This window comes from Rhizobium leguminosarum bv. trifolii WSM2297, from assembly GCF_000271845.1.
Genome location: NZ_JH719392.1, coordinates 597,928 through 713,270, shown reverse-complemented (window position 1 = coordinate 713,270; position 115,343 = coordinate 597,928). Strand labels below are relative to the sequence as shown.

The following is a 115,343-nucleotide window of genomic DNA, read 5'->3' as shown; positions in this document are numbered from 1 at the left end:
TCTCTGTGTGCGACCATCCACGCGACCTTCCAGCTTCGCGGCGCGCGACGGCAACCGCGAACGGGGCATTGGAAATGCGGCCTGAAATATTCTGCTTTGAGGTCCCTGCTCGGAACCCGATCATGGCAAGGCTTTGAAATCCGACCTTTGATAGCCATTAACTAGGGTCTTCAGTCCCTTGGGCGCGATCACCTCAACCTTGTCGCCCCATTGATAGAGATGCCACGTCATCTCGAGCCATCCCGATGCCTTGAACCGGACCAAAAGGCTCCCGTCATCCTGGCGATCCAGCACCTGCCGGGGGTGGAAACGGAAGCCGGCAGCGCGCTCAGCAGCCTCCGGTGCAAATCGCCAGATGACCTCTCCGAATTGTTCTGGATCCTGCCAGACACCAAAGGCCTGCGCGGCGTAGTCTCCGATAGTGAACCCTTCTTGCAGCGTGAAGCTTTCGTTCAGGGTTTGTGCCTCGTGAATGAGGTCGATGCGGAAGTTGCGCACCTCGTCCGCTTTGGCCGGATCGCGAGCAGCAAGGTAGGTCCGGTGGCCCAGCAGCACCCCATGTGGTTCCAGGATACGTGTCGCGCCATCCTGATTGTAGCGCACCCGCAGGCGGAAGGGGCCGCGAAGAGCTTCAATGATCGCATCGAGGATGTCTGGGGCCAAGCGAACTCGTGGGCCAGGTCGCATTACCTGGCCCATGGCCGTTAGAACCGCCTCGGCGTCGGCTTCGACCCGTGCTCGCGCCGGAACCCGCGCTAACATTCCCTCACGCAGGTCGTCCAGCGCGCGGGAGTGGCGTAGTCGACCCTCAGCCTCGGCAGTGCGAGCAGCGATCTCCAACGCTTCAATGCCAGTTTCATACCGCAGTTGAAGCCGGGCGAGGCCGGGATCGACTAGCCGCCAGCGCCGTTTACGGTCTGGCCCATCCTCTGCCTCCACGTTGCCGAAGGTTCCCTCAAGTGCTTCGGTCATGCGCTGGGCTGTGCGATGGGACACACCAAACTCCGCACAGATATCTTCGAGGCCGATGCCGCCCCGCCGCGCCGCTGCCATCTGCGCGAGGCGTATTAGATCCTGTGCCTTTGAAAAAGAAGACATGCGCACCGTCAGCCTGCCAGAATTTGTCACCCCCGTAAGCTAGAAATGTTTCTGCGTCCTGTCGAGCCGATTGCCAGATGAGTTACATGACAAGTGGCGCGGCAGGCGTACGAGAGCACTGAAAGGAAAAGCAATGCGCGGAAGTGTCATTAGGATCGAACGGATTTCCTCTCGCAGCGGCGCGGTGGAGGAACCGTCCGTCACTTCAAAAGGCTATCAGCTCGCCGACCCGGCGCATGGCAAGCACCGGCATCATGCCGACAATGCGACCTATGTGAAGACGCTGGAGGAGGCGGCGGTGCTAATCGAGCGTGGCTTTGCTCTTCGCATGAGCTCGAAAGGCAAACCTGGATCGCTGATCGCGGCGAAAAGCCTGCGGATCGTGCGGGCGCCCGCCGGCTGACAAGAGAAAGCTTTTTCGGGCACTGCGCATCAATTCAATCAATTGCGGTGTCTGACGCGAATTGACACCCATGGCGTTTATTTAAGAAGCTGCGATCTGGCGAGACGATTCTTCTTCGGGTTGCTCTTATTCGAGATTGTAGGGCGACCATGAGAGACATTGGCGGCACTATCTTTTTTTCGGCGACCGACCTGATGCGGTTCATGGGTTGCGCTCATGCGACTACACTCGACCTGATGCGGCTGCGCGGCGAGGGGCCGGAACCTGGTGAAGACAGCGAAGATGCGGCCCTGCTGCAAAAACAGGGCGATGCACACGAAGCAGCGCACTTGGAAAGGCTTAAAGTCTCGGGCCGGGCGGTGGTCGAGATCCCGCGTGGTGATCTGGCCGCGGATGCCGATGCCACTCGAGATGCGTTGGCGCAAGGGGCCGAGGTCTTGTTCCAGGGAGCGTTCCTGTCAGGCAACTGGGGCGGATGGTCGGATTTCCTGATGCGGGTGGATCGCCCTTCGACGCTTGGTCCTTTTAGCTACGAGGTGGCAGACACCAAGCTGAAACGTCGACCGCATCCAAAGCATGTGCTGCAACTCGTCCTCTATTCTGACCTGTTGATCGAGATTCAGGGTGTGGCGCCAGAATTCGCATATGTCGAATTGGGCAGCGGCGAACGCGCCATGCTGCGGCTCACTGACTACGCCCATTACGCACGGGCCGCACGGGCGCGGCTTGAGAGGTTCGTGGCTGACCCGCAACCGACACGGCCCATCCCTTGCGCCGATTGCGGCCTTTGTCGTTGGGCGGGTCATTGTGAAAGCGTTTGGCAGGCCGAGGACAGCCTGTTCAATGTCGCCAACATCAACCGTGGGCAGGTGAAGAAGCTGGAGGCTGCGGGCACTGCGACAATGGAGGCACTGGCTGGACTCGACCAACCCGTGCGAGGCATGGCCGAAGGAACCCGCCTTCGTCTAGTGACGCAAGCCCGGTTGCAGCAGGCCAGAAAGTCGGGCGGACCAACCTTCGAATTGCGCGCCCCGGAGCCGGGCAAGGGCTTTGACTTGCTGCCTGAGCCGCAGTCAGGCGATCTTTTCTATGACATAGAGGGCGACCCGCATTTTGACGGTGGGCTCGAGTATCTGCACGGTATCTGGCACGACGGGCAGTTTCGGGCCTTTTGGGCGCATGATCACGCCGCTGAGGCACGGGCGCTGGAGGATCTTCTGACCTTCTTCCGCGCGCGGTTGGAGGAATACCCGCAGGCCCGAATCTACCACTACGCTGCTTATGAGATTACCGCGCTTCGGCGACTGACTGCGAAATACGGGATCGGCGAGGCCCTCCTCGATCGCCTGCTGCGCGAGCGGCGCTTTGTTAACCTATTCGCCGTGGTGCGGGGCGGACTTATCGGATCAGAGCAGAACTATTCCATCAAGTCGATGGAGGCGTTTTACGACCGCAAGCGTGAGGGCGAGGTCAAGACGGCGGGCGGGTCGGTTGTCGCTTACGAGAATTGGCGCGAGACGAGCGACCAGCACATCCTGAATGAGATCGAGGATTACAACCGCATCGACTGTATCTCGACCGAAGAATTGCGCGACTGGTTGGTGAGCATCCGGCCGCCGGGCCCTTGGCCGCAGCCTGGCCAGGACGCAGGACCGAAAGAGACCGAGGAGGACGCTGAGACGCAAGAGTTGCGCGCCACTCTTGCGACAGCGGGTTTGCCCGAGGATCGGCAGGCGATGCTATTCAACCTCGGCCTGTTCCACAGGCGCGAGGCCAAGCCCGCGCAATGGGCGGTGTTCGATTCAGCGACCAAAGATGAGGAAGATCTGATCGACGACCTCGACGCGCTTGCGGGGCTTGTGACGATCGGCCCAGTGACGCCTGTCAAGCGTTCCTTCGCGCGGAGCTACCGCTTTCCGCCGCAGGAGACCAAGTTGCGCGGCGGAAAGAGCGCCACCGTGCCGGTCGTCGACGGCCCGCCCGTCTCGGTCAGTATTGAGGAGATAGATCGCAGGACGAGGCAAATCACGGTTAAGGCCGGGCCGGGCAAGGATCATCTTCTGACTGACCGGCTGACGTTGCATCCTGATTGGCCAGTGGACACCAAGGTGATCGCCACGGCTTTGCGCGACGTGATCGCCGATCAGTGCGGCCCGCGCGCCTATCGTGCTGTCGATGACCTGCTGTCCCGTGCGGTTCCCCGCCTCACCACCGGCCCGTTGCAGCCCGTTGCCGATCCGGTTGCGGGCATCATCGCCGCTGTGGGCGCGATGGACGGCACCGTGCTGCCGATCCAAGGACCACCAGGGACCGGCAAAACCTATGTCACCGCCCGAGCGATCCTGTCGCTGGTGAAAAAGGGCGCGCGCGTTGGCGTCACCTCGAACAGCCATGAGGCGATCCGCAACGTGCTGATGGGCTGTCTCAGCGCCCTGGAAGACGAGGATCTGCCGATCACGCTAGATCTCGTCCACAAGACCTCAGCCGAGGAGGATAGCTACCCCGACAATTGCCTCGTTCGTCGCACTAACAGTAATGGAGATGCTGCTGCTGGCAGACATGTGGTCGGTGCCACCGCTTGGTTTTTTGCCCGCGACGAGAACGTGCAGGCTTTCGACTGCCTCTTCGTGGACGAGGCCGGACAGGTCGGTCTCGCGAACATGGCAGCGATGGGCCGGGCGGCGCGCAACATCGTGCTGGTGGGTGACCCACGTCAACTGCCGCAGGTTATTCAAGGCGCGCACCCGGAACCCGCGAACCTCTCCTGCCTCGACTGGATGTTGGGCGACCACGCTACCGTGCCGTCGGACCGGGGCATCTTCCTGCCCGTCTCACGCCGGATGCACCCGGATGTCTGCCGCTTCGTCTCGGATCAGGTCTACGAGGGGAGACTGGAAAGCCATCCCGACACCGCACTCCAGGCCGTTCGAGGCACAAGCTTCCCCGCGGCCGGCGCGTTCTGGGTGCCGGTGCCCCACGAAGGGAACGCGCAGATTGCGTCCGAGGAGGTCGCGGCCATCTCCGCTGCCACGACCGATCTGCTGAAGGGCACATGGACCGGCAAGGACGGCACCACGCGCCCGATGCGCGCAAGCGACATCATCGTCGTCGCTCCCTATAACACGCAGGTCAACGCGTTGCGTGACGCGCTGCCGGAAGCTATCCGTGTCGGCACGGTAGACAAGTTCCAGGGACAGGAGGCGCCGGTCTGCCTTGTCTCTATGACTGCATCGTCGGCCGACGAAACTGCGCGTGGGACGGAGTTTCTATTTTCGTTGAACCGGATCAACGTGGCCGTGTCCCGCGCGAAAGGATTGACGCTGGTCTTTGGCGCGCCGCGTCTGCGCGAGGCGAAGTGCGATACCGTCGAGCAGATGCGGCTGGTGAATACGCTGTGCGCGTTGCAGATGATACCTTTCGGAGAGGGAAGTGCATGATTGACAATGATGGCTGGCTGGTTATCAGGAAGGAGCAGGCCTTGGCATACGGCAAGGAGCTTTCCAGCACGCAGTTTCTGGTTCGTGTCGGATCGACCACCATGCGTGAGGGTACGCCCAAGGAGAAGCGCAATCGCCCTGAGCGTGATCGGCTGGTTGCTTCAGGCATCTTGGTGCCTGATGACAATCCGGCACTCTTTCGATTTGCCAAGGACCATGTCTTTTCCAGCAAAAGCGCCGCTGCTGGGGTCGTCATCGACGGCAACAGCAACGGCAGCCATTGGAAGAACGACGGCTTGGACGGCGCAGTGACTGCTGGTTCTGAATCGCAACAGGCATTACTCGACCTCCTGACCAGGAAGGAAATCGATGCAGCGATGCTCGATTGCGACCGATTGGGCCTGAATGGCTTCCTTTCGAGAGCTGGATTCGTCCGTCCGCAAGTTTGGGTCAAAGGAAGCGTCGGGGAGCAGACCTATCCCGCCAAGGCAACTGTCGCGGGATCTCTTGCGCATTTGCCCAATGGCCGTGCGCTATCGGCTAAGGAGTTCTTCCATGGTTTCGGTGAAACACAGGCTTTCAGCACGCTTGAGCGACTGGGGTACGAGGTTGTCAGAAAAGAGGAAGCTTTAGAACCTGAACCCATGGGGCGCGACGCGATTGAAGCTGCAATGGATGCTTATGACTCCTATCGAAGCAGCGGGGCGAATGCGGACGTATTCGAGGCTTTCGGTGAGCCGCGGGACTATTGGGTAAGGTCAACCAGACTGCGGCCTAACCGAGTTTATCCGTCAAAACCGGTTCATTTCTGCGCGAACGGAACCAAAGGCAGTTCAGGCGGATGGGGTGGTCCCACCTACTCGGCAGCGGCGCTCCACAACTCAGGCTTCATCATCGTTGATCAAGACGACAAGCCTGTTGTTCCACCAGACAAGGATTATCTCATAAAAGGTGCAGATCGCGCACGGCTTGTCGCATTGAACTATTTCATTGAGCCCGCCCGTGAGAGGGGCGATGCGAAAGTGGCTGTGCGCGTTGGAGATGTGTCGGAAAAACTATTCCCTACCCATCACTATCGCAATGTTTGGTCCGCCTTGCGTAGCGAGGCGTTTCAGGAACTGGCGAGAGTCCCCAAGCCAACACAGACCGGGGTCGATGAAAGTTCGGCGACCATACTGACCTATCAACTCACCCCCTCGAAAGGGCAGTCCAGCATGAGCCCTGATTACTCCGCCCAGACGCCCGCTACCAATCTCATCCTTTACGGCCCGCCTGGTACGGGTAAGACGTACCAAACAGCCTGGGAGGCTGTCCGGCTTTGCTTGGGCGACACGGAAGCAAAACCCTTCCTAGGCAATGACAAACGCGACGCGCTGATGGCCGAGTACCGCCGCCTCGTGGACAGCGGACGCATCGAGTTCGTCACGTTCCATCAGTCGATGTCCTATGAGGAATTCGTCGAGGGCCTGAGACCAACGACGGGTCGATCGCCTGATCCCGAGGCGCCGCTGGAAGAAGAAGTTTCCTCGGGGTTCCGGCTGGAGCCACAGGCCGGCATTTTCAAACGCATAAGCGAACGAGCCGCAGACGATCGCGGCGACGCCGGGGCTGGTGGGCTAGACCGGACGCGCCGGATCTATCGCATCGGCCTCACCGGCGAGGATTGGCGGGCGGATCTGCAGCGGGCCATCGACGAGAAGGAAATTGCTTGGGGCTTCGGGGGCGATACGGATTGGTCCGCCCCGGAATACGAGGATTGGGAGGCGATCAAGCAACGCCGGAAGGTCGATGATGCTTCGGTCAAGGGCAATCATGCTACGGTCTATGGAACGTGGCTGGTGCGATCGGGCGCGGCAGATGGGGCCTATGTCATTCTCACGGTTGGTCGAAACAGGGTGGTTGCATTCGGACGCTTCGCCGGCGACTACAAGTTCACACCATCGTCGGAGGGTGCGGCGGCGAGGCACGCGCGGCCGGTGGAATGGATATGGACCCATCCAGCAGGGATCGATCGATCCACGTTCTACGAGACACCCTTTACCTCGTTTCATCCGATCTATCCGCTCGAGCGGGACCTGATCGACTGGCCGGCTCTGGAGTCCCAAGTCCTCGGCTCCGAGGCGCCGGCCAATCCACGTCCCCACGTCCTCATCATCGACGAGGTGAACCGGGCCAACATTTCGAAGGTATTCGGGGAACTGATCACGCTTCTGGAGCCCGACAAACGGCTTGGCACGGCGAATGAAATCCGGCTGACCTTGCCCTATTCAAAGAAGCGCTTCGGTGTTCCGTCCAACCTTCACATCATCGCCACGATGAACACGGCCGACAGGTCGATCGCGCTTCTGGACACCGCACTCCGCCGCCGGTTCACCTTCCGCGAGCTGATGCCGGATCCCGATGTGCTGCGGGCTGACGTAGAAGGGATCGACCTGCGGAAGCTTTTGCGCACGATCAATGAACGGATCGAGTATCTGTTCGATCGCGAACACCAAATCGGGCATGCCTATTTCACCGGCTGCGACACTCGCGCCAAGATCGCGTCGGTGATGCGATACAAGGTGATCCCCTTGCTGGCCGAGTACTTTTACGAGGACTGGTCGAAGGTTGCCGCAGTTCTGGGCGATGCGGCGCAAGACAGTCCACGGTTCCTGGTGCGAGAAGTCATCACTGCTCCAGCCGGGCTGGACACCGACACGTTCTCCGGCGCGCGGTATCGATGGCGCGTCCGGTCAGAGGTCCAAGGTGACAAGAATGGCGGCTTTGATTTCACAAAGTTCGAAGTCTGATGGCCGCCTTCAGCGTGCTGGAATACCGGTCGCTCCCACGCGGTGACGGGCCCGGTTGCATCCCGGACTTGATGGCGGATCGTTTGGCCGCGGTCGCCAAGGCGTCGACCTTTGCCGGACGGGGCGAACGTGGCGTGCTGGAGGACCGTCGGGATGAATTGCGGGCCCGCGGCGTTGTGGGTGTCGTCGCCGCTGAAGATTGCAGCCTGGAGATCCTTCCAAAGATCGACGTGCCCGCCGCAGACGGCTCGATCGAAGAGCGGAGCGAAATCCGCAAGCGTCTTGTCCACATGCTCGCCGTCGCGCTGGACATGAAGATCGAGATTGGGCTCTTGTCGGATCTGGAGTGGCAGCACGAAACGCTTCTCGAAATCCTGATCCGGATATTTTGTGACAAGCTGACAGAAGCCGTGCGTCGCGGCATGCCTCGGCGATATATTGGCCACGAGGACGACTTGCCCGCACTGCGTGGCACGCTCGACGTGCCTCGCCAGTTCACCCGCCATGCGGTGAACCCCGGCCGCCTTGCATGCCGATTTGAAGAGCTGTCGACCGACATCGCCTTGAACCGCATCATGAAGGCCGCACTTGCACATCTTTCCAGGCTGTCGCGTAGCATCGGTAACCTTCAACGAATTCGGGAACTGGGATTTGTCTACGCCGACATTTCGACTGTTCCGGTGCCCGCTCTGCGTTGGGGCGAGGTCGTGATCGAACGGACCAATCGCGGTTGGCAGGATCTGTTCGAGATGGCGCGGATGTTCCTACGCAACCAATTCCAGACGACGAACTCCGGTGCCGGACAAGGAACTGCGCTTCTTTTCGAAATGAACACGCTTTTCGAAGAGTACGTCGGGCGACTGGTCGCGCGCGCGATGGCCGGGACAGAGTACCGTGTTAGTCTGCAAGGTGGTCGAGAGTACTGCCTCACGGCGCAAGATAGTGGCCGTCAGGTTTTTCAGACCAAACCTGACATCCTGATCCGCCGCGGCGATCAGGTTGTTCAGGTGATCGACACCAAGTGGAAGCGGATATCTTGCCGGATCGATGATCCCAAACAGGGCGTTTCCCAATCCGATATTTACCAGATGATGGCCTACGCCCATCTCTATAAGGCACCTCGCTTGACGCTGCTTTACCCCCACCACACCGGGCTTTTGGGGGGCGATGGCATCCAAGGGCAGTTCTGGATTTCCGGACAGGCGACGACACTTGAAACTGTGAGCATCGATGTGGCACTCGGCACTGACGACGATATCGCAGCACGCTTAAAGAAAATGATTGTTCCCAAAAATGGGGAACATCTCTGGTCTCTTTCGTAAAACAACAGCTCGACGGAACGGAAATCTGGAGAGTCTTCGTCAGACCTGCGTCATCCGCCAAACCGCTTGGCGAAAGGCGTTTCTTGATCCGACTACAGAACCCTCCCGTTTCTGCAGGGGCGGGAGCCGCCGCATTCCCTACTTGACCGAACGGCCGCTATCCTACGCTTTGTGGCCAAGAGTGCACGGTCTGGTCCCAGCCAGCTTTCGTGCGGCGGCGGATAGCGTTTTCGATCTTGGGAAATCACACAACGATTTGCCACGAATTGTAGGTAACTAGCTGTAAAAACTATGATCTTTGTCAGGAAAATTAGCGATCAAAAGGTGGGATATGAAGGTCCCAAAATAGTCTGCCTGGGACCTTGGATTCTCACATGATTTCAAAGGCTTAGCGGAAAAGCCTTGAAATCCCCTCTCTTTTCTCATCGCGAGCGACCGTGGATGTCACATTTGTGCCCTGGCTTTGGGCATCAGTCAACAGGACGGTGGAGCGGTAATAATTTCCGCGTGCGGACCTCAAGTTTGCGGTCAGGCGGCCATAGCGCCCGGCAGCTTCGCGCCCTCAACGCAGATCTTGAGCACATGGTGCCTGCCGGATCGAAAGCGGATGTCCACTCAACCCTCCGGTTGCAAGCCCGCCTTTAGAGTCCCCAGCCCGTCGCGTTATCTTTTGGCATCGAAGTACTGTGTACTATGGGGGAGAGATGCTGCATTGGGCGGATATTGCTTTGCGACTGGTTACCACCGCGCCAAGAACTCCGGCGCACATGCCCTCTGTGATGTATATCAGGGGCGGTCGCGACAGTGGCCACGGTACAGGATCGCGTTATAAAACTGAGCTAGATAGGTGGCCATCCGGCAAAGTTCTTGTGTAGCACAAGTTGAACGTTGACCTTTCGCCAAACGCGCGACCATGATTGCTAGTCGTTTCATCACGTGAATAAAGCTTGTTGCATATGACTGAACCTTTAGAACTCTTCCTACAGCGTTGCGTTTCGATCGACCTAGAAGTTGATCCTGCAACCGCCGGCATCTTCGCTTTTGCGGCGGTGCGCGATGATGCTCGGCCCGCAATACTGGCAAAAAAGCGCGATCTCCTGGCAGCCCTAGATCGCCTGGAAGCAGAAGCAACTGGCGGCGTGCATCTGCTCGGCCACAACATACTTCGGCATGACTTGCCTCATCTTTTCGCGGTGCGGCCCAGGCTGGCGAATATTCTTAGATCACCGATAGACACTCTATGGCTCAATCCGCTCGCATTTCCGCGTAATCCCTACCACCACCTGGTCAAGCACTACCATGACGGGCGCCTGCAAGCGGGCCATATCAATGACCCTGAATTGGATGCGCGACTGGTGTTTCAGGTACTGCGCAATCAACTCGCGGCTCTGACCCAGCAGAACGCCGACCAACCCGATGCCGTCGCAGCCTTTCATTTCCTTGCTACAAGAATAGAGAACCCAGACGGGTTCGACGCGGTGTTTCGGGAGGTTCGCGGTGCTCCTGCGCCCGACCCTCTTGTGGCAAGAGAAGCGATCTCACGGCTTCTGGCGGGGCGCGCCTGCGAGAGGCGGGTCGAGCAGACGCTGAACCGCCTATCGAACCCGCAGCTTGGTTGGCCGATGGCCTATGCTTTGTCCTGGATCTTGGTCGCGGGCGGGGATTCCGTCATGCCACCTTGGATACGGGCGCAGTTCCGCGAGGCTGCACTGATCGTGGGGCACCTACGCGACGCCAATTGCAAAAGCCCGGATTGCACCTGGTGTAGCGAGAAGAACGACCCGGTCCGCGCGTTGTCGCGCTGGTTCGGGTTCGATGCCTTCCGCGCTGAGCCGGTGGATGATATGGGCCGCCCCCTGCAGGAGCGGATCGTCGATGAGACGATGCGCGGGTCGAGCGTCCTCGGTATTCTGCCGACCGGCACTGGCAAATCGGTCTGCTATCAGATCCCCGCCCTGTCGAAGTTCGATAAGACCGGAGCGCTGACGGTGGTGATCTCGCCGCTGGTCGCGTTGATGGCCGATCAGGTGCAGGGCATGGCGCGGGCAGGAATCTCCTCTGCCGTAACCATCAACGGAATGCTTTCGATGCCTGAGCGGCAGGATGCGCTGGACCGGGTGCGCATGGGAGAGGCGGCAATGGCGCTGATCTCGCCCGAGCAACTGCGCAGCAACTCCGTCCGATCGGTTCTCGCGCAGCGCGCGATCGGGCTGTGGGTGCTGGACGAGGCGCATTGCGTGTCGAAATGGGGCCACGATTTCCGGCCGGACTACCGCTATGTCAGCCGCTTCATCAAGGAATCCTCGGGGGATGAAGCGCCCGCGCAAGTGCTCTGCTTGACCGCCACCGCCAAACCCGAAGTGGTGCGTGACATCCGAGAGCATTTCAAGTCACGGCTTGGATGCGAACTTTTGCTGCTGGACGGTGGCGCAGTGCGCACCAATCTCAGTTTCGAGGTCCGGCCGACGCAGCGGGGCACCAAGCTGGCCGACATCCTCGATGTGATCGAGACCAAGCTACCACAGGAGGGTGCTTCGGGTGCAGTGGTCTATTGCGCCACGCGTAGCGAGACGCAGCGCGTTGCCGAGTTCCTCAAGCAGCAGGGTCTGTCTGCGGAACGGTTCCACGCCGGGCTGACGTCCGAGGAGAAGCGTGACATTCAGGAACGATTTCGCATCGGCGAACTGCGAATTATCGCTGCGACGAACGCCTTCGGCATGGGGATCGACAAACCCGACATCCGACTGGTGGTCCATGGCGACATTCCCGGATCACTGGAAAACTACTTGCAGGAAGCCGGGCGGGCCGGCCGCGACCGCGCTCATGCCAATTGCGTGCTGCTCTTTGCCGAAGAGGACGTCGAGCGCCAGTTCTCGCTTTCGGCTCGCTCGCGTCTGGCCCGGCACGAAATCGGCGCGATCCTGAAGGCCCTGCGGCGACTTGACGAGCGGACGAAGAAGACCGGCACCGTGGTGGCCACCTCAGGCGAAGTTGTCCGAGCTGAACGCGATCAGGAGTTTGAGCGCGACATCAACACCGACGACACCAGGGTGAAGACCGCGGTGTCCTGGCTGGAGGAAGCCACGCTGCTGAGCCGAGAGGAGAACAAGGTTCAGGTCTTTCCCTCATCCCTCAGGATCCGCAACCTGGAGGAAGTCGAGGCCATCCTGGCTAAGGCCGCGATCACCGGCACCCGCCGCAAGCAGCTTCTGGATATTACGCGCCACTTGATGAACGCGCCGCCCAATCAGGGCATTTCCACCGACGAGCTGGCCGGGATCAGCGGATTAACAGGGGGCATGCTGAACAAGGCGTTGGCCGATCTCGAGGCGCTCGGGATCGCCCGCAACGACGTCGTCGTCACGATCTTTGTCCACGTTGCAGTCGACGGTCATTCCCAGCAGCGTCTGGCGCAGGCCGCGCGGCTTGAAACGGCGCTGATTGCCCTGATGCGTGAGGCAGCCCCCGATGCCGAAGGTGCCGAAGGCATTCCCCTGCATCTGGCCGAAACCTGTCAGGCGCTCCGAAATCAGGGGCACAGCGCTGTGCGGCCCGACATCGTGGAAAAGCTGCTGCGCAGCATGGGCCGCGACGGGCGCGATCAGGATGGTGGTAAGGGCAATTTGCGGCTGCGCAAGGCTTCGCGCAACACGTTGATGGTCACGCTGCAACGGTCCTGGCAGGCATTGGAACAGACGGCAAACCTGCGGCGGCAGGGTGGCGAACTGTTGCTAGCACACCTTCTGGGAAGGTTGCCAAAGGGCAGCCGCGGCAAGGATATCCAGGTCGAAACCACGGTGGGTGATCTGCTCGCCACCCTGACAGGAGACGCGCTGCTACGCGGCAGCGGCATTCAGGACATGACAAAACTGATGGAGCGCGCACTTCTGTGGCTGCACGAGCAGGAGGTGGTAACGCTGGGCAAAGGGCTAACGATTTTCCGGCAGGCAATGACGGTCCATTTGAACACCTCGGGCGGCCAGTTCACCGTGAAGGATTTTACACCCCTGGAGGAACACTACGTTGAGCAGACGATCCAGACCCATGTGATGGCGACCTATGCCGAAAGGGGCCTTGCTGCGATGGATCAGGCGCATCGGCTGTCCGAGGATTACTTCGTGCTGGAACGCGATGCCTTTCTGCGTCGCTGGATGCCCGGCAAGGGCGGTGAGATCCGGCGTCAAACCACTGGCAGCTCCTGGAAAGCGATCGTTGAGGCGCTGAAGAATCCAGTTCAGCAAGAAATCGTCGCTGACGACCGCGAACAGACAAACGTCCTTGTGCTGGCGGGACCGGGTTCGGGCAAGACGCGTGTTCTGGTGCACCGCATCGCTTACCTGATCCGTGTCCGCCGCGAAGACCCCCGCGGCATCCTGGTGCTGACCTACAACCGGCATGCCGCCGCCGAGATACGTATCCGGCTGCGGCATCTGATTGGCGATGACGCGACTGCCGTGACCATCTCCACTTGCCACGCCCTCGCGATGCGATTGGTGGGCGCGAGCTTTGCCGGAACTTCGAACGAGACGTCACACGACTTCGACGGGATCGTCTTGGAAGCAGTGCGCCAGTTGAACGGCGAGGGACTCAGCAAAACCGAGGCCGAGGCACAACGCGATACGCTAATTCAGGGCTATCGCTGGATCCTGGTGGACGAGTATCAGGACATTGGCCCTGAGGAATATGCGTTGATCTCCGCCGTTGCAGGCCGCTCACTGGACGATAAGGAGCTTCGGCTCAGCCTGTTTGCGGTGGGCGACGACGATCAGAACATCTACGCCTTCGCTGGGGCATCCATCCGCTTCATCCGCCAGTTCGAGGCCGACTATAATGCACGACCGGTGTTCCTGATCGAGAACTATCGCTCGACTGGGCATATCATCGCGGCCGCCAACGCGGTCATTGCGCCAGCCTCGGCCCGTATGAAAGCCGGTCACGACATTGACATCGATCGCAAACGCAGCGCGGTGCCGCCAGGCGGAGAGATGGCGGCGCTCGATCCTGTGGCCCGTGGGCGGGTGCAAGTGCTGGACTGCCCATCCGGCGATGTGGTGCAGGCGATGACCGCAGTTGATGAACTCGTCCGCCTATCGCGCCTTGATCCGGAGTGGAGTTGGTCGCGTGCGGCGGTCATAGCTCGTGACTGGCGGCGGTTGGCTCCGGTGCGCGCTTATGCCGAAACGCTGGGCATTCCGGTGGAGATGGCAAATGAGAGCCTGCCCAGCATCTGGCGTCTGCGCGAAATGCAGCAGTTCATCGACCTCCTGCGCAGCGATCCTAGACGTTTGTTGGGCGTCCGTGATTTGGTGGGCATGCTGAACGCGATACCGTCCAACCGCTGGACCGACCTGATCGCCGAAGGCGTCGCCGCTCTGGCGAAAGAGCTTGCGAACAAAACCATGCCCGTGCCTGACCTCGTCGAGTGGTTCGCTGAGTGGGCCCATGATGCGCGCAGCGATCAGCGCGCACTGCTGCTGCTGACGGCGCATCGATCGAAAGGCTTGGAGTTCGAGGACGTCGTCATCCTGAATGGCGGTTGGGACCGGCCCTCTAAGGGCGAGGATCCCGATGCGCCGCGCCGCCTCTTTTATGTCGCCATGACCAGAGCGCGACGTAGCCTTGCCATCATTGCCGAAGGACAGCATTCGTTCGTCCCGCACGGCGAAGAGTATGCGCTGCGCCGCACCGCGCCAGACATCTCTGATGCCGCCGGTTCTCCGGCTGTGCTATACCAAGTGCCGAACCTCAAGACCGTGGACCTGTCGTGGGCCGGGCGTCTCGGGCCGGATCATCCCTCGCTTGTCGCAATCTCGGCGGCAAAGGCGGGAGCCCCACTTCAGATCGTGCGCGATGGCCTCACTTGGATAATGCAGGATGCTCGGGGGCAAATTCTCGGACGCATGGCCAAAAGCTGGTCACCTCCCGAAGGACTAAACTTCCTCCGCGGCGAGGTCGGCGCCATCGTGCGCTGGCGCAAGGCCGACAGTCAGGAAGAGTTCCGGGTGCACCTTAACCGAGATGTTTGGGAAGTGGTTGTGCCAGAGCTTGTGTTCGGCTGATAGCTTGCTCGTCACGAACGTCAGTATTTTGACTGTGCGATGTGGTGTCATCGCACAGCGTGGACAATGACAAAAGATCAGCTTCGAGCCCGTTTGAGACCTTTGCGGTTACAGACTCAACGTCTGCTTTCCGCTCTGTAACATTGGGAGCGTCAGCCTGATTTCGGCCCCAACACCGTCGTTGGGCGCGGCCCTTTTTTGCGGCAGCCGAATACGGTCCCCAGCCGTCTTTTACTGAGCTCTGGACGTTCTCGGGATCTGGAGAACGTCACATAGTTTCTGACTGAAAATTGTACCAAGTAGCTGTAGACGTCATTTTTTCAGTGGGGAATGGCAGCTTCTAAACAGCGAAAATATATTCAAAAATCGCTTGCCTGGTGACCTTGGATTCTCACGTGATTTCAAAGGCTTAGCGAGATTGCCTTGAAATCCCCTGTGTTTTCCCATCGCGAGCGACCGTGGATGCCACCTTTGTGCCCTGGCTTTGGGCATCAGTCAACAGGACAGGCGAGCGGCAATAATTTCCGCTTACGGGACCGAACGCGCCATCTGGCCGCTACCGCGTGGATGACCGCTTTGCGCCTTCAACTTGGTCATTCTAAGATCGGGCAACATTTTCCAGAAGCTGCCACTAGAGCGAAATTCTCCAAAAATGTATGACGTTGAGGAACGATGGCACTAGCCTGATTTTAGTAGTGCGGATGGAGAGCGATGGCAAAGACCACGTTTGAGCGCAGTGATCTAACGGACCTGATCGACTACCCGCGCGAGACGCTCGATATTGAACTCAAGGACTGGATCGATCTTGGTGACAAGGTCGCGCAGGCCAAGCTCGCACGGCATATCGCCGCGCTCGCCAACCATGGGGGCGGCTATCTTGTTTTCGGCTTTCGCGATGACGAAAGCGTCGCGCCTAACCGACCGACGGACCTTTCAGGATATAGCCGGGACACATTCGGTCGGATCGTCACCCGATATCTTGCGCCCGCTTTCCAGTGCGATGTCCGACTCGTTCAGTCGAGCGCCGGCCTCATTTATCCGGTCGTGCGCGTGCCCTCGCACGGATCGACACCGATCGGTTCCAAGGCCGATGGTCCACACGATCAGAAGGGCCAGCCACAGGGGATCCGGGCCGGCACCTACTATGTCCGTAAACCCGGACCGAAAAGCGAAGCGGCTATAGGCATCGAGGACTGGCAATCGTTGATCCGGCGTTGCGTTCTCTCCGATCGAGACAATCTGCTGGCGGATATTGCCCGTGCCGTCCAGCCCATCTCCGAACCACCACCGCCCGCGATAGCAGATCGGCTGAAGAACTGGCATGATGAGAGTGACGCGCGCTGGCGAACGACCCTCGAGAAGGCGGCCGCGTTGCGCTGGCTGGTCGATATCGGTGCTAATCATTGCCAGTTGAGCTATTTAATCCTGTCCGATACCGGTATTGCGATACCGGCGAACGAATTGCAGCCTGTTCTCGAACAGGTGAACCGCGACGTCCGCAAGACCGTCTGGACCGGATGGAGCATGTTCTACCCCTTCACGCGGCCGGAGATTGCGGCCGCGCTGCACCCCGAGTTCGACGATGGTAGCGGTGTCGACGTGCTGGAAAGCAATCTCGTTGGCGACGGAGACTTCGATACGAGCCTACCCGACTATTGGCGCTACGCCGTCGATGGCCGAGCAACTATTATCCGCCCATATCGCGAAGATCGGCAACGGACCTTCGAGGCGAAGGGGCGTCCGGCCGGTACTTGGCTCAGCCCTGAAACCGTGATTCGCGAAACAGCGGAGTTAGTGACGCACGCGCGGATCGTGGCCGAGCGATACGGCGGCAGCCGCGTCGTCTTTCGATGCACTTGGCGCGGCTTGGCCGGGCGCGAGATCGACGACTTCGGGGATACCTATTGGTCAGCCGGTCGGCATGCGCGCGCCGATCAACGCACCACCATCGGTACTTGGGACGTGCCGGTCCTTGCCGCTAATTGGCACGAGGTGGTCGCCCAGCTTTCCTGTCCGGTACTCAGCCTGTTCGGTTTTTCCGAGTGCGGCGCTGGGTTGGTTGCACGGCTCGCTCCGCGGTTCATCAAATTATGAGCTTTGTTCTAGCGCTTGCGATCGACGGCTGGCCGACCGCCCAAAGTGGCGTGAAATTGCAGCGAAGCTACGATGTCTCTCTATAAGTATCTTGCCGAGGAAGCTTACGCCCGCGCGCTGATCGACAAGGGCCAGATTTTCGCGCGCCCCCTGGGCTACTTCCGCGCCTACGAAGACGACTTGGTGCGCGGCGACCCGGACGACGGCAAGCTACGCTACGAGCCTGAAGAGGGCCTAGTGCTCACGAAGGAAAATGGCGATGTCGTTGAGATGCCGCCCGGCTGGCGGTTCCACGCTTCGGTCCGGGTTGACGACATTTTTGTCTATTGCCTGAGCACTGAGCTGTCGCCCGAGATCGCTGCGAAGTTCGAATGCCCATTCTGTGTCGAGGTCAAAGAGCCGAACCGCCTGCTTGGCCGAATATCGATGCATGTTCGGCTGCGTTCAAAACTTGACCGCAGGGGCGTATATAGTCGTGAGGTCGACTACCAGAAACTGACGGCGGCGCCCAACGCCGACTGGGCGCTCCCGGAGCGGGTTGCTTTCATCAAGCCGGAGGGCTGGGCATGGCAGAAGGAACATCGGATCGTTATGGGCCGAAAGGGCGCGTTTGCGGTCGAGAATGTCGAATGCGCCTTCGAAAAGGATGGTGGCGAAGTGACCGTTGGCACGACCGCGACCGATCCGCTGATCCTCCATGTCGGCAACCTCTCAAAGATCACCAAACTGCACACCTTCTAACGGGCGCGGCTGAAAAAATTGGGCACCAAACGGCTGCTTAACTCATTTCTGACGTGAAAGACGCCGGTCCGCTTACGGCCCCATAGCCCCAGCCGTCCCTTACGTCGGTCCGGCGGCACTTCGGGCAGGCCACCGGGTAGACCGACTCGTCCTTCCTCTTTGCCTCCTTCTTCTCATCCGGCGCCAATACGTCAATCTCGAAGCGATGACCGCAGTTCAGGCATTGGAAGCGCTTCACCTCAGGCATATTCGATCCCTGCCTGGTTGGTGAATTCGAGCCAGAGGACATCGGCGACCTGTTTCGCGTCGTAACGTTTCTTCTCGCTGCTCATGAAATCGTTCAGCGAGAGGAACATGTTGTACTCGTCGGCGTCGACTTGGACATGACCGTTTGACGTGTTTGACTCGCCATGGGACTGCCATGAGTAATTGATGTCGCCGAAGTGATGACGGCCGCCCTTGCTGTTGTGGACCGTGATGTGCGCGTCACGGCCGCCTTTGTAGCCACGGTTCACGACAGTGCACGTGAATGAATTGTCACTCATTTTTTCAAAGCGGGCCCGAAGGTCCTCGGCCTGATTCAGTTCCTCGCATGAGGTCTTGAAATAATCCTGGATGACACGGAAGGCCTCGTCTGCGAAATCTCGCCGTTGGATGGTGTCGAACTCTTGCTTGACCTTCAGGCGGCGACCACCCACTTCCTGTGCGTCCCGTTCGCCAGTCGGACCTGAAGTCTTCTTGTGCATGGATGTCGCTACTGCACGGAGGCCTTGGATGACATTTAGGTATGCAACATTCTCGTTCGTCCACTCCGGGATCGGCTTGCCGTCCTTCGGCAGCGCCATCCGACTCTTTAGAGGCGACGAGAGCCAGTCGCAGGCTTCTACGATCACCGGCACGATGTGAAGGAGGCCCTCGGCTTCAAGCTTTTGCGCGGCCTCGAATTCCTTTTCGTAGCAATAATTCGAAGCGAGGTAATCAGGGCTGACCAAGGCGATAAAGACTCGGCTAGCACGCAATGCCGTGAATACTTCGTTGTCGAGGTTTGATCCCGGTACAATCGCGTGGTCAGTCCACGTCTCGAAGACACCGTCCCTGAGCAGTTGAGCCATATGCTTATGAAGTCTTTCCAGATGCTTCGTGTCGGCATGCGAGTATGAAATGAAAGCGGTGACAGCCAACTCAGACCTCATATTTAATATTCGTCTGCAGAGACTAAAATATAGGCTTCTAACAGCTCGCCACCAAGTAGCTAGGCGAGATTTGTACACGTATTCCACCGTTCACCTTCAGCGTCTCCATCCTGCAGGAACAAGGCGTCCCCGCCACAACGGACGTGAAGCATCGTCGTGGGTGGATCCTCTCAAATCGAGTTGCGTTGCGGGTAAATATAAACAATCATAGCGATTACAGTATTCGCTCGATCGTATTGCAGTGGCAGACTTTCGAGTTGGCTTAGAGGGAGAATTCTTGAATCCGTTAGACTTGGTATCGGCAGCGCCGTGGGAACGCGTCGCGTTTACGACCTATGCGTTGAGTCTGTCGTTTTTCGAGGCAGTTGTCCTTGATCGTCTAGTCCGAGGCGGCAGTCGGTCGGCTCTAATCCTCGCCGATCCCGAAGGGGTGCGATCGGGACTGAGCGAGGAAGGCGCTCGACGTGCGGGTCGCGACTACGACATCGAGCCAGTCGGCTGCACAACGGGCGTCTTTCATCCAAAGATAAGTGTCTTCGCGTCTGCGCACGACGCCCATGTTCTCGTCGGTTCGGGTAACCTCACGTTTGGCGGCTGGGGAGGCAATCTGGAGGTTGTAGAACACCTCCATCCAAGTTTCGCTTCAGACGCCATGGCCGACGCGGCAGACATGTTCGAGCTTCTCGCCATGTCTGAACGCATTCAGACGGAGGCAGGCCCTGCTTTCATTCGATTGGCAGAGACTCTTCGCGCTGCGAACCGTACCGGACCAAGGACTGGCGCGGTACGAGTCATCCACAGCGTCGGCGGCTCCATCGGCTCGGAGATCGCGCGGTTCGCTGATGAACTCGGCGGTGCCCGAAGGATCACTTTCGTATCCCCATACCACGACCTTGACGGACGCGGAGTCGACGCTTTTTCCGACTTGTTGTCGTGCGACGATGTTCGGCTACACGTTCACGAAGATGGCAACGTTCGCGGTATCGGAGCGGTCTCGTGGCCGTTCGAGGGAAAACGCAAACGCGACGCAGTCGAAGTCTCGCTACCGTTCAAGGCTGATGGCCGTCTTCTTCACGCAAAGTCGATCGAGATCCTGTGCCAACGGGGGAGGCTGTTGGTAGCCGGCAGCGCCAACAGCACACATGCTGGGCTGTTCGGGGCAAACGTCGAGGCGTCGGTCCTTCGTATCCAACGACAAACATTCATAGGATGGAAGACGTCTTCCGCAGACGTCCCGCAACGGCCAGGCACCAAGGCGGCAGACGAAGGCGAGGAGATCACAGGCAGTGTCGGTATTCTCCGGGCTTCGCTTGATAGCGGCGCGATCAAAGCCACCGTCATCACCCCTAAAGTCCGTGGGCGAGTGAAAGTCTGCGTGCGAACAGTTCGGAAAACTCGCGAGCTTGGCTATGCTAACATCGATGCTACCGGCCGCCTGAGCATTGAGGCGTATGGCCTCGAACAGGACGCTTGGGAAATTGGGCGTCTTGTTCTTCGGCTAGAGCAGCAAGAGACAGTGGTCGAAGGGTTCGTTGCCATCACTGCCGCAACAGAGCTGGTGCGAAGGGTGGGTCCAATGGCGACCCGTCTGTTCGCAGTCCTTGCAGGCAATGAAACCCCAGCAGACGTTGCAGCTGTGTTGGCATGGTTTCGTGAGGATCCTAAGAGATTGCCTCGCGTTGCGAAGGAATCAGCGGCTTCTGCGGGGGGCCACGAAAGCGAGACTGCGACATTCGTGAACCTTGGAAGCCTCGAGGGTTCGATTGAAGATATTCGCGGCGGAGACAGCGCGAACGGCTCCGCCGCTTGGAAGAACGCGATGGCATTGCTGCGGTCGGCATTCTCGACACCGCGCGGGCCTTGGGACTCCGAAAGAGATGACGACGCCACCGACGACGGTAAGAAAACAAACGCGAAGCGCACTCGGGAAAATGATCAGCAGAATGCAAAGTCGATCGAGCATTTCGAGGCCCTGCTTCCTAAGATGCTCGACTCGGAAAGTCCTGCAGCAGATCCCTTTCTTGCCCTCACGCTGACGCATTTCGTCGCTGATCGAATACGACCGCCGTCTGCAAAGGTACGATCGTGGATTAGTCAGTTGCTGCCCGCAATAACGTCGTTCACCGGCTCGGCCGCTGATCAGGCGTTGGCGGCCTTCTTAGTATACTACGGGACGGATGTCGCGCCAAATGGCGCTGGAAGGGCGAGGCGTGCCCTGCTACTTCGCGGCGTTGATCCAAGCACGCTGACCCCCGGCATCTTCGAGACCATACCGGTCTTTATGGAGTTGCTTACGCAGGATTTCAATCCTGCGGAGTTCATCGAATGCATCGTCCGCTCCAAGACCGGTGGCGAGGAAGTTTGTGCCTATCTGCTTGCGGCCACCTTAGGGATGCCTTTTGAAGGATCCGTGCTCTTGTCGAAGTCGGACCAATGGGAAAAGCTTAAGAAGGCCCTGACCGATCGAGACCTTTTCAGCAAGTTCTCGGTCTTCAAGAAGCGGCCCTCCGGCTGCCCGCGTTGTCGCATGAATTTGCCGTTGGCACGCTCCGCCGACCTCCGTCAGCTCGGCGTCACTGAATGTTGCGGTCGTATTATTCTATGCGAGGAAATCTGATGCCGATGTCGGTTACCGAACTTCTTGAGGAAGCGGCTTCCAGAGAGGAGCCGCAGATTGCGAGCAAAATTGGCATAAGTCCCGGCGGCGTCGATCCTCTAGGACTCCGCCAGATCAATTTTGGGCTGATGGACCGAGTGTTTCCGGATCTTAACAACGTCGCCCGGCATATCCGACCTTACGTCATCATGGCGTGGGCATGGCGGCGAGTTCGCCGTATTCTCGAGAACGACAAGAAAAAGGGTGCTACCGACTTCGAGATGCGCGACTTCGTAGATCGAATTGAAGCAATCTACGCCTGGTCACAGTTTTTGGTCGACCCAAACGCAGACCTCCCAGGGGCAGTCGCAATGCGGGAATTGCTTGATGCTGAAAGTTATGTTTTCGGCGGGGAGGAGTGGAAGCGCCGGCGGGACATGCGTCGCTATTCGACGGGTCTCATTTCTCCGCTGAACTATGGGCCCAGCCTGCAAACAATGGGCTGGATCAAAAGAGCAGATGAAGGAGTAGGTGTCTTCGGTACCCCGCCGGAGCTCGATCCTGTTCTTGACGCCTTCGAGCGGAAATTTGAAGGCCAACTCGATCATCGTGCGTTTAGTCAATTTGGTCGGGTAAGGGTAAAGCGCGAGGACGCTGAACGATGGGGTAAGATGTGGTCAATGGAGAAGCCTCTGAAGTTAGAACGTGATGCATTTTACGAACGGCTTGGAGGATCGAAGGCGCCTGCTGCTCGTCGAAACGGGATCGAACTTATCCGCGCAGGCTCTGAAGATCTGGGCATCGAAGATTATGACGTCAACGAGATCAGGGCGCGCATGTCGGACCCGCCGCAAGCGTGGGATGCCTCTGACACGCGCCCGGCCATCGCATCCGATTGGCGTGCCGTCCAAGTGCGCCAAGTTTTCCGTCTCGCATTGGAAGGACTTTTCTTCTGGACCGTTGAAACGCTCGGTGACGGGCCGCTTCATAGCCAGGCACTGGCCGATGAATTCATTGCGCAGCTAGACAAGACGCAGATGCCCGAAACGGCCTCCACCTGGCTGTTTTCGTCGCGGGCGAACAGGAGCCCGGTTAAAGTCCTAGAGCTGATCAAGGCCGCTTTGCGATCGCGGGATCGGATTGCCGTGGCGGTTCTCGCCGGATTGCGCCACAGCTTGCGAGAAGCGCCAGACGAGGCGTTGGAGTTCGAGACGTTTGATCGCCTGCCGCTCGCTCGGGCTCGCAAAGAAGCCGAGCAATGGCGAGATTTTACTCCGCGGGATTTCTTGGTCCGGGTCATCGAGACATGGGTAATGGCTCAGCACACGTACTGGTGTGTTAATCGAGGACTGGCCGACGCACGCGGACGCGGCAAAACGATCCTGCGACTTCGGATTGTCATGGATGAAGGAGGTTGGACCCAAACGCCGGGTACCACGCTCGGGAACCCGCCAGAGGCCACCCCCGACCGTTTGGAAACCGCGTTAAACCTGCTGCGAGAGTGCCGCGTGTTGTGAGGAAAGACGCTCTGCCGAGGATGTTACGGCACTACCGAGCGTATTGTGCGGCATTGTTCTGCCGCCGTCATAGGCGTCGTTCATCATGTAACGGAGCCTTTCTAAGGGTGTTCGTTCTAGCGAAGAAATATGCGGTCATTCCTTATACTGACAGCCGCTTTCGGCGCGACGCCGCCACCGATCGATTGCTGCCGAAAACGGTCCCCAGTCACATTTCGCCCCGTTTGTCCTCGCGCTCCGCCATGGTGATCACAAGCGCTCCCATTGCGTGCCGGTGGTGACGTCGGTACTCATACCATCGATGTCGAAAGGGAGTTTGTCTCAGCTTGAAGCAAGCTTTCGTATCTAGTTCGTCGCCAAATGCAGGCGATTGGGCAGAACGTGGAATGAATGAATGAACAAGCTTCTTAATGGCAAGGTGGAATAGCATGGCAAGCCACTCGGACCTGGCCAACTTAATCTGGCAGATCGCTGACCTCCTCCGTGGGCCCTATCGCCCGCCGCAGTATGAGCGCGTCATGCTGCCGCTTGTCGTTCTGCGCCGCTTTGATTGCGTACTGGCCGACACCAAGGGCCCAGTTCTGGCGGAATATGCGCGACGCAAGGGTGGCAAGCTGGAAGATGATGCCCTTGATCGGATGCTGAACAAAGCTTCTGGGCACCGCTTCCACAACCGTTCGTCAATGACGTTCGAAACGATGATCGGCGACACCTCAGATCTCGTGGGGCATCTCCAATCCTACATCAGCGGCTTCTCGGCGAATGTTCGCCGGATCTTCGAGTATTTCGAATTCACCAACGAAATTGAGAAGATGAATGAAGCGAACATTCTTTATCTAGTGCTCAAGGAGTTCTTGAAGGTCGACCTTCATCCCGACCGGGTGAAGAACGATCAGATGGGCCTCGTATTCGAAAACCTCATCCGACGCTTCAACGAACTGGCCAACGAAACAGCGGGCGACCATTTCACGCCGCGTGAGGTGATCCACCTCATGGTCGATCTACTCTTCATGGATGCCGACGACGTCCTAAGCAAGCCAGGCACGGTGATGCGCATGCTCGACCCGGCATGTGGCACGGGAGGCATGCTCGCCGAAGCGCAAAGATACATGCGCGATCACCACAAGGACGCGAAGCTCTACGTCTACGGCCAGGACTACAACAAGCGCGCTTTCGCGACGGCCGCATCCGACATGCTGATGAAGCAGGTCGACCACAACGGTGGAGGCGAGAACGTCCAGTTCGGCGACAGCTTCACCGATGATAAGTTCGAGGGCCAGACCTTCGACTATTTCATCGCCAATCCGCCCTTCGGCGTGGACTGGAAGAGGCAGCAGAAGGAAATCGTCCGGCGGCACGAGAAGGCACCGCAGGGCAGCCCGTGGAGCGCAGGCCTGCCGCGCGTAAACGATGGCTCGTTGCTGTTCCTGCAGCACATGATCTCGAAGTTCGAAGTCGTCGATCCCAAGGCGCAGAAGTATGGCTCGCGGGCGGCCATCGTATTTTCGGGCTCACCCCTGTTCACCGGCGGCGCGGGCGGCGGCGAAAGCAATATCCGCAAGTGGATCATCGAGCGCGACATGCTCGAGGCCATCGTCGCCCTGCCGGAGCAGATGTTCTACAACACCGGGATCGGCACCTACATCTGGATCGTCACAAACAACAAGCCCGCGCATCGCAGGGGCACTATCCAGCTAGTCGATGCGCGCGACATACATATGCCGATGGGCCGCAGTCAGGGTGACAAGCGTCGCAAGATCGGAGCGGGCAAGGCACCCGAAGGCGACGACCGCCCGGATGAGCCCGATCAGATCGCCGAGATCGTGCGCCTTTATGGGGCGTTCGCGCCGAATGCGAAGTCAAAGATCTTCGACAACGACGACTTCGGCTACACCCGCGTCACCATCGAACGTCCCCTTCGGCTGCGCTACCGGATGTCGGTCGAGGATAAGGCCCGCTTCCTCGACGCCGCGGCGCATCTGCTCGACGACATCCAGGCAATCGACCAGGCGCTGGGGCGCGAACCGGAACTGGACTGGAACAAGGTCTGGGGCAGCATCGAGAAGCTGTTGGAGAAGCGGCAGTCGCGCTGGCGTGCGCCCGAGGTCAAGCTTTTCCGCAACGTGTTCACCGTGAAGGATACCGAGGCCAAGCAAGTGAAGTCTGGGAAAAGCTTCGAGGCGGACCCCGACCTGCGCGATTTCGAGAACATCCCGCTGAAAGAGGATATCGACGCTTACTTCGCACGTGAGGTGCTGCCACACGTGCCCGATGCCTGGATGGACCGTAGCAAAGACAAGGTCGGCTACGAGATCAACTTCAACCGCCACTTCTATCAGTTCACGCCGCCTCGCAAGCTTGTCGACATCGACGCGGACCTGAAAAAGGCGGAAGAGGAAATCCTGCGCCTCCTGCGGGAGGTGACGGAATGATGGCCCAAAACCAATTCCCGCGGCACCGACTGAAGTTTGCAGCAACGATCAACGATGAAACGCTGACCGAAGATGTAGATCCTGATTTTGAGATTCAGTACATCGATATCGGAAACGTGAATTCGTCAGGGACCGTTGATCAGGTCGCGAGCTATCGCTTCGAAGCTGCGCCGAGTCGGGCGCGTAGAATTGTTCGTGACGGTGATGTCATCATCTCTACTGTCCGGACTTACCTTCAGGCTATTGCGCCAATTACAGCTCCGCCCGAGAACCTTATCGTCTCAACTGGCTTTGCAGTGATCAGGCCTCGTCCTGACATGATGGACCCGAAATTCTGCCGATATGTCCTTCGCGAACCGACTTTTCTGGCGGAAGTGGAGATGCGATCTACGGGCATCAGTTACCCGGCGATCAATGCTTCTGAGATAGGTGACATTGCAATCCCGCTGCCGCCAATCTCTGCGCAGAAGATGATCGCTGACTACGTGGAAACGGAAACCGCCGAGATCGACACCCTGATCGGCGCCAAGCAGCGGCTGCTTGAACTGATGGCCGAGAAGCGACGCGCTATCGTGGCCGAGGCTGTCATGCGTGGCCTCGAACCTTCAGCCCCGCTGCGTCCATCCGGCATCGACTGGCTTGGCGATATCCCTGCGCATTGGAAGGTTCGCCGGGTCGCAACCATGTTTTCCCAACGTGATGAGCGAAACGAACCCGATCTGCCGTTGCTGGAGGTCTCCATCAACTCGGGCGTTGCAGTTCGTGAATTCTCGAGCGACAAGATTGAAGGGACGGCAGCAGACTTTAACACCTACAAGATCGCTTGCCGTGGCGACATAGCTTTCAACAAGATGCGCATGTGGCAGGGTGCCGTGGGTGTTGCACCAGTTGATGGTCTCGTTAGCCCCGATTACACCGTCGCGACCGCGAAGGCGGAGCTTCTTCCCGAGTACGCTGGCCAACTCTTCCGCACAGCGTCGTTCAGCGCGGAGTGCGGGCGCAACTCTCAAGGCATTACCTGGGACAGACTGCGCCTCTACTGGGATGGGTTTCGAGACATCTTCATGCCGGTCCCGCCGCTGCATGAACAGCAACAGCTCGTCGACCACATCACGGCAGAAACCGCCAAGATCGACCGCCTGCGCGCCTCGACCGAGAACTCCATCGCATTGTTGAGGGAGCGCCGGGCAGCCCTGATAGCAGCGGCCGTGACCGGCCAAATCGAAATCCCGGAGGCGGCATGAAGATCAGACGGCTCAGCGTTGCCGGCCTTCGCGGCTTCGACCATGCGACGTTCGAATTCGATCCGCACTTCACGTTACTGGTGGGTGTCAATGGCGTCGGCAAGAGCAGCGTCCTCGAGGCTCTGCGGGTCTCACTGTCTCGGGTTTTGCCTAAGTTCACGGCGAGCCGCTCGACGCCTCTGGCATTCGCCGCCCAGGATATCCGGCAGGTAAGCGCCTCGCTGACCGTCGATCTGGATCTCGACTTCCCCGAAGGGCAACGGAACCTACTGCTGCACAAGCCGAGAGAACAGTTTATTCCGGATGAAGAGGGGTCTGTTCGGAACGCGACGTTAGACACGCCTGAAAGGGAAGAGCTGTCACCCCCACACTGGCCGAAGGTCGATCCGTCAGGCAATCAACCCATTGCAATCTACTTCGGAACGCGCAGATCGCATCCCACCGATGAGCAAATCAAGATTGGTCGAAGCCGCGGAGGTCAGGCTGCGGCATTTGCCGATGCGCTTTCCGATGTCCGGCCCCTTCATCTACGAGACATGGCGTCGTGGATGCTGGCGCAAGAGGCGTTGGCGGAAGAACTGCCGCGTGCAAGACTCCATCTTGAGGCCCTGAAATCCGCCGCAGCCCGTTTCTTGCCGACTTGCACAGGGCTGCGGGCGACCAACGGCGCGGACAAGCCACGGCTGTTGATCTCAAAGGACGGCGTTGAACTCGACGTGCGGTATCTCTCTGAGGGAGAGCGAGGCGTGCTTGCGCTGGCTCTCGACCTTGCTCGCCGCCTCTCGCAATCCAATCCAGTCTTAGACGACCCAGTCAGAGACGGCGTCGGAGTCGTTCTGATCGATGAAATTGATATGCACATGCACCCGCTTTGGCAGCGCCAGATCGTGCCTCTTCTGACGGAGACGTTCCGTGGCTGCCAGTTTATTGCCACCACTCATTCGCCGCAGGTGATTGGAGAAGTGGCTCACGACAGGATCCTGCTCATCAAGGACGGCCATGTCTATTCGCCAGCGCGCTCATTCGGGATCGATTCAAGCCGTGTCCTCGAAGAGGTAATGGACACCAAATCGCGGAATGCAGGCGTGGAAGCCAAGATAGCGAAAATTGCGAAGCTCATAGGCGATGGAAAAGTAGACGCTGCAAGGGCTGAAATAAAAAAGCTTTCTGCAGATATCGGTGAGGATGACCCGGAGATTACGCGCGCAATGACCCTTCTCGATTTCATGGAGGGGGATGCGTGAGGATGATCACTAAAGGCGCCGAACCGAACAGTCTCACGTACCACCGGGCTCAGGCGCATAGCGACTACGATAACTACGCTCAGAAAGACGACCTACGCGCAGCTCTGGTCGGCGAGCAAAAGGGCCTGTGCTGTTACTGCACCGGGCGTGTTCGGGCGGAATCGACCGCGATGAAGATTGAACACTGGCAAAGCCAGGCGAACTATCCCCAGCAGCAACTTGTCTACGCAAATCTGCTCGGCGCGTGCCTTGGCGGGGAAGGGAGATCGCCGACCGCTCAGCACTGCGACACCAAAAAGGCCAATCGCGATCTTAATTGGAATCCGGCAGATACCGCTCATGCCATTGAAACAAGGCTGAAGTATCTCGCCGACGGGACAATTTCAAGCCCGGACGAAGACTTCAACACACAGTTGAATGGCACTTTAGGTTTGAATTTCAGTTACTTGAAGAGCAGTCGGAAGGCCGTGCTGGATTCCGTACTCCAATGGTGGCGTTCCACACCAGATGCTCGACAAAAGGTCCAACAACAGATCAGTTACCGCATCAACGCGGCGGAGTATCAGCCGTTTAGTCCAGTCGCAGTCTGGTTTCTTCGGCAGAAGCTGTGAGGTAGAACGGCATGAACTACGCTAGGCATTCAGAAGGTGCGTTCGAAACCGTCATCGAGGCCACTATGCTGGCGAACGGTGCCGTGCTGGAACCTCCGTCGAGGTTCGACCGCGCTCGCGCCATATTCCCTGAGACAATCCTCTCCTTCATCCGCGACACACAGCCGAAGGAATGGAAGGCTCTGGAGGCACTACACGGGGAAAAGACCGGCGCCCAAGTCCTTGCCGATCTCACCAAGTGGATGGATCGGGAGGGCTCACTGTCCACCTTGCGGCATGGGTTCAAGTGCTACGGCAAGACTCTGCGTGTGGCCTTCTTCAAGGCGGCGCATGGGCTGAACCCCGAATTGGAAGCCCGATACGCCGCCAACCGCATCGGGATCACGCGGCAACTCCATTTCTCAAAAAACTCTGAAAAGTCCTTAGACGTTGCGCTGAGCGTAAACGGCATTCCAGTCGCGTCGGTCGAACTCAAGAACCCGATGACCGGGCAGACGGTCGAGCACGCCTTGCACCAGTACCGCCACGACCGCGATCCGCGCGAGCCGATCTTCGAGTTCAAGCGGCGTATGCTCGTCCACTTCGCAGCCGACACCGACACGGTGTTCATGACCACGCGGCTCGCGGGAGCAGCCACCCATTTTCTGCCCTTGAACAAGGGCAACAACGGTGGCGCTGGTAATGCGCCCGACCCCAAGGGTCGCAGTTACCGCACGGCCTATCTCTGGGAAGAGGTGTTGCAGCGTGACAGCCTACTCGATCTGTTGGCGCGCTTTATCCACCTGCAGGTTGAGGAAAAGCGCGACGATCAGGGCCGGAAGGTAAAAAGGGAGACGATGATCTTTCCGCGTTACCACCAGCTCGAAGCGGTTCGCTCGCTGGTGGATCAGGCGCAGCGCGAAGGCGTAGGCAACAACTACCTGATCGAGCATTCCGCCGGCAGCGGCAAGAGCAACACCATCGGCTGGCTCACACACCGGCTGGCGTCACTGCATGACGACAAGAACGCACGCGTGTTCGACAGCGTGATCGTGATCACCGATCGCGTGGTGCTGGATAAGCAGTTGCAGGACACCATCTATCAGTTCGAGCACAAGCACGGCGTCGTGCAGAAAATCGACGAGAGTTCGCGCCAGCTTGCGGAAGCGCTCGAAAGCGCCGTGCCGATCATCATCACTACCTTACAGAAGTTCCCCTTCGTCTCGCGTCAGCTCGCGAAGATGGCGGAGGAGCGCGGGGAAGCGAATGGCGGCACGCTAAGGTCACGGCACTGCGCCGTTATCATCGACGAAGCGCACAGCTCGCAGGGCGGCGAAACGGCGACCGATCTGAAGGAGGTTCTGGGCGGTCAGGGCCTTCGCGAGGAAGCCGCGAAATACGGGGCCGAGAACGACGAAGAGGATGTGGAGGAACTCTACCGCTCGATGGCGAAGCGCGGGCGGCAGGCAAACTTGAGCTTCTTTGCCTTCACCGCAACGCCGAAGCACAAGACCTTCAAGGTGTTCGGACGCGATGACAAGCCCGCCCATCGCTACACGATGCGACAGGCAATTGAGGAAGGGTTCATCCTCGACGTGCTGAAGCACTACACGACCTACGCCACCTATTTCCGGCTCCTGAGGGCGAGCGAAGACGATCCGAACGTCGAGCGGAAGAAGGCTGCTCGCGCGCTTGCCCGTTTTCTCAAGCTGCATCCTCACAACATCGCCCAGAAGACGGAGGTGATGATCGAGCATTTCCACGCCGCGACCCAGCACAAGATCGGTGGCCGGGCCAAGGCAATGGTAATCACAGGTTCGCGTCTCGAAGCGGTCCGCTACAAGCAGAGCTTTGACCGCTATATCAAGGATAAGGGCTATGCCATCAAGTCGCTGGTGGCCTTCTCCGGCATTGTCACGGACGACAAGCTGAAGGATGTCGCCTACACCGAAGAGGGGATGAATCTCGGCGTCCGTGAGAAGGAACTGCCAGAGGTCTTCGCCACCCAGGAGTATCAGGTGCTGCTCGTCGCCGAGAAGTACCAAACGGGCTTCGACCAACCCTTGTTGCACACAATGTATGTCGACAGGCGGCTTGCTGGTATTCAGGCAGTTCAAACACTATCGCGCCTGAACCGTATCCATCCGCTGAAAGAAGACACCTTCGTCCTCGATTTCGTAAACGAACGAGATGAAATCCGCGAGGCATTCAAGACCTATTTCGAGGGCGCCGAGGTGGGCGAGGACGTCGACCCAGCCCGAATGTATGAGATAAAGAGCGAACTCGACGCCGACGGAGTCTATATCGGCGAAGACGTTGAACGCTTTAGCGCCGTCTATTTCAAGCCGCGCCAACGCCAGAGCCCGAACGATCATCAGTTGATGAATGCGGCACTTGATCCGTGTGTGACCCGCTTCAAGGAAGTTCAACAGGAAAAGCCAGACGAGGCCGAGCTGTGGCGGGGCAAGCTGATGGCTTTCTGTAGCCTCTATGGGTTCCTCAGCCAGATCATTCCCTATCAGGATACGGACCTTGAGCGCCTGTATGTTTTCCTGCGGCACCTCGCGACCAAGCTGCCGAAGCGCGGCGCTGGGCCGTCTTACCAGTTCGATGACGAGGTGCGGCTTGAGTATTATCGCCTGCAGAAGATCAGCGAAGGCTCGATCAGCCTGAGCAATGGAGAGGCCAATCGGCTTGATGGCCCCTCCGAGTTAGGATCCGGTACGCTTCGCGAGCAACCGCTTGCACTGTCCCGGCTCATCGATGTCGTTAACGACCGGTTCGGCACTGATTTCAATCAGGCAGATCAACTGTTTTTTGATCAGATCGTAGAGGCTGCTGTTTCCGACGTGGCGCTGAAGCAGGCCGCGTCCGTCAACCCTGGCGAAAAGTTCGAGCTTGTATTCAAGAACTTGCTTGAAGCGCTTTTCGTTGAACGCATGGACCAGAACGAGGAGATTTTCGCTCGATTTATGAACGACAAGTCGTTTCAGAAGGTCGTGCTTGGATGGCTTTCATCCGAGGCATATCGCAAGTTGCGCCTGCCTGGTGCGAGCCCTATTTCAAGCAACGAGGCCCCTGATGTCGGTTCCTGACTACCAGACACTCATGCTGCCAACCCTGCGCCTCGCATTTTTTCAGAGTCCACCGCCTTCATGGCCGGTCAGTTACCAGAGTTTAATCGCCATCACATAGCCCGCGTGCCCCGCATCCGCGGGAAACGCAACAACAGCTATGTGAATGGAAATGAACGAATTTTCTGCGAAAACTTTTCAACGCAAGATCGACGCCTTCTGCCAGCTCCGCCTCTCGCCTTTGCTGAGGGTCGATGAGCTACGTCGGCTGAGGGATTATCTGTACTCCCTCATCAAAGCGAGGCGGTCAGCGCCTCGAACGAACGGGAAGACCGACTGGGACGTCGTTGCAGCGGCGTCCGGCATTGATGCCAAGGAACTCGCTGCGAATGCGCGTCAGATCGATCCTGCCCTGGATGCGATTGCTCGGTGGATCCGCGATACTCGCCTCGCCGCCGGTGCCGAGAAACCTGACGTGCGTAAACCAGCGAAGACGTCGAGGACCAAGGCGGCGCCGCCAGCGGTCGCCCGAGCGGCGCCACAAGTGCAGGAGCCGCCAGTAAAGTCGAAGCCTGCCGGCGTGGCGTCTGCCCGCGTCGCCGTCGAGTTTCCAGAAGCCCTGTTCAAGGTCTGGGAAGATCCGACGGACTTCGCGGAGGCACTGCAACTGCATCTTCGGCGCCACGGAGAAACCTACTGGACGCTTTATCGCGGCATCATCGGCCCTGACGATCTGACGGACAAGAATACGCTGTTGAGCTGGATCGAAGGCAGGAGGGTGCCGCGCAGCACCGAGAGTTTCCACGTGCTATCCCGCATCGAGCGGCGCTATCGGCTTCCGGAGGGCTATTTTAAGGCAAAGCTCTCGCACCCGTCACGATCCGCTTCGGGTTTCAACCTGTCCGGGATCAAACCCGCGGAGCGGCGGCGGCTCGCGTGGCACCTGCCGGAGGACTTCAACTTGCTGCCGTTCCGTGAGCGTCCGGCGAATGCATTTTTTGCGTCTACGAGGCGCGGTTTAGGACTTGCGGCTTAGCTCATCTGCCATGACGCGCTCGATCATCTCGGGATCGCATTGTTCATCGACGAGGAACTGGCGGATTCCACCATCCCACGTCCTTATGTCGGCCAGGAGATCTCGAAGGTCGTCAATTCCATTTTCGGTCAGGCCTTTTGTGCCATCTTCACTGCCATCGCGGACATATACCAATTCGCCCTCGGCGATATTGTCCGAGTTGGCGGTGACTTCCTCGAGTAGTTCAAGGTTCTCGCCGATCATGCTGGCGACTTCTTTGAGCGTGTAGATGAACCTCGAGCGTGCCATCACGCAGCCTCGCATCGGTCTTTCGCCGGCACCCACTGCCACGGTAGCAATTCCTGGAGCCGATCCTTGGGATGGCTCTGGATCCGAGTCAGGACGTCTGTCAGATAGACCTCCGGATTGTGACCATGGAGCTTGGCAGTCTCGATGATGGTCAGGATGTTGGCGATGCGCTCACCGCCCTTGTCTGACCCGGCGAAGAGCCAGTTTTTTCTTCCGATTCCAAGCGGTCTCATGGCGCGCTCGGCTATATTGTTGTCGACCTCAACACGGCCATCGTCGATGTAAACGCTCAACGCTGCCCACCGCGAGAGGGCATATCGCATCGCTTCCGCCAGCTTCTGCTTCTGTGGCAGCGTCGAAAGCGTAGCCTCGATCCAGACCTTCAGCTCTCCCAGTATGGGCTTGGCATGTTGTTGGCGCAGTTTGCGTCGCTCCTCAGCCGACATGCCGCGGATGCGATCCTCGATATCGTAGAGCGCACCGATGCGCGACAGTGCCTCGTCGGCGATCGGAGATGGCTTCAGCTTGATCACATCGTGGAACTTGCGGCGCACATGCGCCATGCAGGCGGCCTCGACGATCTGGTTGCCGTAGAGCTTCTTGTAACCTCCATAGCCATCAGCATGCATCACGCCGCTGAAGTTTGCGAGATGGTCAGCCGGATGCACGCCCTTTCGGTCGGGGCTATAGTAATAGGCGATTGCTCCGGGAGTGGGATCTTGATAACCGCTGCCATCGAAGACATAGACCCAAACCCTGCCAGTTTTTGTCTTTCCTCGCCCAGGGTCGAGAACATCGACCGGGGTATCGTCTGTATGTATTCGGTCAAGCGCGGCGATGTGCGCCCTGATAGCCAAGACGAGCGGCGCAAGCAAAAACGACACGCGGCCAACCCAGTCCGCCATGACAGAGCGAGAGATGTCTATCCCCAGCCGGTCGTACATCTCGGATAGGCGGTAGAGAGGGATATGATCGTCGAATTTGGCGACCATGATATGGGCGAGCAATCCCGGTCCGGGCTTGCCGCGTTCGATGGGCAGGGTCGGCATCTCACCCGCTACCGTCGTGTCGCACTCCCTGCAAATCATGCGCTTTTCGACATGACGGACAATCTTGATGGACGCCGGCACGTGCTCCATCACCTGGACCACCTTGTCTGCTGCCTTCAGGAATGATGTGCCTCCGCACGTCGGACAATTGCAGGGCGCGGCATAGACCAGCTCTTCGGTGGGAAGACCATCGGGCAACGGTTTGCGCTTCGGCTTGTCCGGGGTGTCGTTCAACTCCGGCAAAGGAGCTTTCCCGGAGCGCATCTCAGCCTCGGCACGAGAGGCCTCGATCTCCTCCAGCATCAGTTCGAATTGCTCGATCTTCCGGTCGATCTTTTCCGAAGAAGCGCCATGCTGCCGATGGCGGAGCAGTTCCAGTTGCGCGCGCAGAAGCCCGATAATGGAGTCGCGCTTGATGACTTCGGCTTCCTGGCTCTCAAGTTTCGCCGCCTGTTCCGCGACGAGTGCACGCAAAACAGCTAGCTCGTCCTGACTGTTCAGCGGCGTTGTTTCCATACCCGCATACATAGCCGATTTGCGCCGGAAGTGCCAGCATTTTGCCCCGGATGTCCTTGCAAAATATAGCTTTTAACCCGTTCGTCCGGGAGCAGAAGTCCACGCAGGTCGGCGCCAGTCGATCCCCTCAACAAGCATCGACAACTGAGCTTGCGTCAGATGCGCAACCCCATCTTTCGCCGTCGGCCAGGGAAAGTATCCGCGTTCCAAAATTTTGTAAAACAGGCAAAACCCTTGGCCATCCCACCATAAAAGTTTGATCCGATCAGCGCGTTTTCCGCGGAAGCCGAAGATTGCGCCGGAGCCCGGCACCTCCTTGATAGCCGTCTCGACAAGCGCCGACAGTCCATCAATGCCACGCCGCATGTCGGTCACCCCGCAGGCCAGATAAACCCGCACATTCCCCGAAGGCCCGATCATGCCGCCTCCACACAAGCGACCAGTGACGATAGCACTTCGAGATCCATGTCCGCTGCAATTCTCAGTAAGCGGCCATTCCTCAGGACGATCTCAACGTCTTTGCATCTCGACCGAGCACTGCTCCTCTTGGAACCGTCACTAACGCTCTCCGACGCTCCGATAAGCGATACCGGGATGAACGTCTGGGGAGATTCGGCTGGCAAGAGCTTCTTTCGCCAGGCGTAAATCTGCTGTGGAAGAACGTCGTGCCGGCGCGCGACATCCGAAACGGTGCCATCCGCGCTGAACGCTTCTTGCAATATCGAAAGCTTCAGTTCCGTCGACCAGCGACGTTGTCGCTCGGCACCCGTCAGAATCTCAACCTTGGCCATTCATACCCTGTTACGTCACAAATGAATCATCTGTGTCGTAACTTGCGCCAATCCCGCACCTAACCAAAATCCGATCACCGGACGCTCACGCCGTTCCAGAAGCGCGAAGAGATCGTTGAATGGGTTCGGCGCGTTATCATCAGCGGGTCGACCGACTACAGAAAGTTTCAGGCGGCGGCCGCCAAGCAGCGATATGCGATCCGCTTTCCAGGCGTGTCCTATGGCGGTCGGGCGCCGCGGGATGGCAAGATTATCGTTCCCGCCAACTATGAGGAAACCTGGATAGAAGATCCCGACCTGCTGTCTGGTGTCATCGAGGCGCCACCGGCGCTGGCCATGGAAATGGCCGACCTGGTGCGCTTCAAGACGTCGGCTCTCACGTCGGTTGGTTTCCAGCGAAACGGTGTCTGGGGGGAGGAGACGGCGTCTCAAAAGATCGAGCATCTCGGGCTCATGTTCGGCGCCCTTGCCGCAGCTAAGGATGGGGAGGTCAGGGGCTATGGCGTGCCGCCGCGTCAACTGACCTTCGGCCTGTTGCTCTTTCCCGGCGTCTGGGACTGGTACCTCCAATGGCGGGAAACCCGGCGCGGCTTCTACACCGCCTGGGAAGTCGACATGCTACGGATCGCCTTGGCGATCACTAAGGAGGGCACCGGATGGCTTCGGCAACATCCTGAACTTCTATCGCGAGTCCAGCCGATCGCTGGCCTCGTTTCGCAAAATGAGATCGACTATGCCCATGCGGATTGGCATGGAGCCTGCGACGACTTCCACAAACATGCTGCTCATCGTGTGAAGGAAATCCAGCGGATCGCCCGTGTCCACCGCGATCCGTTCGAGCCGATCATGCCGGTCCTCGAGGCAGCAAGCCCTGTCGGCGAGTACCGCAAGATCACCGAGGAGATCATCCGCCTGACGCCGGATGAACATCGTTATCCTCGGCCCGCTGCCGAAGCCGTTCGCGCGTTTTTGATGTTGAGGTTGGGTTTGCATCTCGGACTGCGGCAGAAAAACCTTCGGCAACTCATGCTCTGCCCCAAAGGTTACATGCCACGTTCGGAGCGCGTTCTCGAGAAGATGAAGCGCGGCGAAATCCGCTGGAGCGACCGCGAGGGCGGCTGGGAAGTATTCATCCCGGCGGTCGCGTTCAAGAATGCTCACTCATCTTTCTTCGGCGACAAGCCGTTTCGTCTTGTGCTGCCGGATCTTCTGGATCTGTACAAATATATCGACGCCTATGTCGAGCAACATCGCGCGGTACTGCTGCGCTCGGCCGCCGATCCCGGTACTTTCTTCGTCAAGACTGTCAAGACGACCAGCACGGATGCCGCCTATGACATCACCAGCTTCTACGAGGCCTGGCGTTTGACGATCCAGCGCTACGGGATCTACAACCCGTACACAGGGCGCGGGGCGATCAAGGGTCTTTTGCCGCACGGACCGCATAATGTCCGCGACGTGCTGGCGACCCACATCCTGAAGCAGACCGGCTCCTACGAGCAGGCGAGTTACGCGATCCAGGACACCGCCGACATGGTCGCCAAGCATTACGGGCGCTTCCTTCCCCAAGATAAGGCAGCGCTCGCCGCCCGTATTCTCAATCAGGTCTGGGAGGCCGCATAACTTTCAACGAGACGTCGGAAATTATTTCCGGCGTCTCGCCTCGGTTTTGGCCTCGCGCGCCCAAGGCGGCGGCACCCGTTGTTCGATCCACGGCAGTAGCTTGATCGGCTTCGCCTCGATCCCTGACGTGATGATCGGATACTTGCCGAGGGCGTCGCGCATCAATGGGAGACCGGCGGGGTTCGTATAACGACTGTTGGTTTCGCTTCCATCAGAGAGACGCCCGGAAATATCGTCAATGACCTCCGTAGAAACGCCTGCCTGTTTCAACGTGTCTGCCATACCGTGACGGAGCGCGTGGAAAGCGCGCTTCCACATTTTGTCCCCCAACGACCGCTGCATCATCGGGATGAAAACGTCGTAGAAACGGTCGCCCGGATCATTCGTTGTCTTGTGGGAAATAAGGTCCGGGAATACGGCTTTGTATCCCAGCGTCTGTAGAGCAACGCAGTAGTCCATGAAGCCCAAACCGATCAGTTCGTCGGGAATAGGCACTACTCGCTCGGATTGCTCGGTCTTGAGTCGCCGAAACTCGTTCGTCCGAAGGACGATCACCAGACCATCGTCATCTTCCTCGATATCGTTCAATGAAAGACCAGCGAACTCTCTTCTGCGGGCGCCAAGATAGGTGAACATGATCGGCAGGAAGTAGGCCGCGTCATGGAAGACATATGGACCTGGCTTACCGCGGCCGCGATCGTGGTTCAGGGAGCCGGTATAGACTGGGCAGGAGAAAAGCGGCCGGATCTCGTCCGGCGTCGGCTTGTGTTGTTGCCTGCGGATAGAACCGGCCTTGGGCTTTTTCGGTCTCAGCCCCTCGAAGCTCCAATCGTCGAGCTCAAAGCCGTGCCCGCGCACATGCTTGAGGAAGTGGTTCAGGTTTCCGAAGTGCTTGCGGATGGTCGCGGCGCTCAAGCCGACGGCCGCCTCCTTGCCCTCCGTCTCGGCCTGCTCGCGCAGCCTCTGAGCTTCGGCCCGTAGCTCGGGTGCCGACATCGCCCTCATTTTGGCGCTCTGTCCCCAACGTATCGGAATGTTATTGAAGTGCTGGCGCAGCTTGCCGAGGTGGTATTGGCTGATCTGACCGGTGTGCTCGATGCCGTATTCTTCAAGCACGCTCTTGAACATACGAACCAAAGCGCGGGCATCACGCGCCGTACTGTCGTCCCAAGCGTCCTTCATGTTCTGGACGAGCTGTTCGCACTCGGCCTCGAAATCCGCGACCTGAACAACCGGCCGCGCTTTCAGGCCGTCGTCTTTCTCGATGGCAACGTATTGCGGTGATGGAGAAAGATCGAGCGTGACGATTGGGGAGGGCTCGGGAGACTTTGGTGTCGGAGCAACATCGACCGGAATCGCGATCAGATGCACCGGTGGCATGGTGACCTCAGTTGCCTGTTCGTTGGCAACAGGCTGCGGATTCGGCCTTGACCCACCAGTGAGTTCACTGAGATTTCGGTCTGCGAGAGGATGCCTCTCTGCAACGTCGAACAGCGCTTCCGCTCGGCCATTGAAATAGGCCTTCATTGCCTTTTCGTGGTTGAGGGGATTTTGGCTGATATCGAACTGATGCATCAGCATTCGAATTCCATCCTGGAAGCCACGGGTGTTCGCTTCATGGAGTAGTTCGAGATAGTTCGATCTGATCGCAGAGATATGAGACGCCGGTATCCCGTTGTCGAGAAGGTACTTGGATCCGATGCAGCGTTCTTTCAGCGTCAGGCGTTGGCGGATGCCAAACATAGCGAGCAGCTTATAAGCCCAGCCATTCTCCAGATCGAGTTCCAGCTCTTCGATGTCAGCCGGGCGACCATAGCGTCTCGCGGCGATCGAGACGTCTTCGAGATGCAAGAGCATCACGTCCCGTTCGTGTTCGCAAAGCTTTTGAAGCTGCGCCCTGGACATTGGTTCCTTCGATTTCATCCTCAGTTCGGCCATCAGCGTGTTGAGCTTTCTGCCGATTGCCTGGGCCTTTTTATGATCGGAACAATGAAGGCTCAGTGAAAGCCGGCTGCCCGGCTGGCACCGCGCGAAAGAACTGGGAACACGAGCGCGCCAGTAGAAGATATTGCCGCGGCGAATAAGGTTCTCGACGTCGTGGCGGACCGCCATGGGTAGTTGCCCCCTGCCTGCCACCTGCGACGTCCCACGCAGTTTCCGCGTGGGCATCACCTGTGGGCTACAGTTCTGGGCATCAGGTCGCCAATGATGCCAAAACGATATCCGGCACGACTGGAAAATCAAGGAATTAAGGGGATTTAGGGAGAATTGGCTGGGGAACCTGGATTCGAACCTTTAGGCTTTGAAACCAGATTCAAGCATGATTGCCGGAAGTGACTTAACCTACGGTTGATTCCCATCAAACCGCACCAATTGTCAAATCACAGAGTCTGAGGTTCCGCTTCTATCGGGAACGAACAGCCGGCCACCCACCGTCACCACCATTTCGCCGAAGAATCTCAAGGTGCTCGGTGCTGATTGTTTTGACCCACACAAGCAACAACGAGGTTTGCTCTGCAAGCCAGCTGAGCGCCTCCTCGCTGATTTCGAAATGTTTGGAATACCGTGCTTTAACATAAGCCTCGTTCAACGTGTTGAACCAAGCACGCTCGCGATGCTGATCGCGAGGAAAAGCTTCAGCCAGGCGCCGATCCTGTTCCTCGGCGAGCGAGCGGAGGAATTTGATGTTGTGAGATGGCGGACCGTAATTGGTGAGCGTCAGCAAGACACAGGAATAGGCCTGCTCAATCGTCTGATGGAGTTCGAAGGCTGCATTTTCTATGTAATGACGCTCAATTGCTAACGTTGCCATCTGCAGAAAGCGCGTGGCGGCCTGAAACCTCTGGTCGAAGTGTTCGCTCGCGACTTTGAAAAGCTCTGCCGAAGAGAGGGCCTTCGGTTCCGCAAGTGGTTCATCATCGAGTTCGTACAGAACGATGCCTTCCTTGCGGATGTCGGAGAAGAAGTATTGGCCTTCTTTGAGGTACGAATTCACCTCTCGCCTGGAGTGGACGATGAAACTCACCGGCGTTTCGATCGATTTGTCGTGGATCAGCCGGTCGGCAGCTTTGTGCCAGTATTCGGCGAAGTCGCAGAGCTTGCGGTTGTTGACGATGATCAGCAGATCGAAGTCCGAGCGGTAGCCCTTCATCGTGAAGGGCTCATCCACCCAGCCGCCCTTGGCGTAGGAACCAAACAGGATGATCTTGAGGATCCGGCCACGCTTCTTGAATTCCGCCGTTCCGTCTTTCAACGCGTCTTCGAATTCCTCGTGAAGGATTTCCAGAACGCGGCCAATCTCACGCTGTTTGCGGAGTGGCATATGGTTGAGGGATGTTTTCATCATGGAGAGCAATGATCGCGAGGCGGCTTAAAATGACTTTGAAAACTCAGCGCGAATTCTACACGGGTTGCCTCAAACCACAACTGCAAATGGCCTTACGATCCGCCTGAACAGCGACGGCCGGCATACCTGATTTCGCGTGGCGACCTATCTCGCGCGCGTCACGCAAATTACCGACGCGAGACCATTCGTTGCGTATAGCCTTGCTGCTTGTCAACCGGCGCCGTCAGCAACGCGAGCATACCAGCCGGGTTTTCTCGTCGTCCCTCCATGCCATCGCGCCGTGTGTCGGACGCTGCCGCATTCTCGGGGCTAGTAAGGAGTTCCCAGATCCCTATGTCCTCCTGGCACAGGAACAAGGTCCGGACGCAAGCGTGTCGCTGCGGAGTGGGCATCGAGGCTGCGGCCCGCAATTGATCGGTCGGGCCACCGCATGGCTTGGCAGGTCGACGGCCCGGATTCGGTCCTGGGGTTCCGCGGACCGCGCTGAGGAACTGCTGCTCGACCGGACCCTGTTCACAGTCACTCCGGAAATCTATGGCGAATATCTTGCCGGGTTCTCGACGTCGCCGCACAACCGCTCGCACGGCGCGGGTGTAACGGACCATGGCCGGAAAGCGCTGGGGATGAGACATGACCCTATGCACCGGCATCGACCGGTCTTCGCGCGTTGGCCAGATTCACGGCGGGCATGCCTTGAGAGGACTGGGTGCATCGCCGCGCCCGCCCCGGTCGGGAGGCCGCGCAGGTAAACGATCCCCGATGCGGTTCATGGGTTCATGTGCGATGTGAGCGACGTCATGCAGCTTGGATTTGCTACTGTGCCTCCTTCACCACCCTGCCTTGGTGGTGCTATCATCGCGTCCTGCCCCGGCTTTTGGTCCTGCCAGGCTCGCGCCGCCGGCAACGGCTTTGCCGTCCTCCACTTCGTTGCGGCCCTGCGGGTGCAGGCGGTGCTTGCTGCCTGGCTTTCAGACCGCCGTAGCAGGTCGCGATGGCCGCGACCTCCAAACGGAGGTTCAGACATGAGCACGCAGCAATCCAATCAACGATCCGATATTTACAGCCGCATCACCACCAAGATCATCGCCGATCTCGAACAGGGCGTACGGCCATGGACCAGACCCTGGACGACGAAAGATGCGACAGCCGAGGTCAGCCGGCCACTGCGCCACAACGGCCAAGCCTACACCGGGATCAATATTCTGCTCCTCTGGTCGGAAGCCATCGCCCGCGGCTTTGCGTCATCGACCTGGATGACCTTTCGCCAGGCAAAGGAACTCGGCGCTGCCGTCCGCAAGGGCGAAACCGGCACCACCGTTGTCTTCGCCAGTTCTTTCATCCGTGCCGAGACGACGGAAACAGGCGCGGAGATCGAACGGGATATTCCATTCCTCAAGACCTACACGGTGTTCAATACCGATCAGATCACCGGTCTCGATCGACCCACTCATTGCATCGCACCTGTGGAGGACCCGATGAGCCGCATCGGCAATGCCGGCCGCTTCTTTGCCAATACCGGTGCCATGATCCGGCACGGAGGATCAGCGGCCTATTATGCTGCTGCCCGTGATTACATCCAGATGCCACACCTGGATGCCTTCCGCGACGACGCCTCTTTTGTTGCCATCCTGAGCCACGAGATGACGCACTGGACCGCGGCACCCCGGAGGCTTGATCGTGATCTCAGCCGCTACGCGAAAGACCAGAGCGAACGCGCCCGGGAAGAACTGATTGCCGAACTCGGCAGTTGCTTTCTCTGCGCCGATCTTGGCATCGTTCCGGAGCTCGAACCACGCCCCGATCACGCAAGCTACCTCGATGGCTGGCTCGAAGTTCTGGGCAACGACAAGCGCGCCATCTTTTCAGCGGCAGCTCATGCGCAGCGGGCCGTCGATTACCTGCATGATTTGCAGCCGGACCTCAACGAGGAGGAGGCGGCGTAAGCCGTCTCTTTCTCAGCCAAAGGCAGCCCGACATCGGTCTGCCGGATGTTGCAGCGGAGGCAATACGAATTCCGTATTAGGCCACAGCTATCGGGTTTCACTCCTCCGGCTAGGCCTCCCGGGAAACGTTCCGCTCTTCGGGCGAAAGCGCGTCCATAAGCCGAAGCCATTGAATCTTGTAACGAATTCGGTTGCACAGCAAGCGGATTTCAACTATCTTTTTGGCGAGGCAGTACGCGCTGCCTTGGGGTGTGGAAACCCCTACAAGCGGTTGGTGCCGGCCGATTCGGCATCACACTCCTTGACCTTAGGTCGAGGAGCCTGTGGCGTATGTCCAGGTTCCTCGGAACTAAAGGCCACAGGACCGTCTTGTACGGTTTCCAACTCCCCGATCAGTGGGTTGAGCGAGTTCAGCGGGGGCGCACCGCATGAAACTCTCCATTGGGGGTGTCGACCATGAATCGCCATGTACCAGCTGTCCAAATCCGATCGTCGAGGCGAGCGCAAGCGGCACAGTCGAGTATTGCACGCGATTCGGTGCATCCGGTCGACCTGCATGTCGGACAGCAGATCCGTATTCGCCGGATACAGTCAGATGTATCTCTCGGCGATCTTGGCGCCGGTATCGGCGTCAGTTTGCAGCAGGTTCAGAAATATGAAAGCGGCAAAAACCGCGTCAGCGCTTCCATGCTTTATGAGCTTGCCAATTGCCTTAAGGTGCCCGTTTCAAAGTTTTTCGAAGGCCTTCCAGATCCCGAAACTTTGCAGGACCAGCAACTCACAGCCGAAGTCGATGATAGGATTGCCTATATTTCCACGGCGGAAGGGCGCCGTCTGATCGAAGACGTATTACTGCTTTCGCCGCGTGTGCGCAGTCGCGTGGTTGCCCTCGTCAGTTCGATTGTCGACGAAGAGATGGAAGAACAGACAGACGTCGATCGCTAGGAAAGCGACGAAAGTCGGCGGGCACAAGCCCGCCAGTGTTGACGCTTGCTTGGTTCTGCCCAGTGTGTCTCAAGGATCTGGAACGCTTACGTGATCAGGAGGGTGAGAAACAGGTAAAGAGCGCCGGCGACGATGAAGATCTCCTATGGCGCGAGAGTTTTAAGTGTGGATTTGCCGGGAGTGCGTCTCTCGCGTGCTTAGATGGGGTTGCTTAGTTCACCCCGCCTTTGGGTACAAAACCAACTCGAAAACCGAATAACCGCCCTATCTTGTCCAATGTTTCAAGCGTCGGGTTCGCCGTCCCAGCTTCCATTTCAGCAACTTGTCGCCGCGTTAGCGCAAGCGTTCTAGCAAACTCTTCCTGGGTCATGCCGATACCCTTTCGGATCTCTGCCACAGCATCAGGTAGCCTTAGATCGCCGGTTCGAGCACGCTCAGCCAGTGTTCGTCGGTTTTCAAGAATCTCTTCTTTCGTGGGTTTCTTCCAGCGCGCCATCTAGTTGTCCCCCTGCATCACAGGCACGTTGCCAAAACGCTATCCGCGATTTCCATGCAGCGTCCCCATCGCACGTTCCAGAATGTCCGAAGATGCCCCCAAATGTTTCGCCATGGTCGGCGCCTGCTCCAGGTGTTCAGCGAGGTCGCAGACGCCTTGTCGCTCAACACCGCGAAGTCGTTCCGCTTCGGCCTCGGGTGCTTCCTTGATCCGCATATTCCCAATGCCGCCCGTCGCCGAAAGCAGAAGCAACGGGAGATCGGAAGTGCGCGAACCTTCAGCAAGGCCGAGGTGCTCGGCAAGTTTTCGCCTCGCATGTCCCTGGGGCACGAGATCCAAAAGGTAGGGCGGCCAGCTGAGGCTAGATCGATTTTCGAGATCAACGGAATAACGGACTGACAAGGCCCGATGGTCGCGGACAGTCTTTGCGGCCGCAAACTCCGCCAATGCCACAGTGACGAAATAGTCGAGATCGTAGTCGACGATCGACGCGCCCTGAAAGCCTGCCGCGCCATCCTTGAATTCAAGCGTGCCGGCGGGATGCCACTTGCCGTCAAAAATGGGTTTGAATTGTTAATCGCATTGACTGACCCCTTTAGTGGATCAATTAAAGCGTTTTTTAAAGGTTATTAACCCATTAAATTGGGTTGAATAATTTCCTTTAGCATTGCCGGCCCCCGAGCCCGGTCATGGAAGCATCTGATGCGGCTGACCATCTTTCGGCCTCTCATCTCACTACCACACGCGACCAGCATCATTGAAAAGCCAAGCACGGGCGTCAACCAAGCAGCTGCTGGCGATGTCACCCCGTGACCTGGAAGGCTAGCCCCTCGATTCCACATTTTCGTTAGTGGCTGGCCGATTTCGTCCCGGCCTTTTTTGTTATTCTTACGTTTGTGCCCTGGGCCGAGCCGAGATCCTCACGACGGTAGTGGCTTGTAGATTATTCGAAGGGGTAATTGAGCCGAGGTCAGGAGCCGATACGGCCGAACAGCGGTTGCCGTGTTGCGTTTGGCTCACCGGAGGGAGCGTAGCGACAGGAAGCAGGAAACGAGGTACGGTGCGCCAGCGCCGATCGTGGGTCGCGATTAAACTCGTGGGGGCGGGATGGGAGGAGTTCAACAACCACTGCTGACCGGTTTCGGGGCCGCCATGTCGGCTGCCGAGGTAGCTCGCGGTGTGGACCTCATGGGGCGGGTTGCGTTGGTAACAGGCGGTTCGTCTGGTGTTGGGCTGGAGACAGCCCGCGCGCTTGGAATGTCGGGGGCAAGCGTGCATGTTACCGCTCCTGACCCCGTCGCCGCCCGCGCGGCATTGAACGGCATCCACGGGATTGCGGTCTGGCCGATCGACCTCGCGGATCAAGGGTCGGTTAAAGCCTTTGCGAAAGCCTTCCTCGAGCACCAGCCACGGCTCGACATTCTGGTTCTCAATGCAGGGATAATGGCGCAGCCGCTCTTCCGCGACAAACGTGGCAGGGAGGGCCATTTTTCCATCAACTACCTTGGACACTATGAGCTCGCCGTGCTGCTATGGCCAGCATTGCTCGCCGCCGGGAAATCCAGGGTGGTCATCCTGTCGTCCCGGGGCCATCAGATGTCCGATGTCGATCTCGAGGATATCGATTTCGCGCGTCGTCCCTATGATAAGTGGATGGCTTACGCGCAATCCAAGACAGCGAATGCCCTCTTCGCTGTATCGCTCGACAGGCGCGGCCGTGGGCATGGCGTTCGTGCCTTTTCTGTTCATCCCGGAATGATTGTCACCCCCGGCATTCGCCACCTATCCCGATCCGAGTTCGACGCCGTCGGCGCTCTCGAAGCAGACGGGACCCCCGTAATCGATCCCACGATGGATAAGAAAACCCCTCAGCAAGGGGCGGCAACGACGGTCTGGTGCGCAACGTCCCCGGCGCTGAGTTCATCAGGCGGGGTCTACTGCGAGAACTGCGATATCGCGTCCGTTCAGACCGACAACCCCTTCGGGGTGCGGCCGTATGCGATCGACCCGGCGAGGGCCGAAAGCTTGTGGCAAATGAGCGCGGTGTTGACGGGTTTAGATATTGTAATAACCTGAAGCACAGTGTTCTATCTCGCGGTACCTTTCAGTGATCGACGGCGGCTCGGCATGTACTGATTTCTCTAAGGGAAGACGGACGTCCCGCTACGCCCATACCATACACTTATCAATCAGGTTTATATTGTGCTGTCAGCCTCGAACCTGACAGGTCCGACTAGAATGCGCGGCGTTACTCGGTATTCAAGCTGGCGCCGCTCAGTTATCAGGGCAAATCAGAATGGAATGGCAGGCACTACTTAACGCAACCGATCCATCGGATGTAGCGACATCCTTCGGCGAATTCCGGCTGTACCCGGGGCGTCACCTCCTTGTCAAAGATCAGGAGTCGGTAGCCGTCGGCTCGCGGGCGCTCGAAATTCTCATCGCGCTGACCGAGCGGCCGGGCGAGCTCGTGACGAAGGACGAACTGATTTCACGTGCGTGGCCGAACACGATAGTCGAAGAGTCAAACCTAAGAGCGCAGATCGCCGTGCTTCGTAAGGCACTGGGCGAAGACCAATCCGCTGCGCGATACATTGCCGCCGTCCCAGCGCGTGGCTACCGGTTCATCGCTCCGCTCTCCCGCTCCGAGGTCAAGATCCGCGCTGTCGAGGAGGCCGCGCCAAACAACCTTCCAAAGCAACTGACGCGACCGATCGGACGGGAGGAGGCAATCGGAATCCTTGAAGGTCGCGTTCAACGGTTTCGCCTGGTCACAGTTGTCGGTCCGGGCGGCATTGGAAAGACAACGGTCGGCATTCGCGTGGCGGAGGAACTCTCATCATCGTATCAACACGGCGTGTGCTTCATGGACTTGGCGCCACTGTCGCATCCTTCGTCACTTCCGTCGGTGCTGGCGTCACAGCTTCGGCTCCCGGAGATAACTGGCGATCCGATTTCCCTCGTGAGCGCGCACCTCCGTGACAAGCATATGCTTCTGGTGTTTGATAGTTGCGAGCTCGTTCTCGACGCCGCCGCGCGACTGGCGGAGACCTTGCTTCGGGAGGCCCCCGGCATCACCGTTCTGGCTACCAGTCGCGAGGCCTTGCGGGTGGAGGGCGAGAGCGTCTACAGGCTTCCGCCCCTCGATATGCCGCCGCTCGGCGCGGGCCTCACTGCGGCCGATGCATTGGCATTTCCAGCCATTCGCCTTTTTGTGGAGCGAGCGACTTCATCAGCAAGCGAGTACGCGTTCGATGACGATGAAGCTCCGATCGTCACCCATATATGTCGTCAGCTTGACGGCATTGCCCTCGCAATCGAGCTTGCCGCTGGTCGCGTTGAGGCTTTCGGTACGCGCGGAATAGCGGAGCTCCTCAATGATCGTCTACGATTGCTGACGGGTGGAAGGCGCACCGCTCTTCCACGCCACCAGACGTTGGCCGCCATGATCGACTGGAGCTATGGGGCGCTCTCCACGGACGAGCAAACGGTGCTGCGCGCCCTGGGGGTATTCGCTGGTGAATTCGGTCGCGAGGCTGCCGCCGCCGTTGCTTTCGATCCCGTCGTAAGCGAACGCGATGTACTCGGCCAACTTGCGCAACTCGTGGCAAAATCCCTTCTGGCTGTCGACACGCACGGCAAGGCAGCACGATACCGTTTGCTCGATACGACACGTGCTTTCGCACTGAGCAAGTTGCAGGAGGAAGGGGAGGTCGGACCAGTCGTACAACGCCTTGCGAAATACCTGTGCGAGGTTCTCGATCATTCGCACGAAGAAGTCGAAACGCTGTCGAGCGAGGAATGGCTTTACAAGTACGGTACGCATATCAACAACGTCCGCTATGTCCTGGATTGGGCATATTCGGATGACGGCGACACGGAGGTGGGCATCGCGGTGACGGTTGCCGCAGTTCCGCTGTGGTATCAATTGTCTCTGGTAGACGAGTGCCTGGCATGTGTGCAACGTGCGCTGCTCGGCGTCGATCCGGGGGAAAGGCGGGACGGGCGCGCCCGTCAGGTCATGCAGCTTTATAGAGCGCTTGGTCTGGCACAGGCCTTCAAAGTCGGATTCGCGCCACAGGCTCCGGCGGCCTTCGCCAAGGCGCTGGAAATTGCCGAAGACCTGGGAGACGTCGACGCTCAGGCAGAAGCCCTTTGGGGCTTATGGGTCGCACAAGTAGGCATGGGTGAATATCGAGCGTCGCGCGATAACGCGGATCGGTTCGTGAGGCTTGCTCAAAATGGCCTCGACAGGTTCATCGGCGACCGCATGCTGAGCATGACGCTCTTCTGCATGGGAGACTTCCGAGGTGCACGTCGCCACGCCGATCTCATGCTGGCGCACGACGTCTCCACGGACATTCCACCCGGTGGTTCGGTAAGGTTCAGGTTCGGTCAGTCCGTTTCCGCGCGAATACAGCCTGCTCAGCTCTTGTGGATGCAGGGCTTTCCGGATCAAGCCGTGCGAGCCGCCGAAACCGCCGTCGAGGCGGCGCGAACCTCCGGTCACGCGATCTCCCTCTGCGAATCTTTGGCCAGGTGGTCGTGCCCGATCCTCGTTCATGTCGGGGACCTTGCGGCGGCTGATTCCGCGATCACGGAACTACTCGACCTGGCGAAACTAAATGGGCTTGGTCCATGGGAGGTGTTCGGCCGCTGCTGGAAAGCGGCTCTGCTGATCCAGCGGGGACTTCCCGAAAGAGGCGTTCCGCTTCTCCGCAGTGGACTGACGGAACTGCGTCAGGTCAAGCTCTTCAACCTCTACAATGTCAGATTTGTCTGCTCCCTGGCCGAGGGTCTCGCCTCGCTTGGCGGGCACGCCGAAGCGCGCTCGCTCGTGGATGCGGCCATTGCTGCAAGCGAAGAGAAGGACGAACTCTGGTACATCACTGAGCTCTATCGTCTGAAGGGCGACATCCTTTTTCACCGCGGAGACGGCGACCTCGCCGAGCGGTGCTATCTCCATTCCGTGGAGCTGGCGCGACGGCAGGACGCGCTTTCGCTGGAGCTGAGAGGAGCCATAAGCCTGGCTCGCTCGTCCAGCGGGCGCGGCGATAGGATTGGCGCCCGGGAGCTTCTGGCCACGGTCTACGACCGTTTCAGCGAAGGTTTCGATACCGCTGACTTGAGGACGGCGAAGGCGATGCTGACCGAATATTCCTGATCACGACCTGTCATATCCGCACAGCCCGTCACAAGAATTCACTACGATTCACTGGCTGGTGACCGTGCTGGTCTGCCATCTTCTGCCCGTCGCCGAATTGTCGGCAGCGCAGCATGAAGGGCATACCGATGATGACCACCACTCCCACCGAAATGGACGCGCTCGTCCTCTCCGAAACGAACTCGGACTTTGTCCGGACCCGCATGGCCTGCCCGGCTCCTGCGGCGGGAGAGGTTCTCGTCCGCGTCAAGGCCAGCAGCGTCAACCCGCTCGATCTCAAAATCAAGAGCGGACAGGCTCCGCACGCCCGCCATCCATTGCCCGCCGTCCTCGGAATGGACCTAGCCGGGGTCGTCGAGGCAGTGGGTTCTGGCGTCACGGCATTCAAGCCGCAGGACGAGGTTTTCGGCCTGACTGGCGGGGTTGGCGGCCTGCAGGGTTCATTGGCGACTTTCGTCTCCGTCGATGCCGATCTGCTGGCACTCAAGCCAACCAACCTTACCATGCGCGAGGCCGCGGCACTGCCGCTGGTCTTCATCACCGCCTGGGAAGGGCTGGTTGATCGCGCAGTGGTGCAGGCACGACAAAAGGTACTCGTAATCGGTGCGGGCGGGGTCGGTCATGTGGCAATCCAGATCGCACGCGCCTTTGGAGCCGAGGTCTTCGCTGTAGACAAGGCCTCGAAGCAGAGGCAGATCGAAGAGCTGCGCGCGACTGCGATCGACCGCCATCAGACAACCGTCGAGGAGTACGTGAAGGACCACACGGGCGGACGCGGCTTCGACGTCGTCTATGATACCGTCGGCGGGGCGGGGATTGATGCCGCGTTCAACGCCGTGAGCAGGTTCGGCCACGTCGTCAGTTGTCTCGGATGGGGCACACATTCACTCGGACCGCTCTCCTTCCGGGCCGCAAGCTACTCGGGCGTGTTCACGCTCCTGCCGATCCTGACCGGAGAAGGCCGCGCCCACCACGGCACAATCCTGCGCGAGGCAAAACACCTTGCCGAAGCCGGAAAGATCACTCCTCTCCTCGACCCGCGCCGCTTCAGCTTCGAGACCGTTTCTGCAGCCTATGCCGAAGTCGAAAATCGCACTGCCAACGGAAAGATCGTCATCGACGTCGCCGACTAGGTGGGCGTCTCCCCCAGCCAAGGAAAAAGCTATGCCATTCGTAAACGTAAAGCTCGTCGACGGCGTCTTCACGCCAGAGGAAAAACACGCCATGGCCAAGGCGCTGACCGACGTCATGGTCAAGTTCGAAGGCTCGGAGGCCTTCCGCGAGGTCGTCTGGGTACTGATCGAGGAACTGCACACGGATGGCTGGCACATCGGCGGCAGGCCGTTCGAGGGGCCGAAGTCCTTGATGACTACTCTTTCGAAATCGAAAGACATCGTCGAGACGATCGACGGCAATCCGACCACGCGCAAAGAGTGGGCCGCGGCTGCGCCAGTCGTTGGCTGATCGCCCTGAGCCGGGGCGAACACAGAAGGCCGGATTCGCCCTCGCCGAGCCACCTCGCCGAAAAAGGGACAGGACCATGACTTCCAGAGAACATTTTCCGATACCCGACGCGACAAGACGCGAGGTTCTAATAGGGACCGCCGCCACCGCACTCGCCGCCCTGCCGCTGCAGGCACTTGCGGCCACGGCGTCTTCAAATCCAACCAATGCAAACATCGAAACCGGGAGTGAGATCATGAGCAGCATCACGACGAAAGACGGTGCGCAGATTTTCTACAAGGACTGGGGTTCCGGTCAGCCGATCGTCTTCCACCACGGCTGGCCTCTCAGCGCTGACGACTGGGACAACCAGATGCTGTTTTTCCTGGGTAAGGGGTTCCGGGTCATTGCGCATGACCGCAGGGGCCATGGCCGCTCGAGCCAGACGTCCGGTGGCAACGACATGGACACGTATGCAGCCGACGTGGCGGCCCTCGCCGAGGCTCTCGATCTCCGCGACGCCGTTCACATCGGCCATTCGACGGGCGGCGGTGAAGTCACCAGGTATGTGGCCAAACATGGCAAGGGCCGGGTCGCAAAAGCAGTCCTCATCTCCGCCATTCCTCCGGTCATGGTCAAGTCCGACAAGAACCCAGGCGGACTTCCGATCGAGGTCTTCGACGGCTACCGCGCGGCGTTGGCCGCCAACCGCGCGCAGCTCTACCTCGATATCGCGAGTGGGCCGTTCTATGGCTTCAACCGCCCCGGCGCGGCCGTCTCCGAAGGGACAATCCGCAATTGGTGGCGTCAGGGTATGATGGGCGGCGCAAATGCGCACTACGAATGCATCAAGGTCTTCTCCGAGACTGACTTCACGGAAGACCTGAAGGTCATCGACGTCCCGGTCCTCGTAATGCACGGCAGCGACGACCAGGTGGTTCCTATCGCCGGCTCCGCAGAGCTGTCGGTGAAGTTGCTCAAGAACGGGAAGCTCAAGGTCTATGACGGCTACCCGCACGGGATGTTCACAACGCACGCCGACGTGATCAACGCGGACCTCTTGGCCTTCATCAAGGCCTGACCGCTGGGCGGGCCGCGAGGCCCGCCTCTACCGCCAACTCCAGTTCGAAGCCGTCGGCTCGCTCGAGACCGGCTGCGGAAAGGTATGCCATGACATCCCAACACATGCTCTCGCGCCGTGGATTTTGCCTTTGCTGTATCGGGGCGGCGGGATTTGCCGCCACCGGAGGGTGGTTGAGCCCCCGCGACGCCTACGCCGAGGCACGGGGTCTGGTCAGCATCATAAAGGACAGCGCCGCCAAGTCCGTCATCTCCACCCACAAGCTGAGAAACGGCATTACCATTCTCGAAGGTTCCGGCGGCAACGTCGCGGTGCTGAGCGGCAAGGATGGCCTCGTCATGGTGGACGCGGGCATCAGCGTTTCGCGCAAGCAAATGACCAAGGCGCTCGCGGAAATCTCGCCAGCCCCCGTCACCTACCTGATCAATACGCACTGGCATTTCGACCATGCAGACGGGAACGCCTGGATCGGGTCCGGAGGAGCCAAGATCATAGCGCATGAAAACACCCGCAAGTATCTGTCGAAGGTCCAGCGGGTGGAAGACTGGGACTACAATTTCCTCCCGGTCGCGAAAAGCGGAGAGCCGCAGCATGTCTTCTCCAAGGAGCACACGCTCGAGCTGAACGGCGAAACCGCGCTCCTCAAATACTATGGTGCGGCCCATACCGATGGCGACATCTCAGTCATGTTCCGCGAGGCGGACGTCCTTCACGTCGGCGACACGTACTGGAACGGCATTTATCCGTTCATTGATCACTCGACGGGGGGCAGCATCGACGGAATGATCGCGGCATCGGAGGCGAATCTCGCCGCCTCCACCGACAAGACCATCATCATTCCGGGTCATGGAAATCCGGTGAGCAACCGAACCGAGTTGCGTGACTTCCGCGACATGCTGGTCGCTATCCGCGAGAACGTGGCAAAGCTCAAACGCCAGGGGCGCTCGCTCGACGAGGTGGTCGAGGCAAAGCCCACGTCGGCGTTCGATGCGAAGTGGGGTCAGTTCGTGATCGATCCAGCGTTCTTCACGAGGCTTGTCTACGCCGGCGTCTAGCTTCGACAGATTTCACCCAAGACGTCCCCGCGCTCCTCCCCAGTCCCTATGGGGCGCGTGCGGGACGCTTCCAGCGGCATCCCGGATTTATCCGCAGACTCAATCCACCCGAAGGAGACGACTATGTCGGAAACGAAAAGCGCGCTGTTCATCGATATTCCGGTTGAACTGCGAGAGGTGAAGTCGGTTCACAGCATCGGCGGTTTGGAGTTCGAAGGCGACTTGCCCGCGGCTCTGTTTCATCTTCAGTTGATCACGACGGACATCGCGAACTGGAAAGCATCGTCTGAAGTGGTCGTGGTGTTCCACACCAACGCGGGTCACGTCACGCTCGACGATGAGGCCTATAATTCGTCGCGCAACATCGCCACAGGCAACCCGTACAAGAAACTCGTCGCTGACCTCATGGATATTGGCGTCAAGGTCGAGCTTTGCGGCGCGACCGCAAGGGTCAACGGCTGGGGCAACGCGAATCTTCTGCCCGGCATCAAGGTCAATCTCGATGCCATGGCGCGAACCATACAGCTCGTGCAGCAGGGCTTCGTTAAGATCACCGAGTGACCTTTAGCCCATCCGGCCAGGACACAAAGCCCAAAGGAGAGTGCCATGCCTCAACTCCCATTCGGATTTCATTCAACGGCTTCGGACGTATTGAAAGGGATCGACCTGCATGGAAAAACGATGATCGTGACCGGAGGCGCGAGCGGAATAGGGACCGAGACGACGGCGGCGCTGGCCACCGCAGGGGCGTCCGTTGTCATCGCCGCCCGCCGTACGGACGCGGCCGAGGCGGTAGCTCGCAACCTCAGGGCCAGGACCGCGAACCCCAACATCCAAGTGCGGCCTCTCGATCTGTCCGATCTCGGATCAGTGACGCGTTTCCTGGATGACTGGGAAGGCCCGCTACACACGCTCGTCAACAACGCCGGCATCATGGCGCTGCCGGAACTGCAACGCACGTCCGAAGGATGGGAGATGCAGTTTGCAACGAACTTCCTAGGGCACTTCGCCCTGGCGTTGGGCCTCCGGCGATCCCTTGCCCTGGCCAACGGCGCGCGCGTCGTGTCCGTGAGTTCGAGCGGCAACCTTTTCGGCCCGGTCTTCTGGGACGACCCGCACTTTCGCTTCATGCCTTACGATCCGCTGCTGGCCTATGCGCAGTCGAAGACCGCCTGCACCCTCCTATCCGTTGGCATCACTGAACGATGGGACGACGACGGGATAAGTTCGAACGCGCTCAACCCCGGAGCTATCGCGACCAATCTGCAACGCCATACTGGCGGCCTCCGTACACCCGAGCATCTCCGCAAGACGCCCGAGGAAGGCGCGGCGACTACGGTGCTCCTGGCCGCTTCGCCTCTGGTGGAGGGAACGGGCGGGCGATATTTCGAAAACTGCGCCGAAGCTCCGGTGGTCGAAAGCCGCCCGGAGTCGCGGTTGGAGGGCGTGGCCGGGTATGCGCTCGACCGTGCCAACGCTGAAAGGCTTTGGGACGTGTCGCTCCGTCTTCTCGAGCCAGGGCGCTAGTCAGCACCGGGCACTCAGAGACTCGAAGTATGCCTTTCGTCGGCTCGAACGAGGCTAGCGTGTCCGGTTACGCGCTTGAACACCTTCTTGAATGCGATGTCCGAGCCATTCCGGTCTTGTGGCTACGGACAAAACTACGTGGGTAGGAGCTGACGGCCGACAGTGGCGGATCGCGAAGCTCGTACACCGTCGTTCCATTCTGGAAATCACGCCAAAGGAGGGCGTCCAATGACACAAACACCGATCGGAGTTGGCATCATCGGGGTACACCCCGACCGTGGCTGGGCATCGACTGCCCATGTTCCCGCGCTTCGGGACCTACCGCAGTTTCGACTTTCGGCGTTAAGTCACAACCGGATCGAAGTCGCACAGGCAGCGGCCCAGAAGTTCGGGTTCGATCACGCTGTCTCATCGACCGAGGAACTCGTGAGCCATCCCGATGTCGACCTGGTCGTCGTTACAGTCAGGGTGCCGGAGCACCTCCAGCTTGTGACCTCCGCCCTCGAGGCCGGGAAGTCGGTGTTCTCCGAATGGCCCCTCGGCATGAACCTCCGGGACGCGGAAGCCATGAACAGGCTTGCCGCCTCCAAGGGCGTTCGCACGATGATCGGCCTTCAGACCCGGGCAAACCCGACCATCAGGCACATTAGGAAGCTTGTCGCTGAAGGCTATGTCGGTGAGGTACTCTCCGCCACCGTGATCGGCTCCGGGATCACATGGGGAGAGGAACTCGAGGATGCCTTCCGGTATACGCTGGATCCCTCCAAAGGCGCGAGCATGGTGCACGTGCCGTTCGCGCATACGATGGATGCCCTTGCATTCGCATTGGACGATGAATTCATCAGCGCCTCGGCGACGCTGGTCACTCGTCGCGCGACGATAAGGATAGTCGAAAGCCAGGAGGCTGTTCCGCTCGCCGTCGCGGACCAGATCGCCTTTACTGGCAGACTTGCATCCGGCGCGCTGGTGATCAGTCACTTTCGTGGCGGGCTGTCGCGCGCGACAAATTTCCATCTGGAGATCAACGGAAGCAAGGGAGACCTGCTGCTGACCAGCCCGGTGGGCTATGTGGGCATCGGCGGGTTCAACCTCTCCGGTGCGCAAGTTGGCGAGAACCTCCATCCCATCCCCGTCCCAAGCGACTTTGGGCCAGATGACAATGTTCTGACCGGGAACGTCAAGAAACTATACGAACTCTTTGCCTCCGATCTGTTGTCGGGTACACGCCACGGGCCGACGTTCGAAAGCGCCGTTAAACTGCATCGGCTGATCAATGCGGTCGAAAAGAGCAGAGGGGCTTCCCACGAAATCTGAAGAAGATGCGCATTTTTCAACCGCGTCCAGTTCACGGTTCTCGGGCTAGTTCACGGGTATGGGCTGTTCAACAGTTGAATCGCTACCAGGCATTTTCTCAACCGGAGGGCGTGGTGCGGCGATCAAGAGAGTACCCGCATGCGCCGATAGGATAATGAGGCGAGAAACCGTGATCGCTTTCATGGTTCACTCCTTCTTCTGGAAGGAAGATTGTAACCGCGTTAGAGCACGGCGAATATTTATCCAAAATGCTTATCTCAACATTCAAACCTGCTGGAGCCCGCCTGTCCGCGAGCGCCAGGGTAGGCTCGCCAGCTAGTCGCACCAGTCGTTCCGCTGCCCTGGCGCCCAGGTCCGCGCAAACCCTTCTCCCAGCAGCTTCTTGCCGATTTCTTCACCATTCGTTCGATAGACGTTGACCAGCGGCCGGTGCGCTTGTGTCTTGTCCACCGTGCCGCTGAACATCACCCGCAAGCCCTTTTCAGCCAAAAGCTCTTTCAGCCGCCCTTTGGCAATGAGCGCTAACTTCCGTTCCTTGATGCACCTCGCGTGTGAACCGATCTCCGGCGTGTCGATCCCAGAGACGAACGGAACACCTTTCCCCATCAGTCGCATGTTTTGCCCATCGCATTTTACCGTGTCGCCGTCGGCGACGGTCAGCGTGGCGCAGACAATGAGCCCTGCTATCATTGAATGATTTTCCCACCCCCGGGCGCATCGAGGATCTTTCAATACGTCAAAAGGACGCCCCGATCGTCCTTTGAGCAATCTGGCAAACGCACATCGTCAGAACTAAGCTTTTACGGGTTCGTGTTTGGAGCAGTGGCATGGAGCTGGTCGAATACTGCCTGCACAAGCTTGGAAGCTTTTTTTACGGCACTTACTATCTGAATGGTAGAGCAATGGCGCTCAGTTTCGCCATTTCCATTGGCCTGGTTCTGACGGTTTTCGCGGTGGAGCTCAGCTATGTGGGGTTCGGCAATTCCGGGTTCCGTCGGGTTTTCTTCGAACGCAGCAAATCCACAATCACCGACATCGTCTATTTCGTCCTTCAGGCGACGGGAATGATTACGCTATTCGCGGCGCTCGCATCATTTGGTCTGTCATATGCCATCACCCACGCGGCTCAGGATGCCCCCCACCTGGACCTTGCCCGGAGGCTGCCAGGCTGGGCACATGTTCTCTTGTTCCTGGTGCTGTCAGACTTCTTGAGCTACTGGCAGCATCGGTTCATGCACCGGCTGCCCGTACTATGGCGGCTGCACGAATTTCACCACGCAGCCGAAGAGTTCAACGCGCTAACTTCGTCGCGGGAGCATCCGCTGGAGAAGGCCATAAACATGGCCATTATGGTCGTTCCGGCGCTGCTTATCGGCCTGCCAACGGCCGAATTCGCCGTCGTGACCATCACCTTTGGCGCCATTGGTCTGGTCAAGCACAGTGCCATCCCCTGGCATGGCTGGTTTGGCAAATACGTGATCCAGTCACCACGCGACCACTTCATCCATCACTCCCGAGTGCGGGAACATCACGACAAGAATTTCGCCAATTATTTCCCGATCTGGGATCATTTGTTCGGCACCTATTACGAGGGCGATGCAGACGGTGCAAAGCTCGGTCTGGACCGCGACTACTTCAACCAAACCGATCCGTTCCGCGAAAGCATCGCCACGGAAATCCGTTTCTTCCAACGCGCCGGGCAAGCTGCCAAGGCCAAGTGCGGCATAAGCCCCATAAGCGGAAAACCTGTCTCGCCGCTGGGGCTATCGGGCCCGGAACAGCGCCGGTAGCGCGAAGCTGGCATCGCTCTATTGTGATAAGCGGCAGCTTTCTGGAATCCACGAACTAGCTCCGATTGACAGAAATGGGCGATTCCAGCCGCCGCTTCCGCTCCAACAAACAGGGGTTTAAAGCGTTGTGGAGCCGATCGCAAAGCCGTTGGAAAGGCCGCCGAATTCACGATAGCGCTGTTCATCGCCGGCATGGTTTCCGGTCTCGGCCTGACGCTGGCGATGGTCTGGAAAGCATGCGAGCAGCACGGTCGCAGCGCTGAAAATGGCGGTTCATCCAGTTTTGTCACTATGTAAAATTGAATGGCGATGACTTGAATGGGGAGTATACTGCCCTCCATCGGTCGCATTAACTGATGGTAGTGGTCGCTTGGGAGTGCATTTTCGGAGGAGCACCGAGATGTTGCTTGCCCTTATATCCCTTACAGATTTCGAAATCGAACTCGTTACTTCCGCGGTTCGCGAGTGGTGCCGTTTGCATCATCGCGACATTGATAGCAGCGATGGACGTAGAGCTCTCACGGTTGCGGTCGATCTGGTCCAATCCAAACACACTGAGGAATGTCTTCTCCCGGAATTGACCCAGCGCCTTGCCCCGCCCAGCGCGACCCCTCCCCAAAACGCACATGTGGTCAGTGACCGAACGAGAGCGTCCTGAGAACGTCTTTCTGCTCCGGGGTGCACAACCAGCCCGGCGATCATCTTGGACCACTCCACCCCTTGTTTTTGTTCCAATAGGAAAATGCTGCGCACCAAGTCATCGCCGGGATGGTTTCCGGTCTCGGGTGGCGCTGGCGATCGTCTAGCAACCCTTCAAATCATTCCAGGCGATCACCGCCCGCCACGCCTCGTGCTCGCGCTGGCTGGCGGGGCTGCGGAAAAATGGCCGAGACTCCAGAATGACTTTCTCCTCGCATTTCAGGCACGCGACTTCCGGCGCAGGCTCATAGAGCACTCTCCCCAAGCCGCCGCAGCTGCACCGTCCCAGCCGGGGTATGGTGTCCTCGCACACCACTGGGCGCTGTCCCTTGAGTTCAGCGATCATCCTTGCTTCCTCGACCTCCGTTGTGCCGCATCAACCGGTGGTAATATTGCTCGACCCTACGCATAGCCTCGCTCGGTTCAACTTCGATTCCTTGATGTGGGATCACCCGTTGACGGACTTGCGGGCCAATGCCGCTCCAATGCCATTGGCCACTCTTCGGGCCGCCAAATCTCCATCCGAATCCTCCCGATGATTACCTCCCCGTCATAGCCCAGCCAGTCGAGTCAGTCGGCTGGTTGGACTCGTCGATCTTGGTGCCGCGCCATTGGTAGAGGGGTTGGTATCGAGTTGGCATGTCCTGGAACATCGGCCCAGCCGGCCGAATGATCAACCAGGGTGAATTGCTTTTTAAGCTTCTTCGCGCAGCCGATCAAACACCTCCGGCAGGACGGTGACCACCGGTTAAAAAAACCCCCGCGAGAGCGGGGATCAGTAGTAGGGGTGTTTTGTAGGCATAACGCCTCGCGGCGATGCAAATACTATTATGCACTCTTTACAAATGGTTTCAATAAATATTACTTTTGCAAGCGCATGTTTTTCCATCTATATTATGAAAGGCTAAAAAGAGGACTGTATGGTTCGTCAATAAGACACAAAAAAATGATATCCAGAGGATAATATAACTATAATTTGCATTGATATTTGGTATTGTTAGTTCGGCCGCTCAGCGATAACTTGCTAAACCCTAAGCAAATAGTCTCCTGTACGTTGGGCGGCCATCAATCGCTCAGTTGGTCGTTCGCCCAATGATTGCTGGATTGAACATGCGTCTTCGTGCGCCGGCCTGTCGCTACCTCCTCCTGGAGTTGCCAACCGGCCTTCGGTTTGGGCCACCCCTTCTTTGCTGCCCGGAAATCGGCTTCTATTTCGGCTTTCGCCTTTGCTGCCGTCGGGCCACTTGCCCAGACGGTTATGCGCATTCGGCCCGCTCTGAAAACAAAGCGGCGCTCGGTGGCGTTCTTGCCGGCGCTATATCCTGCGCGAAAGCAAACGCGCGCAGCCGACGAGGTAACGCTGTCGCGGAAAGACCCTGGTTGCGACCGCCACCAGTCGTTAAATGCCACATCGAAGGCCACGGTTTTGAGTTGATCACGGTCAAGCATATCAATCTCGCTCGTAGCTCGGACGCCACCCCCGCGTGATACCACGGCCCATGGCGCCTTCGGTCAATACTAGCTGCCAGCGAAGGTAGCGAATGTCACCGAGCAGCGTTGCTATCGCAGCTTGCACATCGCCTTTGTGATAAGCAAGCACCTCCGCAATTTCATCGTCCACGGCTTCGCCGATCGGCTGCTCCCGCATATCCGTGCTCCATACTTGCTGTTATCAGACGCCGGCCGCTCGCCGATGTTCTTATTATGTTCACATGAGGAGCGGAGTCAACAATCTATCGTGACGCAATTGTTTTGAGGATTGCTGTGCTAGCAAAAATGCCCCGCCGAAACGAGGCATTTGACCGAAAGAGGAAAGGACGAGACCGCGCGGGGGGCGGGCGATGTTGAGAGGCTTGCGAGCGCAGGACTCTCTCGCGCGGTCCCTACGAAATAACAACAGAAAACCTGTCTGGTTCCTGTACGCTTTCGGACAGAATTACGTGCCCTTCGATATCGTCGGCGATGTCAGGCTAGAAAATCGGCGCCCTATTCTATGATGGCCGGTGATTGGGCTTCAGGGCCAATAGGAGGCGTCCTCGTCTGCACACTCTTCAGGGCTCAAGCCATCAGCATGGAGCGATAGCCAATAAGCTCGCGCAACGGTCCGCGCATATTCAGAGGGTTCCTTGCCAAACGGCAAGCCTTTCTCGGCCGAGAGCTCCCAAATCCGTTTTGTGAAAAGGACGGTGAATTTGTCTTCGTCCAGCATCTGCAAAAAAACAGAACCTCCGCACCCGCATCGAGGCCCTCTCACATCGGGGGCCGCGCAGAAGGGGTAGGAGAAGGAGTTGACCATTGCCCTCTGCGCGGCCCGAACCCCGTGGAGGGGGTAGATCGCAAACAGCGCAGGGCAACGCTATCTGACGATCCGAGTAGTTAACTACAATGGGAGGCGGCGGTTCCTGGACAGTTACGCACCCTTTGCCGCCTTGAGGGTGGCCGGCCTCGGCGGACCGCACGGCCACTGCGAACAGGGGTGCAGCAGTACAAGATACTGAAGCCGCGCGGTCCGTCGTCGAAACCCATAACTACCTGAATAGGTTCCCGGATCACGAGTCGACCGCGAACAAAAAAGCCCCGCTGGTTTGAAATGACCCCCGAAAGCTGGACACCCAACTTCGGGGTCAGTTCAGGTTGGCGGGGCTAGTTTGTTCAGACGGAAAGGTGGCTGCGCCATAGCTGCTGGGGAGCGGACCAAAGCGCATCCTCGCACCAAACCCGCCACCTAAAAGAGCGCGTTCGGCTGATCGGCGCACGAGGGGCACGCCGGCGAATTCGGCCAGAAGCTTGTGCGGTCCGCCCACACCCATGCGGCTCGCTCTGCCGGCCGCAAGCAGGATGATCGCGACGGACATCGGCTCGGGCGACCGCCCCGAATTGCAGGGATCATCAGACATTCTCTCGTAGTTGATGGTCGCCGGCTTCTTCTTCATATCGGTCGTCGGCACCATCAAAAACCGCCGGGTACTGCCCGATCATATCGATGGTCCTGCGCGTCCAAATCCGAGGAACATGGTAGTATTGGCGCGAGTTGTGGCCCGGCACTTAAACATGGCTCGGGTGTAATCCGGATCGGCATGCCACCACCGCGCGACTTCTGCGTCTCATAGCAGCGCGCATGCCCCAATCATAACTTTCGTCGGCTTGTCCACCAACGAGGTGCAACGCGCAGCCACAGTGTCGACTATCGGAGACGCGGGATCCTTCGCCGTAACATGACTCTTAAATCCGAGATAGTCGGTCCATAAATCCGAAACGGACGAGCTTGAAATCCGAATTAGACGGGAATAAATTCCGAATCGGACGGGGAGGGTGACCATTTGAGCCCCACGTGCCCGCATGATTTAATGACTCGAGGAAAAGCCGGAATGCTCTACCCCAGGGGTGCAACCGATAGGATCCGAATCGCCTTGAAGGACACCCCGGTGGTGTTGATCAACGGACCGCGCCAATGTGGAAAAACGACCTTGGCACGAACGCTGCTGCAGTCAGATCGACCGTACTTTACCTTCGACGACGAGACAACCTTGTTGTCCGCCAGGACAGATCCTGTCGGATTTATTCGCCAGATTGACACCGCAATACTCGACGAAGTTCAGCGGGTTCCCGAGATCCTGCGAGCGATCAAACTGGCAGTCGACGATGATCGCCGACCGGGTCGATTTCTATTAACTGGCTCGGCGAATATCCTTGCTTTGCCCACGGTATCGGACAGCCTTGCAGGCAGAATGGAAGTCGTTACCTTGCTTCCACTTGCCCAGGCGGAAATCCGAAACGGCACAACAAATTTTCTAGATACTGCATTCGCAGGTCAGGCAACCACCCCATCACAGCCGTTGACCGGAGATGCATTGATCGAGCTCTGCTTGTTTGGCGGCTATCCTGAAATGCTTTCCCGCTCAGACCCGAAGCGCCGTTCCGCCTGGGCCCGAGACTATATCCGCGCTATTGTCGAACGGGATGTGCGCGACATTGCTGATGTCGAGCGCCTGGATCAGATGCCGCAACTGATGCGTGGGCTTGCCCATCATTCCGGACAATTGCTCAACTTCACACAACTGGCTGGCCAAGTTGGTCTCGATGACAAAACCGCTCGCCGCTATATAGGCCTGTTTGAGCAGTTGTTTCTCGTCCGGCGTATAGAGCCTTGGTTCCGCAATCCTCTTAATCGCCTTGTGAAGACCCCGAAGCTCTTGTTTCTCGATAGCGGGCTTTTGGCGGCTTTGATTGGGATCACGGCAGATCGGGTCAGAGGAGAGCGCTCGCTCTTCGGGCCGATACTTGAGACCTTCGCCGTGAACGAAATCTTCAGGCTCTCGACTTGGAGCGCCGTTCAAACAAATATTCATCACTACCGCGACAAGGATCAGGACGAAGTCGATGTCATTCTCGAAGACGAGATGGGCAGCATTGCGGGATTTGAAATCAAGGCGTCGGCAACCGTGACACCGGCCGACTTCAAGGGGCTGAGAAAAGTCGCAGCCGCAACCGGAGTCGCCTTCAGAGCGGGCTGGGTGCTCTATGACGGCGACAAGGTTCTGCCGTTCGGGGACAGACTTGCTGCTGTGCCCCTCTCTTGTCTCTGGAGCGCATAATCACCCACCCGGCGATTTGCAGCCCACCCGTCCCAGCGAGATCATTTAACGAATAGCGCGCCACGCGAGCTACCCCGTAGAACCAGCCAGGCTTTCCATCACTCTTCGAGAACAGAATCGAAGATAAAAAAAAGCCCCGCTTGTTTGAACTGACCCCCGAAAGTTGGACACCCAACTTCGGGGGTCAGTTCAGGTTAGCGGGGCTAGTTTGTTCAGACGGAAAGGTGGCTGCGCCATAGCTGCTGGGGAGCGGACCAAAGCGCATCCTCGCGCCAAACGCGCCGCTGCGACAACAGTTCCACACAGTGAAATGTGTTTTGGGCAAATTTCTTTTTCGAGCGCCGCTGCTGAAGCGTCGCAATGACAATAACTGAAAGTTTTGCGAGATGCGGCCGAGTTGATCGATTCGGCCCTGTGGTCGAAGTCGCTCAGAATTTATATCTAAATTTATCTAATCCATTGGACGATGTCGCGATGGGTTCAAATCCTTTCAGGAGCTTCGATGCGCAGTTGCGGGTCGGCCGTTCGATTCTCATCAAGGCATGACAGTCACATTGCCTAAATTACAGATTTGGGCTCAAGGTCATCGTTCATTGGATCGGCTCGGAGATCATCGCGGCTTTTATTTCTGTTGTGGCATCCGACTCTTGTGGGCAGGGATGACGCGTCGCTCGAGCCACAGATACGCGGCGGCCGTCCAGGAGAATCCGAGGCCGCCGCAGCCTTCGCCGGTGACGGGGTCGAAATATTCGGCAAAACCTTCCGCTTCGATCGCCGCAATCGTCGATCTCCGCAGCTCTTCGGCGCTATCCGCGTGGCCATTGCGCTTCAGTCCATCGATCAGCAGCCAGTTGATGATCGCCCAGGCGGGTCCGCGCCAGTAGCGCTTCGGCTCCCAGCTCGCAATACCCGGCTTGGTGGTCGGAAAGGCGACCTTGAGGCTTTTGGACCAAGTCTTCATCTCATCGACCAATGCATCCGCGACCGGTTTTTCGAGGTCGACCGAGAGGAGCGGGATGAAGCCGGCTTGTGTTGCTGCCTCGATATCCTGGCCAGAAATGAGATCGCGCGAGACGAAGCGTGACAGGGCAGGGCGCCACTGGGCGAGAATCCCCTTCCGGGTCAACGCATTCAACGCTGCGATCTCGGCCGCGTCGTCTACCCGGCCAAACGCGCGGGCAAGGGCTTCCAAGTCTTCGCCGGCCTTGAGGAGGATCGCGGTCGTCTGGATCTCGGCGACCTTGAATGGCGCCTTTTCCCATTGCTTCGCCGGATCCCAGCCGCAGGCGGCATAGGTATCGACGAGATGGATGAAGCGGCGGTAATCCTCGTCGCGCGGGCGCATGTCGGCATCCACATGGCCGGTATCCTTGCGCTCGACAGGCGTATCGGTGGTGGTCGGTACGCGGGCGAGCGCGATGTCCCAGGCGGGAGAATTGTCGCTGCCGCTTTCCCAGGGATGCAACAGCGCGATGAGACCGGTGCCATCCGGATCGCGGGCGGAATACCACCAGCGATGCCATTTCAGCGCCGCCTGGTAGAGGGGCAGGGTGCGCGCCTCGGCATTCCTGCCTGCGGCTTCATGCAGCCTGCGCAGTGCGATCGCAAAGACTGGAGGCTGGGTTATGCCGGAGGTCGGGATCCGATGCTTCGTGCGCCAGACATACGGCCCCGGGAAATAGGTATCGCTTGGCGCGTGGAAGACGATATGCGGAATCATCCCGTCCGCCCACTGGCCCTCGACCAGCCGCTCGAGCTCGCGATAGGCGCGGTCTATATCGTAGAGCGCAAAGCCCATGGCGACGAAGGCCGAATCCCAGTTCCACTGGAAGGGGTAGAGGCGGTCGGTCGGCACGGTATAGCCGCCGCGATCGTTCGCGGCGAGGATGCGCTTCGCCTGGTCGATATGCACGTTCATTTCGGATACTCCGGTGTTCTTAGGCCAAAGCGGCCGGAAAGGACTTGCCGCTTTCGGGCGAAAGCCAGGTAATGCGCTTCTGGTCGAGCTTCAGGCCGATCGTGTCGCCGCTCTTTACGGTTTCCGAGGCCGGCAGGATGACGCGCACCGGCTGGTCGCGGATCGAGCCGGTCAAAAGCAGGTGCGATCCCATCGGTTCGGCAACGCGGACCCTCATTTCGAGGCCCTGTGGCAGCGGCGCGAGTTCGACGGCCTCGCCGCGCAGGCCAAGGATGATTTGATCGCCGGATTTCTGTGGCGCGGTAAGCTGTTCGGCGCCTGCCGCCACCTGACCGTTCGAAACCGGGACCTGGATGAAGTTCATCGGCGGGTTGCCGATGAAGCCGCCGACAAAACGTGTTGCCGGGTGATTGTAGATCTCGACCGGATGGCCGACCTGCTCGACGATGCCGCCATGCATGACGGCGATGCGGTCGGACAGACCCATGGCTTCCGTCTGGTCGTGGGTGACATAGATCGTCGTGGTTCCTGCTGCTTGCAGCACGGTCTTGAGCTCCGTGCGCATTTCGAGGCGAAGCAGCGCGTCGAGGTTTGAAAGCGGCTCGTCCATCAACAGAACCTTCGGTTCGACGGCAAGGGCACGGGCGACTGCCACGCGCTGGCGCTGGCCACCGGAAAGCTTGTTCGGGTAGCGGTCGAGATATTGCTCGATATGCAACAGGCCGGCGGCCTTCTCGACTTGCGCCTTCACGCGTGTGTCGTCGGCCTTCTGCATCCGCAGCCCGAAGGCGACATTCTCATAGACGGTCATATGCGGAAAGACCGCGTAGTTCTGGAAGACCATCGCAAGGCCGCGATCCTTGGGAGGCAAGCCGATCACCGACTTGTCGCCGATACCGACATCTCCCGATGTTGCAGTCTCGAGGCCCGCGATGATGCGCAGCAGCGTGGTCTTGCCGCAGCCGGACGGGCCGAGCAGCGAGACGAATTCGCCGTCGTTGATCGTCAGCGAGACCTCTTTCAGCGCCTGGAAGGCTCCGAAGCTCTTGCGGATGCGGTCGATGACAATATTGGCCATATCTCTGGTCCCGTTATTTGGAGGAAATGCCCCAGATCGCGAAGAGGTAACGTCTGACCGCGAAGATGAAGACAACCGAGGGAAGGATGAGCATCAGACCCCCGGCAAAGCGATAGTGCATCGGGCTTTCCGACAGCACCGTCAGCAGGTAGGCGGTCAGCGTGCGGTTGCGCACTGTCAGCACCGAGGCGGCAAAGACCTCGTTCCACGAGATGACAAAGGCAAAGACCGCGGTTGCGACAATGCCGGGAAGCGCCAAGGGCGCCACCACCTTGAAGAAGGCCTGGATGCGGGTGCAGCCGAATACCCAGGCGGCTTCCTCCAACTCCTTCGGCACGCCGAGGAAAATGCCCTGCGTGACGAGTGCGGCAAACGGCAGCGCCAGGACCGTATGGATGAGGCCGACGCCGAGGATCGTATCGTAGAGGCCGAGCCGGATGAAGGAGACTGTCAGCGGCAATGCCAGGATCGCCAGCGGAAAGGCGCGGGTCAGCAGCACCAGGAGCCGGTAGCTGTCCTTGCCGCGAAACTCGTAGCGGGCGAGCGCATAACCGGCAGGCGCGCCGAGCAGGATGGACAAGGCGACCGTGATACCTGCAGCACCGAGCGAATTGAGGAAGGACTGGACGACGCCTTCGGTCTTCAAAAAGAGAAGGAAGGGCTCGAGCGAAATGCCCGTGGGAAGGCCGGTCTTCGGCCAGATATAGACACCCTGGCGACCGCCGAGCGCGCCGAGCGCGACCAGATAGATCGGCACCAGAACCCAGGCGCAGAGCGCGACGATGCCGCTCCAGAGAAGCCAGCGGCGCGAGGAGACGAAGCCGGCAGCGCTGGGGATGTCCGTGGTCGTGCTGATGGTATCCGTGGTCATGGCAGGCGCTCCGGATCGACCTTCAAGGCTTTCAGATAGATGAGGGTGGCGGCAAGCGAAATGATCATGATCAGCACCGCATAGGCGGCAGCGACGCTGTAGTTCTGGTTCTGGTTCTGCCAATTGTAGGCCTCGCCGACGAGAACCGGGAAATTGCGTCCCCCGAGCGCATAGACCACCGCGAAGACCTCGAAGGCGAGCACGGTGCGCAGGATCAGCGCCGATTGCAGCGCCGGGCGGATCAGCGGCAGGGTGATGCGCCAGAAGCGTGTCCACGGACCTGCACCGAAGATTTCGGCAGCTTCTTTGAATTCCTTCGGAACCTGGTTGAGACCGGCGACGATGATGACCATGACGATAGCCGTGCCGCGCCAGATTTCGGCAACCGCAATCGCGATGAAGAGCGCGACCGGCGTCTGGTAGGAAAGCCAGCTTGCCTGCCTTCCGATGATACCGAGGCCGAAGAGCAGCGAATTCAGATAGCCGGTATTCTGCAGGATCGACAGCCAGACGAGACCGGCGGCGAGATCGGAGATGCCGAGCGGGATTGTCCAGATCCACAGGATCGTCTCGCGCCCGCGGCCGACCTTGGCGACCATTGTACCCATGGCAAGCGCAAGGGCGATCTGCACCGGCACGACCGCAATCGTCAGCAGGAAGGTGTTCTTCACCGAGCGCGTGAAATTGATGTCGGTTACCATGCGCTCGGCATTCGCTAGCGACGGCGCGCCATTGTCCGAAACCGCCAGCCAGATCGTCTGCGCCAGCGGCACGACAAACAGCAACGCCAGAAAGGCGACGGATGGCAGGATCAGCAGATAGGGAATCCAGGGTCGGCTATTGGTCATCGGCTTCCGCCTCGACGAGCAGAGGGTTGAAAGAGCGCCCGGGCATTTCGCCCGGACGCGTCCCGGGCGGATTTATTCGACCGGGCAGGGGCCGTCGCTCTTGGCATCAGGCGCCCAGCAGGCAGCTTTCGTGTCGGTCATCAGCTTGGCCATCGTGGCGCCCTGGGTCTTCAGCACGTCTGCAACAGGTTCGTTCTGCAGCACGATGCGCTGGAAGCTGTCCATGTAGACCTTGTTAAACTCACCGCCCTTGTCGCCGAGGCCGACCGGAAGCAGCGAGATGACAGCGTCCTTGGACGCCTGGGTGGCGGTGACAGCACCCGCGAGAAGGGCGACGCCGGCGTCGAGATCCGGCGGCAGCTTGACGTTCAGGGTCGGGAAGAAGCCGACCTTGGAGGCGGTCAGGAGCTGCGTGTCCGGCATGGAAAGGTGCTCGATGATCTTTTCTGCGCCGGCCTTGTCGGGCGCGCCCTTCGGAATGGCGAGACCAGCAACGACTGGCATGTAGCCACGACCCTTGGGGCCGGCAGGAGCGGGGAAGACCACATAATCATCCGGTGCGGCTGATATGGCATTCTTCAGCCGGGCGATGTGGTCCCAGGCCACCATGACTTCGCCGGCAGCGAGCGGCTCCTGCATGAAATCGTAGCTGGTGGAGTTCGGTGTCACATTGGCCCACAGCGTCTTCAACTTCTCCCAGCCGGCGGCCGCATCGGCACTCTGGAAGGTGCGCACGACACCGCCCGTGAAGGAGGGATAGAAATAGCCCTGGAAATAACGCGCCATCAGCCCCTTCGGGCCGGCCGGGAAACCGATCTGCGGCTGACCCGTCGCCTCCTGCATATTCTTGCCCCACTCGATCAACTGATCGTAGTTCAGCGCGTTCACGTCGGCGCCAGCCGGCAGGTATTGCAGCGCGTCCTTCTTGGCAGCCATCACATAGGTCGCCTGCATCCAGGGAATGTACTGCTGGGTCGGCTTGCCGAGCTTGCCAAGGTCGAGCAACGACTGCGGCATGCCGCTTGCTGCCAGCTTCTTGGCGAGATCGTCGAGCGGCTCGAGCGTGTCCTTGTCGGCAAGCGGCGAGAGCTCCCCATGCAGCGCACCGACGAGGCTGACGGTGCGCTTACCGGCTTGACGTTCGGCCTCCATGCGGACAGCAAACTGCGGCGGCTCCTCGACCACGTAATCAACCGAGCCGACATCCTTTAACAGCTCCTCGCGGACAACGGTCGCCTCTTCGATCGGACGAAGCTGGGTAGACACGAAAACCGTCTGGGCAAGCACAGGCGAGGCGAAGGCCAGCACGGTGGAAGCCAGAATTCCAAATGACATGATATGTTTCATCTTCTCCTCCTTCATTGTTCTTTGTTTGCACTTCTGTCTATGCCGCCTTTGCGGGACGGCGATGGCTGTCGCGATCGACGAACTCGATCGCGTGAAGCTCCTGGAGTTCTGCGGCAGGCTCCCCGGCGATGGCGCGCAGCAGCAGCGAGGCGAAGCTCGCGCCGAGGTTTTCACCGGTCATGCGCATGGTCGAGAGCGGCGGGCTGGTGAAGGCGCCCATTGGCAGGTCATCATGGCCGACAATGCTGATCTGGTTGCCGCCATCGACCTCGCGTAGCGCCCTCAGCGCCCCGATCGCCATTTCGTCCGTGGTACAGACGAGTGCGGTTGGACGCGATGGTTGGCGAAGAAGTTCAAGCGCCGCGAGATAACCGCCCTGTTCCAACGGCGCGCCTTCGGCACAGAGGTCGGTCGCTAGGCCGCATTCCTCCATCGCCGCCCGCCAGCCACGGCAGCGGTCATGTGCGAAGTAATATTCCTGCGGCCCGGCGATATGGCCGATACGGCGGTGGCCGGCGGCATGGAAGCGCAGCGTCGCGGCCCGGAAGCCGGCAAAGCCGTCGCCGTCGATATAAGGATGGGGCAGCAGGCTTTCCGTGCGGCCGTTCGTGACGAAGGGAATGCCGCGCGACTGCAGAAACTCGACGCGCTCGTCCTTCCGCTTGGTGCGGACGAGAAGCATGGCGTCGACGCGGCGGCCATCGACGAAGCGGCGGCAGATGTCGAGTTCGCTCTCGCCGCGCGGCACCGGCGCAATCACCAAGTTGAGGCCGGCAGCAGCAAGGTGTTCGGCACATCCGGACAACATATCGAGGAAATGCGGGGGGCCGATATGGCCAGGATCGCTCGGCAGCGTGACCGCAACGAGCTCGGCGCGCTGCCTGCGGAGGCGGCGAGCCGACGCATTCGGCCGGTAGCCGACCTTGTCGGCAGCCTCACGAACCCGTTCGCGCGTGGCGGCGGATACATCGGCATAACCGTCGAGCGCACGCGACACCGTGGTGATCGACAGTCCCAGCGATTGCGCGAGCTGTTTGAGATTGGCCAACATCTTCCTCCCGAAGTGAGGAAAAGATTCTCCAAAACGTTTTGGGAGTCAAGCCAAAACGTTTTGGATATGGCGGTCTATTATTTCCAGGGCCAGGATTTCGATGATTCCATCGCAGCCGGTAGACCTTAGGAGAATGAGGCGATCGGCGCGTGCAACGGTCTACCGACCGCGCCTTCGACAGCGATAGCTGTTCCTCATCCCGCCGTGCTGATGAAGCCAACTATCCCAGGACGCCGCTAGGACCAATCCAACAAATGTCGCCAGTTGTTAGGCTAGTGCGTCGTTGCTAACTTCCAAGAATTCCCAGAAGGACAAGCTACGCCGTCAAAGCGCGTAGTACCCTCCAGTGACTGGCGACGTGTTACGAAACCGCGACATCCATCAAGCCTGTCGTCAGTGTCAATCTGTTCGATAACTCCGGCGCTCCCGGTCGACGGATTTGCCCAGGCGAGAGCTTTCGTTCCGACAGTTCCGCGGCCGACCACATCTGCAATAACAGCTTGATCGCTGACTGGGACGGCCCCGGGTGAAACGGAGGGCGCAGAAGACACTTCGAGAGGTTCGGTGTGCGAACAGGCGGCGAGAAACGCCACGCACGGAATGATAACTATTCGTTTCATGCAGAAAATGATGGATCTGATGACGACTATTTCAACCCACGGCGCATCACTTTAGGCGAGGGCAGCTCAGATTCTAAAGAGGAAGCTGTTGGGGTTGGAGATTTACGTCTCATTTCGGGCTGATCTGGCCGAGCCTCTGCATCGCCTGAGCACACAGCGAATGATCTGAGGCGGTGAGGTCTGCATTCAACTCATCGCAGGATTGTACGAACCAATCGAGTCAGCTCGACAAGTAGTCTCCATTGGTTGCTCTGGCCGTCGAGCCGTCAACCACAATTCCCAGAAACTCGCCGGGCCGTACACCTGATCCTGCATGGTCCCGATTGTCTCGGGTGCGGGTACCCGGCCGGCTCAGCCAACGAGCTTCAATTTTCATGTGTGATACCATCCGCGCTCTGGCTGATCGCGATGAAGCGGCTCTTCACGATCTCGACACGACCGATGGGCCCGCGGATATTGCCTTCGAGGAAATCATCGAAATCTTGATGATCCAAGAGAGCCTCGAATCGCTCGGCAATGAAGGCACGGACATCGGCGTTTGCGGCGGCTACCTCCTCGGGAAGATTATCTCGCCCATCAACGATCAGAAGGACGTCCTCTGCATCTCGGCTCATGAACAGGTCGTCGTTGCCCCGGCCGGCAAAGGCTTCCAGTTTGGTGGCGAGGAATAGTGGCGGCGTCAAGACCAGTATGGTCAGCTCGTCGGAGAGCTGGAAGGCGGTCGCCGTCTCAATACCCTTCGCATACCAGCGATTGCTGAAGCCGAGGACCGATGGGTCGTCCGGCATGAAATCGACCTTGAGTTGGCCAAGTCGCATACGGCAGATCACTTCCTCGTCGGCCGCCTCCATAAAGCCCTTTTGGCGGAGCTCGTCCTGAAGGACAGCCCATGCGGAGGTCCCGTCAGATCGACGATAAGATCGATGTCGTCGGTGGCGCGTACGTCCTCAAGCGTTATGGGATCCGTTATGAACAATGCAGTCGTGCATCCGCCGACGAAAACCAGGCGCTCACGGAGGTCTTCGCCCAATGCAGATGCGACAGCCTTCAACATTTCGAGTAGTTGAGCGCTGATGGCAGTCATTTGCTCAAGATCCTTGACCTGAGATGGTCGGTTGCAAGACCGACCTCCCGCTGATTTCCAAGCCTGATCGCATCGACCAACGCCAGGTATTCATAGAGCCGATCATCCTTCAAGGCAGCGTCCGGAACACTTTTGAAAAGCGGATCGACTGACTGACCCATCTCCCGACCGCTGGCGAAGGGCCAGACATAATTGTAGGTTCCGCTCACGAGAAGCCCCTGAAGCATTGGCGCGGCGAAGGCCGTCGGGACGCCACGCTGCATCGAGCCCACCTGGGCGGGAAATACAAACCGCAGTCCGTTCGTGATAAAACCGAACAGGTTACGGCGGTGCGGTCTGATTTCGCTCTTGCTGTTGTGTTTGCGTGCGATGCCGGATGCGACGCTTCTTTTGATCGATTGTGCGATCTCCGTCTTGCTGATGCCGAGCAGGGCTTCCAGGTTGCGCACTGAGTAGGGATCGCCACCCACGGATTCGGCACGCAGCTCATCTGCACCCTTCGTGAGTTCTTGATCCTGCAGGCTGATCAACTTCAGCAGAACGACTACGTCTTGGCTCTTCATGTTTCCTGTCCTCTGTCCTAGGACTGAGGACACTAAGCACGAGTTACATCCTCGTGTCAAAGCCTTAGGTGGAGGCTCAGCAGTAGGACTAGCGTCCCCGCCACAATTTCCTACCTAGGGTTTTGAAATGGTACCTGCCGCTTCGGGGCGGGGAAGTCCCTGAATATAGGTGCTAACATCGGCCTAAATGATATCGGTCCGACTTCGGCTAACGGCCTGCGACGCATGCGTGAGCGACGGAGGTTGTTATAGCAACGTGACTATCGCCAGAGGCGCCTCGGTGTTAGGTCGTTTGGTTTGGCCACTCGCAGCCTCATCGATACGACAGGAGATCAATTGCGGTAATGCCTTTTTCAAATGCCAGCCATTGCGCCCAGCTCACCAGCCACAGGTGTACAGCAGTCTGGTGGCGGGCGCGAACGAGGCGAGGTCGCGTTCAGGGACCTGCGGCTTTTTGCGTAGCCGCAGGGCGCCTGCATCGCTGGACCGGACGGATTTGTGAAGCGCCCGGACCGTCAAGGCCTACGACAGCTTCCGGATGGTGCTGTAAATGATATTGCGGTTGGCGCCGAACCAGACCGCGCAATCAACCGTATTTGCCGGCGCACTGCTTCTGGCAATACGCCACATGTCGGCCTCGGACCGCTGGAGGAGCTCCCAGTTCATATAGGATTCCATGTATCCGTCATCGGCCATCTCATCGGAGAAGTTGGCAAATAGGAAGACGCCGCCCGGTTTCAGCATGTCCATGCAGATCTGGGTGAGTCGGATTGCGACTTTATCGGTGAGGTAATCGTACAGTCCTGCTGCGTAGATCAGATCGAAGGTGCCGAGCTGATGCTTTCGTCCGAGCAGGCCGCGCACGGATCCATCGATAGGCTCGACAGCCGTCCCATGGAATTGGCTTGAGATCGAGCCGATGCTTTGGGGATCCTGATCCAGGGCAACCCAGCGTTTAAGGCGGCCTTCTGCCAGTGCTGTCGATGCCTCCGCTTCGCGAAGGTGACCGGCGGCGATGGCCAGGACCTCGGTATCCCCACCCGTTCGCGCAGCGGTCTCATCGACGTAGCGGGTCAGGATGTCGCGACGTTCCCTGACGGCGACCGGGCCTGGAGCGTTTATCGTGTATTCGAAGATATCGAGGCCGAGATGGGTGGATCTGGCCACTTCTTCGGCCACCGCCGGATGTCCGTAAATAAAGTCTATGAGACTGGCATCACCGGAATAGCCTCGCGGTTTTTCAAAGGACCAGCGCGTGAACGGGCATTGCTGCAGAATCTTTGCCGAGGGGTGGGCCTGGATTAGCGGGATGAGCTTCTGCCACACGGCCGCGCCGCATTTTTGGCGGACGTCGTGGAGCTGACCAATCAGCCACCTGACGGCCTCAGGCAGGTCCTTGCCGGCGGCGAACCGCTGCATTGCAAGGCTGATGACAATTGCAAACTCGGCCTCCGCAGTGCGCAGCAGGCCTGTTTGGTGATCCTGGTTGGGTGAGAGGAAATTATTGCTGACGGACTGCGGGGTGATCAAGCTTTGGCCATCAAGGGAAAAGAGCGGCTGTGCCACGGAACCTCACTGGTAAATAACAACTTAAGAGTTAAGATAAAATCCTCACCATTCTCTTAACGTCAAGTCAAGGCCTGTGGCAGTGGTCGCCGCTGCACCACTTAATTTTAGAAAATATTAGTGAAGCCGAGAGATACACCGCCAGATTGGGCGCTATTTGACTGTTATCGGTTGATGTGGAGCTGGCGTGGGGCTATCCAACTTCAGTTTGCGGTCTGCGTAGGGCAACTGCTGCAAGATGTTGGGTGGCACGGGCATGATGCACATGTTAGCCGAGACCGCAGTCGCCACGATTGGGCCGACGCCGTCGCCAGAACAGTTGCGTCGCCTTTATAAGCAGAACAGCGAGAGCGGCCGAAAGTGCGCCACGCGCAGCGGCCTCTGGATCGCGGTGGCAGTTTACCTTGCCTATGCTTTCGCGGACTATCTTTTTATTAGCGATGTCGTCGGCTACACGGTCGCTGGCCGATTGGCGGTAAGCGTCAGCGCGCTAGGCATGCTGGAACTCTTGCTCTACCGCAATGCAAAAGCCGATACGGTCGACATGGCAGCGGCGGCGTCCGTGCTCGCAGCTTATCTTGTCTGGCTTCTCACCGCCCAGATGACCACGGTCAGGGACGCGTTCTCATACTATATGGTTTTTGGCGCGATCTTCATGATGAGCGTCAACCTGTTCTTCAGTTTCCGGTTTCCGCTTGCTCTTGCGGCCTCCGTCACGAACGTGCTCATCTTCGTCGGCGCCCTCTATCTGTTCGCGCCTATGTTGCTTCTCCACAAGCTGATCCTTGGTGCGTTCTGTATTTCCTGCTTTATTTTTACGTCTTACGTGAACCTTCAGCTCAACCGAGAGCGCTATAAAGTCTTCCTGAATGCTCTTGAAGCCAGTTTGCAGCAGGCGGCCGCCGACGAAAGGGGCGAGGCTCTTTTGCACCTCTCGAACACGGACTCGTTGACGGGCCTCGAAAATCGCCGGGCAATCGATCAACGCCTGCGTGATCATTGGCAAGGCTGGCGGGACCAGAGAGCGCCCTTTGCCGTCCTTCTTATCGATGTCGATTACTTCAAGCACTATAATGACTGTTATGGCCACCAGGAAGGTGACCGGTGCCTTGTCGCCGTATCCCAGCTTCTCCAGAGCGTGGCCTCGTCCTACGGCTCGATCATCGGGCGATATGGGGGCGAGGAATTCATCGTCATCACTCCCATGCAAAATACGGAAAGAGCGGCCGCGCTCGCAGAAACAATGTGTGCTGCCGTCCGCGCGCTGGCCTGGCCACACGAGCACAGGCGCGACGGAACCGCTGTCATCACCGTCAGTGTCGGTCTGTCCTATACGCGAGACCAGACAAAGCAGGTTGACAAGGTCATTCATGAAGCGGATCGCGCGCTTTATGCCGCCAAGGCAACGGGTCGCAACACCGTCGTGGTCTTCGATCCTGACGACCCGCAGAGCAGCGATGACAGCGAGGATATCGCCGCGACCCTGAAGATCGCGCTTGAACACGGCCTCGTCTCCCTCGTCTATCAGCCGATCCGCAACGTCCAGACCGGTAACGTGGACGGTGTTGAAGCTTTGATGCGTTTGAGGATGTTGGACGGAACGGCCGTATCGCCTGTTAAATTTATCCCGGTTGCGGAAAGAACAGGTTCGATCGTTAAACTCGGCCGGTGGGCAGTTCGCACTGTTTGCCGGGACATGTTGGCAACCGACCTGGTGCAAGTTGCCAGCGTCAACGTTTCGCCGATTGAACTTAAGACGCCGGGTTTCGCCAGCTATGTCGCAACAACACTGGCGGAATTCGATGTGGCGGGCGCTCGGCTCGCTTTCGAAATTACCGAAGGCGTGGAGCTGGAAATCGACCAGGACGTGGTTCGCTGCATCAGCGACCTGAGAGCGCTCGGCGCTCAAGTCTGGCTCGACGACTTTGGCACAGGGTTCGCGGGCCTCTCGTGGCTTCGGCTGATAGAATTCGACACCGTCAAGATCGATCGATCCTTCCTCCATGACACCAATACGGAGAGAGGCAAGAGGATGCTGCTCGACATCATCAGCCTGCTGCGCAATCGCGGCGTCAGGATCCTCGTTGAAGGCGTCGAGACGATCGAACACCAGCTGCTGATGCAGCAGTACGGAATCAACCAAATCCAGGGATATTACATTGGACGGCCCGCGCCGGCGGCTCGGCTTGAATCCGATAACGTGCTTCCGTTCAGCATGGCCAGGAACCTTGATTCGAAACGTCTTTCGCGGAACGGGCCATAGGTTCGGTTCCGGTCCAGGCGGCCGATTTCCAGGCATCTTTGAGATCTTCCTCCGCCAGACTATGGCAGCCGTCTGCAAGCAGTGTTGGTTTGCAGATCCGCCGAAGAATCGTGCGATGAAATTGCTGCTTTTCCCGTTTGCGCGGCGATGTGCTGTAAGCTCCGATGTGCTTCATTTTCCTCCAGCCAATGACGCCGGAGCCTTTTCTGCCGCTCCGCAGACCATCCAATTTCCTCCCTGCTTGCCAAAAAACCACAATTGCCTCACTTAGATCACACATCCACCCTCGGCATGAAGAATTGGATCAACGCTGCATGCGCATAGCTTACGTTTTTCTCGGTGCATTTCTTGCAATCGTACAGTCCGCCTCTGCTGAAGTCGCATCGCCGCCGGTTTTGGCGCCGCTGGAGCGGCAGGCGGAAGCCGCTCAGTTGAGCGCGCAATTTCTCTCGCGCTACAGCTACAAGCCCGTTCCGCTCGACGATGCTTTGTCGGCGCGGGTCATGGATGGGTTCATCAAGTCGCTTGATCCGGACCGCATGCTTTTCCTGCAGGCCGATATCGACAAGTTCACGTCCGAGCGCAGCGAGATCGACGATGCAATCGAGCGCAAGGACTTGAAGATCCCGTTTGCGATCTTCAACGCCTATGAACAGCGCGTCGTCGACCGCATGACCTACGCGCGCAGCCTGCTGAAGCAGGACTTCGATTTCAGTGGGCAGGAAACTTACTCGGTGCTGCGCGACAAAGCGCCCTGGCCGCAGTCGCAAGCCGAGAGCGATGAGCTGTGGCGCAAGCGCGTCAAGAGCGATTGGCTGCGGTTGAAGCTCGGCGGCAAAGCCGATGCGGCTATTCGCGAAACACTCGACAAACGGTATGAGAACACGCTGGAGCGCGCCTACAAATTCAAGAGCGACGACGTTTTCCAGTCGTTCATGGACGCCTATTCAAACGCGATCGATCCGCACACGGATTATTTCGGCGCCGCCGCCTCAGCCGATTTTGATGTGTCGATGAAGCTCTCGCTGTTTGGCATCGGTGCGGTGCTGCAGGAGCGCGACGATTATACGACGATCCGTGAGTTGGTGCCCGGCGGGCCGGCGCAGCTCTCCGGCAAGCTTGCGGTCGGAGACCGCATTACCGGCGTCGGTCAGGGCAAGAACGGACCGATCAAGGAAGTGGTAGGCACGCGCCTTGATGAAGTCGTGCAGATGATCCGCGGGAAAAAAGGCTCCGTCGTGCGCCTCGACATCCTGCCGGCCGATGCTGGCGCCGATGCCACGCATCGCGTCGTCAGCCTGGTGCGCGATAAGATCAGTCTGGAAAAGCAGGCTGCCAGGAAGACTGTTCTGTCGGTCAAGTCGGGTGACACCGAGCGCAAGATCGGGATCATTACCCTGCCGGTCTTCTATGAGGATTTTGAAGCCAAGGGCAAAGGCGACAATGATTACAAAAGCGCCAGCCGTGATGTCGCCAAGCTCCTCGGCGAGCTGAAGCAGGAAAACGTCGACAGCGTTCTCATGGACCTGCGCAACAATGGCGGCGGTTCCTTGGACGAGGCGATCGATTTGACCGGCCTCTTCATCGGCAAGGGCCCGGTCGTTCAGCAGCGTCGCAGCGACGGCAAGATCGAGGTCAAAAGCTCGGATCTTGCAGAGCCTGTCTGGGCAGGCCCGATGGGTGTGCTGATCAATCGCGGCTCTGCCTCGGCTTCGGAGATTTTTGCCGCAGCGATCCAGGATTACGGCCGCGGCGTGATCGTCGGCGAACCCAGCTTCGGCAAGGGCACGGTTCAGACGGTCGTCGATCTCGATCAGATGGTTCACAACAGCAAACCCGAATATGGCGAGCTGAAAGTGACGATTGCCCAGTTTTTCCGGGTCAATGGCGGCACGACACAGCTGCGCGGCGTAACCCCCGACATCAACCTGCCCGGACTGTCCGATCTGGAGAGCTTCGGCGAGACCAGCTATGACAATGCCCTGCCATGGGCGGAGATTAAGCCGGCGAAGTATACGCCCGAAGGCAATGTCCCGGCGTTGCTGCCAGCATTGCAAAGCCGCCATGACGCGCGGGTGAAGGGCGATCCGGATTTCCAGCGTCTGGTGAAGGACATTGCCGACCTGAAGGCGCAGCGCGAGAAAGGCATTGTTTCCCTGAATGAAGCCGAACGCCGCAAGGAAGCGGGGGCGCGCGAGAAGCGGTTCAAGGATCGGGCGCAGGCAAGTGATGGCGACAATCCGTCTGGAGATGATGGCCTGGAGTCGGGCGAACGCAGCCTGAGCGCCGACATCGCGCTTGAAAACGCCCGCAAGAACGCAAAGGACGTCCTGCTCGATGAGGCCGCCGCCATTCTTGCAGACGAGGTGGGTCTGCATGACGGCGACCTGAATGCAGCCACGAAACCGGGAAAGACGGACGGGAAATAGGCGTACCGGCTGGGTGGGAAATGCTGGTGCCTGCGATTTCCGCTGACACCAGCGCCTTCTATGAGGCGGTCGGCTTCCCGCCCTCGCCATCCGATCCCATGATGCTGATGGTCGGTTTACATGATCTCAATGGCGCCCTGAGCTCGTGATCACGCTTGTTCACGTCGCTCGGCGCATGTCCGGGCCTCGAGAGCAGGCGGGGCGATAACGATCAACCGTTGGCGATTTTCTGGACGATGCTGACGTCGAAGTAATCACGCCATGCGACGATGCGATCGCCGTCCAGCTCGAAAATGCCCATCACCTTGGCCGCTGCGATCTCGCTGCCGTCAGCGCGCACAAAACGGTCCAGGCGTTCGGTCAGCACGCGAGACCCGTCCGCAGCGATGGCAAGCATGTCGAAATGGACCGTGGCAATGGGCGTCGATTTCTCCAGCGCCTCGATCATGGCAATGGCTTCCTCGATGCCGGTGGTGGAGGAAACGCCCTCATTGATCCAAATCGTCTTGGATGTGAACCACCGCGGGATGGCCACTCTGCCGTGATCTTCCGGATACGCGGCAAAAAAGGCGGCAATGGTCTCGATTGGCGTGGGCATGGTTGCGTCCTTTATGTCTGGAGCGACTGGAAGAGCTCCGGCGGCCAGCTCTCGCAGTGCGCTAAGAACTGTCGCCTCCGGCAAGCCCGCCATTCAGTCAGCCGATGAGTATTGCGAGGAGATGCTGCGCGCGGCCCTAGAGCATCTGCCCGCCTGAGATGTCGAAGGTCGTGCCGTTCGCCCAGCCCATGTCGTCGGACAGGATCGCGGCAACGGCGCCGCCGATATCGTCCGGCAGCCCGACGCGACCGAGCGCGATGCCCTGTGCGACATACGCATTGACATCATCATTGTCGCGCACCGCCCCGCCACCGAAATCGGTCGCGATGGCGCCGGGGGCGATGGCGTTCACCCGGATCTTGCGCGCACCAAGCTCGACCGCCATGAACCGCGTCAGAACCTCGACCGCCGCCTTCATGGCTGCATAGAGGCTGTATCCCGGCATGGTGAAGCGCACGAAGCCGGACGAGACGTTGAGGATGCGGCCGCCGTCACCGATCAGCGGCAGAAGCTTTTGAGTGAGGAAGATCGGTCCGCGCAGATGCGTCGTCACCAGCGAGTCGAACTGCTCCTCGGTCGCGTCGACGAAGTTTGAAAAGATGCCATTGCCGGCGTTGTTGACGAGAAAGTCGAACCGTTCACGGCCGAAATCGGTCCTCAGCGTATCGCTCAGCGCCTCGGCAAACGCCTGAAAGCTCGAGCTATCCGTGACGTCGAGCGCCAGCATCGCAGCCTTTCCGCCCTGTGCCTCGAGCTCCTGCTTCAGCGCCTCGGCCTCTGCAGCACCGCTGCGGTACGTGCCGATGATGTGGACACCGCGCTTGGCGAGGTGAAGGGCCATGTTGCGGCCGAGTCCGCGGCTGGCGCCGGTAATGAGTGCGATCTGGTTGGTCATTGTCTGCCTTTGCGGGATTGTCGCGCCTTCGGGCGCTCTCTTGATATCGTCAAGATAGATGATGGTGCGTGCGCAAACCCGCCCGATAGGCTCAATCTTTTGCCCGATTGTCTCAACCGCTTGGCCTGACGGCGAAGCGGTGGCATAAGTGGATCATGACCCATGACCTTACGCCGCATCTCGACATTGCCTTGCGCCACGCGCCACCTGGGTCGACTGTCACGTCGATTCCGCGCGTGGAGATCGGCGTTGGGCAAGCTTCCAGCGGCAAGGCACCGTGCCTGTACCGCTCGATGATCTGCTTCATCCTGCAGGGGTCAAAGCGCGTCGCAATCAACGACAATCTGCTGAGCTACGATAGCGCCCAATATCTCATCAGCGCCCTCGACCTGCCGTTGACCGGTGAGATTCTGGATGCCCCTTCGGGGCAACCCTATGTCGCGGTATCACTCGTGCTGGACCCGGCCATACTGGCCGAACTGGCGGCGACCATGCCCCCGGTGCGCGAGAACGATCCAAAGGGTATCGGCATCGCGATCAACCCGATGACCGCTCCGCTGCGCGACACGTTGCTTCGCCTGTTGTCGCTGCTCGACACGCCGGCCGATATCCCGGTTCTCGCGCCGATGATCGAACGGGAATTGCTCTATCGTCTCCTGCAAGGTCCGCAGGGACGGCTGTTGCGTCAGATTGCCCAACCCGAGGGCGCGCTGGGTCGCATCCGGCGCGCCGCTGGCTGGATCAGGGACAATTACAACACCCGACTGCGCATCGAGGCCTTATGCGATGCAAGCGGCATGAGCCGCGCCAGCCTGCATCGCCACTTCCTGGCAATGACCGGCCTCAGCCCCCTTCAATATCAAAAACAACTTCGGTTGCAGGAGGCGCGCCAGTTGTTGCTTGCCGGCGAACATAGCGCCTCCGACGTGGCGTTCGCCGTCGGCTATGAAAGCGCGTCACAATTCAGCCGGGAGTATTTTCGGCAATTCGGCGCGCCGCCGGCGCGGGATGCTCGTCAGATACGGCGCAAAATTGGTGCGGCCGCGTAAGCGCTTCCCCCCGCAGTTTAGGATCCGAGGCGAGCCGGCTTGTACCCGAGGGGGCGGTCGCGCTGCACAAGCGTGCGGCCAACGCGGGCGAAAACAAAGTGCTATTGCAAGCGGAGGCGTACCCGGCAAAGACCGCTTCGGGTGCCGTGGAAGGTAATTAGCCATTCACCGCTGTCAGATCGCAACGATGTCTGCGAAAAAACTTCTTGGCGCGCGCCATCACCGTAGTCTCCTACGGCCCCACGGAGGAGATCCCGCGCTGGGTCATGTCCTCCGCCGCCTCCCGGACGGTACCTGCTCGCGTCATCGTGACATGGCACTCATATCAACCGCCACGTCATAAGTGTTAGCTAGAAACCTACGCCTATCGGGCCACTCCCGCCGTTATAAGTTTCTGCCAAAACCTTATAACGGAGGTGAAAACCCTGCTTAATCCGCGACGCAGGACTGCGGCTGCTTGATGCCGCAGAAATCCTTCCCATCCGCGGCATGCTCGTGCATTCGGTTCCGATGACGCGCCTTCTGTGATGTGGTCGACTTCCCACCCTCGCCATCCGATCCATGACGCTGATGGTCGGTTGCACGACTAAATAGCGCCCTGGATGACGCCGGATGGCAGACGCCGGCTTGTGCCACGTTCCCGCGGCGTTTAGATCGCCGGGCTAAAATCAGCTGCCAGCACCGCATCCTTCAGCGCCCGAGAATACTCATGCTGCGGATCATCCAGCACCGCCCGTGCGCGCCCCCGTTCAACGATCTCACCTTTGCGCATGATGATGATGTTGTCGCTGACATAATAGGCCGTCGCCAGATCATGGGTGATGTAGATGATCGAAAGGCCGAGCTCGTTTTTCAGGCGGCCAAAGAGGTTGACGATCGCCATGCGCAGCGAGGCGTCGACCATCGAGACCGGTTCGTCGGCGACCAGCAGGCGAGGTTGCGGGATCAGCGCGCGGGCGATGGCGACGCGCTGCAACTGGCCGCCGGAGAGTTCGTGGGGAAAGCGGCCCTTCACCTCTTCCAGCGTCAGGCCGACGTGATGGAGGGCGGCGTCGGCCATCTTCTCCGCCTGCTGCCGGTCCGGCCGTTTTCCCCCGGCCGAGAAATTGCGGGCGGTCTCGAAGAGATAGCGGTCGACCCGCTTCAGTGGATTGAAGGCTTCGAAGGGGTTCTGCAGAACCGGCTGCACCTCTTTCATGAAGGCGGTGCGTTCGGCTCTGTTGTGGATGGCGACGGTCTTGCCGGCAAATTGCAGCTCGCCTTCCGTCGGTTCGGTCTGACCGAGGATCATCGCCGCCACCGTCGATTTGCCCGAGCCGGATTCGCCGACGATCGAAAGAATCTCCGGCTCCTCGCCGAGTTCGAAGCTGACATCCTTCACCGCGGTGATCAGCCGCCGGCCGAGCAGGCCGCCCTGGCGGTAGACCTTGGTGACATGCGAGAGGCGAAGCAGAGCACTCAAACCGGATCTCCCGTAACCGCAAAACACGCCACTCGCCGTCCAGGCTCGACGGTGACGAGCGGCGGAACCTTCTGTGAGCAGATCTCCATCCGTTTGGGACAGCGCGGATGAAACCGGCAGCCTTCCGGCGGCATGGCAAGGTTCGGCGGCCTCCCCTCCAGCGAGGGCCTGGTTGTGGGATCGCCGATCCTCGGCAGGCTGCCGACGAGGTGCTGCGTATAGGGATGGAGCGGCATGCTGAAGAGCTTGGCGGTCGGCGCTTCCTCCACCAGCCGCCCGGCATAGACGATGCCGATGCGGTCGGAGACCGTCGCGTGCACGCCCATGTCATGGGTGACGAACAGGAAGGACGAACCCATCTCGCGTTGGATTTCGCGGATCATATTAAGCACATCGCGCTGAACGATCACGTCGAGCGCGGTCGTCGGTTCGTCGGCGATGATGAATTCCGGGGTCAGGATGGTGGCCAGAGCAATGGTCATGCGCTGGCGCATGCCGCCTGACAGTTCGTGCGGATAGGCGTCGAGCAGATGCGGATCGAGCTTCAGCCGCTGCAGATGGGTGGCGACCTTTTCGAAGAAGACCTGTTTGCTCACCTGCATATGACGGAAGGCGAAATCGGTGAAGGAATGGCGGATCCGGCGCACCGGATTGAGCACGTTCATCGACCCCTGCATGATATAGGAGAGATGGCGCCAGCGCAGCGCCATGCGCTCCTCCGGCTTCATCGCGTAGATATCCTGGGTGCCGCCGGCGAAATGGAATTTCACGCTGCCCGATACGACCCGCAGCGGCGGCCGGATGGCGCCGGCGATGGTTTTGATCAGGGTCGTCTTTCCGCTGCTCGATTCCCCGGCAACGCCATAGACCTCGCCGCGGCCGATCGTCAGGCTGATATCGTCGACGGCGCGCACTTCGCGATCGACGCCAAAAAGGAAGGCGCGGTAATAGGCTTTCAGGTTCTCGATTTCGACCAAATTCTCCATGCTAACTTCCCATCCGGTTCAGCCGGCTGCGCGGATCATTGTATTCGTTCATCGACATCGACAGCAGGAAGAGCGCGAGGAACAGAATGACGATGACGGCGACGGGTGCCGCCACCCACCACCATATTCCGGCGATCAGCGCCGAATGCGCATTGGCCCAGTAGATCATCATGCCCATGGTCGGCGTCTCGATATCGGTGAAGCCGAGTACCGAAAGCGTGATCTCCATGCCGATCGACCAGATCATGTTGTTCATCGTCGTGGCGAAGACGATCGGCAGCACATAGGGCAGGTGCTCCTCGACGAGGATCTTGCGCATCGTCATGCCGGAATAGACGCTCTGGGTGGTAAACGGCCGGCTCTTCAGGCCGAGCGCCACCGAGCGGATCAGCCGGGCATCATAGGACCAGCCGAGCGAGGCCATGATGACGATCAGCACGGTCCAGGTCATGTTGTCCTTCAGCACGAAATAGAACAGGATCAGCAGCGGAAATTGCGGTATCACCATGACGCTGTCGTTGATCGCCATCAGCACCCGGTCGACCGCGCCGCCGGCATAACCGGCGACCAGCCCGACGACCAGCGAGATGATGCGCGAGAGAAAGGCGACGCCGATGCCGAAGAACAGCGTGTTGCGCAGCGCCGTCGTCAGCTGCCAGAAAACGTCCTGGCCGCGTGAGGTCGTGCCCAGCCAATATTCGCCGTCCGGCGGCATATCGGGCGGCAGGAGATAGATGTCGGTCGCGCCATAGGGCGAGAAATACGACAAGATGACGAAGCCGACGATGACGGCAAAGAGCAGCAGGCCGCAGAGGAATTCCATATTCTGGCGGGCGAGGTCGCGGATGATGGTAAACATGCCTATTCCACCTTGATGCGCGGATCGATCAGCGGGCTCAGCACGTCGATGATGAAGACGGCGGCGGCGACGCCGACAATCGACAGGGCGCTGAGGCCGAGCACCAGGCTGTAGTCGCCGGCATGCACAGCTTCGATCAGCAGATTGCCGATGCCCGGATAGCCGAAGACGATTTCGGTGATGACGGTCCCGTTGAAGATCGCGCCGAGCGACATGGCAAGCCCGGTAAACTGCGGCACCATGGCGTTGCGGGCGATGTAGGAGCGCAGGATCTTTCCCTTGGGAACGCCTCCGAGTTCGGCGAAGACGACATAGTCGTCGGTGATGATGTTGGAAACCAATGCCCGCATGCCGATCAGCCAGCTGCCGGCGCCGACAAGGATCAGCGATAGGGCGGGCAGGATGGAGTGCTTGAGGATATCGAAGACGAGAGCAAAGGAGAGGTCCAGATTGGCGTTCATCTCATAGCCGCCATTGATCGGCAGCACCGGCCAGATAAAGCCGAAGACGATGAGAAGCACGAAGGCGAGAATATAATAGGGAATGGGCAGCAGGGCGATGAAGACGAGGCTGACGGCCTTCAGCACCATATCCTTGCGGTAATAGCCGGCGAGTGCGCCGATCGCATTGCCGAGCACGAAGGTGATCAGCGTCGACACCGTCATCAGCCCGATCGTCCAGGGCAGGGAGCGCAGGATGATGGTGGTGACCGGCGTGGGAAAAGCCGAAAGCGAGGGGCCGAGATCGCCTGTGGCAAGCCGCAGCCAGAAGTGCAGATATTGCTGCCAGATCGAGCCCTGCATGCCGTACAGCTCGCGCAGCGACTGGCGCATCAGCTCGATCGCATTCGGGTCGGACTGTCCCATCTGGGTGATGGCGCCGATGCTTTCTTCGACCGGATCGATCGGGGTCAGGTGGGTGACGAAGAAGGTGATCGTCACGCCGAGAAAGACGACGAGCAGAAACTGACCGAACCGCTTCAGCACAAAGATCAGATAGGGCGTCATAAGGCAGTGGTTCCTCTCTGGTTCCCTTTCATCGGATGGAAAGGATCGGCGGGCAGAGCCCGCCGATAAGGGGCCGGCGCGTGGCTGCGCGCCGGCGTTGGGAGGATTATTTCGGTTGGGCGGGCTTCAGCTTGACCATCATCAGCCTGGAGTTCGCCCAGTTCGGCACTGGATCCGTATAGGGGTCCTTGATCGTCGGATAGCCGGTCCAATAGGTCGTATCCATCGAGGTGAAGACGTTATAGGACATCAGCGGGATCGTCGGCATTTCCCGGGCGACCAGTTTCAGATAATCCTTGCCGAGCTCCATGCCCTTGGGATCGTCGGCGCTGATGCCGCGGATGCTCTCGATGATCTTGTCGAGCTCCGGATTGGACCAGCGCTGCCAGTTGCGCGGCGGCTGAACCTCACCCTTCTTAGCCACGAACTGCGAGTGCCAGCTGTCGAGGAAGAAGGAGAGATCGGGATCGCCGCCCCAGGTTTCGACGCTCCAGGCGATCGCCACCTGGAAATCGCCGGGCTGCAGCGCCGTCTGCCAAAGTTTCGCGGCCGGCACGGCTTTGGCGTCGATGCCGAAGGCCGCCCATTGCTGTGCGATCAGGGTTCCGGCGCGGGTGAAGACCGAGCGCGTGTCGCCTTCCACCGTCATCCGGATCTTGAAGGGCTGGCCATCAGGGGTCAGCCATTTGCCGCCGGATTTCTTGAAGCCTGCCTTCTCAAGCAGTTCGCCGGCGGCTTTCGGATCGGGTTTCCACCAGCCATAGCCGAAGGCACCGCTGATCGCCTCAGGATCGGTCGGAATCTGGTCCTTGAACTTCGGCTGCTTGCGCAGGATATCGGCGATCTGTTGCCCGACTGTCGGGTCATAAGGCTTGATCTTGCTCTTGCCGGTATCGATCTCGAAATTCTTCAGCCAATCCTGCATCGGCGCCTGATAGTCTTTCATCGTGGCCGCCGTCGGCGGCACGCCGAGCGCCGAAAGCGTCGCCGCCCCGCGGTAGCTCGCCATATCGACGGCCTTGATGTCGATCAGCAGGGCCAGCGCCCAGCGCACGTCGGCATTGTCGAAGGGCGCATCCTGGGTGTTGAAAATGACCGCCGGCAGCGTCGGATCCGGATGGGCAAAGGGGAAGCCCGGGAACCAGGTATCGATTGTCTTCGATTTCTCCTTGAGGGTGAACATGCCCTCCGGCGTATTGTCGTGGATGATATCGAGATTGTGCTCGAGCTGGGCGATGGTGCGTTTATCCGGTGGGCCGGGATCGGTATAGGTCACATATTTCGGGGCGGGCTCGCCGAAGCGGGCAAGCGAGGTCCGCTGCCAGTCGTCGCGCTTCTCCCAGGTGTACCATTTGCCCTGCGGATCGTAGGACTTCAGCTTGTAGGCGCCGAGCGAGACGGGATTGGCGAAATCATAGCGAAGCGGATCTTCGACTTTCTCGAACACGTGCTTCGGCATGATCCAGGCGCCGTTCCAGCGCACGGTGAAGATAGCGTGGAAGCGCGAATTCGGCTTCTTCAGCTTGAACACCACGGTCTGGGGATCGGTCGCCTCGACGCTTGCCACCTGTACCGAGAAGGCCGCACTCCAGACCATGCCGGGGTGGTCCATCTGCGTCTTGACGGTATAGACGACGTCGTCGGCCGTGAACTCGACGCCGTCGCTCCAGAACAGCCCCTTGCGCAGTTTCACGGTCATTTCGGTAAAATCGGCATTATATTGCGGCTTGTCGGCGGCGAGCGAATTGTCCCAGGACGCGCCGCCAAGCCCCTGTTCAGGGTCGATATACCAGAGCGTATCCATGGTCAGCTGCTGCAGGCCGGTGGAGACACCGCCGCCGCCATTGACCCAGATGTTGAACCAGCCGGGATTCTTGATCGTCCCTTCCGGATTTTCGACGATGAGCGTCTCCTTGCGCGGCAAGGAGGTATAGTCATCGGCCTTGGCAGTCGCCGCCAGGCCGATTGTGGCCAGCGCGACGCCGAATGCGAACCTCTTCCACTGTTGCATGAACTCCTCCCTAAAAAGCGACGATGCGGCGGCCGCTAAGGCACGCATGGGTACGTCGCGGTTGTCGGTTCGCTTTGACATCGGACCCGAGCAATCGAGTCAGGGCTCTGGCGAACCATCCGTCCGGCCCGCCTGCCTCCTCGCAGTCGAGCCAAATTTCTCAGCCGGGCCCCATGTCGGGATTACCGGCGGCGGCTGTCACACCGACAGCCGAATGACGTTGTAGGACAGCGGTTTCAGCGCCGCCCGCACCCGTCCATCCTCGACCTTCGCAGTCTCGACATTGACCGGAGCGACGGTCTCTTGCCGCGCAGCCGTGTTGACCGCTTCGAGATCGCCGTGGGTCATCTCCACCTGCTCGATCACCCTGGCAGATCCGAACCCTTCCAGTCGCACATCGAGATCGAGTGCCGTGGTCGGATGGCGGTTGACGGCAAAGAAGGTCAGCGTCCTGCCGTCTTCGGAATGCACCGCCGACACGTCGAGATAGGGAACGTCGTTTTCCTCGTCGCTGTCATAGGTCGGACCGTCGACAACAAGCTGCAGCGCCGTTCCACGGCCATAACGGGAGGCGTAGTAGAAGGGATAATAGATCGTCTGGCGCCAGGCAGCACCGCCGTCGTCGGTCATGATCGGAGCAATGACGTTGACGAGCTGGGCGATGCAGGCGATGCGCACCCGGTCGGAGCGGCGGATGAAGGTGTTCAAAATGCCGCCGACCTGCAGCACATCCTCGAAATTATAGACGTCTTCCAAGAGATGCGGCGCATCCGGCCATTCGTCGCGCGCCAGGATCTCCTTGTCCTGCTGGTTGGAATGATACCAGACGTTCCATTCGTCGAAGGAAATGCCGATCGTCTTCTTCGAGCGCTTCTTCGCCTTGACGTAGTCGATCACGCCGCCGATCGTGGTGATGTAGCGGTCGAGCTTCGTCGCCCGGGCGAGATAGTTGAGCGTATTTTTCTCGCGGTTGGCGAAATACATATGCAGCGAGATATGGTCGGCGCTGTCATAGCACTGCTCGAGCACCTGAGCTTCCCAATCGGGATAGGTCTTCATGTCGGAATTGGACGAGCCGCAGACCACGAGTTCCAGCGACTTGTCGAAGCCGCGCATCGCTTTTGCCGTCTCGTCCGCCAGCCGGCCATATTCATAGGCCGACTTGTGGCCGACCTGCCAGGGGCCATCCATCTCGTTGCCGAGGCACCACATTTTGACATCGTGGGGATTGGACCAGCCATGCTTGCGGCGCAGATCCGACCAGTATGTGCCGCCCGGATGATTGCAATATTCGAGGAAATTGCGGGCGGCGTCGAGGCCGCGCGATCCCAGATTGACGGCAAGCATCGGCTTGGTGTTGGCCTTCTTGCACCAGTCGACGAACTCGTTGACGCCGATCTGGTTGGCTTCACGGGTGCGCCAGGCAAGGTCGAGGCGTACCGGGCGCTCCGAACGCGGGCCGACGCCGTCTTCCCAATTATAGGCCGAGACGAAGTTGCCGCCGGGATACCGGCAGTAGGGCGTATCGAGTTCACGCACCAGATCGAGCACGTCGCGGCGGAAGCCGTCCTCATCGGCTGTCGGATGTCCGGGCTCATAGATACCGCCGTAGATCGCTCTGCCGAGATGCTCGAGAAACGAGCTGTAGAGCCTGGCATCAATAGTCGCGATTCGGAAATCGCGGTGGGCAACGACATTCGTCTTCAACGGATCCTCCCGTTTATGTATCAAGATTTTTGTTTTCTTGCCTCTAACTTGATATCAGGAATGTCGTTCTGTCAACCGAGCTGCATATTTAATCATACTAATGAAAATTTCCAGAAAATCATTTAATTACATTGTGTTTAGTTTATTTCATGCATCGCTAATGTGGAAAAGAAGTTCGCTATTAAAATCACGATTTCCGATATTGAGTTCATCAGACGTGCAGGCGCATGATGATATCGCGGCCGTGATTTCCGAAGCCGCGGCCAAAAATATTGACGCCGCCGGTATGGCCGGCATTCTCCGCGATACCGACCCGGAGCCGGATGGACGAGTGCTGGGCCAGCGCCAGATCGGTGAGCGTCACATTCGATGCGGCGATGCCGTCGATGAAGGTGCCGCGCGTCGAGATGCGCCAGGTCTTCATCGCCCCATATTGCGAGCCCTCGAGCTTCCACCAGGCTGGCGTGAAGGCGCCGCGCTTGTCGCCGTAATCGCCCGGCGACGTCCATGTTCCGATCGCCATGCCATTGACCCAGAGGGTGATGTCGGAGGGCCAGTCCGGATTGGTGCCGGGGACCTCGGACGACAGCTCCAGCGAAAATTCGATGGCGCGAATATCCTTGTTCAACACCTTGGCATTGTTGGGGAATTTATACTCGACATAACCCCGGCCGAACCAGACGAGCCCGGCCTGCATGCGCTGGGGATCCAGGAAATAGTCGGGTACATCGAGCGGCCCGATGACGCTCTCGGTGGAGCAAAGACCGCAGGGCGCATGCACGTCGCAACTAGTATAAAGCCCCACCGGCATCTCGACTTCGATGACATTGTTCGCCCTTTGCGCCGCACTTTCCTCGAAGCTGATCAGGATTTCGCTGTAGATCGCCGAGCAGATCTTCTGGTTTCCCTTGCGCGCCTTCGCCAGCCGGGAATCGACCAACCCGGCATCTTCCAGAATCTGAATCCCGGTCGCCACGGTGGATTGGGGGAGGGAAAGCGCCTGCGCGATGTCGTTGATATTCAGCGGCCCCTTGGCGCAGAGCAGCTTCAGCATCTCCACCCGCGCCGGCGCCGAAAGCGCCCGAACTGCCTCATGGTTCTCACCAGCGGCAATCGTCAAAAACGAACGTTCCATCACTTCCCCACTATTTCCGATGAAATGATGTATATCGGAAATTATGATACATCAAGTGGGGAATACTAGGCCGGTCACGACCGTTTTGTATGGTACACACATCAAAGGTCCAGCTCGTCCCGGATGGGCTGCCGTGAGATTTCCAGTTCAACTCCCCCGACCGATTGCAAGCGAGCGCGAATAGCATCGGCAAGATTGCGCGCCGTCGGCTCGGTGGTCGCAAGCGCCGCACGCAGAATATCGCGTGCTTCGTCTTCCATCGAACGGCCATGCGCGGCGGCGCGAACGCGCAGCCGCTGCTTCAATCCCTCATCGAGGTTGCGTATCGTTATGTTGGCCATCATTGCCTCCATTTGGCATCAATCACTGATCGCATCTCCGAAGCAACGGTGACGAAGTGGATCCCCGGCCGCAGGCTTCAGGGAATGGGTCGACCCTGGTCAGTGTCTCGGCGCCCGCGGCTGCGGATCGGCATAAAGCGCGATGAGGCGTTTTCCGGACTCAACCCGACAAGCGTCTTCAACGCTTGGCGGACGAGTGCGCCGGTTTCTTTGTGCCCGGTGAGGGACCTGGCCCTTTCCACGAGAGCGTCATCGAGGTTAATAGTCGATCGCATCGTCCAGTTTCCTTATCCTGGTGTCCTGCCTAGTCCCATCAGCAGGCATCGGCTGTGGAATTAGCGGCCGGGGATTGTTGTAATTCGGCCCATTCCGTCACGGAGCCGAAAAATTGCTCAGTGCCCGGTTGCCTCAGGCTGCAGATCAGCATCGGTCAGCGTCCCCAGGAAGGCAACGATCTCGTCGATCTCCGGATCGGTGAGGGCAGGTGCATCGCCCGGCTTCCTGCCGAAGGGCGGGTCCTGGTTGAGATTGTCCCAGTAGGCTTGCGGCAGGTCGTCATATCTGCGGATCGTGCCGTCTGAATTTTTCGGATACCAGCGGCCAGGATCGATGTCGCGCGTCGCATAGAAGGAGACGACGTCGCGCAGCGTGTGGAAATAGCCGTTGTGGAAGAAGTTCTTTTTCAGCGCCACATTGCGCAGCGTCGGCGTGCGGAACAGGCCGCATATTCGTTGTGTCCGGCGAGATCGGTACGCAGCGGGCCGCAGAGTCCGAGGTCGTGATAGTCGGGATCGGCGTTGGCCGGGATTGCCATGTTGCGGGGGGCGGCGAGCCCGAGGAAGCCGAAATCGGAAAAGAGCGGCGGCTCGCCGTCATTTGCCGGTTCGCTCAGATGGCAGCTCGAGCAGTTGCCTTTTTCCGGATCCTCGAACAGTTGCCGCCCGTGCAATTCCTGCGCAGTCAGCGTCGCCTTGCCGGCGAGAAAGGCGTCGTAGCGGCTGGAATAGGGATAAAAATCCGGGCCGCTTTGCTCGAAGGTGGCGAGCGCCTCGGCGGCGGCGTCAAAGGTGTCTTGCGGATTGTCGAACACCCTCTCGCCAAAGGCTGCCTTGATGTCGGCGGCATAGGGCGCCTTGCGCAATTTGACCGCGACCTCGGCCGCATCCTTGTTGCCCATCTCGAAGGGCGAGAGCAGCGGGATCTTCGCCTGGTCGGCGCCGTGATCGACCCGGCCGTCCCAGGTCAGGCCGCCGGTCGGGCCATTGTCGACGCTTTCGTCGCCCTCGTCCTCGGAATCGTAATAATGCTCGGTGAATGCCGGCACCGCCTGCAGATAACGCAGCGTCGGAACGGCGCGCAGGCCAGGCTGGTTCATATCCTTGCCGCCGATTTCGACCGGCCCCGCCGATGCCGGGCCGAAGGCGTGGGCCGGATCATGGCAGGAGGCGCAGGCCTGCAGGCCGGAGGCCGACAGCGAAGTATCCGAGAATATCTTGCGGCCGAGTGCGGCCAGTGTCTCGGCCCGGGCGAAGGCCTCGGCACGCGACATCGGTCCGGGATGCACGCCGGAGGCGGCCGCCGCGCTGCTTTGCCGCAGCGGCAGAATGACCAGACAGAACGCTGCAGCACCGAGTCCGACCACCATGGCGGATCGCGCAAGCCGGATAGTGTCGGTGATCATGATAAGGATCCCAATGACTTGGCATTCGTCTCCTTCATGATCGAACCTCGCTGCAACAAATTGATGACGGTTATCCCGCGGGCGCTTCGTGACCGTCGCATGTCACAAAGTTGAAAGATGGCGGGAATAGCGTCAGGTCGCCCCCAAGCGTCTCGCTCCCTCTAGCCAACGCCCAAAGCCATGAGGTACCCCTGTGAAAAGTCTGAAACGCCTCGCCACAATCTGTCTCGCCGGGTCGGCGATGCTGCCGCTCGCCATGGCGACGGCTGCCCATGCCGCACCCGCCGGTTACGACAAGATCGACAATATCGTCGTCATCTATGCCGAAAACCGCAGCTTCGATAATCTCTACGGCAGCTTTCCCGGCGCCAATGGCCTCGCCGACGTCGGTGCCGATCAGGTCCGCCAGCTCGACCGCGACGGCCAGCCGCTCGCCGAACTGCCGCCGGCCTGGGGTGGCCTGACCGCCAAGGGCGTGACCCCCGCTATCACCGAAGCGCAGTCGGCCCATCTTGCCAATGCCAGCTTCGCGATCGACGATCCGAAGGGTTTTGCGCAGGCGCCATCGGTCGTCACCCGCGATCTCTGGCACCGCTTCTATCAGGAGCAGATGCAGATCGACGGCGGCAAAAACGACAAGTTCGTCGCCTGGGCCGATTCCGGCAGCCTGGTCATGGGCCATTATGACGGCTCCATCCTGCCGATGTGGCAGGTGGCGAAGAAATACGTCCTTGCCGATAATTTCTTCCAGGGCGCCTTCGGCGGTTCGTTCCTCAATCACTTCGCGCTGGTCTGCGCCTGCGCGCCCTATTATCCCGATGCCGACAAGAGCCCGGCCAAGCCTGTGATCGCCAAGGTCGATGCCGACGGCACGTCGCTGACGGTCACGGAAAACGCCCCGAAGTCGGCGCTGGAGGGCGCACCGAAATTCGTCTCCGACGGCACGCTGACACCGGACTTTTACGCCGTCAACACCATGCAGCCGCCCTACCAGCCGAGCGCCAATCCGCCGGCCAAGGATGGTGATCCAGCCTTGGCCGATCCCAATGCCGCAACGACGCTGCCGCCGCAGCATGCGATCACCATCGGCGACCTCCTGTCGCTGAAGGGCGTCAGCTGGGCTTGGTATAGCGGCGCCTGGCAGGCAGCCCTTGACGGCAAGAACGCCACGCCGGTGCCGAACTTCCAGTTCCACCACCAGCCGTTCAATTATTTCGCCAATTTCGCGCCCGGCACCCCGGCGCGCGCCGAACACCTGAAGGACGGCGGCCTTGCCGGCGAGGCTTTCTTGAAGGATATCGACGCGGGCAAACTGCCGGCGGTTTCCTTCTACAAGCCGCAGGGCAATCTCAACGAACATGGCGGTTATGCCGATGTCTCGAGCGGCGACCAGCATCTTGCCGATATCGTCTCCCATCTCGAGAAGAGCCCACAATGGGGCCATATGCTGGTCATCGTCACCTATGACGAAAACGGCGGCTTCTGGGATCACGTCGCGCCGCCGAAGGCCGACCGCTGGGGCCCGGGCAACCGCATCCCGGCCTTCATCATCTCGCCTTCGCCAAGGGCGGCACGGTCGATCACAGCCAGTACGACACGACATCGATCCTCCGGCTGATCACGGCGCGCTACGATCTGCCGGTGCTGCCCGGCATCGTCGCCCGCGACAAGGCGCTGGGTGATAACGGCCGCCCGCCGATGGGTGACCTCACTGCCGCGCTCGACCTGACGCATTGACGTTTTGCGAGCGGCCCCGATTTCCACAGGGGCCGCTCCCTCTCCATGTTTACCGTTACCGGCGCAGCAGCGGCCGCAAGGCGGCCTGCGTTTCCTTCAGCAGCGGCAGGTACCGCTCTTTCATCTCCGCGGCCGGGACGAGGGCGGCCGGCGCGCCGATATTGATCGCCGCAACCGTTTCGCCGCGATCGTTGTCGATCGGTACAGCGATCGAGCAGAGGCCGATCTCCAGTTCCTGGTCGATGATGGCGTAACCCTCTGTCCGCACACGACGGAACTCGGCGATCAGCTCATCAGGGTCCGTCCTGGTATTGACCGTGTTCTGCTTCAGCTCGCTGCGGGCAAGGATGGCACGCGCCTCGTTTTCGCTAAGGGCGGCCAGCAGCACGCGGCCCATCGAGGCACAGTAGGCGGGCAGGCGGCTGCCGGGGGTGAGATTGATCGACATGACGCGGCGCTGGGCGGCGCGGGCGATGTAGACAATCTCGGTGCCGTCGAGCACTGAGGCCGAGGCGCTCTGACCGGCCCTCTGCGAGAGAAGATCGAGATGCGGCTGCAACAACGCCGGCAGCGGTGTGGCGGCGAGATAGGCATGGCCGAGCCGCAGGATCTTCGGCGTCAGCGTGAAGAACTTGCCGTCATAATCGGCATAACCGAGTTCGGCCAGCGTCAGCAGCGAGCGGCGCACGGTGGCGCGGTCGAGCTCCGTCAGCTTGGCGGCTTCCGCAATCGATAGCCGCTGGCGCGTCTCGCCAAATGCTTCGATGACTTTCAGGCCGCGGGCAAAGCCGCTGACAAAATCCGTTTCGCGCATGGTTCGGTTCTCCAATCGATTGACTGAATTTGTGCGATATATGAACAAATGTCAAATAACGCACAAATTTCTTGCCGAGCGGACCGTCCCGCCTTATGCCTGACCCTTGAGGACGGAGGAGCAGTTCTCGATCTAGCCAAGGAGAGTCCCGCATGGACAAGACAGTCGGGAGCACGGCGGAGGCCGTATCGGAGATCGGTGATGGCGCGACCGTCATGATCGGTGGTTTCGGTGGCTCCGGGGCGCCGATCGAGCTCATTCATGCCCTGATCGACAAGGGCTCGAAGAACCTGACCGTGATCAACAACAATGCCGGCAACGGCCGCATCGGCATCGCCGCGATGATTGACGCCGGCCTGGTCCGGAAAATGATCTGCTCGTTTCCGCGTTCGTCGGATCCGCGCGCCTTTACCGACAAATACCTGGCCGGCGAAATCGAACTCGAGCTGGTGCCGCAGGGAACGCTGGCCGAGCGCATCCGCGCCGGCGGCGCCGGCATTCCGGCTTTCTACACGCCGACCGGCTACGGCACCGAATTGGCCGAGGGCAAGGTCATCGCCGAATTCGATGGCCGCCATTATGTGCAGGAACGCTGGCTGAAGGCCGATTTCGCCATCGTCAAGGCTGAGATCGGCGATATTCAGGGCAACCTCACCTACAACAAGGCCGGGCGCAACTTCAATCCACTGATGTGCATGGCCGCTGCCAAGACCATCGTTCAGGTCTCGTCGATCGTGCCGGCCGGCGGCATCGATCCGGAGCATGTGGTGACGCCGGGCATATTCGTCGACCGTGTCGTCACTGTTCCCAATCCTCAGCAGGAAGAAGAGCTCATTCGAGCCGGAGTGGCCTACGTATGACCATCGATATCAGGGATGACATCAAACTTTCCAATGCGCAGATCGCCTGGCGGGCCGCCCAGGATATCGCCGACGGCGCCTATGTGAACCTCGGCATCGGCTTTCCGGAAATGGTCGCCCGTTATCAGCCGCCCGGTCGTCAGGCAATCTTCCACACAGAAAACGGCATCCTGAATTTCGGCGAGCCGCCAGCCGAAGGCGAAGAGGACTGGGATCTGATCAACGCCGGTAAGAAGGCGGTGACGCTGAAGCCGGGTGCGGCTTTCTTCCATCACGCCGACAGCTTCGCCATGGTGCGCGGCGGCCATCTCGACGTTGCGATCCTCGGCGCCTATCAGGTCGCGGAGAATGGCGATCTCGCCAATTGGCGGGTGGGCAGCAAGGGCGTGCCGGCCGTTGGCGGTGCCATGGACCTCGTGCATGGCGCTAAGCAAGTCTGCGTCATCACCGAACACGTCACCAAGACAGGCGAGCCGAAGCTGGTGGAGAAATGCACCTTCCCGCTGACCGGCGTTGCCTGCATCACCCGCGTCTACACCAGCCATGCCGTCATCGACATCGTCGACGGGCGCTTCGTCCTGCGCGAGAAGCTGACCGCGATGTCGCAGGCGGAATTGCAGGCGATGACCGGTGCGCCGCTGCATGTTGCAGGGCCGGTTGCCGACCTCGTCGTCCCGAAACTCTAAAGGAACAGCCATGACCGAAGCTTTTATCTGCGACTATATCAGGACGCCGATCGGCCGCTTCGCCGGCTCGCTCTCTGGGGTTCGCGCCGATGATCTCGGCGCCATCCCGCTGAAGGCGCTGATGGAACGCAACGGCACTGTTGATTGGGAAGCCGTCGACGACGTGATCTTCGGCTGCGCCAACCAGGCGGGCGAGGACAACCGCAATGTCGCGCGCATGTCGGCGCTCTTGGCCGGTCTGCCGATCACTGTCCCGGGCACGACGATCAACCGGCTCTGCGGCTCCGGCATGGATGCAGTGATCACGGCGGCGCGCGCCATCCGCGCCGGCGAGGCTGAACTGATGGTCGCCGGCGGCGTCGAAAGCATGTCGCGCGCGCCCTTCGTCATGCCGAAAGCCGAGACGGCCTTTTCGCGGGCGGCCGAAATCCACGACACCACGATCGGCTGGCGCTTCGTCAATCCGCTGATGAAGAAGCAGTACGGCGTCGATTCCATGCCGGAGACCGGCGAGAACGTCGCCGAGGATTATCAGATCAGCCGCGCAGATCAGGATGCCTTCGCGGTGCGAAGCCAGGCGAAGGCGGCGGCCGCGCAGGTGAGCGGGCGGCTGGCGAAAGAGATCACCTCGGTGAGCATCCCGCAGCGCAAGGGCGATGCCATCATCGTCGACAAGGACGAACATCCGCGTGCGACGACGATCGAGACGCTGGCAAAACTCTCCACACCTTTCAAGAAGGAAGGCGGTACGGTGACCGCAGGCAATGCCTCCGGTGTCAATGACGGGGCGGCAGCGCTGATCGTCGCCTCCGAAGCGGCGGCGCGAAAATACGGTCTGACGCCGATCGCCCGCATCCTCGGCGGCGCGGCCGCCGCCGTTCCCCCACGGGTGATGGGCGTGGGGCCGATCCCGGCCTCGCGCAAGCTGATGGCCAGGCTCGACATAACTCAAGAGCAGTTCGACGTGATCGAACTCAACGAGGCCTTTGCCAGCCAGGGGCTGGCGGTGCTGCGGGCGCTCGGCATTGCCGATGACGATCAACGGGTGAACCGCAACGGCGGCGCGATCGCGCTCGGCCATCCGCTTGGCATGTCAGGCGCCCGCATCACCGGCACGGCGGCGCTCGAGCTTCTGGAGACCGGCGGAAAATATTCGCTGTCGACGATGTGTATCGGCGTCGGGCAGGGGATTGCGATCGCGCTCGAACGGGTTTGATCGCGTCGTTGCGCCAGGTGCCCGGCTTCGATAGAAATCGGGCATGCTGATCCGAGCCGCAGACAACAACGATCGAAACGCCATCTAGAGGATCATTGGCCCGACGATCCGCGCCGGTGAGACCTATGCGCTCGACCGCAATCTCTCCGAAGCCGATGCGCTCACCTACTGGATAGGAGCGGACCGCGAAACCTTCGTCGCGGAAGAGGACGGCGTGATCCTCGGCACCTATTACATCAAGGCCAATCAGGCCGGTGGCGGCCGCCATGTCTGCAATTGCGGCTACATGACCGATCCCGCCGCGAGCGGCCGCGCCGTCGCCCGCCGCATGCAGGAACATTCCATGCAGCACGCCCGCGCCCAGGGCTTTCGGGCGATGCAGTTCAATTTCGTCGTCAGCAGCAACCGCCGCGCCGTCGAGCTCTGGCAATCCCTCGGCTTCGAAATCGTCGGCCGTCTTCCCGGCGTCTTCCTTCATCCCACCGAGGGTTATGTCGACGCATTGGTGATGTTTCGAACGCTGTAGGACTGTGCACCGAAAAAAGATGTAAGCAGCCTGTCGAAATGACAGCGGCTCGAACGTCTTTAGATCGCGAGGCGCGGATTGCGGCGGAGCAGCCGTGTGCGTCGCGATCACTCTGTCGGCATGGAGGTTATGAAGCATGAGTGTTTCCTATCGTTGGGTCATCGTCGCTGTCGGCGCTTTGATGTCGTGCGTGGCAATCGGTGCGATGTTCTCGCTGGCAATTTTCCAGGAACCGATCGCCACCGCCACCGGCTGGTCGCATGTCGGCATAGCCAGCGCGATGACGCTGAATTTCATCGTCATGGGCTTCGGCGGGTTCTTCTGGGGTGCGGCCAGCGACCGCTTCGGCCCGCGCATCGTCGTGCTGATCGGCTCCCTGCTGCTCGGCCTGGCACTGGTTCTGGCGAGCCGGGCCGAAACGCTGCTGCAGTTCCAACTGACCTACGGCATCCTCGTTGGCCTCGCCGCCAGCGCCTTCTTCGCGCCGATGATCGCGGCGACGACGGCCTGGTTCGACGAAAGCCGCGGTCTTGCCGTGTCGCTCGTTTCGGCCGGCATGGGCGTCGCGCCGATGACCATCTCGCCTTTCGCGCGCTGGCTGATCTCGGCCTATGAATGGCGCCCCGCCATGTTGATCATCGGCATTGCCACCTGGGTGCTTCTGGTGCCGGTCGCCTTCCTGGTCCGGCGCCCGCCGGCCGAAGCTGCCGATATCGGCACCGATTTCGCGGCTGGCGGCGCCCGGCCACAACTGTCGAAAGTCTTCCGGTCGCCGCAGTTCATCGTGCTCGGCCTGACCTTCTTTGCCTGCTGCGCGGCCCATTCCGGACCGATCTTCCATATGGTCAACTATGCGACGATCTGCGGCGTCGCTCCGATGGCGGCCGTCAGCATCTATAGCGTCGAGGGTCTGGCTGGTCTCGGTGGCCGGCTGCTGTATGGCACCCTCGCCGACAGGATCGGGGTGAAGCCGGTGCTGGTCGCCGGCCTCTTGGTGCAGGCGGCAGCCCTTGCGACTTATCTCTTGGTCAGCGAGTTGGCCCAATTCTATGCGCTCGCCATCGTCTTCGGCAGCGCCTATGGCGGCGTGATGCCGCTTTATGCGGTGCTGGCGCGGGAGTATTTCGGCCAGCGCATCATCGGGACCGTCTTGGGAGCGGCGACGATGCTCTCCAGCCTCGGCATGGCCTTCGGTCCTCTTATCGGCGGCTGGATATTCGACACCTTCGCCAATTATTCCTGGCTGTTCATCGGCTCGGCGATGGTTGGACTTGGGGCGGCTGGGATCGCGCTGGCATTCCCGCCACTCGTGCGACAGAAGCCGCAGCCGGTCTTTGGGGTGTCTTCGCGATGACGTCACATTCAGGGAAAGCATTCGCCGAACGGAAACACATCGTACGGTTGCTACTTGCATAAATGTGTTTCAGAGTGGTGAGGATCGCCATGTCCGTTTGATGGAGAATCCGTTGAGACGCGCGCTCCTGACGCTCTTGTTCGCAGTTTCCTTTGTTCTTTCGGCGTCGCTTGGCGAGGCTGGTGTCTCGCCTTCAAACCAGAGTGAAGCGGCGATAAGGTTTCAAGCGGTGGATGGCCTGGCGCGCCAGACCCGTACGCAAGGGGATTTGCCGCGCTGGTCGAATCCCGATCACGCCGAAGTTCTCGCACAGTTTTGGGACGTACAGGCGACGGTGGGCACGCCGCCCTATGTCTCGGCCGATCTGCCGGCACTTCTTGCTACCGCCGATCGGGCAGGCGCCCTTTACAAGACTTATGTCCTGTTCACGCCGCAATCCGCAGCGGTGCCTGATACGTCCGCCAATACCTCCAAATACCAGGATGAGATCGCGCGAGCTGCCGCCTATCTGCTGCGGGTGCAGGCCGCCGAGCTCGAGGCCATCGCAGATTTCGTCACAACGATTCCGGCCGCTGAAATGACGAAGCCACGCCGGACGGGACTGCAGCAGATGCGGCTTGGCATTAACGAGATGGTCACCGGTGCCGTCTTGATGTTGCGTTCGCCTGGGCTGCATACGGCCAACCGCAATATTCTGTTGAACAGCCTCGCTGACATCGCCGCAACCATGTCGGCGTCGACGCCGCCAGCGGACAGGGCGGCTATGATTGCGCAAATCGAGGCGGTGCTGCCTGTCCTGGCCGGGCCAGAGCGGGAGAATGCGCTTGCGTTCAAATCAGCGTTCGAGCGCAAAGAGTGTACAGGGCTGTGCGCGGTGGAAGCGCAATAGCGATCAACAGTGTCAAACTGAATGAGAGCAAGTTTCACTTATGGAAAACACGTCTGCCCACTCCAGCAATGCCGATTGGACGCTGGCCGATTTTCTGAGCACCTATCGCTATTGGGCTCTCTTTTTGGCTTCGCTTCTTTTGGCGATCGGTGGCCAAGGTCTTAGTACAGTCCTTCCCATGATTTCGCGAATGACGGGCAGCAGCGCTCAGACTATCGGGATCTTCTATTTCGGATCCACTCTCGGCTGGGGTGTCGGGGCCTTCCTGGCGTTTGTCGTCGCGAGCCGGCATGCGCGGTCGGCTTTAATCTGCCCGCTTGTCGTCTGCGCCGTGGTCGCCATCAGTTTTCTGCCCGCGCCCGCGCTTTGGGGCTCGCCGGCGTTTCTAATTCTATTTGGTTTGGCATTGGGCACGGTTCGGGCCGTTTTTCCTCTCGCGATCGCCATCTTCCTGGTGGGCGGCAGGCCGGGCAAGATCGACTTCGGCTGCGCTCTCACGCTCATCTCAACGACGATACTGATCTCGGCCATCGCTCCGATCGGTGCTTCGTGGTTGGCCGAACTCGATCAAGCTGGTCTGCCCGTCGTTTTGGGTTTCCTGGCTTGCCTGCTCCTCGCTGTCATACTGCTGCTGCCGGCCGCGCACCTGACCTTCGATGAACCTCCGCGTCCGCGACACCGGCCGCTTACGCCGCGCCGGCGATCACCTCTCCTGGTCGCTTTGATCCTCAGCATCCCGCCGATCCTCAGCTTTTTGGTGGGGCTCGGCATCTATCTGCTTCAGGCGAATGGTTTCGACGTTACCTATTCCCCCATCACCTTGTTTCCAGCACTTCTCGCCCTCGGCATTGCTGTAGCCGCCTTTATCTATTTTGCCTTTTGGGTCTATCGTATCCACGGGGAGTTGGCGGGCGCGGCGCAGTCTCAGCGTCCGGTGACGCCGCTTGCGGCCATGCTGATTGCTATCCTTGTGCCGCTCGGATTGGCCGTTCTGGTCATGACCCTTGGCGATCTCCTCAACCATCGCGCACGCAATGCAGGCCAAAGACCGTTGGTTTCCATTGCCTGGCTCGCGATCTGGAGCTTCATCTTTCCACCGATCGCGATCGCAATGATCCAGAATGCCGCCAACGACAGCTATGTCGTAGGCTCCGGCACGGCTTGACACGCCGACGGAGCGACCGGAATGGGGAGGTCTCTGGCGCTTCACCTGGAAGATCCTCCAGCGTACGGATGCGGAAATGAAGGTGGTGGACGCCAGCCGCGACATCTGCGTCAAGAACGACATGACCGCGGACACACTGCCGCTGATGCCAAAACCCTCGGGCGTCAAATGCGTGTTGATCGACAAGATCCACTTCTCTGACAGCGGTGTTCAGATGAGCGCGCAATGCGACCACGGCGGCATCGGGACTTCATGGGGACCCTATCTCCAGCCGGGGAATGGCGGTGAAAGCTTCACCGGCCAGATCTCCTATAACGAGGTCTATGAAGGCGGCGACGACATGCCGCAGCCGACAACCGACGTTCGGGTCAAGCGGGTCGGCGAGTGCCAATGAGGAGAGCGAAAACCATGATACGCTGTGTTCTTGCCGCCGCATTCGTCCTGACTCCGGCCGCGGCTTTCGCCGAGCAGACCGGCCTTCCGACGGGACTTTGGCAGGTAAGGATCTTTACGCCTGTTCCGACGCCCGAACTGAAGAACGATGAGCAGGTCTTCCAGATTTGCTATGACCGTGAAGAGCCACATACCCGGTGCTACCCAAAGCGCAGGCGGCCAAATGCAAACTGGATTTTACCGACATGGGTGACTTGGCTTATGATGCGAGCTGCAAGGACGGCGATCATCGGCTGCGCATTTCGGAAGCTGCGGACGGCCTGTGGCGCGGGACCTACCGCTTCGTCGGAAAGAAGGACGCCGTCACTCTGGAGCCGGCTGTCGAACTGAAGAAAATTGCAGAAACCTGCGACTAGAATTTTTCGACCTGCGGCCGTGCATTTGTGGGGTTGCCTGCCAAAGCGCGTCGCATGATTCATGCGACGCGTTTCAGCCCTTTTGTTTCTACGCACGTCGTTATTCCGAAATCGCCCTTTCGTGCATTGCCCTTCGCCGATTTCGGCTGATAGACTTCCCCTGTCTGTTTCATCACCTATGTCCTTGGTTTTCGGGAGGCTGTCTTAGCTATGGCGGAACTTGCTCAATCGCTCGCATCGATCAAACTGCCGGATCTTGCCGGCAAGGCGGTGCTGATCACCGGCGCCTCCACAGGCATCGGCGCGGCGCTCGCTCGCGCCTTTGCCGCCCAAGGCGCCAAGGTCGGCGTCCATTACAATGCCAGCCGCGAGCCGGCGGAGGCGCTGGCCGAGGAGATAAGGGCTGCCGGCGGCGCGGTGCATCTGATCCAGGGCGACGTGTCGCGGGAAGGCGAGACGGAGCGTGTCGTCGAGGAGACGGCGAAGACTTTCGGCCATCTCGACGGGCTCATCAACAATGCCGGCGGCATGCTGGGGCGAAAGCCGACCTCGGAATATACCGATGCGCATTATGCCGCGGTCATGGATCTCAACGCCCGCTCGGTGCTGGCGGCAACGCGTGCGGCCCATCCCTGGCTGAAGAAGCAGGGCGGCTTCATCATCAACACCACCTCGATTGCCGCCCGCAACGGCGGCGGCAATGGTGCGATCCTCTATGCGGCATCCAAGGGCTTCGTTTCGACGATCACCCGCGGTCACGCCAAGGAATTCGTCGCCGACAGGATCCGCGTCAATGCAGTGGCCCCTGGCGTCATCGCAACGCCCTTCCACGAGCGCTATACCGACGACGAGCAGATGGAGCTGCAGCGCAAGTCGATCCCAATGGGTTTCGTCGGCACATCGGAGGATTGCGTTGGCGCCTATCTCTTCCTCGCCTCGCCGACGCTATCGGGCTACATCACCGGCCAGATCATCGAGGTCAATGGCGGCCAGCTGATGCCGTAGCCGCTTGCCGGCGCGAGCGGGCTTTGCCTTTTCCCCCTGATGAGGGAACTTTCGAACCCCCGTGACGTTTTCCGCTTGGTCTTTTCATCAAGCGGGGCATCATGAGCTTTTCATTTTCGGAACTCGACTTCCTCAAGCCGGAGCTGGGGGCGGAGTATACGGGTTCCGGGACGCATTTCGCTGTGTTCTCAGCCCATGCGGAACAGATAGAGCTCTGCCTCTTTTCACCTGACGGAAAAGACGAAATCGCCCGGCTGCCGCTGCCAAAACGCGAGGGCGACATCTGGTCGGGCTATATCGCCGGCGTCGGACCGGGAACCGTCTATGGCTATCGCGCCCACGGTCCTTACGATCCCGCCGCCGGCCATCGCTTCAACGCAAACAAGCTGCTGCTCGACCCCTATGCCAAACAGGTGACGGGTGAACTGAAGTGGCATGATGCGCTGTTCGGTTACCAGATCGGCGAGGACGACCTTTCATTCGACGACCGCGACAGCGCGCCGTTCACGGTCAAGGGCGTGGTGCAGGACCCGGACTTCGATTGGGCGGGTGAACAGGCAATCCGCCGCCCCTGGCCCGACACCATCATCTACGAGGCGCATGTGCGCGGCCTGACGATGACGCATCCGAAGGTGCCCGACCGGCTGCGCGGCACCTTTCTCGGCATGTGCAGCGACCCGATCATCGAACATCTCGTAAAGCTCGGGATCTCGGCGATCGAACTCTTGCCAATCCAGTATTTCCTCGACGATCGTTACCTCCTGGAAAAGAACCTGAACAATTATTGGGGCTACCAGACGCTCGGCTTCTTCGCGCCGCAATCGCGCTACATGTCCGGAGACAAGATCACCGAGATCAAGACCATGGTGCGGAAGTTCCATGCGGCCGGGATCGAGGTCATCATGGATGTGGTCTATAACCACACCGCAGAGGGCAGCGAGAAAGGCCCGACGCTGTCCTTCCGCGGGCTCGACAATGCGAGCTATTACATCCTCTCCCCCGACGATCCCCGCCACACCTTCGATACGACGGGCACCGGCAATACACTGAATGTTGCCCATCCGATGGTGATGCGCATGGTGCTCGACAGCCTGCGCTACTGGGTTGGCGTCATGCATATCGACGGCTTCCGCTTCGATCTTGCCAGCACGCTCGGCAGGCAGGATCTGGAATTCGACCGCCAGGGCGGCTTCTTCGGCGCCATCCGCCAGGATCCGATCCTGTCGGGCGTCAAGCTGATCGCCGAGCCTTGGGATATCGGCGAGGGTGGTTATCAAGTCGGCGGTTTCCCGCACCCCTTCCGCGAATGGAACGACAAGTTCCGCGACGACGTGCGGCGTTTCTGGAAGGGCGACGGCGGCATGGTATCGGAGTTGGCGGCGCGCGTCACCGGCTCGGCGCTGCAGTTCAACCATTCAGACCGGGGCGCCACCTCCTCGATCAACCTTCTGTCGGCCCATGACGGTTTCACGCTTATGGACACCGTCTCCTTCGACAGCAAGCACAACGAGGCGAACGGCGAGGATAACCGGGACGGTCATTCGGACAATCATTCCGACAATATGGGTGCCGAGGGCGCCACCGATAATGCCGACATCAATTCCGCCCGGGCCCGGCGCCGGCGCAACATGATGGCGACGCTCATGCTCTCCCAGGGCGTGCCGATGATCCTAGCCGGCGACGAGCTCGGCAACAGCCAGGACGGCAACAACAACGCCTATTGCCAAGACAATGAAATCGGCTGGACCAGTTGGGATGGGCTCGATGATCCCTTCCTCGATTTCTGCCGGCAGGCCGTGGCCTTCCGCAAGGCCCACCCGGTGCTGAGGCAGGAGCGGTTCCTGACCGGCGAGACCAGCGAGGACGGGCGTATCGAGATCGCCTGGTACAAGCCGGATGGCAGTTTCATGGATGACGGGGCCTGGAACGACGACGGATTGCAGGTGCTTGGCGTCTATATCTCGAAGAGTGTGCACGCCCCGGATACCGAGAAGATGGATGACCTTTTCCTGGTCTTCAACGCCGGCGGCGACTGTCAGATCCACCTGCCTGTCGTCAACGGGCTGCAACAATGGTCGAGGATTCTCGACACGGGAACGGAGACGGGAGCTTTCGAGGTGCACGAGCAGGACAATCCGGTCATGGTCTACGCCCAGAGCGTCGCCGTCTTTGCGCCGACAGGACAGACCGAACCACCGGAAGGGGCGACCAAGGCCCAGCGCCGCCGCTGGTTCCAGTTCGGCCGCCGCAGCAAGTAGCAGGTCGCACAGAGCATGAATGCCGGAGCCATCACCGAACTTGGCCTTGTCTATGTCAGCGATACCGAACCGGGCATCCGCAGACGAAGGAAGGGCAAGGGCTTCAGCTATGTGATGCCGGACGGCAGCACGCTTGCCGACGACTTGCAGCGGGCGCGCATCGGCGCGCTCGGCCTGCCGCCGGCCTATGAGAATGTCTGGATCTGCCTTTACGAAAACGGCCACCTGCAGGCGACCGGCTACGATGCGCGCGGGCGCAAGCAGTACCGCTACCATAAGGAATGGCAATCCTTCCGCAGCGCCGGCAAGTTCCATCAGCTGATCGAATTCGGCCGGTCGCTGCCGAAAATACGCCGCACCGTGCTGCGCCATCTCGACACCGGCACGGAGGATATCAATGGTGTGCTGGCAGCACTGACGACCCTACTCGACGAGGCGCACCTACGCGTCGGCAATCAGGCCTATGTCAGGGAAAACGGCACCTATGGCGCCACGACGCTGCTCAAGCGCCATCTGAAGATCGTCGATGGGCAGATAGAACTGAAATTCCGCGCCAAGGGCGGCAAACGCGTGCAGCGCAGTCTCAAACATCCAAGGCTGCAGAAGATCCTGGAGGAGATCGCCGACCTGCCCGGGCGCCAGCTCTTCGTCTGGAAGGATGAAAGCGGGGCGCTGAAGCCGGTCGATTCCGGCCGGCTGAACGCCTATCTGGCCGAAATATCCGGCATTCCCATTTCGGCGAAGACGTTTCGCACCTGGGCCGGGTCGCTGGCGGCCTTCGGTGCGGCGCGCGAAAAGATCGCCGGCGGCGGCCGGCCGACGGTCAAGGAAATGTCGGAGGCTGCTGCCGAGGCGCTGCACAACACGCCGGCGATCTCACGCTCGAGCTACATCCATCCAGCGATCATCGCGCTTGCTGGCAACGATCATCCGCTGATCGAGAGCGGCACCGAACCGCTGCGGGGCTTGCGGGCCGAAGAAAACAGGTTACTTGATTTCCTCACACGCGAGATCGAGGAATGAGCCAGAAAAATCCACCCGCATCGGACGTCGTACTGACCCATCCCGACCGGCTCTACTGGCCGGACGAGGGCGTGAGCAAGCAGGGGCTCGCGGATTATTATGCCACAGTCTGGCCGTTCATGGCGCCTTATGTCGTCAATCGGCCCCTGGCGCTGCTGCGTTTGCCCGACGGGATAAAGGGCCACCAGCGGTTTTTCCAGAAACATGCCTGGAAGGGCATGAATGACCATATCGAAGAGGTCGCCGATCCGCAGGAAACGGACGGCGACAAGTTGCTGCGGATCGCCGATTTCAACGGTCTTAGGGCGCTGGTGCAATCGGCCGTGCTCGAGATTCATCCCTGGGGCACGACGACCGAAAATTGGGAAAAACCGGATATGATCACCATGGACCTCGATCCGGGCGTGGACGTGACCTGGAGCGCGGTGATTTCGGCAGCGCTTGACGTCAAGGCGCGGCTGGAAGCCCGCGGCCTAGCCGCCTTCGTCAAGACGTCGGGCGGCAAGGGGCTGCATGTGGTGGCGCCGCTTGCGCCGAAGGCCGGCTGGGCCGAGGTGAAGGACTTCACCCATTCTCTTGCCGAAAGCATGTCGACTCAGGCGCCGGAAAAATATCTTTCAACCGCGACCAAGGCCAAACGCAGTGGGCATATCTACATCGACTATCTCCGCAACGGCCGCGGCAATACAGCGGTTGCCGCCTATTCGACGCGGGCGCGGCCGGGCGCGCCGGTTTCGGTGCCGCTCGATTGGTCTGAATTGAACGAGGTCAGCGGCCCGGCGGCCTTCACGCTCGCCAATGTGCCGCAGCGGTTGGAAACCCGTCCGAGCGACCCATGGCGCGATTTCTTCGATGCGGCCGCACCGCTGGAATGAGTGATCCTCTGCTCATTCCGCGCTGTCAAGCTCGGGATAATGCCGGAAAATCCCGTCCTCGTTGAAGGCGAGGCGGCGAGGGGAAGCGAGATAGCGGGCAATGTTCGGGCGTTTCGCCACCCGATCATGCAGGGCGAGCAGGGTGGGATATTCGGCCTTGCGCTTCGCCATGGCTTTCGGGAAAGCGTAACTCAGGCCTTCGATCACCTGGAAGAGCGAGAGATCGACATAGGTAAGCGCATCGCCAACCATATGGTCTGGTCCGGCAGGGTTCTGCCGCACCACGCGCTCGAAATAACCGAGGAACTTCGGAATGCGGTCGCGGATGAAGGCGGCGGAGCGGGCTTTCGCTTCCGGCTTCTGGTCTTCGTAATATAGCGACATGTCGATCGGGTGATGCGTATCATGCACTTCGGCGATGAAATCGGTGACGGTCAGTTGCAGGCCGTTGGCGACATGGCGAAGGCCTTCATCTTCGGGCGCCAGGCCGAGCTTCGGGCCGAGATAAAACAGGATGTTGGCGACGTGCGGGATAATGAGGTCTCCATCCCTGAGGAACGGCGGGGCAAAGGGAACATGCGGTTCGCTTTCGCTCTTCATGAGGGCGAACATGGCGTCCGTACCGCGACCGGGCTCACGGGTGACGTCGACATAATCGGCGCCAGCTTCCTCAAGCGCCAACCGCACGAATTCGCCGCGGCCTTGAAGGCCGTCCCAATAATAAAGCTCGTATGCCATTTAGCTCATCCCTTCGGTTGACGACCGAAGTCTTTTCGCAATTCGTCCTTGGCCTTTTCAAGTGTGCCGCGCCGCTTTTTCGTCAGTTGGTCGCCGGCGCGGTTAATGTAAAAGGTCAGCATCGACATGGCCGCGCGGAACGGGCTCGACTTGCGGCGATCGCTCTCTTCGGCGGAATGTTTGACGGAGCGGGCAATCTTCTTGGGGTCGTCCGATTTGAACACCCCATCCTTCAGGTCCATCGCGTCACTGTGGTTGGTAACGTCCTGCGACCATTTCTTTTTCGATTTGGCCATCTCTTAAATCCTTTGCCAGCGGGCCGGTGGCAGAACCGACAAAGGAATTGAACTGGTGCGGAGCCCAAAAGTTCCGGCCAGGGTCGTTCAGGTTTTCACGGAAGCGCAGAACAGTCGCCCGCGGGCTGTTATTTCCGAGAGAGCTTTTGCGATGCGGCGAAAGCGCGGCCGATATTGAAAAAGGACGGCTGCGCCGGCGCGCGAGGGTCGCGGAAAACCAGGCCCACAAGATTGTCGACGACAAGGATGAAGCCCAGCGCGAGACCGAGATAGAGCAGGGCGGCGATGGCAAGCAGCGACATCTCCATCCCCCTAGGCGATCGCGCCCGAAGCGCGGCCGCCGGTCGCGGCAAGCGCGACGGAAAGGATATTCGGACAGCGGTCGTTCATGGCAACTTCCCCGGTTTCGCCATAAACCGCAAGCGTATATTCTTGTTCCCGGTTGTCGGGCGAGGGCTCAACTTTTTTATGAAGCCTCATAGCTTGCAGCGTCATCCGGCCTCTGTCACCCCCGCATGGAAGCCCATCCTCCGGAAATTCGATAATGCACAACTAATTCAAGCTTATGACAAAAAGCATCAAAGGGCGCCGCGACGACGCCCTTTTTTGATCCAGCTGTTTGATTTCGGCATTCAAAGGGCCGTCTTGCGGCTCGCCGTCCGTTTTGGTGCCGGTGTCACGACGCCGTTCGTCTTGCTGCCGGCGACGCTGCGCTTCGCCTTGGGTTTGACCTCCTTGCCGTCGGAAGAAGCAGCGGAGCCCTCGAGCGCTTCGCGCTCGTGTCTTGCCTGTTCCCAATGGATGGATTCTCGCCCTGTCGGATAGCCCTCTTCTTCCCAGAGGGCGTATGCACGTTTTTTGATCCACTCGTCCCGAGTTTCTGCCATCGCTTGATCTCCAGTCGCATGATGCCGTCGTTCGAACGCGATACTGCATGGATGGTTCCAGAGGCGGAGAGTTCTTTCAAGCGAAATCGTGCTGCAACTGCAAATATTTCGCATTGCAGCATATCAGGGTTGAAAATCGCCATTCATCGGGGCCGAAACTCCGCCGCCTTGTGCAGATCTGACACGAATTCCAGGCGTAGCCGCTGTCGCTCCGCCTCGTCGCGAATGCGCAGGAGGTAGGAGGGGTGGATGGTAACCAGAACAGGCGGACGGTTTGCCGGATGCAGGATTTGGCCGCGCTCCGGCGTCAGCTTCGCCTTTGGCCCGAGCAGCGCATAAAGCGCGCTTGCGCCGAGGGTGACGACGAGTTTCGGCTTGATGATATTGAGCTCCGCGCCAAGCCACCAGGCGCAACGCCTGATCTCACCGGCATTGGGTTTTGCATGCAGCCGCCGTTTACCGCGCTCGGTGAACTTGAAGTGCTTGACCGCATTGGTGACATAACAGCGCCGGCGGTCGAGACCGGCCTCCTCCAGGCAGCGATCGAGCAGCCGGCCGGCGGGACCGACGAAGGGCCTGCCTGCCAGATCTTCCTGATCGCCCGGCTGTTCGCCGACGAGGACGATCTCGGCTTTCCCAGGCCCTTCGCCGAAGACGATTTGCGTCGCATTCCTGTAGAGATCGCAGCGGGTGCAGCCTTCTGCGTGATGCCGCAGTTCGGCAATGCTTGCCGCATTGGCGACGTCGAGTGCCAAGGCGGGGCCGACGCTTGCGGCGATGGTCATGATGCGATCCTCATCTCTTCGGGATCAATCGTCGTGCACCGGGATTGTTCCCGCGGCGAAACGGGCGGCCCGGACCGGAAAAATGATCACTGCGAAAAATTCGCGTCATGGGAGAGAGCAGGCGCGATTGAACGCTGCCGTTTCCCGGCTATATTTGCCAGCGATGTTCTATCTCTTGTCGACCTATTGGCCGCATATCCTCTTTGTCGTTTCGATCGCCATGGGGGCCGCGGCGGCGATCCATGCCGCCATGACCAAGGAGGAGGTGCGCGCGGCGATCGGCTGGGTTGGCGTCATCATCCTCTCTCCGATCATCGGCGCAGTGCTCTATGCGATTGCCGGCATCAACCGCATTCGCCGGAAATCGCTGAGCATTCGCCGCGACGCGCTGCTGCCCTCCGCCGAATTCGACGAGTTGGAGACATTCGACGCCGAGGCCGAGACGGTAATCAGCCAGTTCGGACGCCGCTTTGCGGCGCTGCAGACGCTCGGCGACCGGGTGACACGCAATCCGCTGACCTCAGGCAATACGATCGACATGCTGGAGACCGGCGATGAGGCCTATGCGGCGATGAAATCGATCATCGACGCGGCGGAGCGCAGCATCCTGCTCGAAACCTATATTTTCGACCGCGACGCGATCGGTCTTCGCATCGCCGATGCTCTGATCGCTGCGGCCAAGCGCGGGGTCGAGGTTCGGGTGCTGATCGACGCGGTCGGTGCACGGTATTCGGTGCCGAGCATTCTCGGCCATCTCCGGGAGGGCGGGGTCACCGTCGCCGTCTTCAACGGCAATGTCATCATGGGCTTGCGGCTGCCCTATGCCAATCTGCGCACCCACCGCAAGATCCTGATCGTTGACGGGAAGATCGCGCTGACGGGCGGAATGAACATCAGGGCGGGCTTCAGCGAGGAGGCGAGCGGCGAGAGTTTTGCGCATGACACGCATTTCAGCGTCACCGGCCCGGTCGTTGCCGACCTCTTCGACCTTGCCGCCGAGGATTGGCGCTTCTCCACTCAGGAACTGTTGAACGCTGAGGCATGGCGCATCGAGCCACCGCAGCGCAGCCCCGGCGATCCGATCCTGATGCGCGTCGTCGCCTCCGGGCCGGATCGCAGCGTCGAGACGAACCACAAGATGCTGATGGGCGCCTTTTCCGTGGCGCGCCAGTCGATCCGGATCATGTCTCCCTATTTTCTGCCGGATCGCGAGCTGATCAGTGCGCTGGTGACAGCCGCACGGCGCGGCGTCGAAGTCGATATCGTCGTGCCCGCGGTCAACAACCTCGTGCTGGTCGACCGGGCGATGACGGCGCAATTCGACCAGATCCTCAAGGGTTACTGCCGGATCTGGCGCTCGACCGGCAGCTTCAGCCATTCGAAGCTTTTGACGATCGATGGCACCTGGGCTTATGTCGGCTCGTCCAACCTCGACCCGCGCTCGCTCAGGCTGAATTTCGAGATCGATCTCGAAGTGCTGAACGAAGGCTTTGCGGGCGAGATCGACGAGCATATCGAGGAAACGTTGAAATCGGCAACGCCGGTGACGCTTGACGGTTTGCGAGCCCGGCCCTTCCCCGTGCGGCTGCTCGAGAAGGTGCTGTGGCTGGGTTCGCCCTATCTCTGAAGGGGATTATTTGCGATCGGACATGGCAAGTTTTGCCCGGCCGCCTATACTGCCGAGAGAAGCCTTTTTTGATCAACGGAACAAGTGCGCCGGCCGATGCACGTCAGAAAACACAATCTTCCCGCCAGCATCCTTGCCTCGATCCGGAGCAGGAAAAAGCGGCTCGACCCGACCTACACGGAGACAAGGCCGCGCAGCGCCGGGACGTTGATCGCCTCCTATAATGTGCATAAATGCGTCGGCACCGACCGCCGCTTCGATCCGGAACGCACCAGCCGAGTGATCCATGAAATCGGCGCCGATGTCATTGCTTTGCAGGAGGCCGATACGCGCTTCGGCGAGCGCACCGGCCTTCTCGACCTCGGCCGGCTGGAGCGGGAGACCGGACTGATCCCGGTGCCGGTGGCCGGCATGGCCAAGGCGCATGGCTGGCACGGCAATGTCGTGCTCTTCAAGAAGGGGCTGGTGCATGACGTGCATCAGGTCAAGCTGCCGGGCCTGGAACCGCGCGGCGCCCTCGTCACCGAGATCGAGCTCGAGCAGGGCGGGGTGCTGCGCATCATCGCCGCGCATTTCGGCCTGTTGCGCCATAACAGAGCCCAGCAGGCCCGCATGCTGGTCGAACTCATCAATGACAGACGGGAGATGCCGACCATTCTGCTCGGCGACCTCAACGAGTGGCGGCTCGGCGACCGCTCCTCACTCAACACCTTCCAATCCGCCTTCGGAGAACTGCCGCCCGCAGTCCCGAGCTTCCCGGCCGGCCTGCCGCTCCTGGCACTCGACCGCATCATCGCCAACCGCAAGGGGATCATCTCCGAGGTGGAGGCGCATGATACGCCGCTCGCGCGTATCGCCTCGGATCATCTGCCGATCAAGGCGCTGGTCGATTTGGAGCCAGTGGTTAGTTAACAGAAGACCGTGGGCAACGCTCAGTCACCCGAACGGAAATCAGCTCCACGCGGTCGTCGAGATCGACATAGCCTGCGCCCTGACCCAGACGCGTTCCTTTGGTTCGGCGGCACGCTTGTAGGTATCTTCGCTGAATTCCCTAGAGTGCGCCTGGTCGCCGGCGATGAACAGCATCGGCCGGCAAGGGGATATCGTCTCGGTTAAAGGAATAAAAGTTCATGAACTTGATGCTACCGGTCAAAGGCACACGCTGATCCGTCGCCGGTGACCATGTGAGCGATAGAATGACTTGCAATAGCTCACGTATCCGGCGCCAACTTGAGGTATGAAAGGGCGGCTATAACTCACGCAATGGAATTGGCAACACACCGATCGGCCGAACTTCTCGTATGACGCAGAGAGTATGGTGCCGTTTGAGCAAAAATTTCCGGCGAGGTGATAGGCGCAGTTCGGCATTTCAGTGACGACGATAGTGCCCACAATTGATCGGATTGCCTTCTTCATTGATCGGCGCACTAACTCGCACAGGGGAGCGTCGACACACACGCTACAGCCTAAGACTACAAAACTGGCCAGCATTTCATTAACGGCGCATGTCCGGCTATCTTCGGTCGCAGAGTTCGCCTGGGCGTTCAAACCGGTCTACTGCAGAACGAGGTCGTGAAGACATCGCGGAGCGGGCCGTGGGACATTAGCCCCTGATGGCGCCGCAACGGGATGAAATTAGTTCCAGTGTTGATAGCTGATAGCTAAGAGATATTGCGTGGGCTACTGAGCGGCTGGGGAGATACGCCGAAGGCATGTAACCATCTGGATCGCGCCAGGACATCAGGGCAGGAGCTCCTGGCACGGGCGCTATCGGATGACCTAATCAGTCTCTCCCATCGGTCGCGGTTCAGGACCATTCCCGTTTTCTTGTGTCGCCTTTCTAAGGGACCGGCCACCATCAGCGTCAACCCGCAAGGGGTTCCCCTGCGCTGGCGCTCCGGTGACGCCTGCGGCTCGGCCCCTTCTTCGGGCGCCATCGGGAATGGTCCCGAGCAACCGAAGGAGACATACCATGGCCACCACGATCGCAACCCTGACCCAGAAGACCGACGGCAGCCTCGAAGGCATCTTCGCGACGATCCGGGTGAATGCGCCGATCGCCATCGTCCCGAACGCCAGCAAGGCGAGCGACGAAGCGCCGGACTACCGCATCATCCACCGCAAGACCGGCTTCGAGATTGGCGCCGCCTGGAACCGCATCGCTCGCCTGACTGGCGAAGAGTACCTCTCCGTCAAGCTGGAGGCTCCCGAGATCGGCGTGATCTTCGGCAACGTCGCCCAGGCTCCCGGCGGAGAGCCCGGCAAGAAGGTCATCCTCTGGAACAGCCCGGCCTGAGGCGACTGGGCCGGCCCCATCACCGGGGCTGGCCCTTCCCGCAACAATCAAGCCGGCAGCGGGCATCGAGCCCGCTGCCGGCTTTTCTGGTGCGATACGGGGAGGGGAAGGTCTGCTCAGTCGGTCGAAGGGTGCCATGGCGGCATGAAGGCCTCAAGGACGAGTGGTTCCCCCAATTTTGCCGCCGCTCCGGTTCCCTCCGCTCCGACAAAATCGGCTCCCCCACTCGCCGGCTCCGCCGGTCGCGTTCCGCGATCCTTGACCCCTCCATCCCGCCATGACCGCGGGCGTCGTCTTTCACAACGTCAAGGAGACGACAATGACCACTTGCATCGACGAAATCATCGAGCTGCTGGCCGCCGAGCTGCGGAACGCCGATCCGGCCGAGCGTCGCCAGATCGAGAACGAGCTGGAACTGGCGCTGGCCGAACGCGAGGTGATCTGGGCCGAACAGGACGGCCGCATCGACCCCGAGCCTCCGTTTTGACGGAGGCTTGTCGCCACGTCCATGAGCCCGGCCGGCCGGATCGACCGGCCGCGCCGATCTGTCAGGGATTTTATCCCTCGACACTCCCGCCGGCTCACGCCGGATACGGTCGCGTCCCCTTCGGGGCCGCGGGTCTCTTCTCTCTTTGACGTCCTATTTTACTCCAGCAAATCCGGCGTCAAGGACGGCGCGGTCTCCCCCAATTTTTCCGCCGCTGTGCTCTGGAAAAATCGGTTCCCCCGCTTGCGAGCCGCGTTCCGCGGTCCTTGACCCCTCTTTGCCAAGGAGTGGCCGATCTCCGTCATCAACGAAGGAGATCACATCATGACAACCGATCAGAACCTCATGCTCTACACCAAGCTTGCCGGCTTTCGGCTCGTCGTCCTCGCAAACCGCTTCGGCTGCGACAACGATTTCTCGGGACAGCTTCACGATCGCCTGGTCGAGGGGCTCGACGCGGCAATCGATCGGATCCACGTCATCATGGCATTGGAACGTAACCTTCTCGCTGGCGAGGGCGAGTTCGCCGCCTATCAGTTGGAGGGCGAGATCGAGATTTTCCGGCGCTTCACGATCAATCTGCTCGACGATCTCGAAATCGATTGCGACACGCATGAATTCCGCGTCAACGGCAGCGACTGGATGAACGCTTTGGCTACCGACGACAGTGGCGTCGATATCGACTATCCAGAGCTGGTTGCACTTGCCGAAGACGAACTTGGCTCGCTGGCGCCGATCGTAAGGGATATCACAAGCGAGACCGGCATCGCCGTTCATGCAGCGCGCGCCCTTCAATCCTGGCGATAATGGCAGCCCCAAGATGTCTTGGCGGCGGCGACGGTCGCCTCTTAATCGTCGACGTTCTCGGCTTGCAGGCTGGGCAACAATGTCGGGATGTGTGCTCGCTTCCCAGCGAAAATTGCGACGTCATGCGAGGCGGAATTCTTGCTGGCCTCAGGTTCCTTATAGCCGCGACGACGCTTGACCCGCTCCAGCTGCCAATAAGCCGCTTTCGCCCTGTGAGGATCATCATAGGTGTTGATTTTCGCCTGTCCGTTGGTGCCGATCCGGCCCCAATAACGCACCAGCGACGCCCCGCCGAATAAG

General features: G+C 59.7%; 92 protein-coding genes and 6 pseudogenes. 54 read left to right on the top strand and 44 right to left on the bottom strand.

Features of this window, described 5'->3' with window-relative positions; translation table 11 throughout:
• Positions 1-120: 120 nt before the first annotated feature.
• Positions 121-1,098 (bottom strand): helix-turn-helix transcriptional regulator, encoded by a 978-nt coding sequence (locus RLEG4DRAFT_RS59255; protein ID WP_003574506.1) that lies wholly within the window; start codon positions 1,096-1,098, stop codon positions 121-123.
• Between the two features lie 133 nt (positions 1,099-1,231).
• On the opposite strand from RLEG4DRAFT_RS59255, the gene RLEG4DRAFT_RS59250 reads away from it, so the two are divergent.
• From RLEG4DRAFT_RS59250 to RLEG4DRAFT_RS59220, 7 genes are all read left to right on the top strand, one after another.
• Positions 1,232-1,501: a hypothetical protein gene (locus RLEG4DRAFT_RS59250; protein ID WP_003574508.1), complete on the top strand. Its 270-nt coding sequence runs from the start codon at positions 1,232-1,234 to the stop codon at positions 1,499-1,501.
• 149 nt (positions 1,502-1,650) lie between these two features.
• Complete coding sequence (locus tag RLEG4DRAFT_RS59245; RefSeq protein WP_003574509.1) at positions 1,651-4,938, top strand: TM0106 family RecB-like putative nuclease; 3,288 nt, start codon at positions 1,651-1,653, stop codon at positions 4,936-4,938.
• Entirely contained in the window at positions 4,935-7,727 is a 2,793-nt protein-coding gene (locus RLEG4DRAFT_RS59240) for an AAA family ATPase (RefSeq protein WP_003574511.1), read from the top strand. The genes RLEG4DRAFT_RS59245 and RLEG4DRAFT_RS59240 overlap by 4 nt, the downstream gene beginning before the upstream one ends.
• Positions 7,727-9,049 carry an McrC family protein gene (locus RLEG4DRAFT_RS59235; RefSeq protein ID WP_003574513.1) on the top strand — a complete coding sequence of 441 codons (1,323 nt, stop codon included), beginning with the start codon at positions 7,727-7,729 and terminating at the stop codon, positions 9,047-9,049. Before RLEG4DRAFT_RS59240 ends, RLEG4DRAFT_RS59235 begins: the two co-directional genes overlap by 1 nt.
• A 956-nt stretch (positions 9,050-10,005) precedes the next feature.
• Entirely contained in the window at positions 10,006-15,108 is a 5,103-nt protein-coding gene (locus tag RLEG4DRAFT_RS59230; RefSeq protein ID WP_003574515.1) for a RecQ family ATP-dependent DNA helicase, read from the top strand.
• 711 nt (positions 15,109-15,819) lie between these two features.
• A complete protein-coding gene (locus RLEG4DRAFT_RS59225) occupies positions 15,820-17,202 on the top strand; it encodes an AlbA family DNA-binding domain-containing protein (RefSeq protein WP_003574517.1) in 1,383 nt (460 codons plus the stop codon).
• Between the two features lie 72 nt (positions 17,203-17,274).
• Entirely contained in the window at positions 17,275-17,943 is a 669-nt protein-coding gene (locus tag RLEG4DRAFT_RS59220; protein WP_003574519.1) for a hypothetical protein, read from the top strand.
• Positions 17,944-18,182: 239 nt separating this feature from the next.
• Here RLEG4DRAFT_RS59220 and RLEG4DRAFT_RS59215 read toward each other — a convergent pair whose 3' ends face one another.
• Complete coding sequence (locus tag RLEG4DRAFT_RS59215) at positions 18,183-19,124, bottom strand: toll/interleukin-1 receptor domain-containing protein (RefSeq protein ID WP_003574524.1); 942 nt, start codon at positions 19,122-19,124, stop codon at positions 18,183-18,185.
• Between the two features lie 289 nt (positions 19,125-19,413).
• On the opposite strand from RLEG4DRAFT_RS59215, the gene RLEG4DRAFT_RS59210 reads away from it, so the two are divergent.
• The 8 genes from RLEG4DRAFT_RS59210 (at position 19,414) to RLEG4DRAFT_RS59175 (ending at position 32,869) form a co-directional block, all read left to right on the top strand.
• Positions 19,414-21,753, top strand: coding sequence for a hypothetical protein (locus RLEG4DRAFT_RS59210; protein WP_003574527.1), 2,340 nt, complete (start codon positions 19,414-19,416; stop codon positions 21,751-21,753).
• Between the two features lie 5 nt (positions 21,754-21,758).
• A complete protein-coding gene (locus RLEG4DRAFT_RS59205; RefSeq protein ID WP_210161320.1) occupies positions 21,759-23,249 on the top strand; it encodes a septum formation inhibitor-activating ATPase in 1,491 nt (496 codons plus the stop codon).
• Between the two features lie 428 nt (positions 23,250-23,677).
• Complete coding sequence (locus RLEG4DRAFT_RS59200; RefSeq protein ID WP_003574531.1) at positions 23,678-25,681, top strand: type I restriction-modification system subunit M; 2,004 nt, start codon at positions 23,678-23,680, stop codon at positions 25,679-25,681.
• Complete coding sequence (locus RLEG4DRAFT_RS59195) at positions 25,678-26,925, top strand: restriction endonuclease subunit S (protein WP_003574533.1); 1,248 nt, start codon at positions 25,678-25,680, stop codon at positions 26,923-26,925. The genes RLEG4DRAFT_RS59200 and RLEG4DRAFT_RS59195 overlap by 4 nt, the downstream gene beginning before the upstream one ends.
• On the top strand, positions 26,922-28,169 hold the full coding sequence (locus tag RLEG4DRAFT_RS59190) for an AAA family ATPase (protein ID WP_003574535.1): 1,248 nt from the start codon (positions 26,922-26,924) through the stop codon (positions 28,167-28,169). Before RLEG4DRAFT_RS59195 ends, RLEG4DRAFT_RS59190 begins: the two co-directional genes overlap by 4 nt.
• A 2-nt stretch (positions 28,170-28,171) precedes the next feature.
• Entirely contained in the window at positions 28,172-28,780 is a 609-nt protein-coding gene (locus RLEG4DRAFT_RS59185; RefSeq protein ID WP_003574537.1) for a retron system putative HNH endonuclease, read from the top strand.
• 11 nt (positions 28,781-28,791) lie between these two features.
• Positions 28,792-31,854: a type I restriction endonuclease subunit R gene (locus tag RLEG4DRAFT_RS59180; protein ID WP_003574539.1), complete on the top strand. Its 3,063-nt coding sequence runs from the start codon at positions 28,792-28,794 to the stop codon at positions 31,852-31,854.
• A 145-nt stretch (positions 31,855-31,999) separates the two neighbouring features.
• On the top strand, positions 32,000-32,869 hold the full coding sequence (locus RLEG4DRAFT_RS59175) for a hypothetical protein (RefSeq protein ID WP_003574544.1): 870 nt from the start codon (positions 32,000-32,002) through the stop codon (positions 32,867-32,869).
• Here the strand turns inward: RLEG4DRAFT_RS59175 and RLEG4DRAFT_RS59170 are convergent.
• From RLEG4DRAFT_RS59170 to tnpA, 4 genes are all read right to left on the bottom strand, one after another.
• On the bottom strand, positions 32,852-33,157 hold the full coding sequence (locus RLEG4DRAFT_RS59170; protein WP_003574546.1) for a hypothetical protein: 306 nt from the start codon (positions 33,155-33,157) through the stop codon (positions 32,852-32,854). The two genes, RLEG4DRAFT_RS59175 and RLEG4DRAFT_RS59170, sit on opposite strands and share 18 nt — an antisense overlap.
• Positions 33,157-34,722 carry an IS66 family transposase gene (gene tnpC / locus RLEG4DRAFT_RS59165; protein WP_037093118.1) on the bottom strand — a complete coding sequence of 522 codons (1,566 nt, stop codon included), beginning with the start codon at positions 34,720-34,722 and terminating at the stop codon, positions 33,157-33,159. Before tnpC ends, RLEG4DRAFT_RS59170 begins: the two co-directional genes overlap by 1 nt.
• Positions 34,723-34,794: 72 nt before the next feature.
• Complete coding sequence (gene tnpB / locus RLEG4DRAFT_RS59160; protein ID WP_003574550.1) at positions 34,795-35,142, bottom strand: IS66 family insertion sequence element accessory protein TnpB; 348 nt, start codon at positions 35,140-35,142, stop codon at positions 34,795-34,797.
• Entirely contained in the window at positions 35,139-35,513 is a 375-nt protein-coding gene (tnpA, locus tag RLEG4DRAFT_RS59155; RefSeq protein ID WP_003574552.1) for an IS66-like element accessory protein TnpA, read from the bottom strand. Before tnpA ends, tnpB begins: the two co-directional genes overlap by 4 nt.
• A gap of 90 nt (positions 35,514-35,603) precedes the next feature.
• Here tnpA and RLEG4DRAFT_RS59150 point away from each other — a divergent pair.
• Positions 35,604-37,136: pseudogene (locus RLEG4DRAFT_RS59150) on the top strand (hypothetical protein); the annotation flags it as partial.
• 21 nt (positions 37,137-37,157) lie between these two features.
• Here the strand turns inward: RLEG4DRAFT_RS59150 and RLEG4DRAFT_RS59145 are convergent.
• Together RLEG4DRAFT_RS59145 and RLEG4DRAFT_RS59140 are read right to left on the bottom strand one after the other, a co-directional pair.
• A complete protein-coding gene (locus tag RLEG4DRAFT_RS59145) occupies positions 37,158-39,248 on the bottom strand; it encodes a DUF6538 domain-containing protein (protein ID WP_003574556.1) in 2,091 nt (696 codons plus the stop codon).
• A 292-nt stretch (positions 39,249-39,540) separates the two neighbouring features.
• The gene (locus RLEG4DRAFT_RS59140; protein WP_003574557.1) at positions 39,541-40,482 is read right to left on the bottom strand and encodes a nucleotidyltransferase and HEPN domain-containing protein; all 942 of its coding nucleotides are present in this window, start codon (positions 40,480-40,482) and stop codon (positions 39,541-39,543) included.
• A 1,022-nt stretch (positions 40,483-41,504) separates the two neighbouring features.
• Here RLEG4DRAFT_RS59140 and RLEG4DRAFT_RS59135 point away from each other — a divergent pair.
• Positions 41,505-42,425 carry an ArdC family protein gene (locus RLEG4DRAFT_RS59135; protein ID WP_003574558.1) on the top strand — a complete coding sequence of 307 codons (921 nt, stop codon included), beginning with the start codon at positions 41,505-41,507 and terminating at the stop codon, positions 42,423-42,425.
• A 456-nt stretch (positions 42,426-42,881) separates the two neighbouring features.
• Positions 42,882-43,370 (top strand): helix-turn-helix domain-containing protein, encoded by a 489-nt coding sequence (locus tag RLEG4DRAFT_RS59130; protein WP_003574559.1) that lies wholly within the window; start codon positions 42,882-42,884, stop codon positions 43,368-43,370.
• A 211-nt stretch (positions 43,371-43,581) separates the two neighbouring features.
• Here RLEG4DRAFT_RS59130 and RLEG4DRAFT_RS59125 read toward each other — a convergent pair whose 3' ends face one another.
• Positions 43,582-43,866: a helix-turn-helix domain-containing protein gene (locus RLEG4DRAFT_RS59125; protein WP_003574560.1), complete on the bottom strand. Its 285-nt coding sequence runs from the start codon at positions 43,864-43,866 to the stop codon at positions 43,582-43,584.
• A gap of 156 nt (positions 43,867-44,022) precedes the next feature.
• Between RLEG4DRAFT_RS59125 and RLEG4DRAFT_RS59120 the strand changes: the two genes are divergently transcribed.
• From RLEG4DRAFT_RS59120 to RLEG4DRAFT_RS59070, 11 genes are all read left to right on the top strand, one after another.
• The gene (locus RLEG4DRAFT_RS59120) at positions 44,023-44,265 is read left to right on the top strand and encodes a hypothetical protein (RefSeq protein WP_171898163.1); all 243 of its coding nucleotides are present in this window, start codon (positions 44,023-44,025) and stop codon (positions 44,263-44,265) included.
• Positions 44,266-44,274: 9 nt separating this feature from the next.
• On the top strand, positions 44,275-44,499 hold the full coding sequence (locus tag RLEG4DRAFT_RS59115) for a hypothetical protein (RefSeq protein WP_037093050.1): 225 nt from the start codon (positions 44,275-44,277) through the stop codon (positions 44,497-44,499).
• A 474-nt stretch (positions 44,500-44,973) separates the two neighbouring features.
• Positions 44,974-45,942, top strand: coding sequence for an SDR family NAD(P)-dependent oxidoreductase (locus RLEG4DRAFT_RS59110; protein ID WP_003574561.1), 969 nt, complete (start codon positions 44,974-44,976; stop codon positions 45,940-45,942).
• Positions 45,943-46,162: 220 nt separating this feature from the next.
• On the top strand, positions 46,163-49,030 hold the full coding sequence (locus RLEG4DRAFT_RS59105) for an ATP-binding protein (protein WP_003574562.1): 2,868 nt from the start codon (positions 46,163-46,165) through the stop codon (positions 49,028-49,030).
• A gap of 128 nt (positions 49,031-49,158) precedes the next feature.
• A complete protein-coding gene (locus RLEG4DRAFT_RS59100) occupies positions 49,159-50,163 on the top strand; it encodes a zinc-dependent alcohol dehydrogenase family protein (RefSeq protein ID WP_003574563.1) in 1,005 nt (334 codons plus the stop codon).
• A gap of 31 nt (positions 50,164-50,194) precedes the next feature.
• On the top strand, positions 50,195-50,494 hold the full coding sequence (locus RLEG4DRAFT_RS59095) for a tautomerase family protein (RefSeq protein WP_003574564.1): 300 nt from the start codon (positions 50,195-50,197) through the stop codon (positions 50,492-50,494).
• A gap of 235 nt (positions 50,495-50,729) precedes the next feature.
• On the top strand, positions 50,730-51,554 hold the full coding sequence (locus tag RLEG4DRAFT_RS59090; protein ID WP_037093120.1) for an alpha/beta fold hydrolase: 825 nt from the start codon (positions 50,730-50,732) through the stop codon (positions 51,552-51,554).
• An 89-nt stretch (positions 51,555-51,643) separates the two neighbouring features.
• Positions 51,644-52,609: an MBL fold metallo-hydrolase gene (locus RLEG4DRAFT_RS59085; protein ID WP_003574566.1), complete on the top strand. Its 966-nt coding sequence runs from the start codon at positions 51,644-51,646 to the stop codon at positions 52,607-52,609.
• 123 nt (positions 52,610-52,732) lie between these two features.
• Positions 52,733-53,170, top strand: coding sequence for a DsrE family protein (locus tag RLEG4DRAFT_RS59080; RefSeq protein ID WP_003574567.1), 438 nt, complete (start codon positions 52,733-52,735; stop codon positions 53,168-53,170).
• 120 nt (positions 53,171-53,290) lie between these two features.
• Complete coding sequence (locus RLEG4DRAFT_RS59075; protein WP_037093098.1) at positions 53,291-54,136, top strand: SDR family NAD(P)-dependent oxidoreductase; 846 nt, start codon at positions 53,291-53,293, stop codon at positions 54,134-54,136.
• A 228-nt stretch (positions 54,137-54,364) separates the two neighbouring features.
• Positions 54,365-55,450: a Gfo/Idh/MocA family protein gene (locus RLEG4DRAFT_RS59070; RefSeq protein ID WP_003574572.1), complete on the top strand. Its 1,086-nt coding sequence runs from the start codon at positions 54,365-54,367 to the stop codon at positions 55,448-55,450.
• Between the two features lie 315 nt (positions 55,451-55,765).
• On the opposite strand, the gene RLEG4DRAFT_RS59065 is transcribed toward RLEG4DRAFT_RS59070, so the two are convergent.
• Positions 55,766-56,140 (bottom strand): thermonuclease family protein, encoded by a 375-nt coding sequence (locus RLEG4DRAFT_RS59065; protein ID WP_003574574.1) that lies wholly within the window; start codon positions 56,138-56,140, stop codon positions 55,766-55,768.
• Positions 56,141-56,277: 137 nt separating this feature from the next.
• On the opposite strand from RLEG4DRAFT_RS59065, the gene RLEG4DRAFT_RS59060 reads away from it, so the two are divergent.
• Positions 56,278-57,240, top strand: coding sequence for a sterol desaturase family protein (locus tag RLEG4DRAFT_RS59060; RefSeq protein WP_003574576.1), 963 nt, complete (start codon positions 56,278-56,280; stop codon positions 57,238-57,240).
• A gap of 802 nt (positions 57,241-58,042) precedes the next feature.
• Here RLEG4DRAFT_RS59060 and RLEG4DRAFT_RS59055 read toward each other — a convergent pair.
• The 4 genes and pseudogenes from RLEG4DRAFT_RS59055 to RLEG4DRAFT_RS59040 all read right to left on the bottom strand — a co-directional run.
• Positions 58,043-58,285 (bottom strand): hypothetical protein, encoded by a 243-nt coding sequence (locus RLEG4DRAFT_RS59055; protein ID WP_003574580.1) that lies wholly within the window; start codon positions 58,283-58,285, stop codon positions 58,043-58,045.
• Between the two features lie 794 nt (positions 58,286-59,079).
• Positions 59,080-59,388 (bottom strand): annotated as a pseudogene (locus tag RLEG4DRAFT_RS59050) (hypothetical protein); the annotation flags it as partial.
• Position 59,389: 1 nt separating this feature from the next.
• Entirely contained in the window at positions 59,390-59,587 is a 198-nt protein-coding gene (locus tag RLEG4DRAFT_RS59045) for a CUE domain-containing protein (RefSeq protein WP_003574583.1), read from the bottom strand.
• 1,081 nt (positions 59,588-60,668) lie between these two features.
• Positions 60,669-60,794 (bottom strand): annotated as a pseudogene (locus tag RLEG4DRAFT_RS59040) (NTP transferase domain-containing protein); the annotation flags it as partial.
• A 513-nt stretch (positions 60,795-61,307) separates the two neighbouring features.
• Here RLEG4DRAFT_RS59040 and RLEG4DRAFT_RS59035 point away from each other — a divergent pair.
• The gene (locus RLEG4DRAFT_RS59035) at positions 61,308-62,534 is read left to right on the top strand and encodes an ATP-binding protein (protein WP_003574587.1); all 1,227 of its coding nucleotides are present in this window, start codon (positions 61,308-61,310) and stop codon (positions 62,532-62,534) included.
• Positions 62,535-63,156: 622 nt separating this feature from the next.
• Here the strand turns inward: RLEG4DRAFT_RS59035 and RLEG4DRAFT_RS59030 are convergent.
• The 10 genes from RLEG4DRAFT_RS59030 to RLEG4DRAFT_RS58985 form a co-directional block, all read right to left on the bottom strand.
• Positions 63,157-64,452, bottom strand: coding sequence for an MGH1-like glycoside hydrolase domain-containing protein (locus RLEG4DRAFT_RS59030; RefSeq protein WP_003574589.1), 1,296 nt, complete (start codon positions 64,450-64,452; stop codon positions 63,157-63,159).
• 19 nt (positions 64,453-64,471) lie between these two features.
• Positions 64,472-65,530, bottom strand: a complete 1,059-nt coding sequence (locus RLEG4DRAFT_RS59025) for an ABC transporter ATP-binding protein (protein WP_003574591.1) — start codon at positions 65,528-65,530, stop codon at positions 64,472-64,474.
• Between the two features lie 13 nt (positions 65,531-65,543).
• Complete coding sequence (locus RLEG4DRAFT_RS59020) at positions 65,544-66,401, bottom strand: carbohydrate ABC transporter permease (protein WP_003574593.1); 858 nt, start codon at positions 66,399-66,401, stop codon at positions 65,544-65,546.
• Complete coding sequence (locus tag RLEG4DRAFT_RS59015) at positions 66,398-67,249, bottom strand: carbohydrate ABC transporter permease (RefSeq protein ID WP_003574595.1); 852 nt, start codon at positions 67,247-67,249, stop codon at positions 66,398-66,400. Before RLEG4DRAFT_RS59015 ends, RLEG4DRAFT_RS59020 begins: the two co-directional genes overlap by 4 nt.
• Positions 67,250-67,321: 72 nt before the next feature.
• The gene (locus RLEG4DRAFT_RS59010; protein WP_003574598.1) at positions 67,322-68,596 is read right to left on the bottom strand and encodes an ABC transporter substrate-binding protein; all 1,275 of its coding nucleotides are present in this window, start codon (positions 68,594-68,596) and stop codon (positions 67,322-67,324) included.
• Positions 68,597-68,633: 37 nt separating this feature from the next.
• On the bottom strand, positions 68,634-69,644 hold the full coding sequence (locus tag RLEG4DRAFT_RS59005) for a LacI family DNA-binding transcriptional regulator (protein ID WP_037093132.1): 1,011 nt from the start codon (positions 69,642-69,644) through the stop codon (positions 68,634-68,636).
• Between the two features lie 275 nt (positions 69,645-69,919).
• Positions 69,920-70,267 carry an RT0821/Lpp0805 family surface protein gene (locus tag RLEG4DRAFT_RS59000; RefSeq protein WP_085061865.1) on the bottom strand — a complete coding sequence of 116 codons (348 nt, stop codon included), beginning with the start codon at positions 70,265-70,267 and terminating at the stop codon, positions 69,920-69,922.
• A gap of 365 nt (positions 70,268-70,632) precedes the next feature.
• Positions 70,633-71,118: a hypothetical protein gene (locus RLEG4DRAFT_RS58995; RefSeq protein WP_348529928.1), complete on the bottom strand. Its 486-nt coding sequence runs from the start codon at positions 71,116-71,118 to the stop codon at positions 70,633-70,635.
• A 229-nt stretch (positions 71,119-71,347) separates the two neighbouring features.
• Positions 71,348-71,914: a hypothetical protein gene (locus RLEG4DRAFT_RS58990; RefSeq protein ID WP_003574603.1), complete on the bottom strand. Its 567-nt coding sequence runs from the start codon at positions 71,912-71,914 to the stop codon at positions 71,348-71,350.
• A 522-nt stretch (positions 71,915-72,436) separates the two neighbouring features.
• Positions 72,437-73,480, bottom strand: a complete 1,044-nt coding sequence (locus RLEG4DRAFT_RS58985; RefSeq protein WP_003574605.1) for a class I SAM-dependent methyltransferase — start codon at positions 73,478-73,480, stop codon at positions 72,437-72,439.
• Between the two features lie 259 nt (positions 73,481-73,739).
• Here RLEG4DRAFT_RS58985 and RLEG4DRAFT_RS58980 point away from each other — a divergent pair, with 259 nt between their 5' ends.
• From RLEG4DRAFT_RS58980 to RLEG4DRAFT_RS58970, 3 genes are all read left to right on the top strand, one after another.
• Complete coding sequence (locus tag RLEG4DRAFT_RS58980; protein WP_051040874.1) at positions 73,740-75,743, top strand: putative bifunctional diguanylate cyclase/phosphodiesterase; 2,004 nt, start codon at positions 73,740-73,742, stop codon at positions 75,741-75,743.
• 314 nt (positions 75,744-76,057) lie between these two features.
• Entirely contained in the window at positions 76,058-78,172 is a 2,115-nt protein-coding gene (locus RLEG4DRAFT_RS58975) for a carboxy terminal-processing peptidase (protein ID WP_003574608.1), read from the top strand.
• Positions 78,173-78,198: 26 nt separating this feature from the next.
• Entirely contained in the window at positions 78,199-78,321 is a 123-nt protein-coding gene (locus RLEG4DRAFT_RS58970) for a hypothetical protein (RefSeq protein WP_280803005.1), read from the top strand.
• A gap of 62 nt (positions 78,322-78,383) precedes the next feature.
• Here RLEG4DRAFT_RS58970 and RLEG4DRAFT_RS58965 read toward each other — a convergent pair whose 3' ends face one another.
• Positions 78,384-78,863 carry a limonene-1,2-epoxide hydrolase family protein gene (locus RLEG4DRAFT_RS58965; RefSeq protein ID WP_245277923.1) on the bottom strand — a complete coding sequence of 160 codons (480 nt, stop codon included), beginning with the start codon at positions 78,861-78,863 and terminating at the stop codon, positions 78,384-78,386.
• A gap of 43 nt (positions 78,864-78,906) precedes the next feature.
• On the bottom strand, positions 78,907-79,665 hold the full coding sequence (locus RLEG4DRAFT_RS58960) for an SDR family NAD(P)-dependent oxidoreductase (RefSeq protein ID WP_003574610.1): 759 nt from the start codon (positions 79,663-79,665) through the stop codon (positions 78,907-78,909).
• Positions 79,666-79,820: 155 nt separating this feature from the next.
• On the opposite strand from RLEG4DRAFT_RS58960, the gene RLEG4DRAFT_RS58955 reads away from it, so the two are divergent.
• Positions 79,821-80,714, top strand: coding sequence for an AraC family transcriptional regulator (locus tag RLEG4DRAFT_RS58955; RefSeq protein WP_003574611.1), 894 nt, complete (start codon positions 79,821-79,823; stop codon positions 80,712-80,714).
• Between the two features lie 649 nt (positions 80,715-81,363).
• On the opposite strand, the gene RLEG4DRAFT_RS58950 is transcribed toward RLEG4DRAFT_RS58955, so the two are convergent.
• From RLEG4DRAFT_RS58950 to RLEG4DRAFT_RS58905, 10 genes and pseudogenes are all read right to left on the bottom strand, one after another.
• Positions 81,364-82,176, bottom strand: a complete 813-nt coding sequence (locus RLEG4DRAFT_RS58950) for an ABC transporter ATP-binding protein (protein ID WP_003574612.1) — start codon at positions 82,174-82,176, stop codon at positions 81,364-81,366.
• Positions 82,173-83,162, bottom strand: coding sequence for an ABC transporter ATP-binding protein (locus RLEG4DRAFT_RS58945; RefSeq protein WP_003574613.1), 990 nt, complete (start codon positions 83,160-83,162; stop codon positions 82,173-82,175). Before RLEG4DRAFT_RS58945 ends, RLEG4DRAFT_RS58950 begins: the two co-directional genes overlap by 4 nt.
• Before the next feature lies 1 nt (position 83,163).
• Positions 83,164-84,021: an ABC transporter permease gene (locus tag RLEG4DRAFT_RS58940; RefSeq protein WP_003574614.1), complete on the bottom strand. Its 858-nt coding sequence runs from the start codon at positions 84,019-84,021 to the stop codon at positions 83,164-83,166.
• Between the two features lie 2 nt (positions 84,022-84,023).
• On the bottom strand, positions 84,024-85,028 hold the full coding sequence (locus RLEG4DRAFT_RS58935; protein ID WP_003574615.1) for an ABC transporter permease: 1,005 nt from the start codon (positions 85,026-85,028) through the stop codon (positions 84,024-84,026).
• A 106-nt stretch (positions 85,029-85,134) separates the two neighbouring features.
• Positions 85,135-87,039, bottom strand: a complete 1,905-nt coding sequence (locus RLEG4DRAFT_RS58930; RefSeq protein ID WP_003574616.1) for an ABC transporter substrate-binding protein — start codon at positions 87,037-87,039, stop codon at positions 85,135-85,137.
• A 198-nt stretch (positions 87,040-87,237) separates the two neighbouring features.
• Complete coding sequence (locus tag RLEG4DRAFT_RS58925; RefSeq protein ID WP_003574617.1) at positions 87,238-88,746, bottom strand: alpha-N-arabinofuranosidase; 1,509 nt, start codon at positions 88,744-88,746, stop codon at positions 87,238-87,240.
• A gap of 211 nt (positions 88,747-88,957) precedes the next feature.
• Positions 88,958-89,881 carry an ArsR/SmtB family transcription factor gene (locus tag RLEG4DRAFT_RS58920; protein ID WP_003574620.1) on the bottom strand — a complete coding sequence of 308 codons (924 nt, stop codon included), beginning with the start codon at positions 89,879-89,881 and terminating at the stop codon, positions 88,958-88,960.
• Between the two features lie 101 nt (positions 89,882-89,982).
• Positions 89,983-90,222, bottom strand: a complete 240-nt coding sequence (locus tag RLEG4DRAFT_RS58915) for a FitA-like ribbon-helix-helix domain-containing protein (RefSeq protein WP_003574622.1) — start codon at positions 90,220-90,222, stop codon at positions 89,983-89,985.
• Between the two features lie 99 nt (positions 90,223-90,321).
• Positions 90,322-90,497: pseudogene (locus tag RLEG4DRAFT_RS58910) on the bottom strand (type II toxin-antitoxin system VapB family antitoxin).
• A gap of 117 nt (positions 90,498-90,614) precedes the next feature.
• Positions 90,615-91,903, bottom strand: a pseudogene (locus RLEG4DRAFT_RS58905) (cytochrome-c peroxidase).
• Positions 91,904-92,096: 193 nt separating this feature from the next.
• Between RLEG4DRAFT_RS58905 and RLEG4DRAFT_RS58900 the strand changes: the two are divergent.
• Positions 92,097-93,640, top strand: a pseudogene (locus tag RLEG4DRAFT_RS58900) (acid phosphatase).
• A gap of 55 nt (positions 93,641-93,695) precedes the next feature.
• Here the strand turns inward: RLEG4DRAFT_RS58900 and RLEG4DRAFT_RS58895 are convergent.
• On the bottom strand, positions 93,696-94,454 hold the full coding sequence (locus RLEG4DRAFT_RS58895; RefSeq protein ID WP_003574631.1) for an IclR family transcriptional regulator domain-containing protein: 759 nt from the start codon (positions 94,452-94,454) through the stop codon (positions 93,696-93,698).
• Positions 94,455-94,606: 152 nt separating this feature from the next.
• Between RLEG4DRAFT_RS58895 and RLEG4DRAFT_RS58890 the strand changes: the two genes are divergently transcribed.
• From RLEG4DRAFT_RS58890 to ligD, 13 genes are all read left to right on the top strand, one after another.
• The gene (locus RLEG4DRAFT_RS58890; RefSeq protein WP_003574633.1) at positions 94,607-95,314 is read left to right on the top strand and encodes a 3-oxoacid CoA-transferase subunit A; all 708 of its coding nucleotides are present in this window, start codon (positions 94,607-94,609) and stop codon (positions 95,312-95,314) included.
• Positions 95,311-96,000: a CoA transferase subunit B gene (locus RLEG4DRAFT_RS58885; RefSeq protein ID WP_003574635.1), complete on the top strand. Its 690-nt coding sequence runs from the start codon at positions 95,311-95,313 to the stop codon at positions 95,998-96,000. The genes RLEG4DRAFT_RS58890 and RLEG4DRAFT_RS58885 overlap by 4 nt, the downstream gene beginning before the upstream one ends.
• 10 nt (positions 96,001-96,010) lie before the next feature.
• Positions 96,011-97,216 carry a 3-oxoadipyl-CoA thiolase gene (gene pcaF, locus RLEG4DRAFT_RS58880; protein WP_003574637.1) on the top strand — a complete coding sequence of 402 codons (1,206 nt, stop codon included), beginning with the start codon at positions 96,011-96,013 and terminating at the stop codon, positions 97,214-97,216.
• Between the two features lie 91 nt (positions 97,217-97,307).
• Positions 97,308-97,742: a GNAT family N-acetyltransferase gene (locus tag RLEG4DRAFT_RS58875; RefSeq protein WP_245277926.1), complete on the top strand. Its 435-nt coding sequence runs from the start codon at positions 97,308-97,310 to the stop codon at positions 97,740-97,742.
• Between the two features lie 136 nt (positions 97,743-97,878).
• Entirely contained in the window at positions 97,879-99,096 is a 1,218-nt protein-coding gene (locus RLEG4DRAFT_RS58870) for an MFS transporter (protein WP_003574639.1), read from the top strand.
• A gap of 112 nt (positions 99,097-99,208) precedes the next feature.
• Positions 99,209-99,985, top strand: coding sequence for a hypothetical protein (locus tag RLEG4DRAFT_RS58865; RefSeq protein ID WP_003574641.1), 777 nt, complete (start codon positions 99,209-99,211; stop codon positions 99,983-99,985).
• A 40-nt stretch (positions 99,986-100,025) separates the two neighbouring features.
• Positions 100,026-101,150: a hypothetical protein gene (locus RLEG4DRAFT_RS58860; protein ID WP_003574642.1), complete on the top strand. Its 1,125-nt coding sequence runs from the start codon at positions 100,026-100,028 to the stop codon at positions 101,148-101,150.
• Positions 101,151-101,226: 76 nt separating this feature from the next.
• A complete protein-coding gene (locus RLEG4DRAFT_RS58855) occupies positions 101,227-101,544 on the top strand; it encodes a hypothetical protein (RefSeq protein ID WP_003574644.1) in 318 nt (105 codons plus the stop codon).
• A gap of 244 nt (positions 101,545-101,788) precedes the next feature.
• Positions 101,789-101,959, top strand: a complete 171-nt coding sequence (locus tag RLEG4DRAFT_RS58850; RefSeq protein ID WP_003574646.1) for a hypothetical protein — start codon at positions 101,789-101,791, stop codon at positions 101,957-101,959.
• 210 nt (positions 101,960-102,169) lie between these two features.
• On the top strand, positions 102,170-102,964 hold the full coding sequence (locus RLEG4DRAFT_RS58845; protein ID WP_003574649.1) for an SDR family NAD(P)-dependent oxidoreductase: 795 nt from the start codon (positions 102,170-102,172) through the stop codon (positions 102,962-102,964).
• A 101-nt stretch (positions 102,965-103,065) separates the two neighbouring features.
• Positions 103,066-105,222 carry a glycogen debranching protein GlgX gene (gene glgX, locus RLEG4DRAFT_RS58840; RefSeq protein WP_003574651.1) on the top strand — a complete coding sequence of 719 codons (2,157 nt, stop codon included), beginning with the start codon at positions 103,066-103,068 and terminating at the stop codon, positions 105,220-105,222.
• Between the two features lie 15 nt (positions 105,223-105,237).
• Positions 105,238-106,245: a DNA topoisomerase IB gene (locus RLEG4DRAFT_RS58835; protein WP_003574653.1), complete on the top strand. Its 1,008-nt coding sequence runs from the start codon at positions 105,238-105,240 to the stop codon at positions 106,243-106,245.
• Positions 106,242-107,120 carry a non-homologous end-joining DNA ligase gene (gene ligD / locus RLEG4DRAFT_RS58830; RefSeq protein ID WP_003574655.1) on the top strand — a complete coding sequence of 293 codons (879 nt, stop codon included), beginning with the start codon at positions 106,242-106,244 and terminating at the stop codon, positions 107,118-107,120. The genes RLEG4DRAFT_RS58835 and ligD overlap by 4 nt, the downstream gene beginning before the upstream one ends.
• A gap of 12 nt (positions 107,121-107,132) precedes the next feature.
• Here ligD and RLEG4DRAFT_RS58825 read toward each other — a convergent pair whose 3' ends face one another.
• The 6 genes from RLEG4DRAFT_RS58825 to RLEG4DRAFT_RS58800 form a co-directional block, all read right to left on the bottom strand.
• Positions 107,133-107,858 (bottom strand): glutathione S-transferase family protein, encoded by a 726-nt coding sequence (locus RLEG4DRAFT_RS58825; protein WP_003574656.1) that lies wholly within the window; start codon positions 107,856-107,858, stop codon positions 107,133-107,135.
• Positions 107,859-107,863: 5 nt separating this feature from the next.
• Positions 107,864-108,154: a DUF3175 domain-containing protein gene (locus RLEG4DRAFT_RS58820; RefSeq protein WP_003574659.1), complete on the bottom strand. Its 291-nt coding sequence runs from the start codon at positions 108,152-108,154 to the stop codon at positions 107,864-107,866.
• A 128-nt stretch (positions 108,155-108,282) separates the two neighbouring features.
• Positions 108,283-108,456: a hypothetical protein gene (locus tag RLEG4DRAFT_RS58815; RefSeq protein ID WP_003574660.1), complete on the bottom strand. Its 174-nt coding sequence runs from the start codon at positions 108,454-108,456 to the stop codon at positions 108,283-108,285.
• Positions 108,457-108,466: 10 nt separating this feature from the next.
• Positions 108,467-108,649, bottom strand: a complete 183-nt coding sequence (locus RLEG4DRAFT_RS58810) for a hypothetical protein (RefSeq protein WP_003574662.1) — start codon at positions 108,647-108,649, stop codon at positions 108,467-108,469.
• Between the two features lie 137 nt (positions 108,650-108,786).
• Positions 108,787-109,041 carry a DUF2934 domain-containing protein gene (locus RLEG4DRAFT_RS58805; protein ID WP_003574663.1) on the bottom strand — a complete coding sequence of 85 codons (255 nt, stop codon included), beginning with the start codon at positions 109,039-109,041 and terminating at the stop codon, positions 108,787-108,789.
• A 143-nt stretch (positions 109,042-109,184) separates the two neighbouring features.
• Positions 109,185-109,826 carry a UdgX family uracil-DNA binding protein gene (locus RLEG4DRAFT_RS58800; protein ID WP_003574665.1) on the bottom strand — a complete coding sequence of 214 codons (642 nt, stop codon included), beginning with the start codon at positions 109,824-109,826 and terminating at the stop codon, positions 109,185-109,187.
• A 163-nt stretch (positions 109,827-109,989) separates the two neighbouring features.
• Between RLEG4DRAFT_RS58800 and RLEG4DRAFT_RS58795 the strand changes: the two genes are divergently transcribed.
• From RLEG4DRAFT_RS58795 to RLEG4DRAFT_RS58775, 5 genes are all read left to right on the top strand, one after another.
• Positions 109,990-111,453, top strand: coding sequence for a phospholipase D-like domain-containing protein (locus RLEG4DRAFT_RS58795; RefSeq protein ID WP_037093058.1), 1,464 nt, complete (start codon positions 109,990-109,992; stop codon positions 111,451-111,453).
• Between the two features lie 96 nt (positions 111,454-111,549).
• On the top strand, positions 111,550-112,365 hold the full coding sequence (locus RLEG4DRAFT_RS58790) for an endonuclease/exonuclease/phosphatase family protein (RefSeq protein ID WP_003574669.1): 816 nt from the start codon (positions 111,550-111,552) through the stop codon (positions 112,363-112,365).
• 1,060 nt (positions 112,366-113,425) lie between these two features.
• Positions 113,426-113,749 (top strand): DUF736 domain-containing protein, encoded by a 324-nt coding sequence (locus tag RLEG4DRAFT_RS58785; protein ID WP_003574670.1) that lies wholly within the window; start codon positions 113,426-113,428, stop codon positions 113,747-113,749.
• 319 nt (positions 113,750-114,068) lie between these two features.
• The gene (locus tag RLEG4DRAFT_RS58780; RefSeq protein WP_003574672.1) at positions 114,069-114,236 is read left to right on the top strand and encodes a hypothetical protein; all 168 of its coding nucleotides are present in this window, start codon (positions 114,069-114,071) and stop codon (positions 114,234-114,236) included.
• A gap of 324 nt (positions 114,237-114,560) precedes the next feature.
• Complete coding sequence (locus RLEG4DRAFT_RS58775) at positions 114,561-115,043, top strand: hypothetical protein (protein ID WP_003574674.1); 483 nt, start codon at positions 114,561-114,563, stop codon at positions 115,041-115,043.
• Between the two features lie 41 nt (positions 115,044-115,084).
• On the opposite strand, the gene RLEG4DRAFT_RS58770 is transcribed toward RLEG4DRAFT_RS58775, so the two are convergent.
• The coding region (locus tag RLEG4DRAFT_RS58770) for a WGR domain-containing protein (RefSeq protein WP_003574675.1) at positions 115,085-115,343 on the bottom strand (259 nt) is incomplete at its 5' end.

Excerpts from the sequence above, each read along its gene's own strand:
- RLEG4DRAFT_RS59255 (WP_003574506.1), bottom strand. The coding sequence starts at position 1,098 with ATGTCTTCTTTTTCAAAGGCACAGGATCTAATACGCCTCGCGCAGATG.
- RLEG4DRAFT_RS59250 (WP_003574508.1), top strand. The coding sequence starts at position 1,232 with ATGCGCGGAAGTGTCATTAGGATCGAACGGATTTCCTCTCGCAGCGGC.
- RLEG4DRAFT_RS59245 (WP_003574509.1), top strand. The coding sequence starts at position 1,651 with ATGAGAGACATTGGCGGCACTATCTTTTTTTCGGCGACCGACCTGATG.
- RLEG4DRAFT_RS59240 (WP_003574511.1), top strand. The coding sequence starts at position 4,935 with ATGATTGACAATGATGGCTGGCTGGTTATCAGGAAGGAGCAGGCCTTG.
- RLEG4DRAFT_RS59235 (WP_003574513.1), top strand. The coding sequence starts at position 7,727 with ATGGCCGCCTTCAGCGTGCTGGAATACCGGTCGCTCCCACGCGGTGAC.
- RLEG4DRAFT_RS59230 (WP_003574515.1), top strand. The coding sequence starts at position 10,006 with ATGACTGAACCTTTAGAACTCTTCCTACAGCGTTGCGTTTCGATCGAC.
- RLEG4DRAFT_RS59225 (WP_003574517.1), top strand. The coding sequence starts at position 15,820 with ATGGCAAAGACCACGTTTGAGCGCAGTGATCTAACGGACCTGATCGAC.
- RLEG4DRAFT_RS59220 (WP_003574519.1), top strand. The coding sequence starts at position 17,275 with ATGTCTCTCTATAAGTATCTTGCCGAGGAAGCTTACGCCCGCGCGCTG.
- RLEG4DRAFT_RS59205 (WP_210161320.1), top strand. The coding sequence starts at position 21,759 with ATGTCGGTTACCGAACTTCTTGAGGAAGCGGCTTCCAGAGAGGAGCCG.
- RLEG4DRAFT_RS59200 (WP_003574531.1), top strand. The coding sequence starts at position 23,678 with ATGGCAAGCCACTCGGACCTGGCCAACTTAATCTGGCAGATCGCTGAC.
- RLEG4DRAFT_RS59195 (WP_003574533.1), top strand. The coding sequence starts at position 25,678 with ATGATGGCCCAAAACCAATTCCCGCGGCACCGACTGAAGTTTGCAGCA.
- RLEG4DRAFT_RS59190 (WP_003574535.1), top strand. The coding sequence starts at position 26,922 with ATGAAGATCAGACGGCTCAGCGTTGCCGGCCTTCGCGGCTTCGACCAT.
- RLEG4DRAFT_RS59185 (WP_003574537.1), top strand. The coding sequence starts at position 28,172 with ATGATCACTAAAGGCGCCGAACCGAACAGTCTCACGTACCACCGGGCT.
- RLEG4DRAFT_RS59180 (WP_003574539.1), top strand. The coding sequence starts at position 28,792 with ATGAACTACGCTAGGCATTCAGAAGGTGCGTTCGAAACCGTCATCGAG.
- RLEG4DRAFT_RS59175 (WP_003574544.1), top strand. The coding sequence starts at position 32,000 with ATGGAAATGAACGAATTTTCTGCGAAAACTTTTCAACGCAAGATCGAC.
- RLEG4DRAFT_RS59170 (WP_003574546.1), bottom strand. The coding sequence starts at position 33,157 with ATGGCACGCTCGAGGTTCATCTACACGCTCAAAGAAGTCGCCAGCATG.
- tnpC (WP_037093118.1), bottom strand. The coding sequence starts at position 34,722 with ATGGAAACAACGCCGCTGAACAGTCAGGACGAGCTAGCTGTTTTGCGT.
- tnpB (WP_003574550.1), bottom strand. The coding sequence starts at position 35,142 with ATGATCGGGCCTTCGGGGAATGTGCGGGTTTATCTGGCCTGCGGGGTG.
- tnpA (WP_003574552.1), bottom strand. The coding sequence starts at position 35,513 with ATGGCCAAGGTTGAGATTCTGACGGGTGCCGAGCGACAACGTCGCTGG.
- RLEG4DRAFT_RS59145 (WP_003574556.1), bottom strand. The coding sequence starts at position 39,248 with ATGGCGGTCCGCCACGACGTCGAGAACCTTATTCGCCGCGGCAATATC.
- RLEG4DRAFT_RS59140 (WP_003574557.1), bottom strand. The coding sequence starts at position 40,482 with ATGATGAAAACATCCCTCAACCATATGCCACTCCGCAAACAGCGTGAG.
- RLEG4DRAFT_RS59135 (WP_003574558.1), top strand. The coding sequence starts at position 41,505 with ATGAGCACGCAGCAATCCAATCAACGATCCGATATTTACAGCCGCATC.
- RLEG4DRAFT_RS59130 (WP_003574559.1), top strand. The coding sequence starts at position 42,882 with ATGAATCGCCATGTACCAGCTGTCCAAATCCGATCGTCGAGGCGAGCG.
- RLEG4DRAFT_RS59125 (WP_003574560.1), bottom strand. The coding sequence starts at position 43,866 with ATGGCGCGCTGGAAGAAACCCACGAAAGAAGAGATTCTTGAAAACCGA.
- RLEG4DRAFT_RS59115 (WP_037093050.1), top strand. The coding sequence starts at position 44,275 with ATGGTCGCGGACAGTCTTTGCGGCCGCAAACTCCGCCAATGCCACAGT.
- RLEG4DRAFT_RS59110 (WP_003574561.1), top strand. The coding sequence starts at position 44,974 with ATGGGAGGAGTTCAACAACCACTGCTGACCGGTTTCGGGGCCGCCATG.
- RLEG4DRAFT_RS59105 (WP_003574562.1), top strand. The coding sequence starts at position 46,163 with ATGGAATGGCAGGCACTACTTAACGCAACCGATCCATCGGATGTAGCG.
- RLEG4DRAFT_RS59100 (WP_003574563.1), top strand. The coding sequence starts at position 49,159 with ATGATGACCACCACTCCCACCGAAATGGACGCGCTCGTCCTCTCCGAA.
- RLEG4DRAFT_RS59095 (WP_003574564.1), top strand. The coding sequence starts at position 50,195 with ATGCCATTCGTAAACGTAAAGCTCGTCGACGGCGTCTTCACGCCAGAG.
- RLEG4DRAFT_RS59090 (WP_037093120.1), top strand. The coding sequence starts at position 50,730 with ATGAGCAGCATCACGACGAAAGACGGTGCGCAGATTTTCTACAAGGAC.
- RLEG4DRAFT_RS59085 (WP_003574566.1), top strand. The coding sequence starts at position 51,644 with ATGACATCCCAACACATGCTCTCGCGCCGTGGATTTTGCCTTTGCTGT.
- RLEG4DRAFT_RS59080 (WP_003574567.1), top strand. The coding sequence starts at position 52,733 with ATGTCGGAAACGAAAAGCGCGCTGTTCATCGATATTCCGGTTGAACTG.
- RLEG4DRAFT_RS59075 (WP_037093098.1), top strand. The coding sequence starts at position 53,291 with ATGATCGTGACCGGAGGCGCGAGCGGAATAGGGACCGAGACGACGGCG.
- RLEG4DRAFT_RS59070 (WP_003574572.1), top strand. The coding sequence starts at position 54,365 with ATGACACAAACACCGATCGGAGTTGGCATCATCGGGGTACACCCCGAC.
- RLEG4DRAFT_RS59065 (WP_003574574.1), bottom strand. The coding sequence starts at position 56,140 with ATGATAGCAGGGCTCATTGTCTGCGCCACGCTGACCGTCGCCGACGGC.
- RLEG4DRAFT_RS59060 (WP_003574576.1), top strand. The coding sequence starts at position 56,278 with ATGGAGCTGGTCGAATACTGCCTGCACAAGCTTGGAAGCTTTTTTTAC.
- RLEG4DRAFT_RS59055 (WP_003574580.1), bottom strand. The coding sequence starts at position 58,285 with ATGATCGCTGAACTCAAGGGACAGCGCCCAGTGGTGTGCGAGGACACC.
- RLEG4DRAFT_RS59045 (WP_003574583.1), bottom strand. The coding sequence starts at position 59,587 with ATGCGGGAGCAGCCGATCGGCGAAGCCGTGGACGATGAAATTGCGGAG.
- RLEG4DRAFT_RS59035 (WP_003574587.1), top strand. The coding sequence starts at position 61,308 with ATGCTCTACCCCAGGGGTGCAACCGATAGGATCCGAATCGCCTTGAAG.
- RLEG4DRAFT_RS59030 (WP_003574589.1), bottom strand. The coding sequence starts at position 64,452 with ATGAACGTGCATATCGACCAGGCGAAGCGCATCCTCGCCGCGAACGAT.
- RLEG4DRAFT_RS59025 (WP_003574591.1), bottom strand. The coding sequence starts at position 65,530 with ATGGCCAATATTGTCATCGACCGCATCCGCAAGAGCTTCGGAGCCTTC.
- RLEG4DRAFT_RS59020 (WP_003574593.1), bottom strand. The coding sequence starts at position 66,401 with ATGACCACGGATACCATCAGCACGACCACGGACATCCCCAGCGCTGCC.
- RLEG4DRAFT_RS59015 (WP_003574595.1), bottom strand. The coding sequence starts at position 67,249 with ATGACCAATAGCCGACCCTGGATTCCCTATCTGCTGATCCTGCCATCC.
- RLEG4DRAFT_RS59010 (WP_003574598.1), bottom strand. The coding sequence starts at position 68,596 with ATGAAACATATCATGTCATTTGGAATTCTGGCTTCCACCGTGCTGGCC.
- RLEG4DRAFT_RS59000 (WP_085061865.1), bottom strand. The coding sequence starts at position 70,267 with ATGAAACGAATAGTTATCATTCCGTGCGTGGCGTTTCTCGCCGCCTGT.
- RLEG4DRAFT_RS58995 (WP_348529928.1), bottom strand. The coding sequence starts at position 71,118 with ATGGAGGCGGCCGACGAGGAAGTGATCTGCCGTATGCGACTTGGCCAA.
- RLEG4DRAFT_RS58990 (WP_003574603.1), bottom strand. The coding sequence starts at position 71,914 with ATGAAGAGCCAAGACGTAGTCGTTCTGCTGAAGTTGATCAGCCTGCAG.
- RLEG4DRAFT_RS58980 (WP_051040874.1), top strand. The coding sequence starts at position 73,740 with ATGCACATGTTAGCCGAGACCGCAGTCGCCACGATTGGGCCGACGCCG.
- RLEG4DRAFT_RS58975 (WP_003574608.1), top strand. The coding sequence starts at position 76,058 with ATGCGCATAGCTTACGTTTTTCTCGGTGCATTTCTTGCAATCGTACAG.
- RLEG4DRAFT_RS58965 (WP_245277923.1), bottom strand. The coding sequence starts at position 78,863 with ATGGCGGGCTTGCCGGAGGCGACAGTTCTTAGCGCACTGCGAGAGCTG.
- RLEG4DRAFT_RS58960 (WP_003574610.1), bottom strand. The coding sequence starts at position 79,665 with ATGACCAACCAGATCGCACTCATTACCGGCGCCAGCCGCGGACTCGGC.
- RLEG4DRAFT_RS58955 (WP_003574611.1), top strand. The coding sequence starts at position 79,821 with ATGACCCATGACCTTACGCCGCATCTCGACATTGCCTTGCGCCACGCG.
- RLEG4DRAFT_RS58945 (WP_003574613.1), bottom strand. The coding sequence starts at position 83,162 with ATGGAGAATTTGGTCGAAATCGAGAACCTGAAAGCCTATTACCGCGCC.
- RLEG4DRAFT_RS58940 (WP_003574614.1), bottom strand. The coding sequence starts at position 84,021 with ATGTTTACCATCATCCGCGACCTCGCCCGCCAGAATATGGAATTCCTC.
- RLEG4DRAFT_RS58935 (WP_003574615.1), bottom strand. The coding sequence starts at position 85,028 with ATGACGCCCTATCTGATCTTTGTGCTGAAGCGGTTCGGTCAGTTTCTG.
- RLEG4DRAFT_RS58930 (WP_003574616.1), bottom strand. The coding sequence starts at position 87,039 with ATGCAACAGTGGAAGAGGTTCGCATTCGGCGTCGCGCTGGCCACAATC.
- RLEG4DRAFT_RS58920 (WP_003574620.1), bottom strand. The coding sequence starts at position 89,881 with ATGGAACGTTCGTTTTTGACGATTGCCGCTGGTGAGAACCATGAGGCA.
- RLEG4DRAFT_RS58915 (WP_003574622.1), bottom strand. The coding sequence starts at position 90,222 with ATGGCCAACATAACGATACGCAACCTCGATGAGGGATTGAAGCAGCGG.
- RLEG4DRAFT_RS58895 (WP_003574631.1), bottom strand. The coding sequence starts at position 94,454 with ATGCGCGAAACGGATTTTGTCAGCGGCTTTGCCCGCGGCCTGAAAGTC.
- RLEG4DRAFT_RS58890 (WP_003574633.1), top strand. The coding sequence starts at position 94,607 with ATGGACAAGACAGTCGGGAGCACGGCGGAGGCCGTATCGGAGATCGGT.
- RLEG4DRAFT_RS58885 (WP_003574635.1), top strand. The coding sequence starts at position 95,311 with ATGACCATCGATATCAGGGATGACATCAAACTTTCCAATGCGCAGATC.
- pcaF (WP_003574637.1), top strand. The coding sequence starts at position 96,011 with ATGACCGAAGCTTTTATCTGCGACTATATCAGGACGCCGATCGGCCGC.
- RLEG4DRAFT_RS58870 (WP_003574639.1), top strand. The coding sequence starts at position 97,879 with ATGAGTGTTTCCTATCGTTGGGTCATCGTCGCTGTCGGCGCTTTGATG.
- RLEG4DRAFT_RS58860 (WP_003574642.1), top strand. The coding sequence starts at position 100,026 with ATGGAAAACACGTCTGCCCACTCCAGCAATGCCGATTGGACGCTGGCC.
- RLEG4DRAFT_RS58855 (WP_003574644.1), top strand. The coding sequence starts at position 101,227 with ATGAAGGTGGTGGACGCCAGCCGCGACATCTGCGTCAAGAACGACATG.
- RLEG4DRAFT_RS58850 (WP_003574646.1), top strand. The coding sequence starts at position 101,789 with ATGGGTGACTTGGCTTATGATGCGAGCTGCAAGGACGGCGATCATCGG.
- RLEG4DRAFT_RS58845 (WP_003574649.1), top strand. The coding sequence starts at position 102,170 with ATGGCGGAACTTGCTCAATCGCTCGCATCGATCAAACTGCCGGATCTT.
- glgX (WP_003574651.1), top strand. The coding sequence starts at position 103,066 with ATGAGCTTTTCATTTTCGGAACTCGACTTCCTCAAGCCGGAGCTGGGG.
- RLEG4DRAFT_RS58835 (WP_003574653.1), top strand. The coding sequence starts at position 105,238 with ATGAATGCCGGAGCCATCACCGAACTTGGCCTTGTCTATGTCAGCGAT.
- ligD (WP_003574655.1), top strand. The coding sequence starts at position 106,242 with ATGAGCCAGAAAAATCCACCCGCATCGGACGTCGTACTGACCCATCCC.
- RLEG4DRAFT_RS58825 (WP_003574656.1), bottom strand. The coding sequence starts at position 107,858 with ATGGCATACGAGCTTTATTATTGGGACGGCCTTCAAGGCCGCGGCGAA.
- RLEG4DRAFT_RS58820 (WP_003574659.1), bottom strand. The coding sequence starts at position 108,154 with ATGGCCAAATCGAAAAAGAAATGGTCGCAGGACGTTACCAACCACAGT.
- RLEG4DRAFT_RS58815 (WP_003574660.1), bottom strand. The coding sequence starts at position 108,456 with ATGTCGCTGCTTGCCATCGCCGCCCTGCTCTATCTCGGTCTCGCGCTG.
- RLEG4DRAFT_RS58810 (WP_003574662.1), bottom strand. The coding sequence starts at position 108,649 with ATGACGCTGCAAGCTATGAGGCTTCATAAAAAAGTTGAGCCCTCGCCC.
- RLEG4DRAFT_RS58805 (WP_003574663.1), bottom strand. The coding sequence starts at position 109,041 with ATGGCAGAAACTCGGGACGAGTGGATCAAAAAACGTGCATACGCCCTC.
- RLEG4DRAFT_RS58800 (WP_003574665.1), bottom strand. The coding sequence starts at position 109,826 with ATGACCATCGCCGCAAGCGTCGGCCCCGCCTTGGCACTCGACGTCGCC.
- RLEG4DRAFT_RS58795 (WP_037093058.1), top strand. The coding sequence starts at position 109,990 with ATGTTCTATCTCTTGTCGACCTATTGGCCGCATATCCTCTTTGTCGTT.
- RLEG4DRAFT_RS58790 (WP_003574669.1), top strand. The coding sequence starts at position 111,550 with ATGCACGTCAGAAAACACAATCTTCCCGCCAGCATCCTTGCCTCGATC.
- RLEG4DRAFT_RS58785 (WP_003574670.1), top strand. The coding sequence starts at position 113,426 with ATGGCCACCACGATCGCAACCCTGACCCAGAAGACCGACGGCAGCCTC.
- RLEG4DRAFT_RS58780 (WP_003574672.1), top strand. The coding sequence starts at position 114,069 with ATGACCACTTGCATCGACGAAATCATCGAGCTGCTGGCCGCCGAGCTG.
- RLEG4DRAFT_RS58775 (WP_003574674.1), top strand. The coding sequence starts at position 114,561 with ATGACAACCGATCAGAACCTCATGCTCTACACCAAGCTTGCCGGCTTT.